This window comes from Actinomadura decatromicini, from assembly GCF_008121305.1.
Lineage (GTDB): Bacteria > Actinomycetota > Actinomycetes > Streptosporangiales > Streptosporangiaceae > Spirillospora > Spirillospora syzygii.
Window position 1 is genome coordinate 1 of record NZ_VSRQ01000016.1, and the last position, 98,728, is coordinate 98,728.

At 74.5% G+C, this 98,728-nt stretch carries 75 protein-coding genes; 40 read left to right on the top strand and 35 right to left on the bottom strand.

The annotated features are described in order from the left end of the window. The 3 genes from FXF68_RS41595 to FXF68_RS41605 all read left to right on the top strand — a co-directional run. Positions 1-395 (top strand): alpha-glucosidase C-terminal domain-containing protein (locus FXF68_RS41595; protein ID WP_187438381.1); only part of this gene is annotated, 395 nt, incomplete at its 5' end. 2 nt (positions 396-397) lie between these two features. Then, positions 398-1,828 (top strand): maltokinase N-terminal cap-like domain-containing protein, encoded by a 1,431-nt coding sequence (locus tag FXF68_RS41600; protein WP_246179252.1) that lies wholly within the window; start codon positions 398-400, stop codon positions 1,826-1,828. Between the two features lie 210 nt (positions 1,829-2,038). Then, on the top strand, positions 2,039-2,971 hold the full coding sequence (locus tag FXF68_RS41605) for a C40 family peptidase (RefSeq protein ID WP_246179254.1): 933 nt from the start codon (positions 2,039-2,041) through the stop codon (positions 2,969-2,971). Here FXF68_RS41605 and FXF68_RS41610 read toward each other — a convergent pair. Continuing rightward, entirely contained in the window at positions 2,884-3,249 is a 366-nt protein-coding gene (locus tag FXF68_RS41610; protein WP_148768346.1) for a hypothetical protein, read from the bottom strand. The two genes, FXF68_RS41605 and FXF68_RS41610, sit on opposite strands and share 88 nt — an antisense overlap. Before the next feature lie 435 nt (positions 3,250-3,684). Here FXF68_RS41610 and FXF68_RS41615 point away from each other — a divergent pair, with 435 nt between their 5' ends. Genes FXF68_RS41615 through FXF68_RS41645 form a run of 7 tightly spaced genes read left to right on the top strand, consistent with a single transcriptional unit; the run spans position 3,685 to position 12,643 of the window. Then, positions 3,685-4,749 (top strand): rod shape-determining protein, encoded by a 1,065-nt coding sequence (locus tag FXF68_RS41615; RefSeq protein ID WP_148768347.1) that lies wholly within the window; start codon positions 3,685-3,687, stop codon positions 4,747-4,749. Positions 4,750-4,783: 34 nt separating this feature from the next. Continuing rightward, the gene (locus FXF68_RS41620; protein ID WP_148768348.1) at positions 4,784-5,722 is read left to right on the top strand and encodes an MBL fold metallo-hydrolase; all 939 of its coding nucleotides are present in this window, start codon (positions 4,784-4,786) and stop codon (positions 5,720-5,722) included. Between the two features lie 36 nt (positions 5,723-5,758). After that, entirely contained in the window at positions 5,759-8,905 is a 3,147-nt protein-coding gene (locus FXF68_RS41625; RefSeq protein ID WP_148768349.1) for a protein kinase domain-containing protein, read from the top strand. Further along, positions 8,902-9,246 carry a WD40 repeat domain-containing protein gene (locus FXF68_RS41630; RefSeq protein WP_148768350.1) on the top strand — a complete coding sequence of 115 codons (345 nt, stop codon included), beginning with the start codon at positions 8,902-8,904 and terminating at the stop codon, positions 9,244-9,246. Before FXF68_RS41625 ends, FXF68_RS41630 begins: the two co-directional genes overlap by 4 nt. Positions 9,247-9,266: 20 nt before the next feature. Further along, entirely contained in the window at positions 9,267-10,166 is a 900-nt protein-coding gene (locus FXF68_RS41635) for a tetratricopeptide repeat protein (RefSeq protein WP_148768351.1), read from the top strand. A 46-nt stretch (positions 10,167-10,212) separates the two neighbouring features. Further along, positions 10,213-11,334 (top strand): cystathionine gamma-lyase, encoded by a 1,122-nt coding sequence (locus FXF68_RS41640; protein ID WP_148768352.1) that lies wholly within the window; start codon positions 10,213-10,215, stop codon positions 11,332-11,334. Between the two features lie 34 nt (positions 11,335-11,368). After that, positions 11,369-12,643 carry a hypothetical protein gene (locus tag FXF68_RS41645; RefSeq protein ID WP_148768353.1) on the top strand — a complete coding sequence of 425 codons (1,275 nt, stop codon included), beginning with the start codon at positions 11,369-11,371 and terminating at the stop codon, positions 12,641-12,643. Here the strand turns inward: FXF68_RS41645 and FXF68_RS41650 are convergent. After that, complete coding sequence (locus FXF68_RS41650; RefSeq protein ID WP_148768354.1) at positions 12,640-14,028, bottom strand: FAD-dependent oxidoreductase; 1,389 nt, start codon at positions 14,026-14,028, stop codon at positions 12,640-12,642. The two genes, FXF68_RS41645 and FXF68_RS41650, sit on opposite strands and share 4 nt — an antisense overlap. A gap of 12 nt (positions 14,029-14,040) precedes the next feature. Continuing rightward, positions 14,041-15,147, bottom strand: a complete 1,107-nt coding sequence (locus FXF68_RS41655; RefSeq protein WP_148768355.1) for an amidohydrolase family protein — start codon at positions 15,145-15,147, stop codon at positions 14,041-14,043. A gap of 110 nt (positions 15,148-15,257) precedes the next feature. On the opposite strand from FXF68_RS41655, the gene FXF68_RS41660 reads away from it, so the two are divergent. Then, positions 15,258-16,679 (top strand): type I glutamate--ammonia ligase, encoded by a 1,422-nt coding sequence (locus tag FXF68_RS41660; RefSeq protein ID WP_222870348.1) that lies wholly within the window; start codon positions 15,258-15,260, stop codon positions 16,677-16,679. A 9-nt stretch (positions 16,680-16,688) separates the two neighbouring features. Here FXF68_RS41660 and FXF68_RS41665 read toward each other — a convergent pair whose 3' ends face one another. Continuing rightward, a complete protein-coding gene (locus FXF68_RS41665; protein WP_148768356.1) occupies positions 16,689-16,910 on the bottom strand; it encodes a hypothetical protein in 222 nt (73 codons plus the stop codon). 84 nt (positions 16,911-16,994) lie between these two features. Here FXF68_RS41665 and FXF68_RS44330 point away from each other — a divergent pair, with 84 nt between their 5' ends. Beyond that, positions 16,995-17,528: a CGNR zinc finger domain-containing protein gene (locus FXF68_RS44330; protein ID WP_148768357.1), complete on the top strand. Its 534-nt coding sequence runs from the start codon at positions 16,995-16,997 to the stop codon at positions 17,526-17,528. A gap of 48 nt (positions 17,529-17,576) precedes the next feature. Next, on the top strand, positions 17,577-18,917 hold the full coding sequence (locus FXF68_RS41675; protein ID WP_148768358.1) for an aromatic acid exporter family protein: 1,341 nt from the start codon (positions 17,577-17,579) through the stop codon (positions 18,915-18,917). Positions 18,918-18,998: 81 nt separating this feature from the next. Here the strand turns inward: FXF68_RS41675 and FXF68_RS41680 are convergent, their stop codons facing one another. After that, complete coding sequence (locus FXF68_RS41680; RefSeq protein WP_148768359.1) at positions 18,999-20,459, bottom strand: LVIVD repeat-containing protein; 1,461 nt, start codon at positions 20,457-20,459, stop codon at positions 18,999-19,001. 169 nt (positions 20,460-20,628) lie between these two features. Between FXF68_RS41680 and FXF68_RS41685 the strand changes: the two genes are divergently transcribed. Beyond that, complete coding sequence (locus tag FXF68_RS41685) at positions 20,629-22,155, top strand: peptide ABC transporter substrate-binding protein (RefSeq protein ID WP_148768360.1); 1,527 nt, start codon at positions 20,629-20,631, stop codon at positions 22,153-22,155. Here FXF68_RS41685 and FXF68_RS41690 read toward each other — a convergent pair. Then, a complete protein-coding gene (locus FXF68_RS41690; protein WP_148768361.1) occupies positions 22,145-22,873 on the bottom strand; it encodes a polysaccharide deacetylase family protein in 729 nt (242 codons plus the stop codon). The two genes, FXF68_RS41685 and FXF68_RS41690, sit on opposite strands and share 11 nt — an antisense overlap. A gap of 64 nt (positions 22,874-22,937) precedes the next feature. Continuing rightward, entirely contained in the window at positions 22,938-25,172 is a 2,235-nt protein-coding gene (gene recD2 / locus FXF68_RS41695; RefSeq protein WP_246179256.1) for an SF1B family DNA helicase RecD2, read from the bottom strand. A gap of 123 nt (positions 25,173-25,295) precedes the next feature. On the opposite strand from recD2, the gene FXF68_RS41700 reads away from it, so the two are divergent. Next, positions 25,296-27,422 (top strand): M28 family peptidase, encoded by a 2,127-nt coding sequence (locus FXF68_RS41700; protein ID WP_148768363.1) that lies wholly within the window; start codon positions 25,296-25,298, stop codon positions 27,420-27,422. Here the strand turns inward: FXF68_RS41700 and mtnA are convergent. Continuing rightward, on the bottom strand, positions 27,419-28,456 hold the full coding sequence (gene mtnA, locus FXF68_RS41705; RefSeq protein WP_148768364.1) for an S-methyl-5-thioribose-1-phosphate isomerase: 1,038 nt from the start codon (positions 28,454-28,456) through the stop codon (positions 27,419-27,421). The genes FXF68_RS41700 and mtnA overlap by 4 nt on opposite strands. Positions 28,457-28,617: 161 nt before the next feature. Between mtnA and FXF68_RS41710 the strand changes: the two genes are divergently transcribed. From FXF68_RS41710 to FXF68_RS41725, 4 genes are all read left to right on the top strand, one after another. Continuing rightward, positions 28,618-29,409, top strand: coding sequence for a hypothetical protein (locus FXF68_RS41710; RefSeq protein ID WP_187438382.1), 792 nt, complete (start codon positions 28,618-28,620; stop codon positions 29,407-29,409). Beyond that, positions 29,406-30,917, top strand: coding sequence for a DNA polymerase Y family protein (locus FXF68_RS41715; protein ID WP_148768365.1), 1,512 nt, complete (start codon positions 29,406-29,408; stop codon positions 30,915-30,917). Before FXF68_RS41710 ends, FXF68_RS41715 begins: the two co-directional genes overlap by 4 nt. A 9-nt stretch (positions 30,918-30,926) precedes the next feature. Next, positions 30,927-34,280 (top strand): error-prone DNA polymerase, encoded by a 3,354-nt coding sequence (locus tag FXF68_RS41720; RefSeq protein WP_148768366.1) that lies wholly within the window; start codon positions 30,927-30,929, stop codon positions 34,278-34,280. A gap of 130 nt (positions 34,281-34,410) precedes the next feature. Continuing rightward, positions 34,411-36,507, top strand: a complete 2,097-nt coding sequence (locus FXF68_RS41725) for a protein kinase domain-containing protein (RefSeq protein WP_148768367.1) — start codon at positions 34,411-34,413, stop codon at positions 36,505-36,507. 24 nt (positions 36,508-36,531) lie between these two features. On the opposite strand, the gene FXF68_RS41730 is transcribed toward FXF68_RS41725, so the two are convergent. Together FXF68_RS41730 and FXF68_RS41735 are read right to left on the bottom strand one after the other, a co-directional pair. Further along, entirely contained in the window at positions 36,532-38,700 is a 2,169-nt protein-coding gene (locus tag FXF68_RS41730; RefSeq protein ID WP_148768368.1) for an MMPL family transporter, read from the bottom strand. A gap of 110 nt (positions 38,701-38,810) precedes the next feature. Further along, complete coding sequence (locus FXF68_RS41735; RefSeq protein ID WP_148768369.1) at positions 38,811-39,764, bottom strand: Ppx/GppA family phosphatase; 954 nt, start codon at positions 39,762-39,764, stop codon at positions 38,811-38,813. Between the two features lie 64 nt (positions 39,765-39,828). Between FXF68_RS41735 and FXF68_RS41740 the strand changes: the two genes are divergently transcribed. Then, complete coding sequence (locus FXF68_RS41740; RefSeq protein WP_148768370.1) at positions 39,829-40,275, top strand: PH domain-containing protein; 447 nt, start codon at positions 39,829-39,831, stop codon at positions 40,273-40,275. Here the strand turns inward: FXF68_RS41740 and FXF68_RS41745 are convergent. The 3 genes from FXF68_RS41745 to FXF68_RS41755 all read right to left on the bottom strand — a co-directional run bounded on the left by FXF68_RS41745 (position 40,272) and on the right by FXF68_RS41755 (position 42,333). Next, positions 40,272-41,198: a ribokinase gene (locus FXF68_RS41745; protein WP_148768371.1), complete on the bottom strand. Its 927-nt coding sequence runs from the start codon at positions 41,196-41,198 to the stop codon at positions 40,272-40,274. The genes FXF68_RS41740 and FXF68_RS41745 overlap by 4 nt on opposite strands. A 72-nt stretch (positions 41,199-41,270) precedes the next feature. Next, positions 41,271-41,489: a hypothetical protein gene (locus FXF68_RS41750; protein ID WP_148768372.1), complete on the bottom strand. Its 219-nt coding sequence runs from the start codon at positions 41,487-41,489 to the stop codon at positions 41,271-41,273. Positions 41,490-41,541: 52 nt separating this feature from the next. Next, positions 41,542-42,333, bottom strand: coding sequence for an aldo/keto reductase (locus FXF68_RS41755; protein WP_246179269.1), 792 nt, complete (start codon positions 42,331-42,333; stop codon positions 41,542-41,544). Positions 42,334-42,511: 178 nt separating this feature from the next. Here FXF68_RS41755 and FXF68_RS41760 point away from each other — a divergent pair, with 178 nt between their 5' ends. After that, a complete protein-coding gene (locus FXF68_RS41760) occupies positions 42,512-43,420 on the top strand; it encodes an acetamidase/formamidase family protein (RefSeq protein WP_148768374.1) in 909 nt (302 codons plus the stop codon). A 45-nt stretch (positions 43,421-43,465) separates the two neighbouring features. On the opposite strand, the gene FXF68_RS41765 is transcribed toward FXF68_RS41760, so the two are convergent. From FXF68_RS41765 to FXF68_RS41810, 10 genes are all read right to left on the bottom strand, one after another. Continuing rightward, positions 43,466-46,666: a family 78 glycoside hydrolase catalytic domain gene (locus FXF68_RS41765; RefSeq protein WP_148768375.1), complete on the bottom strand. Its 3,201-nt coding sequence runs from the start codon at positions 46,664-46,666 to the stop codon at positions 43,466-43,468. Between the two features lie 74 nt (positions 46,667-46,740). Continuing rightward, positions 46,741-48,159 (bottom strand): L-fucose/L-arabinose isomerase family protein, encoded by a 1,419-nt coding sequence (locus tag FXF68_RS41770; RefSeq protein WP_148768376.1) that lies wholly within the window; start codon positions 48,157-48,159, stop codon positions 46,741-46,743. 222 nt (positions 48,160-48,381) lie between these two features. Next, on the bottom strand, positions 48,382-50,433 hold the full coding sequence (locus FXF68_RS41775) for a bifunctional aldolase/short-chain dehydrogenase (RefSeq protein WP_148768377.1): 2,052 nt from the start codon (positions 50,431-50,433) through the stop codon (positions 48,382-48,384). Next, positions 50,430-53,540, bottom strand: coding sequence for an alpha-L-rhamnosidase (locus FXF68_RS41780; protein WP_187438383.1), 3,111 nt, complete (start codon positions 53,538-53,540; stop codon positions 50,430-50,432). The genes FXF68_RS41775 and FXF68_RS41780 overlap by 4 nt, the downstream gene beginning before the upstream one ends. Further along, the gene (gene rhaI / locus FXF68_RS41785; protein ID WP_148768412.1) at positions 53,540-54,706 is read right to left on the bottom strand and encodes an L-rhamnose isomerase; all 1,167 of its coding nucleotides are present in this window, start codon (positions 54,704-54,706) and stop codon (positions 53,540-53,542) included. Before rhaI ends, FXF68_RS41780 begins: the two co-directional genes overlap by 1 nt. A gap of 14 nt (positions 54,707-54,720) precedes the next feature. Beyond that, positions 54,721-55,095, bottom strand: a complete 375-nt coding sequence (locus FXF68_RS41790; protein ID WP_148768379.1) for an L-rhamnose mutarotase — start codon at positions 55,093-55,095, stop codon at positions 54,721-54,723. Between the two features lie 2 nt (positions 55,096-55,097). Then, entirely contained in the window at positions 55,098-56,183 is a 1,086-nt protein-coding gene (rhaS, locus tag FXF68_RS41795; RefSeq protein ID WP_148768380.1) for a rhamnose ABC transporter substrate-binding protein, read from the bottom strand. A 95-nt stretch (positions 56,184-56,278) separates the two neighbouring features. Then, positions 56,279-57,277 (bottom strand): ABC transporter permease, encoded by a 999-nt coding sequence (locus FXF68_RS41800; protein WP_148768381.1) that lies wholly within the window; start codon positions 57,275-57,277, stop codon positions 56,279-56,281. Next, the gene (locus FXF68_RS41805) at positions 57,274-58,422 is read right to left on the bottom strand and encodes an ABC transporter permease (protein ID WP_148768382.1); all 1,149 of its coding nucleotides are present in this window, start codon (positions 58,420-58,422) and stop codon (positions 57,274-57,276) included. Before FXF68_RS41805 ends, FXF68_RS41800 begins: the two co-directional genes overlap by 4 nt. 5 nt (positions 58,423-58,427) lie before the next feature. Continuing rightward, positions 58,428-59,981 carry a sugar ABC transporter ATP-binding protein gene (locus tag FXF68_RS41810; protein WP_148768383.1) on the bottom strand — a complete coding sequence of 518 codons (1,554 nt, stop codon included), beginning with the start codon at positions 59,979-59,981 and terminating at the stop codon, positions 58,428-58,430. 297 nt (positions 59,982-60,278) lie between these two features. Between FXF68_RS41810 and FXF68_RS41815 the strand changes: the two genes are divergently transcribed. From FXF68_RS41815 to FXF68_RS41850, 8 genes are all read left to right on the top strand, one after another. Then, the gene (locus FXF68_RS41815; RefSeq protein WP_148768384.1) at positions 60,279-61,343 is read left to right on the top strand and encodes a LacI family DNA-binding transcriptional regulator; all 1,065 of its coding nucleotides are present in this window, start codon (positions 60,279-60,281) and stop codon (positions 61,341-61,343) included. 10 nt (positions 61,344-61,353) lie between these two features. Next, the gene (locus tag FXF68_RS41820) at positions 61,354-62,067 is read left to right on the top strand and encodes a (Fe-S)-binding protein (RefSeq protein WP_148768385.1); all 714 of its coding nucleotides are present in this window, start codon (positions 61,354-61,356) and stop codon (positions 62,065-62,067) included. Between the two features lie 20 nt (positions 62,068-62,087). Beyond that, the gene (locus FXF68_RS41825; protein ID WP_222870352.1) at positions 62,088-63,539 is read left to right on the top strand and encodes a LutB/LldF family L-lactate oxidation iron-sulfur protein; all 1,452 of its coding nucleotides are present in this window, start codon (positions 62,088-62,090) and stop codon (positions 63,537-63,539) included. Next, a complete protein-coding gene (locus tag FXF68_RS41830) occupies positions 63,536-64,156 on the top strand; it encodes a LutC/YkgG family protein (RefSeq protein WP_148768386.1) in 621 nt (206 codons plus the stop codon). The genes FXF68_RS41825 and FXF68_RS41830 overlap by 4 nt, the downstream gene beginning before the upstream one ends. 50 nt (positions 64,157-64,206) lie before the next feature. Next, entirely contained in the window at positions 64,207-65,589 is a 1,383-nt protein-coding gene (locus FXF68_RS41835; protein WP_148768414.1) for a rhamnulokinase, read from the top strand. 390 nt (positions 65,590-65,979) lie between these two features. Then, the gene (locus FXF68_RS41840) at positions 65,980-68,940 is read left to right on the top strand and encodes a helix-turn-helix transcriptional regulator (RefSeq protein WP_148768387.1); all 2,961 of its coding nucleotides are present in this window, start codon (positions 65,980-65,982) and stop codon (positions 68,938-68,940) included. A 151-nt stretch (positions 68,941-69,091) separates the two neighbouring features. Further along, a complete protein-coding gene (locus FXF68_RS41845) occupies positions 69,092-70,189 on the top strand; it encodes an alpha/beta hydrolase (protein ID WP_148768388.1) in 1,098 nt (365 codons plus the stop codon). A gap of 4 nt (positions 70,190-70,193) precedes the next feature. Beyond that, a complete protein-coding gene (locus FXF68_RS41850; RefSeq protein ID WP_148768389.1) occupies positions 70,194-72,761 on the top strand; it encodes a GMC oxidoreductase in 2,568 nt (855 codons plus the stop codon). A gap of 131 nt (positions 72,762-72,892) precedes the next feature. On the opposite strand, the gene FXF68_RS41855 is transcribed toward FXF68_RS41850, so the two are convergent. From FXF68_RS41855 to FXF68_RS41875, 4 genes are all read right to left on the bottom strand, one after another. Beyond that, positions 72,893-73,342 (bottom strand): SRPBCC family protein, encoded by a 450-nt coding sequence (locus tag FXF68_RS41855; RefSeq protein WP_148768390.1) that lies wholly within the window; start codon positions 73,340-73,342, stop codon positions 72,893-72,895. A 64-nt stretch (positions 73,343-73,406) separates the two neighbouring features. Next, the gene (locus FXF68_RS41860; RefSeq protein ID WP_148768391.1) at positions 73,407-75,437 is read right to left on the bottom strand and encodes a CehA/McbA family metallohydrolase; all 2,031 of its coding nucleotides are present in this window, start codon (positions 75,435-75,437) and stop codon (positions 73,407-73,409) included. 198 nt (positions 75,438-75,635) lie between these two features. Beyond that, positions 75,636-76,064, bottom strand: a complete 429-nt coding sequence (locus FXF68_RS41865; RefSeq protein ID WP_148768392.1) for a PPOX class F420-dependent oxidoreductase — start codon at positions 76,062-76,064, stop codon at positions 75,636-75,638. A gap of 173 nt (positions 76,065-76,237) precedes the next feature. Further along, positions 76,238-77,008, bottom strand: coding sequence for a hypothetical protein (locus FXF68_RS41875; protein WP_246179259.1), 771 nt, complete (start codon positions 77,006-77,008; stop codon positions 76,238-76,240). Positions 77,009-77,381: 373 nt separating this feature from the next. Between FXF68_RS41875 and FXF68_RS41880 the strand changes: the two genes are divergently transcribed. The 3 genes from FXF68_RS41880 to FXF68_RS41890 all read left to right on the top strand — a co-directional run bounded on the left by FXF68_RS41880 (position 77,382) and on the right by FXF68_RS41890 (position 79,524). Further along, positions 77,382-77,957 carry a sigma-70 family RNA polymerase sigma factor gene (locus FXF68_RS41880; RefSeq protein WP_246179261.1) on the top strand — a complete coding sequence of 192 codons (576 nt, stop codon included), beginning with the start codon at positions 77,382-77,384 and terminating at the stop codon, positions 77,955-77,957. After that, the gene (locus FXF68_RS44600; RefSeq protein WP_148768394.1) at positions 77,954-78,676 is read left to right on the top strand and encodes an anti-sigma factor family protein; all 723 of its coding nucleotides are present in this window, start codon (positions 77,954-77,956) and stop codon (positions 78,674-78,676) included. Before FXF68_RS41880 ends, FXF68_RS44600 begins: the two co-directional genes overlap by 4 nt. Before the next feature lie 95 nt (positions 78,677-78,771). Beyond that, positions 78,772-79,524, top strand: coding sequence for a hypothetical protein (locus FXF68_RS41890; RefSeq protein WP_148768395.1), 753 nt, complete (start codon positions 78,772-78,774; stop codon positions 79,522-79,524). Here the strand turns inward: FXF68_RS41890 and FXF68_RS41895 are convergent. After that, the gene (locus FXF68_RS41895; RefSeq protein WP_148768396.1) at positions 79,521-80,315 is read right to left on the bottom strand and encodes an ABC transporter permease; all 795 of its coding nucleotides are present in this window, start codon (positions 80,313-80,315) and stop codon (positions 79,521-79,523) included. The two genes, FXF68_RS41890 and FXF68_RS41895, sit on opposite strands and share 4 nt — an antisense overlap. Next, the gene (locus FXF68_RS41900) at positions 80,312-81,271 is read right to left on the bottom strand and encodes an ATP-binding cassette domain-containing protein (protein WP_148768397.1); all 960 of its coding nucleotides are present in this window, start codon (positions 81,269-81,271) and stop codon (positions 80,312-80,314) included. Before FXF68_RS41900 ends, FXF68_RS41895 begins: the two co-directional genes overlap by 4 nt. 94 nt (positions 81,272-81,365) lie before the next feature. On the opposite strand from FXF68_RS41900, the gene FXF68_RS41905 reads away from it, so the two are divergent. Next, the gene (locus FXF68_RS41905) at positions 81,366-82,118 is read left to right on the top strand and encodes a TetR/AcrR family transcriptional regulator (protein WP_148768398.1); all 753 of its coding nucleotides are present in this window, start codon (positions 81,366-81,368) and stop codon (positions 82,116-82,118) included. On the opposite strand, the gene hrpB is transcribed toward FXF68_RS41905, so the two are convergent. After that, positions 82,102-84,639 carry an ATP-dependent helicase HrpB gene (hrpB, locus tag FXF68_RS41910; protein WP_148768399.1) on the bottom strand — a complete coding sequence of 846 codons (2,538 nt, stop codon included), beginning with the start codon at positions 84,637-84,639 and terminating at the stop codon, positions 82,102-82,104. The two genes, FXF68_RS41905 and hrpB, sit on opposite strands and share 17 nt — an antisense overlap. A 331-nt stretch (positions 84,640-84,970) precedes the next feature. Here hrpB and FXF68_RS41915 point away from each other — a divergent pair, with 331 nt between their 5' ends. Continuing rightward, entirely contained in the window at positions 84,971-85,738 is a 768-nt protein-coding gene (locus tag FXF68_RS41915) for an NERD domain-containing protein (RefSeq protein ID WP_246179263.1), read from the top strand. 38 nt (positions 85,739-85,776) lie between these two features. On the opposite strand, the gene FXF68_RS41920 is transcribed toward FXF68_RS41915, so the two are convergent. Continuing rightward, complete coding sequence (locus FXF68_RS41920) at positions 85,777-86,241, bottom strand: hypothetical protein (protein WP_148352506.1); 465 nt, start codon at positions 86,239-86,241, stop codon at positions 85,777-85,779. Positions 86,242-86,314: 73 nt separating this feature from the next. Then, on the bottom strand, positions 86,315-86,680 hold the full coding sequence (locus tag FXF68_RS41925; protein WP_148768400.1) for a hypothetical protein: 366 nt from the start codon (positions 86,678-86,680) through the stop codon (positions 86,315-86,317). A gap of 57 nt (positions 86,681-86,737) precedes the next feature. Between FXF68_RS41925 and FXF68_RS41930 the strand changes: the two genes are divergently transcribed. Continuing rightward, positions 86,738-87,496 (top strand): histidine phosphatase family protein, encoded by a 759-nt coding sequence (locus FXF68_RS41930; protein WP_148768401.1) that lies wholly within the window; start codon positions 86,738-86,740, stop codon positions 87,494-87,496. 13 nt (positions 87,497-87,509) lie between these two features. Here the strand turns inward: FXF68_RS41930 and FXF68_RS41935 are convergent, their stop codons facing one another. Further along, positions 87,510-88,994 carry a GAF domain-containing protein gene (locus FXF68_RS41935; RefSeq protein WP_246179265.1) on the bottom strand — a complete coding sequence of 495 codons (1,485 nt, stop codon included), beginning with the start codon at positions 88,992-88,994 and terminating at the stop codon, positions 87,510-87,512. A 585-nt stretch (positions 88,995-89,579) separates the two neighbouring features. Between FXF68_RS41935 and FXF68_RS41940 the strand changes: the two genes are divergently transcribed. The 3 genes from FXF68_RS41940 (at position 89,580) to FXF68_RS41950 (ending at position 92,634) form a co-directional block, all read left to right on the top strand. After that, a complete protein-coding gene (locus FXF68_RS41940; RefSeq protein WP_148768403.1) occupies positions 89,580-90,143 on the top strand; it encodes a hypothetical protein in 564 nt (187 codons plus the stop codon). A gap of 59 nt (positions 90,144-90,202) precedes the next feature. Next, a complete protein-coding gene (locus FXF68_RS41945) occupies positions 90,203-91,345 on the top strand; it encodes a threonine aldolase family protein (RefSeq protein ID WP_148768404.1) in 1,143 nt (380 codons plus the stop codon). A gap of 95 nt (positions 91,346-91,440) precedes the next feature. Continuing rightward, on the top strand, positions 91,441-92,634 hold the full coding sequence (locus FXF68_RS41950; RefSeq protein ID WP_148768405.1) for a thiolase C-terminal domain-containing protein: 1,194 nt from the start codon (positions 91,441-91,443) through the stop codon (positions 92,632-92,634). A gap of 172 nt (positions 92,635-92,806) precedes the next feature. Here FXF68_RS41950 and FXF68_RS41955 read toward each other — a convergent pair whose 3' ends face one another. After that, entirely contained in the window at positions 92,807-94,030 is a 1,224-nt protein-coding gene (locus FXF68_RS41955) for an aminotransferase class I/II-fold pyridoxal phosphate-dependent enzyme (RefSeq protein WP_148768406.1), read from the bottom strand. Between the two features lie 234 nt (positions 94,031-94,264). On the opposite strand from FXF68_RS41955, the gene FXF68_RS41960 reads away from it, so the two are divergent. Together FXF68_RS41960 and FXF68_RS41965 are read left to right on the top strand one after the other, a co-directional pair. Next, positions 94,265-95,284: a lysylphosphatidylglycerol synthase transmembrane domain-containing protein gene (locus FXF68_RS41960; protein WP_187438385.1), complete on the top strand. Its 1,020-nt coding sequence runs from the start codon at positions 94,265-94,267 to the stop codon at positions 95,282-95,284. Positions 95,285-95,574: 290 nt separating this feature from the next. Then, on the top strand, positions 95,575-96,792 hold the full coding sequence (locus FXF68_RS41965; RefSeq protein WP_148768408.1) for a Cmx/CmrA family chloramphenicol efflux MFS transporter: 1,218 nt from the start codon (positions 95,575-95,577) through the stop codon (positions 96,790-96,792). Here FXF68_RS41965 and FXF68_RS41970 read toward each other — a convergent pair. Continuing rightward, entirely contained in the window at positions 96,674-97,459 is a 786-nt protein-coding gene (locus FXF68_RS41970; RefSeq protein WP_246179267.1) for an SGNH/GDSL hydrolase family protein, read from the bottom strand. The genes FXF68_RS41965 and FXF68_RS41970 overlap by 119 nt on opposite strands. Positions 97,460-98,728: the final 1,269 nt, after the last annotated feature.

The following is a 98,728-nucleotide window of genomic DNA, read 5'->3' on the forward strand; positions in this document are numbered from 1 at the left end:
ACCCCGGATCCCTGCTCCACTGGACCCGCAAAATGATCGAAATCCGCCAACGCCACCCCGTCTTCGGCGTCGGCTCCTACGTCGAACTCTCCGCCTCCAACCCCTCCGTCCTCGCCTTCACCCGAGAGATCACCGAGGACGAAAGCCCGTGGGGCGAGATGGACGCGGTCCTGTGCGTCAGCAACCTTTCCCGGTTTCCGCAGCCGGTCGAACTCGACCTCCGCCGCTTCGAGGGGTACTCCCCCGTGGAATGCATGGGCGGCGTCCAGTTCCCGGCGATCGGTGAACTGCCGTATCTGCTGACGCTCCCCGGGCACGGTTTCTACTGGTTCCAGCTCATTCCGCCGGACGACGAATTGGAGCCCGCCCTGGCGGCCTCGGCCAAGGCCCTGTGACCGTGCTGCCCTCGCGCCCCGCCCTCACGCGGGACCTCGCGGAATGGCTGCCGAGGCAGCGGTGGTTCGGCGGCAAGGACGGCCCCATCGACGACCTCGCCATCGGCACCGCCACCCAACTCCGCTCCGGCGACCCCGCCCTCCACCACCTCGTCCTGGACGTCCACCAGAACGGGGTCACCGACCACTACCAATTGCTGCTCGGCGTCCGGAGCGAATTGCCGGACCGGCTGCGGCACGTCGAGATCGGCGGGCGCGCCGGCCGCCGTGACGTGCGCCTGTACGACGCGGCGCACGACCCCGACCTGACGCGGGTCCTGCTCGCCGAGCTGGCCGCCGGGTCGTCCAGCGGCCCGCTGCGCTTCCACCACGCGCCGGGCGCCGCCATCCGGACCGACCTGGCGAGCCTGCCCATCACCGCCGAGCAGAGCAACACCTCGCTGCTGTTCGGCGACGTCTACATATGCAAGCTGTTCCGGCGGCTCACCCGGGGCGTCAACCTCGACCTCGAGGTGAACCTCGCGCTGTCCCGCCGCGGGTGCGCGCACGTCCCGTCCGTCCATGGCTGGATCGAGCTGGAGCCCGGCCCGGACGCGCGGGCGGGCGGTCCCGACGCGGGGCCCGTCACCCTCGGGCTGCTCTCCGACTACCTGCACACCGGCGCGAACGGCTGGAGCCTCGCGATCGCGAGCGTCCGCGACTGGTTCGCGCACACGCCCCGGCCCGGCGACGGCGAGTGGGCCGAGCTGGACGCGAGCGCGGCGGGCGGCGACTTCGCGGCCGAGGCGGAGCGGCTCGGCGCGGCGACCGCCGAGGTGCACCGGGCCCTCGCGGACGCGTTCGGGGTGACCGTCCTCCCGGCCGCCGAGGTGGGCGCGATGGCGGCGCGGATGAACGCCGAGCTGACCGGCACCTGCCGGGACGTGCCCGGCCTCGCCCCGCACGCGAAGGCGCTGACCGGCGCGTTCCTGGACCTCGCGGCGCGGGCGGAGCCGCTGCCGGTGCAGCGCGTGCACGGCGACTACCACCTCGGCCAGGTGCTGCGCACCGAGGGCGGCTGGACGCTGCTCGACTTCGAGGGCGAGCCCGCCCGTCCGCCCGCCGAGCGCCGCGCCCTCGCCCACCCGCTCCGGGACGTCGCCGGGATGCTCCGCTCCTTCGAGTACGCGGCCCGCTTCCTCATCGCCAAGCCGGGGACGAAACCGCCCGAGCCGGGCCGTCCGGAGACCAGGGCGCACGCCTGGGCGGCGCGCAACCGGGCGGCGTTCTGCCGCGGCTACGCGGCCGCGGGCGGCGCCGACCCGGCGGCGCACGCGGTGCTCATCCGCGCCTTCGAATTCGAGAAGGCCGTTTACGAGGTGCGGTACGAGGCGCGGAACCGGCCCGCGTGGCTGCCCGTTCCGCTGACCTCGCTCGCCCATCTGACCACTTGACCAAAGACACGAAAGGCCGACCTTAATTCGGCGTCATGATCATGTAAAATCGGCGCGCTCGCAAAATTCCGGAGCGTTCAACGGGTACCCGAATCCAGGGCGGGAGATCACCTGCCGCTGGAAACCCGAACATCCGGAACGGAGAGCACGCGAATGTCCATCGCACCTCGCAACAATGGGGCAGGCGCCCGGGAGACGGCCGCGGACACGGTGTCCGAAGGCGATACCGGCCAGGCCCGGGCGGCCGTCCGAAAACAGAGGGCGCTCCGCGCCGCCGTCACCGCGGCGGCGACCGGGTTCGTGCTCGCCGCGCCGCTGAGCTCGCACGCGCTGGCGGAGCTCAACCCCACCGTGCTGAGAAGCATGCATCTGGACTCGGCCACGTTGAAGAAGGTCAGGGCCTACGACGCCTACCGGACGCGCGAGGCGGGCCAGCGGCATCGCGCGAAGCGGGCGATCTCGTTCGCGCGCAGGCAGATCGGCAAGCCGTACCGGTGGGGCGCCGACGGCCCCAGCGGCTACGACTGCTCGGGCCTCGCGATGGCCGCGTGGCGGAGAGGGGGCGTCCACCTGCCCCGCGTCACGTACGCGCAGTACCGGGGGGTGAGGCGGAAGGTGGGCCTGAGCGACCTCAAGCCGGGCGACCTCATCTTCTTCCACGGCCGCAGCCATGTCGGAATGTACGTCGGGAACGGACGTTTCCTGCACGCCCCGCACGCGGGCGCGAGGGTCCGGATCGACAAGCTCGGCGGCACCCGCAAAAGGCAGTTCGCGGGCGCGGTACGTCCGGGCGCCCCCGCCTACAGGGAATGGTCGGCGTCGGTGAAGGAGCTCGTCCGGAAGATCGACCGGATGAGCGCGCAAGAGGAGGAGGCCGATCAAAAACCGCCAGATAATCAGCGGAGCCTCCATATTCCGCCACCTACCGATACATTGCCCAAATCGCCCGGTAAACCATCGGAGCACGCCCCCGACCCCGCCCCCGGCACGGCAGCGGGTGCGGCGGCCGGCCCGGACACGTCGCCGGACGGCGCCAACCCGGCGCCGAGGCCCAGCTACAAGGCCGACCCGAGTCGGCACGCCTGGGCGAAGTACGTGGGCCCGGCGGACGACCTGACGGCGCCCGGCCACGTCCCGAACTGATCCGGGCGGCGCGCGCCGCCCGCGCGGCGGGCGGCGCGCTCGACCTGGAGCGCGGTCCGGATGCTCGGCCCGCGCAGCCGCGGACGGCTCGACCCGGCGCTGCGCGCGCGGCGGAGTTCGAGCCGTCCGAGGAGTTCCTCGCCGGGGTGGACGAGATCTTCCCCGGCCCCGGCGAGTCGCCGGAAGCGTTCGCCTGCCCCCCGGCGGACGGCGTGGCCGGATCGTGCCAGGACGTTCCGGACGAGTCGTGCTATCTTGCGGACGATAACCGTTTTCATTGTGCACGGGTGAAACGTCCCGCACGCCGCGCGGCGCCCGCGCGGCCGGGGCACGCGGTGCCGCGCCGACGCCGGCGGCCGCGCCGTTCGCGGACGTCCCGCTGGAGCTCTGTCGGGCGGCGAGCTCCAGCGGGTCCGCGCCGCCCCGGCACGCCGCCCCGGCACCGCGCCCCGGCACCACGCCCCAGCACCACGCCCCGACACCGCGTCCCGACCCGGCGAGCCGCCGGCCCACACCGTTTTCACATGATCTCTTGACGCCCGCCCGGTCCTGGGGCCCGGGCGGGCGCGGAGTCCCCGTTCACCTTCCGGACATGCCGGATCGATGATCGCAATGACCTTGCCATTCACTTACCGGGCCATGGGCATCGGCCCCGGGACGCGAGGGCATTAACAGGGCTCTTGCGACTTACGGGGCGATCTGGGAGGGACGCGATGTGGGACTTCGCGGGCCGGGACACCGCAATCGACCTGGGCAGCGCCACCGTCCGCATGCACGTGCGAGACCGCGGCGTCGTCTGCCGCGAACCGTCCGTGCTCGCCAGGTGCCGCCGCACCGGGCGCATCCTCGCCCTCGGCTCCCCCGCCCGGGAAATGGCGGGACGCAACCCCGACGTCACGCTCGTCCGCCCGATCCGGGAGGGCGCGCCCACCGAGACCGACGAGGCCGAGTACCTGATGCGCTACCTCGTCCGCAAGCACCACAGGAGGCACTACACGGCGCGTCCCCGGCTGGTCGTGACGGTGCCGAGCGGGCTGACGTCCGTCCACTACCGCGCGCTGCAGTTCTCCGCGTACCAGGCGGGCGCGCGGCGGCTCACGCTCGTGCCGACGCCGATCGCCGCCGCGATCGGGATGGGGCTGACCTCGTCCGCGCGGCCCGAGGTCGCGGTCGTCGCCGACATCGGCGCGGACGTCACCGACGTCGGGGTGATCTCGTTCGGCGGGCTCGTCACGTCCCACACCGCGCACGTGGGCGGGTCGACGCTGGACCGGGCGATCGTCGCGATGGTGCGCCGCGAGCACAACGTGACGCTGTCGGTGTCGGCGGCGGAGCAGGCGAAGCTGGAGGTCGGGGCGGTGCCGCCGCTCGGGCGGCGGCCGGTCCGGCAGACCGTGGTGCACGGCCGGGACCTCGCGACCGGGATGCCGCGCGAGATCGTCCTCACCACCGTGGACGTCGGCCGGGCGATCGCCGGGCCGGTCGCGGAGATCGTCGACGCCGTGCAGGCCGGGCTCGCGGGCTGCTCCCCGGAGATCGCCGGGGACCTGCTCGGCGTCGGCGTCACCCTCACCGGCGGATGCGCCCGGCTGCCCGGCCTGGAGCGGCTGATCCGCGAGCGGACGGGCCTCACCGCGCGGATCGGGGACGACACCGGCGACGCCGCCGTCCTCGGCGCCGGGGAGGTGCTGCGCTCGGCGCGCTCGCCGGAGCCGCCCGCGCGGGAGAGCTCGCCGCGCCCGCAACTGCTGACGACCGTCCCCGAGTTCGAGCACTGACCCGGCCGCCGGGACGGGCTAGGATCCGGGTTCCATGAGCGACGCACCCGGCCGCGAGGGGCCCGGCAGCCCGCACCTCGAAGAGGTCTCGGACGGGGTGTTCGCCTACGTCCAGCCGGACGGCACCTGGTGGATCAACAACACCGGGTTCCTCGTCGGCTCGCGCGGCGTGACGAGCGTCGACTCCTGCTCCACCGAGCGCAGGACGCGCACCTACCTGGACGCGATCGGGTCGGTGACGAGCCGTCCCGTCCGGACGCTGGTCAACACGCACCACCACGGCGACCACACGTTCGGCAACTACCTGTTCCCCGGCGCGACCGTCGTCGGCCACGAGGGGACGCGCGAGGGCGCGCTCGCCTGGGGCAGGCCGTTCGACGAGCCGTTCTGGACGAAGGTCGACTGGGGCGACGTCGAACTCGAACCGCCGTTCCTCACCTACACCGAGGGCGTGACCCTCTGGGTGGACGACCTGCGCTGCGACGTCCGGCACGTCGGGACGCCCGCGCACACCACCAACGACTCGATCGTGTGGATCCCGGAGCGGCGGGTGCTGTTCTGCGGCGACCTGCTGTTCAACGGCGGCACGCCGTTCCTCATGATGGGGTCGGTCGCGGGCGCGCTCAAGGTCCTGGAGGAGGTCGTCGCGCCGCTGGGCGCGGAGACGATCGTCCCCGGGCACGGCCCGGTCGGCGGCCCCGAGCTGATCGACCGCGTCGTCGAGTACGCGCGGTTCGTGCGGACGACGGCCGCCGCCGCGAAACCGGCCGGGCTGACCCCGCTGGAGGCGGCGCGGGAGGCCGACCTCGGGCCGTTCGCCGAGCTGACCGACGCCGAGCGGCTCGTCGGCAACCTGCACCGCGCCTACGCCGAGCTGGACGGCCTCGAACCCGGCGGGCCGATCGACCTGGTCGCGGCGCTCAACGACATGATCGAGTTCAACGGCGGGCGGCCGCTGACCTGCCGCGCGTGATGCCCGCCGGGGCGCGTCGCCCGTAGGATCGGCCGGGTGATCGACGCGAGCGCCTCCCGGACGTGGCGGCGCGGCGACGTCGTCCTCGGCCTCTACGACGTGCTCGACGTGATCGCGACCGGCGGGATGGGCCTCGTGTACCGGGTCCGGCACCGTGGCTGGGACGCCGAGCTGGCCATGAAGGTGCCGCGTCCCGAGCTGGTGGGCACCGAGTGGGGCGTCCGCGAGTTCGCGGCCGAGGCGGAGACGTGGGTCGGGCTCGGACCGCATCCGAACACGGTGGAATGCGCGTACGTGCGCCTGATCGGGTCGGTGCCGGGCGTTTTCGCCGAGTGGGTGGACGGCGGCAGCCTCGCCGACGCGGTCCACGAGGGACGGTTACGCGAGTCCGACGAGCGGCGCACGGTCGCCCGGTTCCTGGACGTCGCGATCCAGTTCGCGTGGGGGCTGGAGCACGCGCACGGCGCCGGGCTCGTCCACCAGGACGTGAAGCCGGCCAACGTGATGCTCGCCGCGGACGGCACGGTCAAGGTCACCGACTTCGGGCTGGCGAAGGCGCGGATCCGGGCGGGCGAGGGCGGCGAGCCGCGCCCCGACCCCGATCCGCTGGTCAGCTTCGCGGGCCTGACGCCCGCGTACTGCTCGCCGGAGCAGGCGCGGGCGGCGGCGGGCGAGCACGTCGCGCTGACCCGCGCGACGGACGTGTGGTCGTGGGCGCTGAGCGTCCTGTCGATGTTCACCGGCGGCGCGCCGACCCGGTCCGGGGAGACGGCGCGCGAGGCGTTCGAGGACTTCCTGTCCCGCGCGACGCGGGACGAGCTGCCCGTGCCGCCGCCCGGCCTCGTCGACCTGCTGCGGGCGTGCTTCCGGCCGGACCCGGCGGCGCGTCCCGCCGGGATGGGCGAGATCGCCGACGCGCTCGTCACCGTGTACGCGGAGGCGGCCCGCGAGCCGTACCCGCGGGACCGTCCGGCGCGGGCGACGCTGCTCGCGGACGGCCTGTCGAACCAGGCGCTGTCCATGCTCGACCTCGGCCACGCCGAGCGCGCGGAGGCGCTGTGGGAGCGGGCGCTCGCCGCCGACCCGCACAACCCCCACGCCGTCTACAACCGGGGCCTGCACCGCTGGCGCGCCGCCCGGCTGACGGACGCGCAGCTCGTCGCGGAGCTGCGGCGCGTCCGGGAGACGCATCCGGACGTGTGGGCCTGCGACCACCTGCTCGGGCTCGTCCTGCTGGAGCGCGGCGACCCGGCCGGGGCGGTGCCGCTGCTGCGGTCCGCCGCCCGGCGCGCGCCGGACGCCCCGGAGCCCGCCGCCGCGCTGGAACGCGCCGGGCGCGCGGACGTCCCGCCGCCCCCGCTCGTCCTCGCGGGGCACGCGAACGCGGTGCGCGCGATCGCGCTCGACCCGGGCGGCGCGTTCGCGGTGAGCGGGAGCGCGGACACCGCGTCACCGCCCGAGCCCGGGTCGGAGGGCGGCGCCGTCCGCGTCTGGGACCTCGCCACCGGCCGCTGCCTGCACGCCCTCGTTCCCGCGCACGCCGCCGGTCTGGACGGCGGCGTGCAGGCGGTCGCGGCGAGCGCGCGTCACGTCGCCTCGGGCGGCGGCGACCGCGCCATGCTGGTGTGGGACGTCCGCGACGGCCGCCTCCTGCACCGCGCCGACGACCACGCGAGCCGCGTCGACGCGCTGGCCTTCGCACCGGACGGCTCCCTGCTCGTGTCGGCCACCGAGGGCGGCGCCGTCCGCGTCTGGGACGTCGCGACCGGGCGCTGCGTCCGCACCCTGCAACGGGAGCAGGACCTCCCGTCGCGGCTCGGCGGGGCCGTCGCGGTGACCGGCGACGGGCGGCACGTCGTGCGGTGGGAGCCGACGACCATGCGCCTGCGCGCCTGGGACCTCGGGACGGGCGCGCTCGTCCGCTCGACGCCGCTCCCGCGCGCCCGCGTCGCGTTCAGCGCGGACGGGCGCGCCGCGCTGGCCTCGGTCGAGTCGGAGCTGCGCGTGTGGGACGCCGTCGCGGGCCGCGTCCTCCGCGCCGCCGAGGTCCCGGCCGCGCGCGACACGCGGTTCGCCGTCAGCGGCGACGCCGCCTGGGCGCTCGCCACCGGACCGGACGGCCTCCAGCTCTGGGACCTGCGGGAGGGGCGCTGCATCCGCACGCTGCCGGGCGACGGCACCGTCTCCGGGACGGCCGTCCTCAGCGCGGACGGACGGCGCGCGCTCACCGCGTCCGGCGGGCCGGAGGTGCGGGCGTGGCGGCTCGCGCACGCGGGCCCGCCCTCGCCGTGGAGCCACGCCAGGCCGCGCGCCGCCGCCGACCTGACCCGGGACGCCGGGACCGTGGACCTCGCCCTCGGACGGGCGCGCGGGCTCGCCGACGCCGGACGGTGGGCGCGGGCGGCGGCCGAACTGCGCGCCGCGCGCAACGTCCCCGGTCACGCCCGCAACCGCGAGCTGCTCGACCTGTGGCGGCGGACCGGGCGGCACGGCCGCCGGACGGCGCCCGCCGCGGCCTGGCAGGCGCGGGAGCTGCCGGGGGCGGACGGCATGTCCGTGCAGGACTGCGACCTCGCGCCCGGCGGCGGCCTCCTCGCGGTCACGTTCGGCGGGTGGCCGATCGTGCGGGTGGTGGACGTGGCGTCCGGCGACGTCCGGCACACGTTGCGGGTCGGCGGCGTGTCCGTGGAGTGCGCCGTCTTCACGCCGGACGGCCGCCGCCTGCTCACCGGGGCCAGCGACGAGAAGGTCAGGGTGTGGGACGCGGCGTCCGGCGAATGCGTCCGCGTGCTCGCCGGGCACCGCGCCGAGGTGCGGACGATCGCGGTCAGCCCGGACGGCCTCCTCGCCGCGTCCGGCGACCAGCGCGGCACCGTCCGGGTATGGGACCTCCGCAGGGGCAAGTGCAGACACGTCCTGAAGGGGCACGGCGGGTTCGTCCTGTCGGTGCGGTTCGGGCCCGGCGGGCGGACCCTTCTCGTCGGCGACTTCCAGCGGGTCGCGACCATGTGGGACCTGGACCGCAAGCGGCGGCACGCCCGCCCGCCGCGCCGAGCGGGGACGGCCGGCGGATCGTCGCCTGCGGCCACACGGTCGGGACGCTGTGGACGGCCGACGGCGCGACCGGTGAGGCGGACGGCTACGTCCCGGGGCCGTCCGAGGAGCTGTCCGCGATCGAGGTGACCGGCGACGGCGGGCTCGCCACCACGCTCGGCCCGCGCGGCGCGCTCCGCGTGTGGGACGTGCCGGGCGGGCGCCTGCTGCACACGCTGTCGGGGTCTTCGACCTCCCTGGCGCGGTGCGCGGGCGACGACCGGTTCGCGCTGTCCGGCGAGGACGACGGGACGCTCCGGATGTGGGACGTCCCGTCCGGCCGCCGTCTGCTCACCGTCGACGCGCACACGACGCCCGTCCAGCGGGTGCGGCTGAGCGCCGGCGCGACCGTCGCGGTGTCGCAGGCCAGGGACGGCACCATGCGCGCCTGGGACATCGACTGGGACTACGAATTCGCGGATGACACGTAAGCGGGGAAAGGACGGCGACCATGCTCCTCAAATGCTCGGGCTGGGCGTGCATGCGGATGATCTCGGTGTCGAAGGCGCGCGGCGGCAATCCCGTCGCGGTGAACGACCCGGAGCACTTCGCGATCGAGTTCATGATCTGCGAGGACTGCGGCGACAACTTCTGCGACCGCTGCCACGCGCCCGGCTCCCGGTTCCGCGCGCCGCGCTGCGCGTCCTGCGGCGGGAGGCTCGCGCCGGGGAAGCGGCTGGAACAGCTCAGCGGACGGCCGCGCCCGCCCGCGGTGGAGCATCTCCGGCGCGGCGTCGAACTCGTCGAGTCCGAGCGGCCGGAGGACGCGCTGGCCGAACTCGGCGAGGCGATCCGGCTGCGTCCCGAATACGCGGCGGCGCACTACTGGCGGGGCGGCGCGCTCGTCCAACTCGACCGGGACGCCGAAGCGCTCGACGCCTTCGACAACGCGCTCCTGCACAATCCGTCGGACGTGGCCGCGCTGTATGAAAAGGCCGGGGCCTTGGCACGAATGGAGCGCGTCGAAGAGGCGATCGACGCCTATGACCGGACGATCGCGCTCCAGCCCGGCTTCCCTGCCGCGCACCTCAACCGGGCCGTCCTCATCCTCGACGAGGACCGCGACGCGGACGCGCTGGCCGCCGCCGAGCACGTCCTCGCCCTCATCGCCGCCGGCCGCACCCGGGGCGGCAGCACCTACGACGCCGCGAGCGCGCACAGCATCAAGGGCGCGGCGCTCGTGAAACTCGGCCGTTTCGCCGAGGCGCTCCCCGCCATCGACTACGCCATCGACAACGGCCTCGACTCCTGGAACGACTACTACAACAAGGCGTACGCGCTGGACCGCCTCGGCCGCACCGAGGAGGCGGACCTCGCCCGGGGCATCTCCGATTCACTCCGCGAAGCCTGACCTGCGAAACTGGGGGCGACCTGCTGGTTCGAGGAAGGGACGCCGGGTGAGGGTCGGGGACGGGACGCTGGCCGTCGGCGCGGGACGGCCCGCGCCGGAGAACCACACACCGGGGCTGCCGGGCCCGGTGTTCGCCGCCCACTACCACCTGGCCGGGGAGGCGACCGGCCCCTACGCCTACGGCCGCGACGCCAACCCGACCTGGACGCTCCTGGAACGCGCCATCGGCGACCTCGAAGGCGGCGCCGAGGCCGTCGCGTTCTCGTCCGGGATGGCGGCCGTCGCGAGCGTGCTGCTGTCGCAGGCGCGGACCGGGGACGTCGTCGTCATGCCCGACGACTGCTACCACACGACGCGGGCGCTGAAAGAGCGGCTGGAGTCGTACGGGGTCACCGTCCGGACGGCGCCCACGGCGGGCGAGGCGCAGCTCCGCCTGCTGGCCGGGGCGCGCCTGGTGTGGCTGGAGACGCCGTCCAACCCGAACCTCGACGTGTGCGACATCGCGCGGATCGCCGAGGCCGCGCACGCCGCGGGCGCGCTCGTGGCGGTCGACAACACCTTCGCGACGCCGCTCGGGCAGCGTCCGCTCGACCTGGGCGCCGACCTCTCCGTCGCGAGCGACACGAAGGCGATGACCGGGCACGGCGACCTGCTGCTCGGACACGTCGCCACCCGGAATGCCGAACTGGCCGAGCAGGTCCGGGTGTGGCGCAAGACCGTGGGCGCCATTCCCGGGCCGATGGAGGCGTGGCTCGCGCACCGGTCGCTCGCGACCCTGGAACTGCGGCTGGACCGGCAGGCCGCGAACGCGCTCGCGCTCGCCGAGGCGCTCCGCGACCGCCCGGGGATCTCGGGGCTCCGCTATCCCGGACTCCCCGGCGACCCGTCGCACGGGACCGCCGTCCGGCAGATGCGGCGGTTCGGCGGCGTCCTGTCGTTCGCGCTGCCGGACGAGACGGCCGCCGAGACGTTCCTCGGCGCGCTGCGCCTCGTCATGCAGGCCACGAGTTTCGGCGGCGTGCACAGTTCCGCGGAACGGCGGGAACGGTGGGGCGGCGACGCCGTCCCACCGGGTTTCGTCCGTTTCTCCGCCGGAATCGAGAACACCGAGGATCTGGTCGCCGACGTTGTCCGCGCCGCCGACGCGGCACTGGGGAAAACGCCGTGATCGGCGGGCCGTCGCGGCGGTAACGTGGCCGCCCATGACCGACGCTCGGGCACTTCTGGAGAACGGCGACATCGCCGGGCTGATCCGGCATCTGCGGTTCAACGCTGAGTCGATGGACCTCGGGGAGATCGCCCGGCTCATGGCGACTGCGGCCGACCGGTCCGGGTTCGACGACCTGCGCGAGGCGGCCGGGGCGATGGCGGCGCGGCAGGGCCCGCAGGAGCTGTACGACTTCGGCTACGCGTGCATCGAGCGCGGCGTCGCGTTCCTCGCGATCCCGGCGCTGCGCGCGGCGATCGCCCTCCTCCCGGACGAGCCCGTCCTGCTGATGGAGCTGGTCGCCGCGCTGGAACGGGAGAACCGGCACGCCGAGGCCGTCGAGGCGCTGGAGCCGAGGGTGGACGCGCTCGCCCCGTGGCCCGCGCGGTACCTGCTCGCCCACAACGCGCTGCTCGCCGGGGACGCCGACCGCGCCGAGCGGGAGGCCGCGCGCCTCCCGCCGCCGGACGACGCCGACTGGGCGCCCGCCCGCGACCGGCTCGCCCGGATGCTCGACCGTGCCCGCGCGGTACGGACCGTCAGCCCGCTCGACCTCAAGGATCTGCGCGGCTGGCAGTTCACGCTCGGCGGCGGCGTCCTCCTCACGATCTCCCCGTACGGGTTCGACGACGGCATGACCGGACGCTTCGCCTACACCTCCGACACCTTCGAGACGTGCCGGCGGACGCTGGACCGGCTGCGGCTCGTCCTGGACGCGGCGGGACGGCGGCCCGCGTCCGTGGGCCTGCTGCCCGACCGGTCGAGCCGCGTCCTCGGGCTGGCGGCGGCGCGGCTGTTCGGGCTGCCCGCCGAGCCGTTCGACCCGGCCCGCCCGGACGCGCTCGTCGTCGCCTACGACCTGAACGAGGCCGGCCTGAACGAGGCCGCCGGCCTCGACGGGCTGTGGGAGCGCGCCGAGGGGCAGGTCCTGTTCGAGCGCGCCACCTGCTGGACCGATCCCCCGGCCGTGACCGCCGACGTCAGCGGCCTGCTGCACCAGGTCGCGAAGTCGCCGTGGGGCGAGCGGCTCCAGGTGTCGCCGGGCGGGGAGCCGGAGACCGTCCCGCCGGACGAGCGGCCCGCCGAGGAGCTGGCGGACGAGATCGTCCGCGCCCTCCCCGAGCCGGACGAGGACGCCTCCGACGGCGCGCCGCCCGACCCCGACGACGCGCTCGCCGGGTTCGTCCGCGCGGTCGCGGACCGGTGGCCGACCGGGCCCAGGGACGCCCTCCGCTCCCCCGGCCCCGTCCCGAGCAACCGCTTCGCCTAGCGGTCCCGTCGCATGTCGGCCTCGACGGCGTCGGCGGCCTTGCGGGCGGCGATCAGGACGGGGTCCCAGACGGGCGCGAACGGCGGCGCGTAGCCGAGGTCGAGCCCGGTCATCTCCTCGACCGTCATGCCGTTCCACAGCGCGATGGCGAGGCCGTCCACGCGCTTGGCCGCGTTCTCCTCGCCGACGATCTGCGCGCCGAGCAGCCGCCCGGACCGCCGCTCGGCGATCAGCTTGGTCGTCATCACGGTGGCGCCCGGGTGGTATCCGGCGCGGGTCGTCGACTCGACCGCCACGCTCAGCGCGTCGAACCCGGCCGCGGCGGCCTCCCGCTCGTTCAGCCCGGTCCGCGCGACCTCCACCCGGCAGATCTTGGACACGGCGGTGCCGACCACGCCGGGGAACGTCGCGTAGCCGCCGCCGAGGTTGACCCCGGCGACCCGGCCCTGCTTGTTCGCGTGCGTGCCGAGCGCGATCGCGACCGGCCCGCCGGACACGAGGTGCCGCGTCTCCACGCAGTCGCCCGCCGCCCAGACCCGGTCGGAGCGGGTGCGCATCCGCCGGTCGACGACGATGCCGCCGGTCGGCCCGGTCTCGATCCCGGCCGCCTGTGCCAGCTCGGTGTTCGGACGCACGCCCAGCCCGAGGACGACCAGGTCGGCGGGCAGCGTCCGGCCCGCCGTGCGGACGGCGGTGACGCTCCCGTCCGCCGCCGTGTCGAACCCCTCGACGCCCTCGCCGAGGTGCAGGTCGACGCCGATGCCGCGGATCGCGTCGGCGATGAGCGCGCCCATGTCGGGGTCGAGGGTGCTCATCGGCTGGTCGGCGGCGTCCACGATGGACACCTCCAGGCCGCGCTTCACCATCGCCTCGGCCATCTCCAGGCCGATGTAGCCGCCGCCCACGACGACCGCGCGGCGCGGGTCGTCCCGTTCGACGGCGCGCCGGACGGCGACGCCGTCGTCCAGGATCTGCACGCCGTGCACGCCCTTCGCGTCCGCGCCGGGCAGCTCCGGCCGCCTCGGCACCGCGCCGGTCGCGACCATCAGGTCGTCGTAGGGCTCCCAGCGCTCGCCGCCGCCGTCGACGTCGCGGACGCGGACCCGGCCGCCGTCCAGGTCGATCTCCACGGCCTCCGCGCGGATCCGCAGGTCGATGTCGCGGTCCCGGAACTCGGCCGGGGTGCGGGCGATCAGCTTGTCGAGTTCGTCGACGTCGCCGCCGACGTAGTACGGGATGCCGCAAGCCGAGTAGGACGCGCGGTTGCCGCGCTCTATGACGAGGATCTCCAGCTCGTCCGGGCCGCGCCGCCTGCGTGCCTGCGACGCGGCGCTCATCCCCGCGGCGTCGCCCCCGATGACCAGCAGCCGTTCACGTCCCGCCATGCGGTCCTCCCGTCATTCTCCGATCCCGTAGACGCGGCGCGCGTTCGCGGACGCGACCAGCCCCGCGACGCGCTCGGCGTCCGCGGACGTCCACGCGCCGTCCGCCGCTCCGCCGTCCAGGAATGCGGCGAGGCCGCGCCGGAACAGCACCGCGCCCAGGTAGTACAGCTCGGACAGCCCGAACGCATCAGACGAGTAAAGCACCTTCCCGAACGGCGCCAACTCCAGGAGCTCCGCGATGAGCGCGGGCGCGCGGTGGCCCAGGTTGTGGGTGGCGAGGCCCGCGTCGACGTACACGTTCGGGAGCACCTGGGCCAGGTACCCGGCGTTCCGGTGGAACGGGTAGTTGTGCAGCAGCAGCGCGGGGACGGGGTCGATGGCGCGCAGCAGCCCGGCGAGCAGCAGCGGGTCGCCGCGGCGCAGGTCGGCGTCCGCGTCCCCGTACCCGATGTGGAACTGGACGGGCAGCCCCGCGTCCACCGCGCACCACACGAGGTACCGGTGCAGGACCTCGTCGCAGACGCGCGGCTCCTTCTGCCGCATCAGCCGTCCGGCGGCCGAGGCGAGCTCGGCGGCGGACGGCCGCGCCCCCTCCAGCTCCAGCCCGGCCCGGTACGCGGCGATCGACTTCGCGCCGACGACGCCCGCGTGCCGGGCGTCGATCCGGGCGCGCACGTCGGCGGCGAACCGCGCCGCGTCGCCGCCGCCCGCCGCGACCTCCTCCGCCACCGCCTCCAGCCGGAGGATCTCGTGCGCGGGCGCCCCGGCGAGCCGGCCGAGCTCCGGCGGGTCGAGGATCGCCTCGGGGGCGAAGCCGGTGTCCACGCACAGCGCGGCCAGCCCGGCGGCCTCCAGGAAGCGGCGGTTCGCCTCCGCCGCGCCGAGCTCGGCCCGGCGGGCGAGGTAGTCGTCCGGCGAGGCGTGCGCGTCCAGGCCGAGGACGGGCGGGCACCAGCGCCGCAGCGCGAAGCCCACCTGCGTGTCGAACATGCTCACGCCGGGCGCGGCGGTGTCCGCCTCCGTCAGCAGCGCCTCGAACTCGGCGCGGCCGACGTCCCGGCCGAGCACGCCGTGGCAGTGGTGGTCGAGCAGCGGCAGCGACTCCAGGTACCCGAGCACGGCCCGCCTCCTCCCTGAAACGAGCGGGCGCTCCCTACGATGCCCTTACGGGCCGCGCCCGCGTCCTCACCCACTCCTACCGGAGCCAGCACTGATCGGGAGCGAACAACGTGGAACAGATCCCTGACACCGTCCCCGTCGGGCACCGGCTCGACGCGCGCGCCCGCGCGCGGCTCGGCGCCCGCGCCGCCGAGACGGCGCGCCGGCTGGCCGGCGAGGACATCGTGGCCGTCGCCCTCACCTGGGTGGACGTCAGCGGGATCACGCGCACGAAGACCGTCCCGGTGGAGCGGCTCGAACACGCGGCGACGTGGGGCGTCGGGATGTCCCCGGTGTTCGACGTGTTCCTGCTGGACGACTCGATCACGTCCGGGCGGCACATCGGCGGCCCGTCCGGCGACCTGCGGCTCCACCCCGACCTGGACCGGCTCGTCACGCTGGCGGCGCTGCCCGGCTGGGCGCACGCGCCCGCGCTCCGGTACGCGCAGGACGGCTCCGTCCACCCGCTCGACACGCGGGCGCTGCTGCGCCGCGAGACCGAGCGCCTCGCCTCCGCCGGCTGGACGGTCAAGGCCGCCTTCGAGATCGAGTGGGCCGTGTCCAAGGGCGACGGCGACGACTTCGTCCCCGCCTGCCGCGGCCCGGCGTACGGGATGACGCGGGTCACCGAGCTGGCCGGGTACCTGCGCGACCTCCTCAAGGCGCTCAAGGCGACCGGCGTGAAGGTCGTCCAGCTGCACCCGGAGTACGCGGCCGGGCAGTACGAGGTGTCGGTGGCCGCCGAGGGGCCGGTCGGCGCGGCCGACACCGCCGTCCTCGTGCGCGAGACGATCCGCGCGGTGTCGATGGGCCACGGGCTCGCCGCCACGTTCTCCCCGAAGGTGGAGGCCGACTCGGTCGGGAACGGCGCGCACGTCCACCTGAGCCTGTGGCGGGAGGACACGTCCGAGAACGCGATGGCGGGCGGGGACGGCCCGTGCGGGATGACGGCCGCCGGGGAGGCGTTCGCCGCGGGGATCCTCGCCCGGCTGCCCGCGCTGCTCGCGGTCGGGGCGCCGTCGGTGGCGAGCTACCTGCGGCTCGTCCCGTCGCACTGGGCGGGCGCGTTCGCCTGCTGGGGGCTGGAGAACCGGGAGGCGGCGCTGCGGTTCGTCACCGGCGCGGAGGGCGAGCGGTCGGTCGCGGCGAACCTGGAGGTCAAGTGCGTGGACGCGGCCGCCAACCCGTACCTGCTGCTGGCCGCGCTGCTCGCCGCCGGGCGCGACGGCATCGGCGCGGAGCGGCGGCTGCCGGAGCCGGTCGGGGTCGACCCGGCCGGGCTGCCGGAGGCCGAGCGCGCGGCCCGCGGCATCCGGCCGCTGCCCGCGTCGCTGAAGGAGGCGGTCGCCGCGTTCGAGGCCGACGACGTGCTGCGGGACGCGCTCGGCGAGGCCGTGACGGACACCGTGTCCGCCGTCCGGCGCGGCGAGATCGACCTGCTGGACGGCGCGACGCCCGAGGAGGTCGCCGCGGTGACGCGGTGGCGGCATTAGCCGATGGCGTTAGGACGGGTCCGGCTCGGCCGGACCGGACGAGACGTCGGGCCCGGACGAGACGACGGGGCCCGACGAGACGGCGGCGCCCGGCGCGAACGGCCGGACGCGGACCTGCACCTCGCCGCATGCGCAGCGGGTGTAGGTCACCACGCCCTCGGACGTCAGGTGCCGCGACAGGACGTCGTACACCTCGGACTCGGGCCAGCCACAGCGTGGGCATTCGTCCACCGCGCATCCCCAGGGCAGCGTGTCGTGTAATGGTTATATCTGGTACGTCGTTTACAGCATGTCATGGCATCGGAGGCGGGGGCAATGCGGATCACCGGATACAAGAGCCACGGGGTCGCCGCCGCGGCCGCGCTGGTCAACGCCGTCACCAGCGCCGGCGGGGACGACTCGGCCGACGCGCTGCGCCGCATCCTGCGCGACAACGAGTTCTTCTGGCAGGAGTTCGAGGACGCCGACGCCGCCGAGTTCCGCGACTGGGGGCGCACGCTGCGCGCGTTCTTCGAGGCGGCCCGGGTCGAGGACGCGATGACCATGCTGAACCGGCTCATGCTGGAGATCCCCATGCACCCGCACCTCGCCGACCACGAGCCGCACGGGCTGCACATGCACTACGCGCCGCCGTCCGCGCGGCTCCCGCACCGGTTCCGCGCGACGACGCTGATGAACCTCGCCGAGCTGATCGTCGAGCACGGCCTCGGCCGGACCGGGGTGTGCGCGGCGGACGGCTGCGACCGGGTGTACGCCGACACGTCCCGGGCCGGGCGGCGCCGGTTCTGCTCCGAGTCCTGCGCGAACCGGACGAACGTCGCCGCCTTCCGGGCGCGCCGCCGCACCTGATCCACGGCTTTGCCGGGATATTGCCGTCATGCGGGAAGGACACAGGGCATGCCGTACATGCCCTTCCTCCGCGGCAGCGCCGACCGTTCCGACCGGCCGGGCCGGTCGCCGCTGCGCGTGGCGACGGAGGTGCGGTCCGCCGGGTACCGCATCGCGCGGCTGACGGCCACCGCCGTCCTCGCGTACGTGCTGGCCCTCGCGGTGCTGCCCGCCGGCGTGCCGCGGCCGCTGCTCGCGCCGCTGACCGCGCTGCTCGTCGTCCAGTTCTCCGTGTACCAGACGATCAAGGCGGGCATCCTGCGGGTGGCCGCCGTCACCTCGGGCGTGCTGGTCGCCGTCATGGCGGCGAGCACGATCGGGTTCTCCTGGTGGACGCTCGGCCTCACCATCCTCGCCGCGCTCGTCATCGGGCACGCGCTGCGCCTCGGCGAGCACGTGCTGGAGGTGCCGATCTCCGCGATGCTGATCTTCGCGCTGGGCTCGGCGAGCGAGAGCGGCGCGGCCGAGCGCGTCCTGGAGACGCTGCTCGGCGCGGCGACCGGGCTGGCGGCGACGCTGCTCGTGCCGTCGGTGCGGGTGCGTCCCGCCGAGGAGGCCGTGCAGGACGTCGCCGAGCGGCTCCGCGAGCTGATCGCGGAGATCGCGGACGGCCTGCGCGGCGAGCCGCGCGAGCGGGAGGCGGCGGGCTGGCAGGAGAAGGCCGAGCGGCTGTCCCGCGAGATCGGCCGCACCGACCGGGAGCTCGGCGCGGCGGAGGAGAGCGTCCGGCTGAACCCGCGGACGCGGGCGCGGCGGCTCATCGACGCCGGGGTCGCGCTGCGCAACGCGATGGAGACGATGGAGCACTTCACGCTGTCGCTGCGCGGCCTCACCCGGTCGCTCGCCGACGACGAGCGGCTCGGCCCGCGCGGCCGGCTGATGACCGACCCGACGCTGCGCGCCGAGCTCGGCGACGCGCTCGCCGGGATCGCCGCGAGCATCTCCGCCTACGGGCGGCTGGCCCGCTCCGACCTCGCCCGCGACGCCCGCCCGTTCCGCGCCGAGCACGACCTGGAGGTCCGCGTGGACGTGGCGCGCGAGCGCCGCGCCCGGCTCGCCCGGCGGCTGCACGACCGGGCCGCGTCCGGGGACCTGTGGCCGCTGTACGGCGAGGTGTCCATGGACATCGACCGGCTCATCGAGAACCTGCGCGTCGAGCACCGGGCCCGCGCCCGCGAGCACTGGCGGCGCAGCCGGGGCGCGACGCGGCACCTGCCGGCGCGCCCGGTCCGCGCGGTGCAGCGGGCCGGGGACCAGTTGCGGCGGGCCGCCAGGTCGGCCGCCGAGTCCGCCGTGGACGCGGCCGAGCGGCACGCCCGCGAGTCCGGCGGCCCCTACCACCGGCCGTAGGCCGGGGCATGGGCCGGCTCCGGGGCAGATGCAGAGGCCCGTCCTGGGGGGAAGACGGGCCTCTGCGGGTGGGGCGGTTGGTCAGCGGAAGGTCGGCTCCAGGACGTCCACGCCGCGCGTGTTGTCGGCGACGTAGACGTACCGGCCGTGCCAGTACGGCTGCCAGGACTCGGCGTCCGCGGGCCGGTAGTAGGCGACCTGCCGGGGGTTCGTCGGGTCGGTGACGTCCAGGAACCGGGTGCCCTGTGCGTAGAACGACTGGACGATGATCCCGTCGCGGACGTCGAAGTAGTGGGCCGAGCAGTCCTTGCTCCGCTCGTCGCCGCTGTTGTCGGTGCCCTCCTTGCCCGCGACGCCCCACGTGGCGACGGTGCGCAGGCGGAACGGGTCCTGCGGCGTGGAGCGCCAGCCCTCGCCGCCGTAGGAGCCCTTCAGCGACGCGATGACGAGCAGGCCGTCGTCGGCGCAGCCGGCGTTGAACGTCTCCTCGGTGATGTACAGCAGCTTGCCGTTGCCCCACCTGCGCGGGTCGGCGGCCTGGTCACGGGTGCGCCCGACCGCGCGGTAGCTATTGTGCATGAACGTGGAGTTGGTGGTGGCCTCGTCCAGGCCGCCGCCCGCGTACGGGACGGGGTCGTGCGCCGTCGCCGTGCGCCACCGCTTCGCCAGCGGGTCGTAGTGCCGGCCCCGGGTGTAGTAGCCGCGCACGCCGCCGCGTCCGGACGCCCACGCGACGCCTTCCGAGTCGACCTGGATGTCGTGCGTGTAGTCGGTCTTGCCGTCGTTGCGCCCGGTGTCGATCGGGTCCGCGAACACCTTCGGCTTGGCCGGGTTCCGGACGTCGGTGACCCAGACGGGCCGGCCGCCCCAGTCGGCGGGCATCCAGTCGGCCTTGGCGGGGCCGCCCGTCCACAGGTACCGGCAGTCGTTGACGCAGGTGGTGGTGTGCCCGGCCGGGACCTGGACGTAGGTGATCTGCTTGAGGCTCTCCGGCTTGGACGCGTCCACGACGTAGATGCCGGACTCGCCGGTGTGCGTGTTGCCGCCGAACGCGCGCGGGTCCCGGGACAGGTAGATGATCTTGCGCTTGGGATCGAAGTCGGTGTCCTCGGTCTCCCACATGCCCGGCATGTTGAGCTGCCCGACCAGCTTCGGGACGCGGGGGTCGGCGCTGACGTCGTACGCCTTCAGGCCGAACTGCCCGGTCGCGTACATGATCGTCCGCTTGTGCCGGCCGTGCCCGTAGTCGATGAACATCAGCGAGATGGCGCCCTTGGCGTCGGGCACGCCGCCGACCCGCCGGACGCCCTTGATCGCCTCCGAGTCGGTCTTGGCGGGCGCCGCCCGGCGGTAGTGCCCGGAGTGCGGGCCGCCGCTCGTGCCCTCGCCGCCGTCCGCCCGGGTGGACGCCTGTTTGGCCTGGGCGTTCTCGGGCTCGGGCGGGCAGGCCCAGGCGGCGCCCGCCATCAGGGACAGGGACGCCGCGACCGCGCCGCCCCCTTGGAGCAGCCGTCTGACGGGACCGGATGTGCGGGGGAACATCGCACCCTCCACGGAAAAGGATCTTCGTGCGCCAGTGTGACCGCGCCGCCGGGACTGATCAACAGGAGCTCGGGTCACGAAATGGACTCAGCAGCGTAAGGACTGGTGGGACCTGTCGAGCTGATCTACTCTCCCCGAAGGTCGACCGCTCGGCTCCCGGGAGGGGCAGTTGAAGAGCTCCACGCGCACCGCGGCCCTGGTCACCGGCGCCGTCGTGGTCCTGCTCGCGCCGGTCGCCGCGTTCCAGGCGTGGAGCGGGGACGCCGACCCGCGCATCTCGGTCGGCGCGCCCGCCCCGGCGACGCTGCTGCCCGGCGACGTCCGCGACGACACCGGCCGGATGATCGCGAACGCGGTGTGGACGGGCCTCGTCGGCTACGACCCGGCGACCGGCGCGCCCGTGAACGCCGCCGCCGAGTCCGTCACCACGCCGGACCGGAAGGTCTGGACGGTGCGGCTGCGTCCCGGCGCGACGTTCCAGGACGGGACGCCCGTCACGTCCCGCTCGTTCACCGGCGCGTGGACGGCCGTCCTGCGCGAGGGCTGGGCCGGGGCCCGGCTGTTCACCGACGTCGCGCGCGTGAAGGGCGCGCGTAAGGGAGAGGCGTCGGTGCCCGGCCTGAAGGTCGAGGACGACCGGACGTTCCGCGTCACGCTCGACCGTCCGCTCGGCGGGTTCCCGGCGCTGCTCGGCGACCCGGCGTTCTTCCCGCTGCCCGAGCGCGTCCTCGCCTCGCGGGACTGGGCGTCGTACGGGCGCGCCCCGGTCGGCAACGGCCCGTTCCGCGTCACGGCGCGGACGGCGCGGGAGGTCGTCCTCGCGCCGCGCGGGGGCGGGCGCTCCGTCGTCGTGAAGGCGATGCCGGACGCGGCCGCGCAGTACGCCGCCGCCGAGTCCGGCGACCTGGACGTCGCGACGCGGGTGCCGTCGCAGCGCCACGAGTCGATGGAGGCCGACTTCGGCGACCGGCACCGCGTCGTGCCCGGACGCGACGTCACCTACCTGGCGTTCCCGGAGTGGGAGCGGCGGCTCGGATCGCCGAACCTGCGGCACGCGCTGTCGATGGCGATCGACCGGGCCGCCGTGACCGACGGGCCGCTCGGCCGCCAGTACTCCCCCGCCGACTCGCTCGTCGCGCCCGGCATCCGTCCCGGCCACCGCGAGGGGCAGTGCCGGCTCTGCGTGCACGACTCGGACGCCGCCGTCGCCGCGCTCGCCGACGCGGGCGGGCCGACCGGACCGCTGAACCTCTGGTACGAGACGGGCCGGGGCGACGACGCCTGGGTGAAGGCGGTCGCGGACCAGCTCCGCGCCGAACTCAAGCTCGACGCGCGCCCGCATCCCGTCCCCGACCTGCGCAAGGCCCTGGACGACCACCGGGTGGACGGGCCGTTCGCCGTCCACACCACCGCCGCCTACCCCGCCCCGGTCGCCGCGCTCAGCCCGCTGCTGGACGCCGGGACGGGCTTCGACGACGACTACACGGCCGGCCTCGTCCGCGACGCGGAGCGGGCCGCCGTCCCCGAGGACGGCGTGATCTCCGCGCGCCTCGCGGAGAGCGCGATGCTGCGCGACATGCCGGCGGTGCCGCTGTGGTCGCGGCACGACCACCTGGTGTGGGGCGAGCGCGTCCGCGGCGTCGCCGCCGACGCGTTCACCGGCCTCAGCCTCGCCGCCCTCCGCGTCAAGGACTGACCGAACGGTCCGGCGGGCCGGCCCGTCCGGTGGTCGGCGAGATCTCGCCGGCGCACATGCCGCGGCTCCTGAGGTTCGCGGCGATCGCCGGGATGGCCTCGATCGTCGTCGGGTAGCCGTCGTGCATGAGGATGACCTGGCCGTCCTGGAGCGTGCTCGCCCGCTGGACGATCTGCTCGGTGGTCGCGCCGTTCCAGTCCTGCGTGTCGACGTCCCAGAGGACCTCGGTGAGTCCGAGCTGCTTCTCGACCGCTCGCAGCGTCTCGTTGGTCTCGCCGAACGGGGGACGGAAAAGTTTCGGCGCCCTCCCGGTGATCCGCTTGAGGGCGTCCTGGGTGCGTTGCAGTTCCGACAGCATTTCGTCGTGCGTCATCTGGGGCAGGTGGGGATGCGTCCAACTGTGGTTGCCGATCGGCATTTCGGCTTTCTTCTCCGCCCTGACCAGCGACGAGTTGGTCTGCGCGTTCTCCCCGATGTTGAACAGCGTGGCCTGGAGTCCGTTCTTCTGGAGCGTCGACAGCAGGTTCTCGGTGAATCCGGTCGTGGGCCCGTCGTCGTAGGTCAGGCCCACGAAACCGGCGGCACACCGGTGGGGGGCGGGTTTCGGGGAGGCGGTGGACGGGGCGGCGGTGAACCCGGTCGCGGCGGAGACGGCGACGGCGGTCCCGAGCGCGGCGGCGGCCAGCCGGGCCCGGCGGGAGGGAGCGAGACTGATCATTCCCTCATTCTGAAAATGATCGATAAACTGTCAATACCGTGAATTCAACATTTCGCGGGGCGCGCTACGCGGGGCGGGACAGGCGGTGGGCGAGGGCGGTGTGGCGGCGTCCCGCGCCCGCCGTGCGGACGGCGGCGGCGAGCGCCCGCCGCGACCCCACCAGCACGACCAGCTTCTTCGCCCGCGTGATCCCCGTGTAGAGGAGGTTGCGCCGCAGCATCATCCACGCCCCGGTCGTCAGCGGGATCACGACCGCCGGGTACTCGCTGCCCTGCGACCGGTGGATGGTGATGGCGTAGGCGTGGGCCAGCTCGTCCAGTTCGTCGAAGGCGTAGTCGATGCTCTCGTCCTCGTCGGTCAGGACGGTCAGCGACTGCTCCTCCAGGGACACCGACGTCACGACGCCGACCGTCCCGTTGAACACGCCCGCCTCGCCCTTGTCGTAATTGTTGCGGAGCTGGGTGACCTTGTCGCCGACGCGGAAGACGCGGCCGCCGTAGCGGCGCTCGGGACGCGCCTCGTCGTGCGGGGTCAGCGCCTCCTGGAGCAGGGCGTTCAGCGCGCCCGCCCCGGCGGTGCCCCGGTGCATGGGCGCGAGGACCTGGACGTCGCGGCGCGGGTCGAGACCGAACCTGCGCGGGATGCGGTTCGCGACGACGTCCACGGTCAGCTCGGCGGCCTCGTCCTGCTCCTCGCACGGGAACAGGAAGAAGTCGGGGAAGCCGTTGGTCTGCGGATGCTCCCCGGAGTTGACGCGGTGCGCGTTCACGACGATCCCGGACCGCTGCGCCTGCCGGAAGATCCGCGTCAGCCGGACGCGCGGGATCGGCTCCGCGCCGAGCAGGTCGGCGAGGACCTCGCCCGCGCCGACGGACGGGAGCTGGTCGACGTCCCCGACGAGCAGCAGGTGCGCGCCGCGCGGGATCGCCTTCACCAGCTTGTTCGCGAGGATCAGGTCGACCATGGAGCTCTCGTCCACCACGACGAGGTCGGCGTCGAGCGGGTGGTCCTGGTCGAACTTCGGGTCGCCGCCGGGCTGGAGCTGGAGCAGCCGGTGGACGGTCGCCGCCTCGTGCCCGGTCAGCTCGGCGAGCCGCTTGGCGGCCCGCCCGGTCGGCGCCACCAGGACGATCTTCGCGTGCTTCGCGGCGGCCAGCTCGACCACCGACCGGACGGTGAAGCTCTTGCCGCAGCCGGGCCCGCCGGTCAGCACCGCGACCTTCGACGTCAGGGCCAGCTTGACGGCCTCCTCCTGCTCCGGCGCGAGCTCCTGCCCGGTGCGCTTCCTGAGCCACGGCAGCGCGCGGCCCCAGTCGACGTCGGCGAACGCCTTGAGCCGGTCGTCCTTCGCGTCGAGGAGGTCGAGCAGGCCGCGCGCGAGGGACCGCTCCGCCCGGTGGAAGGGGACGAGGTACACGGCCGGGATCGTCGCGGCGTCCTCCCCGTCCCCGGGGATCGGCTCGCGGACGACGCCCTCGTCGCGGGCCAGCTCGTCCAGCGCCGGGACGATCAGCTCCCGCGCGACGCCGAGGATCTTCTCCGCCGCCGTGACGAGGTTCGGCTCCGGCAGGAAGCAGTGCCCGTCGTCGGCCGCCTCGGACAGCGTGTACTGGAGGCCCGCCTTGATCCGCTCCGGGCTGTCGTGCGGGATGCCGACGGCCTGCGCGATCGTGTCGGCGGTCTTGAACCCGATGCCCCACACGTCCGACGCGAGCCGGTACGGCTCCTTGCGGACGGTGTCGATGGAGGCGTCCCCGTACTGCTTGTAGATGCGGACGGCCAGGGACGTCGACACCCCGACGCCCTGCAGGAAGACCATCACCTCCTTGATGGCCTTCTGCTCCTCCCACGCCTCGCCGATGCGCTTCGTCCGCTTGGGACCGAGGCCGGGGACCTCGACGAGCCGCTCCGGCTCCTCCTCGATGACCCGCAGGATGTCGGTGCCGAAGTGGCCCACCATCCGGTCGGCCATCACCGGGCCGATCCCCTTGATCATGCCGGAGCCGAGGTAGCGGCGGATGCCCTGGATCGTCGCCGGCAGGACGGTCGTGTACGACTCGACCTCGAACTGCCGCCCGTACTTCGGGTGCGAGCGCCACCGGCCGACGAGCCGCAGGCTCTCCCCGACCTGCGCGCCGAGCAGCGCGCCGACGACGGTCAGCAGGTCGCTCCCGGTCTTGGCGGTCGCGACGCGCGCCACGGTGTAGCCGGTGTCCTCGTTGGCGTACGTGATCCGCTCCAAGACCGCGTCAAGCTCCGCCGGACGCGGCGTGGCGGCGGGCGGCGGGGAGGTCGGCACGATCACCATGATGTCCGATCGGGCCGACAGGATGGCCGGATCCGGCAGGTGATCTAGATCTTGGGCCGGGCGCGACGTACGTTCCGGGCGCACCCGTACCGAGCGTACCCGGAGGTATCCCTGGTGCTCCGCTCCCGCACCCCGGCCCTGGCGGCGCTGTCCGCCTCGGCCGTGTCCCTGACCCTCGCCCTGTCCGCGCTGCCCGCCGCCGCGTCCCCGTCCGGCCTCCCGGACGGGAACGATCCAATCCCCGGCTTCACCGCCGCCGGATCGAAATGGCAGCGGCAGTACGAGAAGGCGTTCAGTTCCGTTCCGTCCCCCGAGGTGGCCCGCGATCTGGACGCCGAGCTGTCGGCCGAGCCGGGGCTCACGACGACGACCGGCGACTGGCGGCGCGTGCAGCGCATCGTCCGGCATTTCCGGTCGTACGGCCTCAAGCCCGAGATCAAGACCTATTACGTCTACCTGTCGATGCCGAAGCGCGTGCGGGTCGAGATGACCGCGCCGGAACGGCTGGCGCTGCCGGTCAAGGAGAAGAAGCGCCCCTGGCAGAAGCATTTCGAGGACGTCATCCCCGGGCACAACGGCATGTCGCCGTCCGGGGACGTCCGGGGCGAGGTCGTGTACGCCAACTACGGCCGCCCGCAGGATTTCGCGCTCCTTGAGGAGAAGGGAGTATCCGTCAAGGGGAAGATCGCGCTGATCCGGTACGGCGCGACGTTCCGCGGCATCAAGCCGCGCGAGGCGGCGCGGCACGGCGCGAAGGGCGTGCTCATCTACTCCGACCCGGCCGACGACGGATTCACCAAGGGAAAGGTGTATCCGGAGGGTCCGTGGCGGCCTTCGGACGGCATCCAGCGCGGCAGCATCGCGCAGATCCAGCTCGCGGCTGGCGACCCGCAGACGCCCGGCTGGCCGTCGGTGAAGGGCGCGCGCAGGATTCCGGCGTCGAAGGCCCCGATGACGAAGGGCCTCATTCCGACGACGCCGATCTCCTACGGCGCCGCCGAACCGCTGCTGCGCGCGCTGAAAGGCGCGGAAGTGCCGAAGGAATGGCAGGGCGGCCTGCCGTTCGCGTACCGGTTCGGGCCGGGCGGGACGAAGGTCCACCTGAATCTGGAGAATAAGTTCGAGGTGCGTCCGCTGTGGGACGTGACCGTCCGCATTCCCGGCAGCGAGCACCCTGAGCAGGAGGTCGTCCTCGGCGGTCACCACGACTCGTGGGCGTACGGGAGCAGCGACAACCTGTCCGGCGCGGAGAACGTCCTCCAGATCGGGCGCGGCCTCGGCGCGCTCCTCAAGAAGGGGTGGCGGCCGAAGCGCACCATCGTGCTCGCGACCTGGGACGGTGAGGAGTACGGCCTGTTCGGCTCCACCGAGTACGCCGAGCAGCAGGCCGGACGGCTCCGCAACGCGGTCGCCTACGTGAACATGGACGGCGCCGGGGGCTCGAACTTCGGCCCGGCGACGACGCCCGCGCTCGACCAGTCCGTCATCGACGCGACCAAGGAGGTGCGCTGGCCCGGCACGGACGGCACCCTCTACGACGCGTGGAAGGCGCAGAACAACGGCAAGACGCCGATCGGGCGCATCGGCGGCGGCTCCGACTTCCAGGCGTTCTTCCAGCGGTACGGCGTGCCCGCCCTCGACCTGAGCGCGTCCTCCACGGGAAGCTCCGGCCAGTACCACTGCTCCTGCGACGACTTCTACTGGATGTCGCACTTCGGCGACCCGACCTGGGAGTACCACGCGGCGATGTCGCGGCTGGTCGGCATCACGACGCTGCGGCTGGCCAACGCCGACGTGGTCCAGCTCGGGTACCGGCCGTACGCGGCGGAGACGGCGCAGTACCTCGCCGACTTCACCGCCGAGCAGCGCAAGCGGCTCGGGTCGGTCGTCGTGGACGTGTCCCGCAGCGTCGCGCAGGCGAAGAAGTGGGAGGACGCCGCGCAGGCGCTCCAGGCACGCGCGGACGAGGCGCTCCGCAAGGGCGACACGGCCGCGTTCCGCAGCCTGAACGCCAAGCTGACGCAGGCCGAGCGTGACCTGCTGACAGAAGCGGGCCTGCCCGGACGCCCCTGGTACAAGCACCAGATCTACGCGCCCGGGATCGACACCGGCTACGCGACGCAGCGGCTGCCCGCCCTGTACGACGCGCTGTTCGTCGACAAGGACGTCCCGACCGCGAAGAAGTACGAGGGGCTGCTCTACGAGAGCCTGCGCGCGGCCACCCGCACGCTCGGTTCTTAGGCGCCGCTCCTGACGTGACGGGGGGTGTCGCCCGACGACACCTCCAGCACGCCCGTCTCGGTGACCAGCGCGGTCACGAGGCGGGCGGGCGTCACGTCGAACGCGGGGTTGAAGGCGTCCACCCCGTCCGGGACGGTCGGCGCGCCGTTCCAGGCGAGGATCTCCTCGGCGGGGCGCTGCTCGATCGGCACGCCCGTCCCGTCCGGGAGGGCCAGGTCGACGGTGCTCCACGGCGCGGCGACCACGAACGGGATCCCGGCGGCCCGGCAGGCGAGCGCCACCCCGAGTGAGCCGATCTTGTTGGCGGTGTCGCCGTTGGCGGCGACGCGGTCCGCGCCGATGACCGCGACGTCCACGAGGCCGCGCAGGATCGTGCTCGGGGCCGCCGCGTCCGCCTGGACGACGCACGGGATCCCGGCCCGGCGCAGTTCCCACGCGGTGAGCCGGGACCCCTGGAGCAGGGGGCGCGTCTCGTCGGCGTAGACGGTCTCCACGCGGCCCCGTCCATGCAGTTCCCGGACGACGCCGAGCGCCGTCCCCCACCCGGCCGTGGCGAGGGCCCCGGCGTTGCAGTGCGTGAGGACGCGCAGCGGCCGGTCGCCGCCGGTCCGGCCGAGGATCCAGTCGGCGCCGAGGACGCCGATGGCGCGGTTGCCGCGGACGTCCTCGTCCAGGACGGCCTGGGCCTCCGCCGCGACCGCGTCCGCGCCCTTCGCGGCGAACGGCAGGACGCGGTCGACCCCGGCGGCGAGGTTCACCGCCGTCGGGCGGGCCGCCCGGACGCGGGCGATCTCGGCGTCGCGGCGGGCGTCGTCCCAGCCCTCCCGGGCGGCCTGCCGGACGGCGAGCGCGACGCCGAACGCGCCCGCCACGCCGAGCGCGGGCGCGCCCCGGACGGCGAGTCTCCGGATCGCGTCGACGAGCGCGTCCACGTCCCGGACGGTCAGGTACTCCACCCGCCCCGGCAGGACGGTCTGGTCCAGCAGGCGGAGCCCGTCGCCGGTCCACTCGATGGTCCGCACATCGGTCGTCATGCCTCCCATGATGCCCGGCGGAATGTCCGTTGAGCCCGGAAAGCCCGATGGCATCGGGCTTTGCGCCGCCTCCCGCTCCGCTGCGTGACCTGCGAGAACTTGACAACTGTCGAACCTGTGTTCGAGATTGTGCGGTGGGGCGTGAGAGGGGAGGGACGACCGTGCCGGAGGCCGCGCCGCGGGACCTGGCGGCCGCTCTGGGCGCGGCCCCGAGCGCCGCCACGGTGCCCGTGCTGCCCGCGCTGCGGACCGTCGTCCCCGGCGGCGGGCTGCGGCCCGGCTCGGTCGTCGGGCTCGACGGACCGGGTGCGGCGTCGCTCGGGCTCGCGCTCGTCGCGGGCGTCTCCCGGCACGGCGGGGAGGACGGCGAGGGCGGCTGGTGCGGGGTGGTCGGCGTCCCCGGCTTCGGCGTCGTCGCGGCGGCCGGGATGGGCGCGGAGCCCGAGCGGCTCCTGCTCGTCGACGACCCGGGCGACCGCTGGCCCGACGTGGTCGCCGCGCTCTGCGAGGCCGTCGAGCTGGTCCTGCTGTGCCCGCCGGAGCGGCCGGGGGCGGCGGCCGTGCGGCGGCTGTCCGCGCTCGCCCGCAGGCACGGCTGCGTCCTCACGCTGACCGGCGCGTTCGCCCGCGAGTGGCCCGGCGTCCGGCTCCGCCTCCACGTGGAGGACGCCGCCTGGGACGGCCTCGCCGACGGGCACGGGCGGCTCACCGGCCGCCGCGTCCAGGTCGTCGCCGAGGGCCGGGACGCGCCGGGCGCGGGGCGGCGCGCCGCGCTGTGGCTGCCCGCGCCCGACGGCGCGGTCCGGCCGGACGAGGCCGTCCGGCCGCCGCTGGAGCTGGTGCCCGGCGCGGTCGCGGACGGCGCGCCCGTCCACCCGCCCCGGGGGCTCAGGCCGGTCCGGGCGGCGGTCGGGGAACGGGCCGGGGAACGGATCGAGGAGGGGATCGCGTGACGCGCGTCCTCGTGGCCTGGTGCCCCGACTGGCCCGCGACGGCGGTCGGGATCGACGCCGCGACGCCGGGGGCGGCGGTGCAGCACGGGCAGGTCGCGGCGTGCACGGCGGCGGCGCGGGCGGCGGGCGTGCGGCGCGGGCAGCGGCTCCGCGACGCGCAGCGCCGCTGCCCCGGCCTGGTGGTGCGCGAGCGCGACGCCGACGCGGAGGGACGGCTGTTCGAGCCCGTCGCCGAGGCCGTCGCGGCGCTGACGCCCCGGGTCGAGGTGGTGCGGCCGGGGCTGTGCGCGCTCGCGGCGCGCGGCCCGGCCCGGTTCTACGGCGGCGAGGAGGCGCTGCGCGTCCTCGTCCAGGACACGGTGGTCGAGGCCGGGCACGACTGCGGCGCCGGCGTCGCGGACGGCCTGTTCGCCGCCGAGCTGGCGGCGCGCGCCGGGGACGGCGGCGTCGTCGTCCCGGCGGGCGGCGCGGCGGCGTTCCTCGCCCCGTACCCGCTGTCGGTGCTGGACCGCCCGGAGCTCGCCGACCTGCTCCGCAGGCTCGGGATCAAGACGCTCGGCGACTTCGCGGCGCTGCCGTCCGGGCACGTCGCGGGCCGGTTCGGGGCGGACGGCGGGCTCGCCCACCGGCTGGCGCGCGGTGCGGAGCCACGCCCGCTCGCGCCCGCGCGCGCGAGCGCCGACCTGTCGGTCCGCACCGGGTTCGAGCCGCCCGCCGAGCGGGCCGAGCAGGTCGTGTTCGCCGCGAAGCGGCTGGCGGGCGAGCTGCACGAGGGGCTCGCGGCGGGCGGGCTGGCGTGCGTCCGGCTGGAGGCGGCGGTCGGCTTCGCGGACGGCCGCGTCCTGCGGCGGCTGTGGCGGCACGACGGGCTGTCCGCGCTGGCGGTCGCGGAGCGGGTGCGCTGGCAGCTCTCGGCGCATCAGCCCGCCGACGCCGAGGCCGTCTGGGGCGGCGTGACGTGGCTGGAGCTGGCGCCCGACCAGCTCGTCCCGGACGAGGGGCGGCAGGAGGGCCTGTGGGGCCGCACGTCCGTCACCGACCGGATCGCGCGGGCCGCCGACCGGATCCAAACGCTGCTCGGCCACCACGGGGTCACCCGCCCGGTGCTGGTCGGCGGGCGCGGGCCGGGCGAGCGGGTCGTCCGGGTGCCGGTCGGCGACCTCGCCCCCGCCGGCCTGCCGGAGGGGCCGTGGCCGGGACGCGTCACCGGGCCCGCGCCCGCCGTCGTCCCGCCGGTGCCGCCGGACGTGGAGCTGGCCGACGCCTCCGGGGCGGCGGTGGTGGTGTCGGCGCGGTGCGAGGTGTCCGCGCCGCCCGCGACGCTGGCGTTCCGGGGCCGTCCGTCCGCGGTCACCGGGTGGACGGGGCCGTGGCCCGCCGACGAGCGCTGGTGGGACGCCGACCGCGCGCGCCGCCGCGCCCGCTTCCAGGTCACCACCGACGACGGCGCGGCCTACCTGCTCGCCGTCGAGGGCGGGCGCTGGCACATCGAGGCCGTCTATGACTAGGGGCCGTCCATGACCGGCTGGCACAACCCGCCGATCCCGTGGCGGGAGTTCGAGGAGCGACTCTCGTGGCGCCCGTCCGGCCGGGCGGCGGACGGGCCGGAGGCGCCCGACGTCCCGCCCCGCGCCGCCGAGCCGCCCGAGGAGGACGTGCCGTGGGCGGAGCTGCACGTGCACTCCTCGTTCAGCTTCCTGGACGGCGCCAGCGACCCGGCGTCGCTCGTCGCGGAGGCCGCGCGGCTCGGCGTCCGGACGATGGCGATCACCGACCACGACGGCATGTACGGCGCGGTCCAGTTCGCGCAGGCGGCGGGCGACGCGGGCATCGGGACGGTGTTCGGCGCGGAGCTGAGCCTCGGCCTGCCCGGCCCGCAGACCGGCGAGCCCGACCCGGCCGGGCGGCACCTGCTCGTCCTCGCGCGCGGCGCGCCCGGCTACGCGCGGCTCTGCTCGTCGATCACGGCGGCGCAGCTCGCGGGCGGGCGGAAGGGCCGTCCCGTCTACGACCTCGACGCGCTGGCGGGCGCGCACGGCGGGCACTGGGCGGTGCTGACCGGCTGCCGGAAGGGCCCCGTGCCCGCCGCGCTGGAGGCGGGCGGGCCGGGCGCCGCCGAACGCGAGCTGCGGGACCTGATCGCCATGTTCGGCCGCGGCAACGTGTTCGTCGAACTGGTCGACCACGACCAGCCGGACGACGACCACCGCAACGACGTCCTGTTCGAGCTGGCGCGCCGGGTCGGCGTGGACGCCGTGGCGTCCAACAACGTGCACTTCGCCGCCCCCGGCCCGGACGCGCGGCTGGCGCAGGCGATGGCGGCCGTCCGCGCCCGCCGGGGCCTGGACGACATGGTCGGCTGGCTCCCGGCGGGCGGCACCGCGCACGTCCGGAGCGGCGCGGAGATGGCGCGGCGGCTGGCCCGGTTCCCCGGCGTCCTGGAGCGGACGGTCGCGCTGGCGCGGGAGTGCCTGTTCGACTTCGAGGTCGTCGCGCCCCGCCTGCCCGACTGGCCCGTCCCGGACGGGTACACCGAGGCGACCTGGCTGCGTCGCCTGGTCGCGGAGGGCGCGCTGAAGCGGTACGGGCCGCCGGAGCGGGAGCGGGTGTCCGGCGCGTACGAGCAGATCGCCAGGGAGCTGGACGTCATCGAGCAGCTCCGCTTCCCCGGCTACTTCCTGATCGTCCACGACATCGTGGAGTTCTGCCGGAGCAAGGGCATCCTGTGCCAGGGGCGCGGGTCGGCGGCCAACTCGGCGGTCTGCTACGCGCTCGGCATCACCGGCGTGGACGCCGTCCACCACGGCCTGCTGTTCGAGCGATTCCTGTCCCCCGGCCGCGACGGCCCGCCCGACATCGACCTCGACATCGAGCACCGCCGCCGCGAGGAGGCCATCCAGTACGTCTACGACAAGTACGGGCGCGAGTGCACCGCGCAGGTCGCGAACGTGATCAGCTACCGGCCGCGGATGGCCGTCCGGGACGCGGCCCGCGCGCTCGGCTTCTCCCCCGGCCAGCAGGACGCCTGGTCCAAGGGCATCGACCCGCGCGACCCGGTCGGTTCGGAGACCGACATCCCCGGCCCGGTGATGGAGCTGGCCAACCGGATGCTGCGGCTCCCCCGGCACCTCGGCATCCACTCCGGCGGCATGGTCATCGCGGACCGGCCGGTCGGCGAGATCTGCCCGATCGAGTGGGCGACGATGCCGAACCGGAGCGTCCTGCAATGGGACAAGGACGACTGCGCGGCGGCCGGGCTGGTGAAGTTCGACCTGCTCGGCCTCGGCATGCTCGCCGCCCTGCACGACTGCTTCGACCTGGTGGACGAGCACCACGGCCGCCGCCACGACCTCCAGTCGATCCCGCCGGACGACCCGCTCGTCTACGACATGCTGTGCGACGCCGACACGGTCGGGGTGTTCCAGGTCGAGTCGCGGGCGCAGATGGCGACGCTGCCCCGGCTGCGTCCCCGCGAGTTCTACGACCTGGTCGTGGAGGTGGCGCTGATCCGTCCCGGGCCGATCCAGGGCGGGTCCGTGCACCCGTACCTGCGGCGCCGCAAGGGGCTCGAACCGGCCGACTGCCCGCACCCGCTGATGGAGCCCGCGTTGTCGCGGACGCTCGGCGTCCCGCTGTTCCAGGAGCAGATGATGCAGCTCGCCGTCGACTGCGCCGGGTTCACGCCCGCCGAGTCCGACGCGCTCCGGCAGGCGATGGGCGCGAAGCGGGCGCCCGAGCGGGTGGAGCGGCTGCGCCGCCGCCTCCTCGACGGGATGGCCGAGCGCGGCATCCCGCCGGACGTCGCCGAGAGCGTGTACGAGAAGATCCTCGGCTTCACCGGGTTCGGGTTCCCCGAGTCGCACGCGCAGAGCTTCGCGCACCTGGTGTACGCGAGCGCCTGGCTGAAACGGCATTTCCCGGCCGCGTTCACGGCCGCGCTGGTGCGGAACCAGCCGATGGGCTTCTACAGCCCGCAGAGCCTCCTCAACGACGCGCGGCGGCACGGGGTCGTCGTCCGGGGCGTGGACGTCAACGCCAGCGGCGTCCACCCGACGCTGGAGGAGGCGGTCGAGGTCGAGTCCGACCATCCGCACGCGCCCGCCGAGCCGCAGCCCGCGATCAGGCTCGGGCTGTCCGGCATCCGCAACCTGGGCGAGGACACGGCGGAGGCGATCGCCGCCGGACGCCCCTACGCGAGCATGGAGGACCTGGCCCGGCGCGTCCCGCTGTCGGCGGGCGCCCTGGAGGCGCTCGCCACGGCGGGCGCGTTCGACGGGTTGCCCTTGTGGGGGAACCCAGGGACCGGTCCGGCTTCCTCCGCTCCGCCGGCGCTCGGTTCCGGGAGCCGGACCGGGCTGACCCGCCGCGAAGCGCTGTGGGCGGCGGGCGCGCTGGCCAGTTCCGGTCCGGGGCGGCTGGAGGGCGTGACGCCCGGCGCGTCCGCGCCCGCGCTGCCCGCGATGACGCCGATCGAGGAGACGCTCGCCGACCTGTGGGCGACCGGGGTGTCGGGCACGCATCCCGTCGCGCACGTCCGGGACGCGCTGGACGAGCTCGGCGCGCTCTCGTCCACCCGGCTGGCCGCCACGCCCGGCGAGACGAACGTCGTCGTCGCGGGGCTGGTCACGCACCGGCAGCGGCCGCCGACCGCGGGCGGCATCGTGTTCATGACGCTGGAGGACGAGACCGGCATCGTCAACGTGGTGTGCCCGCCGCAGGTGTTCGAGCGGCACCGCGGCCTCGCCGTCGACGCGCAGGCGCTGCTGGTGAGCGGGCGGCTGGAGCGCGCCGACGGGGTCGCGAACGTCCGCGCGACGCGGCTGCGCCGGCTGCCCGTCCCCGGCCGGGTGCGGGCCCGCAACTTCCACTGATCGCGGGACGTCCGGGACGCGCTAGAACCTGATCGCCTCCTCTGCCATCGTATGGAGGACGAAACGGGGCCGCGTGCCGCTCGTGTGGGCGGCCGCCAAGACGCGGCACGCGGGCGGAGAGGTGAACTCCATGGACGGGCCGCGAGCCTCGCTGAGCGAACTGCGCCCGGACGAGCCCACGCGGATCGGCCGGTACCGGATCGAGGCCAAGGTCGGCGAGGGCGGGATGGGCGCGGTGTACCTCGGCCGCGACCCGGACGGCCGGGCCGTCGCGGTGAAGGTCGTGCGGTCGGTGCTCGCGGGCGACCAGACGTTCCTCGCCCGGTTCCACGACGAGGCGGCCAACGCGCAGCGCGTCGCGTCGTTCTGCACGGCGCAGGTGCTGGAGCACGGCGAGGACCAGGGCCTCGCCTACATGGTCACCGAGTACATCGACGGGCCGTCCCTGCTCGACCACGTCAGCGAGAACGGCGCGCTGTCGCCGGGGATGCTGCACGGCGTCGCGGTCGGGGTGGCGGCGGCGCTCGTCGCGATCCACAGCGCGGGGCTGGTGCACCGCGACCTGAAGCCGAGCAACGTGCTGCTGTCCATCTCCGGGCCGCGCGTGATCGACTTCGGCATCGCCCGCGCGCTGGACATGGCGTCCGCGCACACCCGGACCGGCGTGGTCGTCGGCACCCCCGGCTGGATCGCGCCCGAGCAGATCATGACGCAGCAGGTCACCCCGGCCGTGGACGTGTTCGCCTGGGGCTGCCTCGTGGCGTACGCGGCGAGCGGCCGCAACCCGTTCGGGCAGGGCTCGTTCCAGGTCATGGCGGCGCGGGCGGTGCACGCCGAGCCCGAGGTCGGGGAGCTGCCGCCGTCGCTCGCGGGGATCGTCCAGGCGGCGCTGCGCAAGGACCCGCTGCAGCGGCCGAGCGCCCGCGACCTGCTGCTCGCCCTGGTCGGCGGCGCCGGGGAGGCGGCGGTCACCTCCGAGCTCGGCGAGATGTGGACGGCCCCGCCCGCCGAGACCCGCGTCGCCGCCCCCGTCGTGCCGCCCGTCACGCCGCCCGGCACGCCGTCCGCGCCGCCCGTCGAGACGCCCACGGCGCCGCCGGGCGGGGATCCGAACGTCACGCACCGGGACGTGACCGCGCCCGCCCCCATGCCGATGCCCGCGCCCGCTCCGCCCGGCCCGCCGGGCCCGTCCGCGCCCGGCCCCGTCACCCGGATGGCGGCGGACTGGCAGCGCGAGCAGATCGGGCAGGCGCCGACCATGGCGCCGGACGGGCCGTCCCGCCGCAAGACGCTCATCCTGTCGTCGGTGGCGGGCGTCGTCGTCGCCGCGCTCGTCGCGGCGGGTGTCTACTACTACCTCGACCACGCGTCCGAACCGCGGAACAGCGCCGGCACCGGGGACGGCGCGGTGGCCGGTTTCCCGGCGGGGTCGATGCTCGTCCGGGTCGACACCGCGTCCGGCTGGCCGAAGTCCTGCCACGCCGACATCGGCCGGTACGAACTGGCAGACCGGAAGCTGACGACGCTCTACCGCGGGCAGCCGTGCGCCATCCTGCCGGAGCCGTCCCCCGACCACCGCCGCATCGCGTTCACGCGGCGCCTGGACGACGGGAAGAACGAGGCGTGGGTGATGAACGCCGACGGCACCGGCGCCAGGAAGGTCACCGACATCGCGGGCGGCCGCGTCGCCTGGTCGCCGAACGGCACGCGCCTCGCCTACATGGGCCGCAAGGACGGCGTCCGGCAGATCTTCACGGTCACCCTCGACGGGAGCGGGGTCGAGCAGCTCACCGACGACGGCTCGGACAAGGACGACCCGATGTGGGCGCCCTCGAAGCGGATCGTGTTCTGGAGCAAGCGGAACGGCCCCGAGCAGATCTACAGCCTCGACCCGGGCGACCCCGGCACCTGGCGAAGGCTGACCAGGGACGGCGTCCGCTCGGTCGACCCGGAGTGGTCGCCCGGCGGGGTCAGGGTCGCCTACACGCGGGGCGGCCCGGACGGCAGCGAGATCTGGACGGTCGACTCCTCCGGAGGGCAGGCGCCCCTGCGCGTGACCACCGGCGGGGACGACATGGACCCGGCGTGGTCCGCCGACGGCCGCTGGATCTGCTACGTGCGCGGCGCGGTCGGGTCGCCGGTGGTCCGCGCGGTCCGCGCGGACGGCACCGGCGACCAGGTCGTCACCCCGGCCGGCAGCACGTTCGGCCACCCGAGCTGGAGCTAGTCCCGACCGGCTGGTCCCGACCGGCTAGTCGCGGCTGCCCGCCGGTTCGGGCGCCTCCGGCGCGGCGGCGGCGGGCGCCGGCTCGGCGCGGCTGAGCGCGCTCGGCCACCACATGCGCCGTCCGACGTCCAGGTTCAGGGCGGTGACCAGCACCGACCGGACGACGACCGTGTCCAGCAGCACCCCGAACGCGACCGTGAAGCCGAGCTCGGCGACGAACACGAGCGGCAGCGAGCCGAGCGCGGCGAACGTCCCGGCGAGAACCGCGCCCGCCGAGGTGATCACGCCGCCGGTCGCGGCGAGCCCGACCAGCGCGCCGCGCCGCATCCCGACGCGCTTGGACTCCTCGTGCACGCGGGTCATGAGGAAGATGTTGTAGTCGGTGCCGAGCGCCACGAGGAACACGAACGACCACAGCGGGAACGACGGGTCGGCCGCCGCGAACCCGAACACGTGGTGGAACATCAGCGCGCTGACCCCGAGCGCCGCCGCGTACGACAGCACGACGGTCGCGACGAGGACCACCGGCGCGACGACGGCGCGCAGCAGCAGCGCGAGGATGATCAGCACGACGACCAGCACGATCGGGATCACGACGTTCTGGTCGCGGTGGGACGCGTGGTTGATGTCGAGCGTGACCGCCGTCCCGCCGCCGACCTCCGCGTCCGCGCCGGGGACGGCGTGCACGGCGTCGCGGGCCCGCTGGACGGCGGTGAACCCGCGGTCGCTGTCGGGCGGCGCGGTGAGCGTCCCCTCCAGGTAGACGAGCCCGCCGGACGGCTGCCCCGGGTTCCTCCCGGCCAGCTTGACGTCGGAGATGTCCGGGACGCGGGCGAGGGCGGCGGCGACGGCGTCCTGCGTCCCCGCCTTCGCGACGACCTGGACGGGCGACCCGCTGCCCGCCGGGAAGTGCTTGCCGAGCACCTCCTCGCCGGTGACCGAGTCGGGCTTGCCGGTGCTGAACGCGTCCTTGTTGGGCAGCGAGCCGGTCTTCAGGCCGAACAGCCCGGCGGCGAGCGCGCCGAGCACCACGGCCGTGACCAGCCAGGTCACCCGCGGGCGCACGGCGACGAACCCGCCGACCCGCGCCCACACGCCGCGCTCGGTCGGCTCGTCGGTCCCGAACCTCGGCCGGCGCGGCCAGAACATCCAGCGGCCGCAGATCACCAGCAGCGCGGGCAGCAGCGTCACCATCGCGAGCAGCGCGACGGCGACGCCGATGGCCATGACCGGGCCCATGCTCTTGGTCGAGTTGAGGGTGGCGACGAGCAGGCACAGCATGCTCAGCGCGACCGTCGAGCCGCTGGCGACGATCGCGGGTCCGGCCCGGTGCAGCGCGACCGCCATCGCCTCGTGCCGGTCCTCGTGGCGCCGCAGTTCCTCCCGATACCGGGCGATGAGCAGCAGCGCGTAGTCGGTGCCCGCGCCGAACACGAGCACCGTGAGGATGAAGGCCGCCTGCCCGTTCACGGTCAGCCCGGCGTGCTCGGCCAGCAGGTAGATCACCGCCTCGGCCGCCATCAGCGCGAACCCGACGCAGAGCAGCGGCGCGAGCCACAGGATCGGGCTGCGGTAGGTGAGCAGCAGGATCCCGATGACGATCGCGGCGGTGACGTACAGCAGTGTCGCGTCGAAGCCGGAGAACACGTTGCTGAAGTCGCCGCCGTACCCGGCGGGCCCGGTGACGTGCGCGTCCAGGCCCGGAGCGCCCTTCTGGACGATGTCCCGGTAGTCGTCGACGGCGGGTCCGAGCAGGTCCCAGCCGTCGTTGCCGACGCGGATGTTGACGATCGTCTCCAGCGCGGTGCCGTCCTTGGCCGGGATCGGCCCCTGCACGCTGACGGCGAGTTTGCGCGGCGGCGCCGAGCCCTTCGGGTCGCCCATGACGGCCTGCAGGCGCGGCACGTCGGCGGCGGCCTTGGCCCGGTCGGCGGCGGTGAGCGGGCCGCCGTTCCGGTGGTAGACGACCACGGCCGGGAACGTGTCGGACGGCACGAACCGCTCGGACGCGTCCACCACCCGGGTCGACTCGGCGTCCTTCGGCAGCCACGCCGACGCCTCGTTGGTCTGCGCGCCGGTGAGCTTCCCGGCGAGCGGCATGGAGATGCCGAGGATGACGATCCACAGCACCAGCACGACCCATTTGCCCCAGCGTCCGCAGGGCAGGGACGCGAATCTGTACGCGCGCGACATCAGGACCCCCAGTGATGAGACCGCCCGATGCACGCTTCTACGCCGCCGAATCCGGCTCGGCAAGACATATCGCGTCTTCCAGGCCAGATCTGGTCAGTCCGTGACAGTTGTCACCGAACGAAGTCCGGTGCCCGCCGGTCGGTGATCATGTCGAGACGGCGCAGGATGACGCCCTCGCGCAGCGCCCAGGGGCACACTTCCAGCTCGGTCAGCTCGAACAGGTCCATCGCGGCGTCCGCGACGATCGCGCCCGCTGGCAACTGGGGGGCGCGCCGCTCCGACACGCCGGGCAGCTCGGCCCGTCCGGCGGACGGCATCGCGGCGAGCTTGTCGGCCCACTCGGTCAGCGCGTCGCTCGCCAGGATCCGCCGTTGGTACGGTCCATCGGTCGTGGGCGCCGCGCCGCCGATGCGGGCGAGCTGCTTGAACGTCTTGGACGTGGCGACCGCGTGGTCGGGCGGCCCGTAGCGGGCGACGTCCCCGACCCGGCGGGCGATCTCCGCGCGGACGTGCCGGCGCAGCCGGCGGACCTCGTCCGGGGGCGGCGGGTCGGCGCTGAACCAGTCGCGGGTGAGGCGGCCCGCGCCGAGCGGCAGCGAGAACGCCACGTCCGGCTCCTCGTCCAGCCCGGACGCGATCTCCAGCGAGCCGCCGCCGATGTCCACCACGAGCAGCCGCCCGGACGACCAGCCGAACCAGCGCCGCACCGCGAGGAACGTCAGCCGCGCCTCCTCCTCGCCGGACAGCGCGCGGATGTCGATCGCCTTGTCGCTGCGGATCCGCGCCAGGATCGCCTCGCCGTTGGCGGCGTCCCGGACGGCGGACGTGGCGAACGCGACGAGGTCCTCGACGCCCTTGTCCTCGGCGATCTGGAGCGCGTCGTCGACGAAGTCGCGGAGCAGCCCCTCGCCCTCCTCGGACAGCCGGTCGCCGTCCTCCAGGTGGGCGGCGAGCCGCATGTCGGCCTTGTGGGAGAAAGCGGGAAGCGGCCTCGCTCCCTCGTGGGCGTCCACCACCAGAAGGTGAACGGTGTTCGATCCCACGTCCAGCACGCCGAGTCGCATATTCATGACGCTATCGGACGTACCACCGGCCTGGGCAGTCACCGCTGCGGCTACGGTGTCGGGCATGAGGGGAGAGCGGGGCATGGACGCGGAGCGGGCGCGGCGCTGGCGGGTGCCGCCGGGCCAGGTGGCGGTGAAGTGCGCCGGGGCGGCGGCCGTGACGGCGCTGGTCGTCCTCTACAGCCATGACCCGCAGTTCCTCTTCCTCGCGGTCGCCGCGGCGGTCGGCCTGAACGCGCTCGCGCTGCGCGACCTGGTCGCGCCGGTGCGGCTCGCCGCCGACGGCGCGGGCCTCACGGTCGTGACCGGCTACGCGGGGCGGCGCCGCGTCCCGTGGGACGAGGTGTCGGTCATCCGGGTGGACGAGCGCCGCCGCCTCCTGCTGCGCACCCGGATGCTGGAGATCGAGACGACCGACGACCTGCACCTGCTCAGCGCGTACGACCTGGGCGAGGACGTCCACGACGTGGCCGACGAGCTGTACCGGATCCGCTCCCGCACCCGCAACTAGGGGCCGGGCAGGTCGCCCGGGGCGGGGAACGAGCCCTGCGCGCCCGGCGCGCGGACGGCGGCGGCGCCCGCGCGGGCCGCGTAGCGGGCGGCGTCCGGGAGCGCGTCGCCGCGGGCGAGGCGCAGGCAGAGCGCGGCGGTGAAGGCGTCGCCCGCGCCCGTGGTGTCGACGGCCGCCACCCGCGGCGACGGCACCCGCACCGGCTCCGGCCCGGCGGCGACGAGGGCGCCGTCCGCGCCGAGCGTGACGACGACCGAGCGGGGGCCGCGCCGCCGGAGGGCCTCGGCCATGGCCGCCGGGTCGCGCGGGCCGTCCGGGCCCAGCAGGAACGCGGCCTCGTGCTCGTTGACGACGAGCGGGTCGCAGCGGGCGAGGAGGTCGTCCGGGACGAGCGCGGGCGGCGACAGGTTCAGCACGACCCGCGCCCCCGCCTCCGCGCCGAGCCGGGCCGCGGCCGCCACGGCGGGCAGCGGCACCTCCAGCTGGCACGACACCACGGACGCGGCGGTGATCGCGGCGCGGGCGGCGGCGACGTCGTCCGGGCCGACGCGGGCGTTCGCGCCGGGCGAGACGATGATGCTGTTGTCGCCGTCCGGCCCGACGGTGATGAGGGCGACGCCGGTCGGCGCGCCGGGCGTGGTGGCGAGGTGGGCGAGGTCGACGCCGGCGGCGGCGAGGGAGGCGCGGAGCAGGCGGCCGTGGCCGTCGTCCCCGACGCGACCGACGAGCGCGGCGCGGGCGCCGAGCCGGGCCGCCGCGACCGCCTGGTTGGCGCCCTTCCCGCCGGGGTGCGTGGCGAGGTCCGCGCCGAGGACGGTCTCCCCCGGTCCGGGCCGCCGCTCGACGCCGACCACCAGGTCGGCGTTGACCGATCCGACGACGACCACGTCGTGGCCGCCCGGCCGTCCGCTGCAGGTCTGCACGGTTCAACGGACTACATGCGGCGGGCCGTCCGCGCAAGCCTCGCAGCAGGCCCCGGCCTCGTCGCGGCCTCGTCAGCGGGCGCGCAGCTCGGCCAGGTCGACCACGTCGGACAGGTCGGCCACGGAGAGGTAGTAGCCGCGGCCGACGAACGCCCCGTTCCGCGTCACGAGGAAGGCGCTCTCGCCGTGGACCCCGGCGAACTCGGCCCACACCCGGTGCGCGCCGCTGAGGCGCACGGCCGTGACGCGCAGGCCGTCCGGCCCGCTCCAGCTTTCTTGATCGTCCCCCATGCACGGAACGTTATGCTCCGTGACTCTCCGTACATGGGAGCGGGGTCGGCGGTCAGGCCATCTCGAAGGTCGCCGGGTCGGGGCCGAAGCGGGTGTTCTGGTCGAGCTCCCCGATCGCCTTCATGTCGTCCGGGGACAGCTCGAAGCCGAACACGTCGATGTTCTCGGCGATCCTGGAGGGCGTCACCGACTTCGGGATGACGACGTTCCCGATCTGGAGGTGCCACCGCAGGACGACCTGCGCCGGGGTGCGGCCGTGGTTGCGGCCGATGCGGTCGAGCGCCGGGTCGTCCAGCAGCCCGTGGCCCTGGCCGAGCGGCGCCCACGCCTCGGTGCGGATGCCGTGGTCCCGGTGGAAGGCGCGGAGGCCGTCCTGCTGGAAGTAGGGGTGCAGCTCGATCTGGTTGACGGCCGGGACGGCGTCCGCCTCCTCGATGATCCGGCCCAGCGTCTCCACGGTGAAGTTGGAGACGCCGATGGCGCGGACGCGGCCGTCCCGCTTGAGCTCTTCGAGCGCCCGCCACGTCTCCAGGTAGGTGCCGCGGCCCGGCATCGGCCAGTGGATCAGGTAGAGGTCCAGGTAGTCCAGGCCCAGCCGGGACAGGCTCGCGTCGCACGCCCGCAGCGCGCTGTCGTACCCCTGCTCGTCGTTCCAGAGCTTGGTGGTGATGAACAGCTCCTCGCGCGGGACGCCGGAGGCGCGCAGGGCGCGGCCGACGCCCTCCTCGTTGCCGTAGGCGGACGCGGTGTCGACGCTGCGGTACCCCTGCTCCAGCGCGGTCCGCACCGCCTGCTCCGCCTCCGCGTCCGACGCCTGGAAGACCCCGAAGCCGAGCTGCGGCATCGCGGTCCCGTCGATGAGATCAACGTTCGGTACGCTCACGTGTCCCCCTTCCGCTCGCTCCATTCGGGCGATCGTGCCCGGGAAACCGCCGCCGGAACATCGCGGGCGGCGCGGCGCGCCGCCGGGGCGCCGTTGATCATAGGCTCGTCTCGGAATCCCGACCCCCGTTGGAGGAGCGATGCACATCCGCCGCACCAGCGTGCACAACACCTGGGACAACGCGATCCCGCCCATCGCGACCATCGCGCCCGGCGACGAGCTCACCGTGGAGACCGCCGACGCCAGCGGCGGGCAGCTCGGCCCGGACTCCGACACGGCCGCGGTCGCCGCGCTCGACTTCGGCCGCGTGAACCCGGTGACCGGCCCCTTCCGGGTGGACGGCGCCGAGCCCGGCGACGCGCTCGTCATCGACGTCCTCGGCATGGAGACCGGCGAGTGGGGCTGGACGGCGAGCATCCCCGGCTTCGGGCTGCTCGCCGAGGACTTCCCGGACCCGCACCTGCGGATCTCCAAGATCTCCGGCGGGACGGCGGAGCTGCTGCCCGGGCTCGCCGTGCCGGTGCTGCCGATGATCGGGACGATCGGGGTGGCGCCCCCCGAGCCGGGCGGGCACTCGATCGTCCCGCCGCGCCGCTGGGGCGGGAACATGGACGTCCGGCACATCGGGCCCGGGGCGCGGCTCATCCTGCCGGTCGGCGTCGAAGGCGCGCTCCTGTCCCTCGGCGACGCGCACGCCGCGATGGGCGACGGCGAGGTGTGCGGCACCGGCATCGAGACGGAGGCGACCGTCCGGCTCCGGGTGGACGTCCGGCGCGGCGGCGCCCCCGTCACGCCGATCATCGAGACGGCCCCGGCCGCCCAGCGCACCGGCGCGGCGCTCGCCACCACCGGCATCGGCCCGGACCTCATGGAGGCGGCGAAGGACGCGACGCGCGCCCTCGTCACCGAGGTCGCCGTCCGCGCCGGGATCGCGCCCGCGGACGCCTACCTGCTCGCCAGCGTCGCCGCCGACCTGAAGATCTCCGAGGTCGTGGACGTCCCCAACTGGATCGTCTCCGCCCACCTCTCCCTCGACCACCTCTCATGACGGCCGGCGGGCCGCCGCCGAAGCGGCCCGCCGGGACCGCCGCCGTCAGGACGCGGGGTTCTCGAACGTCCAGTCGCCGGAGCCGATCTCGAAGAGGGCGCGTCCGCCCGCCACGCCCAGCCGGCGGGCGTCGGCGGGGGCGCTCGGCCCGGAGTTCCCGCCGAGGAGCGGGAACTCCACGCGGGCCTTCGCGCCGGGCGGGACGGTCACGTCCAGCCGCAGCCTCCGGCCGGTGCGCCGCCACGAGGACGCGGCCCGGCCGCGCGGCGTCTCGTAGGTCGCGGCGGCGCGGGTGACGTCGCCGACGACGGACGGCCGGACGAGCAGCGTCTCGAACCCGATCGAGTCGTCGGTCTGCCCGAGGCCCGCGAGCCCGGCGTGGAACCATTCGTCGATCGCGCCGAGCATGAAGTGGTTCTGCGAGAGGCCGGACGTGGGCCCGTCCCAGTTCTCGGTCAGCGACGTCGCGCCGTGGACGACCTGGTACCCGTAACTGGGGTTGCCGGTCTGGGTGGCGAAGGCGTGGACGACGTCGTCGCGTCCCGCCGCGGACAGCACGTGGAACACCGACGGCAGCGCGATCTCGCCGACGGTGAGGTGGTAGCCCTTCGCCTTGATCGAGTCGACGAGGTGGGCGAGGACGGCGTCCCACTTCGCCGCCGGGACGACGCCCATGTCCAGCGCGAACGCGTCGCACGCCTGGCTGCCCGACCCGTAGGTGTCGCCGGTGGCGTACTTGGCGTTGAACGCGTCGCCGATGTCCCTGGCGAGCGCCTGGTACTTCGCGGCGTCCGCCTCTTGGCCGATGACCTTCGCGATCCGGGCGAGGGCGGAGACGGCCCGGTGGTAGCCGAAGGTCGCGGTGACGCCGTTCGGGGTGCTGGTGTCGAACGCGATCCAGTCGCCGAGGCCGTAGTCGAGCAGGTGCCCGCTCGCCTTGCGGGTCAGGTAGTCGACGTAGCGGACCATGTTCGGGTAGTAGGCGCGCAGCGTCGCGGTGTCGCCGTAGGCGCGGTACATCTGCCAAGGAGCGAACACGATGACGTTGCCCCAGTTGGGGTCGTCCCTGAAACCGCCGCCGAAGACGGTGAACTCGGGCGCGATGTCGGGGACGAGCCCGTCCTCGGTCTGGGCCTCGGCGATGTTCCGGACGATGTCGCCGTAGTAGGCGGCCACGTCGTAGTTGCGCGCGACAGCCGGGAAGACGAGGTTGGCCTGCTCCAGCCAGCCGAGCTTCTCCCGGTGCGGGCAGTCGGTCAGGACGGAGTACATGTTGCTCTGCACGGCCCGGTCGATGATCTTGTGGATGTCGTTGAGCAGGCCGTGCGAGCTGGTGAACGTGCCCGCCGTCTCGTTCGCGGCGCGCAGCACGATCCCGGTGACCGTGCCGTCGTCCGGCGCGGACGGCAGCCCTTCGAGCTGGAGGTAGCGGAAGCCGTGGTAGACGAACCGGGGGTGCCACGTCTCGGTGCCGCGCCCGGACAGGGTGTAGGAGTCCCAGATCGGCGAGCCGGTGGTGTGCTGGCTGACGGTGCCGTCCGCGGCGAGCAGCTCGCCGGGGCGCATCGTGACCGTCGTCCCGGCGGGGCCGCTGACGCGCAGCTTCGGCCATCCGGCGAAGTTCACGCCGAGGTCGACGACGTACACCCCGTCCTTCGGCCGCGTGATCTTCCGGGTGCGGAGCACGGCGACCGGCTCGATCGGCGGGGACGTGCGGGCGGCGAGGCTCGCGGTGGGGGACGCGACCTCGACCGCGCCGGTCCAGTCGCCGTCCCCGATGACGCGGCGGGCGTCGTGGTCCTCGCCGCCGTACCAGTTGGCGAAGGTCGTCGCGCCGAGCGCGGCGCGCCAGGACGGGTCCGACGCCACGGTCTCGCGCGTACCGTCGGTGTAGGTGACGTCGAGCTGGGCGAGGAAGGTCGGCTTGCCGTCCGAGCGGGTCAGCTTCTCGTAGCGTCCAGGGGTCGGCGGGACGTGCGCCATCCCTGGGCCCAGCTCGACCCGCACCGTGTTGCCGCCCCGATGCAGCAGCTCGGTGACGTCGTAGGTGGAGTAGACGAGCCGCTTCTTGTACGTGCTGTACGGCGGTTCCAGGACGGCGTCGCTGACGGGACGCCCGTTCACGGTGACGTCCAGGACGCCGAGGGCGGTCGCGTAGAGGCGGGCCGTCCGGACCCGCTTCCCCAGCTTGAAGCCGCGCTCGAAGACCGGCAGTGCCTCGGGCCGCCCGTGCAGCGGCGGCGGCGCCTCCTGCCCCTTGACGGTGGCGGCCGTGTCGAAAGTGGTGCCGTCGCCGGACGTCTCGACGGTGAAGTCCTCGGGGAAGTTCGGGGTCTTCTCGTCGTCGGTCAGGGCGTCGGTGCGCGGATACAGCACCACGCGGTCGAACCGCCGCTCCTCCCCCAGGTCGATCCGGAGCCAGATGGGGCTCGCGAGATCCTGGTCCTTGCGTTCCATGCTCGTGTAGCCGAACGGGGCGTCGTCGCTGGTCAACGAGCCGTCCGTGATGGCCTTCGGCTCCCACTGCCCGCCGACCGTGTAGCTCTCGGACGCGGTCACCTGCGCCTTCAGCGCCACGTTCGCGCCGGACGCGCCGTCCCGCACCTCCACCTCCGCGAGCTGGAGCCGCGACACCTTGTACGGCCAGCCCTCCTTGATCGGCAGGCCGAGCCGGGTGACGTTCAGCCGGACGTACCGCGCCGTCCTGGCCGGGAACGCGACCGTCGCGGACTGCGGCCTCGGCTCGCCCGACCACGCCGGGTGGCCGATCCAGCGGGCCGTCCAGTCGGCGGCGGCCAGCAGGCCCGTCTCGAAGTGGGACGGCTCGCTCCACGCGGACGCGCGGCCCTGCCCATCCCACACCCTGACCTGCCAGGACGCCCGTTCGCGCGAGCGCAGCGCCCGGCCGGCGTAGCCGGCGGACACGGCGGCGCCCGCGACCTTGCCCGAGTCCCACAGGTCGGGACGGGCGAGCCGGTCGTCCGCGCTCGCGACCCGCACCTGGTACGCCGTCTGCACCGCGTTGCGCGGCCCGGCGGCGAACCGCCAGCTCAGCGTCGGCCGCGCCGCGTCGATGCCGAGCGGCGACCGCAGGTGGTCGGCGCGCAGGTCGACCGGGCGCGGCGTCCGGGCCGCCGGGCCGCCGGGAGCGGCGGACGCGGGCGCGGCGATCGCGCCGCCCGCCGTGACCGCCGCGGCGGCGACCCCGCCCGCCTGGACGAACCTTCTCCTGGACAACTCGCTCATGACGTGCTCCTCAGCGCTGGTTGGAACGAAGGTCAGAAGGTGGGAGCGGGCGGGGGACGGGAGCGGGCCGTCCGTCAGGGGTTCACGTGGACGAGGTCGATCTCCAGGAGGTCGGCGACGGCCTCGAGGTCGGCGATCATGTGCCCGGTGCCGAGGGCCCAGTGGTGGGAGATCCCGGTGGCGCTCCAGGCGTCGGTCCATTCGCCGGGGTCGCAGCCGAAGTCGACGCGGGACGTGGTGTTGCCGATCCGCAGCAGCGGGCCGTCGACGGTCTCGCCCTCGGACGCGGCGAACGCGAACGTCCTGTCCCGCCGCTGGACGACCCCGAACGCGGTGACCGGCCCGTGCCGCACGTCGAACTCGACGGACACGCCGTAGCCGCGCTTGCCGTGGTAGACGCCGAGCCCGCGGAGCAGCGGGCGCTTCGCGCTGATCGCGAGGTGGGCGGGCCCGTCGTGCCCCATCTCGACGTGGCCGCGGGTGAAGTCGAGGGCCTGCAGCTCGGTGAACGAGCCGCCCGCGCCGAGCCGGTCGGCGACCAGCATGGCGAGGGACGTGCGCAGCTCGTACTCCCCCGCCGCCGGGACGCCGCGCGCGGTGAGCAGCGACGCGCCGAGGATCATCCCCGCGCCGAGCCGCTCGTGGACCTCGCCGTCCAGGCCGCGGTGGTAGTAGGCGAGGCTGTCCAGCGCGAAGTCCTCGACGAGGCGGTCGAGGCCGACGGACACGCGCGCCGCCCAGGCGAGGTCGTCGTCGTTCACGGAGGCGTCCAGCTCGAAGATCCGCTCCGCCTCGGCCTTCTTCGCGGCGGCCTCGGCGTCGGTGACCTTCTCCACCCGGACGCGCAGGTCGTCGAACTCCAGCACCTCGACGTGGCCGCCGAAGTTGGCGGTGACCAGGGTGAGGTCGGTGGAGACGTCCAGCATGCCGGGATAGAGGTGGCCCATCAGGCCGTGCCTGCCGCGGCGGAGCGCGGCCCGGACCCCGGCGGCGCGGACCCAGCGGGCGATCCTCGTCCAGGCGCGCTCGTCCTCCAGGTGGCCGGAGACGGAGCGGAACGGGACGCCGCAGCGCGCGAACGCGTTCGCCATCTCCGGCAGCGGGCAGGCGCCGCAGTAGGCGAGCCACTGCCCGGTGTCGAACGTCGCGTGGTCCATCGACTCGGTCGGCTGGAGGTTGATCAGCAGGACCGGCGCGTCCGCGCGCTGCGCGACCGGGACGAGCATCGTCGCCGTCATGTAGGTCGTGAGGAAGCCGACGATGAGGTCGCAGCCCGCGGCGCGGAGCCGTTCGGCCGCCTCCGCGCCCTCCCGCGCGTCGGAGACGAACCCGGCGTCCACGACGTCGGCGCCGAGCCCCCGCATCCGCTCCGCGACGCGCTCGGCGGAGCGTCTCAGTCGCGGCAGCAGCTCCGGGAACTGCGGCCAGTACGCGCCGAGTCCCCCTGCCACCAGGCCGACCTTCACCGGCGGCCGGGGCGTGTTTTCCGGCATGTCCTCTCCTCGTCGTCATTCGCGGACGGATCGTCGAATCGGGGGAAACTTCTGGACCCGACCCTTCGTTGTCGGGTCGGGTTCCTTTTGGTCGAGCGGGCCCTTCAGGGACGGCCGGCGGCCCGGGTGGGGACGGTGCGGACGCGGCGATGTGAGCGCCGCGGCCTCGCGGTCCGGGCCGCCGACCGGTCTCCCTCGGCGACCGGCCTCCCTTCCGCGCGGTCAGCGCAGGAACGCGGCGGCGACGCCCGCGTCCACGGGGACGTGCAGACCGGTCGTGTGGGTCAGGTCCCCGCCGGTGAGGGCGGCGACGGCGGCGGCGACGTGCTCGGGCAAGACCTCGCGTTTCAGCAGCGTCCGCTGGGCGTAGAACTCGCCGAGCCGCTCCTCCTCCACCCCGTACACGGCGGCGCGCTCGGCGCCCCAGCCGCCCGCGAAGATCCCGGAGCCGCGGACGACGCCGTCCGGGTTGACGCCGTTGACGCGGATCCCGTGCTCGCCGAGTTCGGCGGCCAGCAGCCGCACCTGGTGCGCCTGGTCGGCCTTGGCCGCGCCGTAGGCGATGTTGTTCGGCCCCGCGAAGACGCCGTTCTTCGACGCGATGTAGACGATGTCGCCGCCCATCGCCTGCTCGACCATGACGCGGGCGGTCTCGCGGGAGACGAGGAACGAGCCGCGCGCCATGACGTCGTGCTGGACGTCCCAGTCCCGCGCGCTGGTCTCCAGCAGCGGCCGGGAGATCGACAGCCCGGCGTTGTTGACGACGAGGTCGACGCCGCCGAACGCGAGGACGGCGGCCCGGACGGCGGCGGCGACCTCGTCCTCGGACGTCACGTCGGCGGCGACGGCCACGGCCGCGTCGGCGGGCCGGTGGGCGGACCCGCCGATCTCCGCCGCGACCTTCTCCGCTGCCCCGGCGTCCCGGTCGGCGACGACGACGCAGGCGCCCTCGGCGGCGAGGCGGCGGGCGGTGGCCGCGCCGATCCCGGACCCGCCGCCGGTGACCAGCGCGACCCGTCCCGCGAGCGGCTTCGGCTCCGGCCTGCGCCGCAGCTTGGCCTCCTCCAGCTCCCAGTACTCGATGCGGAACTTCTCCGCCTCCGGGATCGGCGCGTACGACGACAGCGCCTCCGCGCCGCGCATCACGTTGATCGCGTTGACGTAGAACTCGCTCGCGACGCGGGCGGTCTGCTTGTCGGCGCCGAAGGAGAACATGCCGACGCCGGGGACGAGCACGATCGCCGGGTCCGCGCCCCGCATCGGCGGCGAGCCGGCGGTGGCGTGCCGCGCGTAGTACGCGGCGTACTCCTCGCGGTAGGCGGCGTGCAGTTCGCGGAGGCGGGCCTCGGCGTCGTCGAGCGGCGCGTCCGGCGGCAGGTCGAGGACCATCGGCGCGACCTTGGTGCGCAGGAAGTGGTCGGGGCAGGACGTGCCGAGCGCGGCGAGCCGGGGATGCTCGGCGCGGGAGACGAAGTCGAGCACGGCGGCGGAGTCGGTGAAGTGCCCGACCTGCCGCCGGTCCGTGGACGCCAGCCCGCGCAGCAGCGGGAACAGCGCCGCCGCCCTCGCCCGCCGCTCGTCGTCCGGAAGCGCCGGGTGGACGACCTCGCCGAACGGGTCGGCCCTTCCGTGCTCGGCGATGTACGCCTCGGCGGTGCGGATGATGGCGAGCGAGTTCGCCTCGCACTCCTCGCTCGTGGCGCCCCACGCGGTGATGCCGTGCCCGCCGAGGACCACGCCGATCGCGTCCGGGTTCGCCTCCTTGATCGCGGCGATGTCCAGGCCGAGCTGGAAACCGGGGCGCCGCCACGGCGCCCAGGCCACCCGGCCGCCGAAGATCCGCCGGGTCAGCTCCGCCCCGTCCGCCGCCGTCGCGATCGCGATGCCGGAGTCGGGGTGCAGGTGGTCGACGTGCGCGGCGTCCACGAGGCCGTGCATGGCGGTGTCGATGGACGGCGCGGCGCCGCCCTTCCCGTGCAGGCAGTAGTCGAACGCGGCGACCATCTCGTCCTCGCGCTCGACGCCCGGGTAGACGTCCGCGAGCGCGCGCAGGCGGTCGAGGCGCAGGACGGCGAGGCCGCTCTCGGTGAGCGTGCCCAGGTCGCCGCCGGAGCCTTTCACCCACATCAGCTCGACCGGCGACGCGGTCACCGGGTCCTGCACCACCGCCTTGGCGGACGCGTTCCCCCCGGCGTAGTTGGTGTTGCGCGGGTCGGACCCGAGCGCGCGCGCACGCTCGATCAGCTTCCCGACCTCGGGCGGGCTGCCCGTCATCGTCCTCTCCTCACCTGGAATCGATGGGTGCCCGGACCGGCCTCGAACCGGCCGGGGCCGAGCGGCCGCGCGCCGTCCAGCGCGACGGCGGCGGCGGGCAGGCGCACCTCGGCCGCGGCGCCGACCGGCACCTCGGCGCGGAGCTCCAGCCGCCCGCCCTCCCGCCGCCAGCTCACGGCGGCGCGGCCCCGGACCGTGTCGATCGACGCCTCCGCGCGGGCCAGCCCGGCGGGCAGGCAGGGGCGCATCAGGATCCGCCGGTAGCCGGGCGCGGCCGGCTCGATCCCCGCCACGTACCGGTAGAACCACTCGTCGACCGTGCCGAGGAAGCCGTGGCCGCGCGAGCGCGAGCCGAGGTGCCACATCTCCCACAGCGACGTCGCACCGTTGGCGAACCAGAACCCCCAGCTCGGCTCGGTCGTCTGCGTCGCGACCCGGTAGGCGAGGTCGGCGTGGCCGTGGTCGCACAGCACCGGCAGCAGGTACTTGGTGCCGAGCACGCCGGTGTCGAGGTGGCCGTCGTGCGTCTCGGCCACGTCCTGGACCAGGTTCGCCACCACCGCTTTGACGTGCTCGGACGGCACGAGCCCGAACGCCAGCGCCAGCACGTTCGGCGTCTGCCGGTACGCGTCGTCGGCCCGGTACAGGCCGCGCCCCGCGTCGAGGTAGGCGGCGTTGAACGAGCGGGCCACCTCGGCGGCTTTGCCGCGCAGGCGCCGCGCGTCGGCGTCCTTGCCCAGCTCGGCGGCGATCTCGGCGAGCTGGACGTGCGTCCGGTACACGTACGCGGTGCCCATCAGCGCGTTCACGGCGGCGCTCTGCGCGGACGGCGCGTTGTAGTCGCCCCACTCGTCGGTGCTGAGGCCCTTGCCGTCCAGCCGTCCCGCCTCGTAGGCGGCGTACCGGGCGAGCGAGTCGTAGTACTCGGCGAGCGCCCAGGGCGCGTCGTAGTACCGGTGCAGGTTCCACACCGTCGCGACGTACTGGTTCGCCCAGGACGGCGACGGCGGACGGAACCCCGGGCGGGGCTGCGGCGCCCACGAGGCGATGTTCCCGTCCTCGCCCTGCGTGTCGCGGATGTCGGTGAGCCACTTGGCGTAGAAGCGGCGCATGTCGTAGTTGGCGAAGGCGGAGTCCTCCATGAGGCCCGCGTCGCCGGTCCACGGCAGCTTCTCCTCCATCGAGCCGTCGGTCGGCACGGAGACGTGGTTGTTGAGCAGGGTGGACCGCGCCGCCTCGTGGATCTGGTTCAGCAGGCCGTTCGCGCAGGTGAATCGGCCCGTGCTCGCGAAGGCGGTGTGCAGGCGGAGGGCGCGGAGCGCGTCGCGTCCGGGCGTGCCGGGGTAGCCGCGCACCTCCACGAACTGGAAGCCCTTGTAGGTGAACGACGGCTGCCAGACCTCGGTGCCCTTGCCGCTCAGCACGTAGGTGTCGGTCTGGTCGCGCCCGCCGGGGTGGACGGTGCCGTCCGCGTCGAGCCGCTCGCCGTGCCGCAGCCGCACCTCGGTGCCCGCCGGGCCGCGGACCTTCAGCCGGACGACGCCCGCGATGTTGACGCCGAAGTCGTACACGTACACGCCCGCCGCCGGGTTGGTGATCCCGACCGGGCGGAGCGAGTCGGTGATCTTGATGGGCTCGATCGCCTGGGCCCGCACCTCGACGCCGGCGGTCCGGATCGGCTTCGCGGGCGTCCAGGCCGCGTCGTCGAAGCCGGGCGAGGACCAGCCGGGGACGGCGAGCCGGGCGTCGTGGTGCTCGGTGTCCGGGGTGACCGCGCCCGCGTAGGACGGGCCGGGAGCGGTCCGCCAGGTGCCGTCGCCGACGATCGCGGCGCCGTCCGCGACGAGGCGGAACAGGAGGCGCTGGCGGCCGTCCCAGCCCGTGCCGGGCTCCGGCACGGGATCGCCGGGCCCCATCTTCCCGGCGCCCATCCCGCCGAACCAGCCGCGTCCGAGCGCCACCCCGACCGCGTTGCGCCCCTTGGCCAGATGGCGCGTGACGTCGTGGACGACGTAGCCGACGCGCCGCGCGTAGTCGGTCCACGCCGGGTCGAGGACGTGGTCGCCGACGCGCTCGCCGTTGATGAACAGCTCGTGGTAGCCGAGCCCGCAGATGTAGGCGCGGGCCCGCGACGGCCGCGCCCGCAGCGTGAACTCCTTGCGCAGCAGTGGGTTGTACGGCCGGGGGAAGGCGACGGCGTTGGTGATCCGCAGCTCGCCGTCCGCGACCGTGCCCCCGCTCCACCGGTAGGGCGCGCCGCCGACGAGGTCGTCGTCGAAGGGCGGGCCGCCGCCGGTGACGGTGATCCGCCGCAGCACGCCCGCCTCGCGCCCGTCGGTGCGCAGCCCGACGGTGCCGGACGCGAACGTGCCGTCGGACAGCGTGTCCACGAGGTCGCCGTTCACATATGTGCGGATGGTGGCGCCGCGCGCGTCGATCGCGACCTTCAGCGGGGTGCCGATCACCCGCTCGACGGGGATCGGCACGCTCTTCAGGACCGACCAGGAGCCGTTCACCAGCTTGTGCGGCCGCAGCAGCGAGCCCTCGGAGAGCTGCCACATGTAGCCGTTGGCATCTCCGTCCGCGCGGAAGAACAGGCCGAACGCCAGCTCGGTGACGGTGAGGTCGGCCTCCAGGCGGAAGTCGTCCCAGACCGGCACGGTGGAACCCGGCCAGATCCAGCCGGTCCCCCAGTCGCCGACGCCCGTCTCCCACCAGCCTGGATCGCTCCATCCGGACGTGCCGCCCGCCGCGTCCCAGGCGCGCACCTTCCACTCGTACCGGCGGCCGGGCAGCAGCTCCGGACCGCCGTACACGATGTTGCGCGTCTGGGCGGAGGCGACCCGGCCGCTGTCCCAGACGACGTCCCGCCCGGAGGTGACCACGACCTGGTACGCGGTCTGCGCGTCGCCGCGGCGCGGCGAGGCCAGCCGCCAGCCGAGCCGGGGCGCGGGCTCGTCCATGCCGAGCGGGTTCGGGGCGTCCTGGACGTCGAGCGCGGTCACCCGCATCCCGCCGCCGGGCGCCGCCGCCCGCGCCGTGCCGGGCACGCCGAGCGCCACCCCGGTCACGGCCGTCGCTCCGAGGAAGCCCCTTCGAGAGATCATCACGCGCCCCATCCCGCCGCCTGGCCCGCCGTCCGCTCGGCGCGCACCTTCTCGAAATAGCCGGACGCCTTGTACGCCGCGACCGGGTCCGGGTGCAGGCCCATCTCCTCGCGCAGCTCCGCCAGCAGCGGCCGGACGTCGGTGTTGTACGCGTCCATGAACACCGCGTTCGCTTCGAGGACGTCACCGGCGTCCTGCGCGGCGCGCAGCGCGACGGCATCCACGAGCAGCGCCTTCGCCGTCGCCTCCTGGACGTTCATCACCGAGCGGATCTGGCCCTGGATCTTCGGCTCGATGTTGTGGCACTGGTCGAGCATGAACGCGACTCCCGTGGCCGGGTCGCATCCGCCGCCCCGCACCACCTCGTACATGATCCGGAACAACTGGAACGGGTCGGCCGCGCCGACCATCAGGTCGTCGTCGGCGTAGAAGCGCGAGTTGAAGTCGAACCCGCCGAGCTTCCCCTCGCGCAGCAGGAACGCGACGATGAACTCGATGTTCGTGCCCGGCGCGTGGTGCCCGGTGTCGACGACGACCTGCGCCTTCGGGCCGAGCTTCACGCAGTGCGCGTAGGACGCCCCCCAGTCCGGCAGGTCGGTCATGTAGAACGCGGGCTCGAACAGCTTGTACTCCAGCAGGAACCGCTGGCCGTCGCCGAGCCGCGCGTAGACGGCGGCGAGCGCCTCGGCCAGCCGGTCCTGCCGGGTCCGGACGTCGTCCTGGCCGGGATAGTTGGTGCCGTCGGAGAACCACAGCTTGAGGTCGCGGGAACCGGTCGCGTCCATGATGTCGACGGCTTCCAGCAGGTGGTCGAGCGCCTTTCGGCGGACGGCCGGATCCGGGTTGGTGACGCTGCCGAGCCTGTAGTCGTCGTCCTGGAAGACGTTGGTGTTGACCGCGCCTATCCGCACCCCTTTCTCCTTGGCGTGCGCGGCGAGCGCGGCGTAGTCGTCCACCCTGTCCCAGGGGATGTGGACGGCGACGCTCGGCGCGACGCCGGTGAACCGGTGCACCTGCGCGGCGTCGTCGATCTTCTCCCACGGGGTGCGCGGGACGCCCTCCTGCGCGAAGACCTTGAACCGGGTCCCCGAGTTCCCGTACGCCCACGAGGGGGTCTCGATCTGCTGGCGGCGCAGGGCGTCCTTCACCGCGCTGGTGTCAACCACGGTCACGTGACCTCTCAATCCAGGTGGAAGACCTCGGGAAGCAGCGCCATCCCCTGGTCGGGACGGCCGTCGAGGTCCTCGAAGAACGGCGCCATCTCCGCCTGCCAGCGCGTGTTGACCTCGGTGCGGGCCATCGCCGCCCGGGCGGCCTCGAAGTCGTCGGTCTCCAGGTAGCCGACGAGGAGGCCGTCCTCGCGCAGGAAGAGGGAGTAGTTGTGCCAGCCGCTGTCGCGCAGGGCGTCCCGCATGTCGGGCCAGACCGCCTGGTGGCGCCGCTTGTACTCCTCCAGGCGGTCCGCCCTGACCTTCAGCAGGAAGCAGACGCGCTTCCGGCCGCGTGCCCCCTGTGGGGGGACGACCCCCCACACCCCCCGGTTCGCTTCGCTCATTCTTAGAAGTGGTATTCGTCGATGTTCTTGGCGTCGAAGACGGTCGGCGGGCCGAGGATCACCTCGCCGTTGGCGCCGATCGTCCGGTCGCCGAGCTTGCCCGCCTTGAACCTCTCGCCCTGCGCGCCGGTGATCTGCCCGGACGCCAGCGCCGCCGCCGCGTACGAGGCGAGGTAGCCGAGGTTCTTCGGGTCCCACAGCTCGAACTGCTTGACGGTGCCGTCCTTGACGAACTTGCGCATCTGGTCGGGCGTGCCGAGGCCGGTCAGCACGACCTTGCCCTTGTACTTGGACGCCGAGATGTATCGGGCCGCCGCCGCGATGCCGACCGTGGTCGGCGAGATGATGCCCTTGAGGTTCGGGTACGCCTGGAGCAGCCCCTGCGTCTGCTGGAACGACTTCTGGTCGTCGTCGTCGCCGTAGGCGACCTTGACGAGCTTCATCTTCGAGTACTCGGGCTTCGCGAGCTCGTCCTTCATGAACTTGATCCAGGTGTTCTGGTTCGTGGCGTTCGCCGTCGCCGACAGGATCGCGATCTCGCCCTCGTGGCCGATCTGCTCGGCGAGGAGCTTGACCTCGCTGCGGCCGATCTCCTCCGAACTCGCCTGGTTGATGAACAGGTCACGGCACTGCGGGTTGGTGTCGGAGTCGTAGGCGACGATCTTGATGTTCTTGGACCGGGCCTGCTTCAGCGGCCCGCACACCGCGTTCTCGTCGTTCGCGGCGATGAGGATCGCGTCGTGCCGCTGCTGGATCAGCGTGTTGATGTAGGAGACCTGCGAGGACGCCGACGCGTCGGACGGCCCGACCTCCTTGGCCTCGCCGCCGAACTCCTTCGCCGCCGCGATGCCCGCGTCGTCGACGATCGTCTCGTAGGGGTTGTTGACCTGCTTCGGCAGGAACGCCAGCTTGAGGCCCTTCTTCAGCGGCGCGTTCGGGTCGGCCGACGCCGTCCCGCCGGACGTCCCCTTGTCGGACGCCGACGAGGAGTCCTTCGTGGTCCCGCCGCAGGCGGCGAGGCTCAGGGCCAGGGCTCCGGCCGTGGCGACCGCGGCCAGCCGGCGCGGGGCGCGCAGACGAATGGTCATCAGGGTGCCTCTCAGGGTTCTTTCTTCCGGGGGTGGGTCGCGGCGGGGGGCCTCGGTGACGGGTCCTCGGGTGACGGGTCCTCGGGGTCGACGGGTCAGGGCACGGCGGCGGGGGCCGCGGTTCGCGCGCCCCGCCGCCTGCCCCGTGCCTCGCGCGCCACGGCGATCAGCCGCGGCGTGAGGACGCTGACGATGAGCAGCAGCCCGGTGACGATCGACTGGACCTCGGTGGAGACGTCGTTGAGCATCAGCAGGTTGCGGAGCAGGCCGATCAGCAGGACGGCGGCGATCACGCCGCCGAGGGTGCCCTTGCCGCCGTCGAAGTCGACGCCGCCGAGCAGCACCGCGGCGATGACGGTGAGCTCCAGGCCGAGGCCGTTGTCGGCGCGGGCGCTGCCGTAGCGGAGCGTGTAGACGACGCCCGCGAACCCGGCCACCAGCCCTGACACGACGAACAGGACCAGCTTGGCGCGCTTCACGCGGATGCCCGCGAAGTAGGCGGCGTCCTCCTGCGCGCCGATCGCGAACAGCGCCCGTCCGGCGCCGGTGGCGTGCAGGACGATCCCCGTCGCGGCGGCGAGCACGGCGAACAGCGCGATCGGGTACGGGATCGGCGTGCCCGGCACGGACGACGTCGCGAGGTCGGTGTAGGCGGCCGGGAACTCGGAGATCGCGCCCGTCCCGAGCGTCACGTAGGCGAGGCCCCGGTAGAGGGTCATCGTGCCGATCGTGACGGCGAGGGACGGCAGCCCGAGCCGCGTGACCAGGAGCCCGTTGAGGAGGCCGCAGACCACGCCGACGAGCAGCACCAGCGGGATGATCATCTCGATGGCGAGGCCCGCGTCCCACAGCTTGCCGGTGAGGGCGCTGCACAGGCCGAGGATCGAGGCGACCGACAGGTCCACCTGGCCGCAGACGACGAGCAGCGTCATCGGCAGCGCGATCAGCGCGATCTCGCTGAGGTCGTCGAGAGCGAACGACAGGTTGTCGCCGTTGGCGAAGTCGGGCGAGAACCCGGCGCCGCCCGCGAACACCGCGACCAGCAGGGCGGTGACGGCGGTCTCCCAGCGCAGCATGCCTCCGAGGCGGCTCATGACCGTCCCTCCCGCGCGGGCTCGTCCCGCCGCCCGTGCTCGATCTGTCTGGGCTTGGACTCTCCGGGCTCGGTCTGTCCGGGCTCGGCTTGCCGGTGCACGGTGGACTCCAGGGAGCGCTGCTTGAGCGCCCGGGTGACGCGCAGCGCCAGCAGCCGGTCGACGCTGATGGCGAGCAGCAGCAGGACGCCGGTGATCGCGTCCTGCCAGAACGAGTCGACCTTGAGCACGACCAGCACGCTGCCGATGGTGGTGAGCAGCAGGGCGCCGAGCGCCGCGCCGTACACGGTGCCGACGCCGCCGGTGATGGCGATGCCGCCGACGACGACCGCGCTGACGACCTTGAGCTCCCAGCCGTGCGCGGCGTCCGCGACGACGGTGCCGAACCGGGCGAGCCACAGCACCCCGGCGAGGCCGGCGAGCGCGCCGCTGACGAGGTACGCGGTGAGGACGCGGCGGCGGATCGGGACGCCGGCGAGCAGCGCCGCCTCCGGGCTGGACCCGATCGCGTAGAACTCCCGTCCGGACGAGTAGGACCGCAGGTAGTACCCGACGGCCAGCATCACGGCCACGGTGATGATCGGCAGGTAGGGGACGCCGAGCACGCCGTCGCTGCCGAGCTTCAGCACCGCGGACGGCAGCTCCGCCGCGCCGATCTGGTCGCCGTGCGCGATCCGGTAGTCGAGCCCCTGGATCACGTACAGGGTGCCGAGGGTGACGACGAGGGCGGGCACCCGGCAGAAGCTGACGAGCAGCCCGTTCACCAGCCCGCACGCCAGCCCGATCGCGACGCCGACGAGCAGCACGAGCACGATGTTCCGGTCCCCGCCGGACGCGAACCTCCCGGTGCTGAACGCGACGAGCCCGACGACCGACCCGACCGACAGGTCGATGTTGCGGGTGACGACCACCATGCTCTGCCCGACGGCGAGCAGCACCAGGATCGAGGCGTTGAGGAAGATGTCCTTCACGCCCTGCCCGGACAGGAAGCGCGGGTTCGCGATCGTGGTCCCGACGACCAGGACGGCGAGCGCACCGAGGATGCTCAGCTCCCGGGCGCGCAGCGCCGTCTCGACCAGCCGCCGCCCGCCGCCCGGCGGCCCGCCCGCCCCCGGCCGCGCCGGAGACTCCGCGAGTACGGTCATGAGGGTCAGGCCGCCTTTCCACTGCCGGGGCGGCCGGTCGCGGCGGCCATCACGGTCTCCTCGGTCGCGTCCGCGCGCGGGATCTCGGCGGTGAGCCGCCCCTCGTGCATGACGAGGACGCGGTCGGCCATGCCGAGCACCTCCGGCAGGTCGGACGAGATCATCAGCACCGCCAGGTCGCGGGCGGCCAGCCCGGACAGCAGCCGGTGCACCTCGGCCTTGGTGCCGACGTCGATGCCGCGGGTCGGCTCGTCCACGATCAGGACGGCGGGCTCGGTCGCCAGCCACTTGGCGAGGACGACCTTCTGCTGGTTGCCGCCGGACAGGACGCCGACCGCGTCGCTGAGGCGGGAGTACTTGAGCTGGAGCCGCAGGCCCCAGTCGGCGGCGCGGTCCCGCTCGACCCGGCGGGAGATCAGGCCGCCCCGCCCTGTCTCGCGGCGCAGCGTCTTGAGCTGCGTGAGCCCGATGTTGCGCTCGATGGACATGTCCATGACGAGGCCCTGCTGGCGGCGGTCCTCGGGGACGAGCGCGAGCCCCGCCGCCATCGCGGCCGTGGGGCTCCCGGGCGGGAGGGCGCGGCCGTCGACCTCGACGCTCCCGGCGTCCCAGCGGTCCACGCCGAAGAGCGCGCGGGCGACCTCGCTGCGCCCGGCGCCGACCAGCCCGGCCAGTGCGACGATCTCGCCGCGCCGGACGTCGAAGGACACATCGGTGAACGCTCCCTCGCGGGTCAGCCTGCGCACCTTCAGCGCGACCTCGCCGGGCGTCACGTCCTGCTTGGGGTAGAGGGCGTCGAGGTCGCGGCCGACCATCCGGCGGACGAGGTCGTCCGGGGTGAGGTCGGCGACGAGGTCGGTGCCGACGAAGCCTCCGTCGCGGAGCGTCGTGACCCGCCGGCACAGCTCGAAGATCTCCTCCAGCCGGTGCGAGATGAACAGCACCGCGCAGCCCTGCTCGCGCAGCGTGCGGGTCACCGCGAACAACCGGGCCACCTCCTGGCCGGTGAGCGCGGCGGTGGGCTCGTCCATGATCAGTACCCGGGCGTCCCGGGAGATGGCCTTGGCGATCTCGACGACCTGCTGGTCGGCGATGGACAGGCCGCGGGCGGCCTGGCGCGGGTCGAGCGGGACTCCGAGCCGCTCGAACAGCCGCGCCGTCTCGGCGTGCATGGCGCGGCGGTCGATCCGGCCCCGCCCTGAGAACAGCCGCCCGGTGCGAGGTTGGCGGCCCATGAAGATGTTCTCGGCGACCGACAGGTCGGGGAACAGCGTGGGCTCCTGGTAGATGACCGCCACCCCGGCGGCCTGCGCGTCGGCGGGCCCGCCGAAGGCCGTGGCGGCGCCGTCCACGCGGACCTCGCCCGCGTCCGGGCGGTGCACGCCTGCGAACGTTTTTACGACCGTCGACTTGCCCGCGCCGTTCTCCCCGGCCAGAGCGTGCACCTCGCCCGCGTGGAGTTCCAGCGTCACGTCCTGGAGCGCGCGCACGGCGCCGAACGATTTACTCACGTTGACCAGCGCCAATGTCGGCGGCGCCGACTGTGCGGGTGCTGTCATCAGGGCCCTCCTCGGGAGGCAGGTCCAAGACGTTCCGGTTAAAAACGTTTTAACAAGCTGTTGCGGAGGACGCTAGATGTGAGCCGGAGCACCCGTCAAGAGCCGATCTTCCGGAGGGACCCTCTAAGATCGCTGCGAACCCCGGCCGGATAAGGGCCCGCGGGGCTCTCGAAGTCGTCCGCGACCGGCACCGGCCACCGGTGTTTCGGCCTCCGGTGCCCGGTCCATGGGTTGACACGTTTTAATCCATGACCCACAGTGGGCCGACATCGGCGGACGGACCGGGGGCACAGCAGAGTGAGCACAGACGGCGCCGGGCGTCCCGGCGCGGCGCGCGGGACGGTCGGGATCAAGCAGGTCGCGGCGCACGCCGGCGTCTCGCCGGGCACCGTGTCCAACGTGCTCAACCGTCCGGAGCGGGTCGCCGAGGCGACCCGGATCCGGGTCGAGGACGCGATCCGGGAGCTCGGCTTCGTCCGCAACGGGTCGGCGTCCACGCTGCGCGCCGGGCACAGCAGCACGATCGGGCTGATGGTCCTCGACCTCGCCAACCCGTTCTTCACCGACGTGGCCCGCGGCGTCGAGGACACCGCGAGCGAACGCGGCTACGCGGTGATTTTGTCCTCGTCCGGCGAGTCGGACGAGCGGGAGCTGCGCAACCTGCGGGTGCTCGCCGAGCAGCGGGTCCGCGGCGTGCTGCTGACCCCGGTCGGCGACGACGGCGCGGCTGCCGGGCGGCTGCGCGAGCGGAACGTCCCGGTGGTGCTGCTCGACCATCCGACGCCCCGCGCGAACCAGTGCTCGGTCGCCGTCGACGACGTCGCGGGCGGCGAGCTGGCCGCCGGTGAGCTGCTGGACGCGGGCGCCCGCACGATCGCGTTCGTCACCGGGCCGACGGCGCTGCGGCAGTGCGCCGACCGGCGCAAGGGCGCGCTGCGGGCGCTGCGCGCCGCCGGGCTCGGCCGCGAGGCGCTGCGCGAGATCCCGGTCGGGGCGATGAACGCGCGGGCCGGGCAGGAGGCGGCGCGGCGGCTGCTGGACGCGGGGCCGCCGCTGCCGGACGCGATCTTCTGCGCGAACGACCTGCTCGCGCTCGGCGTCCTGCGGGTGCTGCTGCAGGCCGGGATCCGGGTCCCGGCTGACGTCGCGCTGATCGGGTACGACGACATCGAGTTCTCGGCGGCGGCCGCCGTCCCGCTGAGCTCGGTGCGGCAGCCCACCTACCAGCTCGGCCGGATCGCGACCGAACTCCTGCTGGAGGAGTGCGACGACCCGGCGGGCCACGCCCACCAGCAGGTGATGTTCCAGCCGGAGCTGGTCGTCCGCGAGTCGAGCCGGTCCGAGGCGGGAGGCGCGTCGTGAGGGTGGCGCCGTGAGAATCGGGTTGTTCCTGACGTGCGTGAACGACACGTTCTACCCGGGGACGGGGAGGGCGGTCGTGCGGCTGCTGCGGCGGCTCGGCCACGACGTGGAGTTCCCGTCCGGGCAGACGTGCTGCGGGCAGATGCACCTCAACACCGGCTACCCGCGGCAGGCCCTGCCCCTGGTGAAGGGGTTCGCGGAGACGTTCGAGCCGTACGACGCGGTCGTGACGCCGTCGGCGTCGTGCGGGGCGATGATCCGCGACTGGCATCCGCGGCTCGCGCCGCGCGCCGCCGGGGTCGCCTCGCGCGTGTACGAGCTGTCGGAGTTCCTGGTGGACGTGCTCGGAGTCACCGACGTCGGCGCGTACTTCCCGCACCGGGTCACCTACCACCCGACGTGCCACTCGCTGCGGATGCTCCGGGTCGGGGACCGGCCGCTGCGGCTGCTGCGCGAGGTCCGCGGCATCGACCTGGTCGAACTGCCGGACGCGGCCGAGTGCTGCGGCTTCGGCGGGACGTTCGCGCTGAAGAACTCCGAGGTGTCGGCGGCGATGGGCGCGGACAAGGTCACCGCCGTCCGCGAGACGCGGGCCGAGGCGCTCTGCGCGGCCGACAACTCGTGCCTGATGCACATCGGCGGCGCGCTGACCCGCACGCGCGCCGGTGTCCGCACCGTCCACCTGGCCGAGATCCTCGCGTCGACGGAGGAGGACCCGCTGTGACGATGCCGACCTACGTCGGGATGCCGTCGTTCCCGGACGCGGCGCGGCGCGCGGTGGCCGACCCGCGGCTGCGCGCCAACCTGGCGCACGCGACCACCACGATCCGGGCGCGGCGCGCGGACGCGGTCGCCGAGCTGGACGACTGGCCCGCGCTCCGCGAGGCGGGCAAGCAGATCAAGGACCACGTCCTGGCGAACCTCGGCCACTACCTCCGCGTCCTGGAGGAGAAGGTCGCGGACGCCGGCGGGACGGTGCACTGGGCGCGCGACGCCGCCGAGGCCAACCGCATCGTCGCGGACCTGGTGAAGGCGACCGGCGAGACCGAGGTCGTCAAGGTCAAGTCGATGGCGACGCAGGAGATCGGGCTGAACGAGTTCCTCGCCGGGGAGGGCATCGCCGCCTACGAGACCGACCTGGCGGAGCTGATCGTCCAGCTCGGAGACGACCGCCCGTCGCACATCCTCGTCCCGGCGATCCACCGCAACCGGTCCGACATCCGCGACATCTTCCTACGCGCGATGGACGACGCGCCCGCGGGGCTGACCGACTCCCCCGCCGCGCTCGCGGAGGCGGCGCGGCGGCATCTGCGCGCGAAGTTCCTGTCGGCGAGGGTCGCGGTGTCGGGGGTGAACTTCGCCGTCGCCGACACCGGGACGCTCGTCGTCCTGGAGTCCGAGGGCAACGGCCGGATGTGCCTCACGCTCCCCGAGACGCTGATCTCGGTGATGGGCGTGGAGAAGATCGTCCCGTCGTGGCGCGACCTCGAAGTGTTCCTGCAACTGCTGCCGCGCTCGTCCACGGCGGAGCGGATGAACCCCTACACGTCGGCCTGGACGGGCGTGCACCCCGGCGACGGGCCCCGCGACTTCCATCTCGTCCTGCTGGACAACGGCAGGACCGCCACCCTGGCCGACGAGGTGGGGCGGCAGGCGCTGCGCTGCATCCGCTGCTCCGCGTGCCTGAACGTGTGCCCGGTCTACCGGCGCGCGGGCGGCCACGCCTACGGGTCGCCGTATCCGGGGCCGATCGGGGCGATCCTTTCCCCGCAGATCAGGGGCATCGGGTCGGACGTGGACGCGTCCCTCCCGTACGCGTCGTCGCTGTGCGGGGCGTGCTTCGACGCGTGCCCGGTCGCGATCGACATCCCGGAGGTGCTCGTCCACCTGCGGGCGCGGGCGGTGGAGAAGGGGCCGCGCCACCCCATCGAAAGGGTCGCGATGGCGGCGGCCGGGTGGACGCTGCGCTCCCCCACCAGGCTCGCGCTGGCGCAGCGCGGGGCGTCGGCGTCCCGGCGGGTGGTGGCGCGCGGCGGGCGGATCCGGCGGTTGCCCGGCCCGCTGTCGGCGTGGACCGAGACGCGGGACGCGCCCGCCCCGCCGCCCGAGTCGTTCCGCGCCTGGTGGGCCCGGACGGACGGCGGCCGTGCGGAGAGAGACGGCGCAGAGAGAGATAGGGCGGAGGGAGAAAGGTGAGCGCGCGCGAGGAGATCCTCCGCCGGATCGAGCGGGTGGCGCCGGCGCGTCCGGCCGCCGAGGTCGCCGCGTCCTACGAGCGGATCGACCGCGCGTACCGGCGGCGGCACCACGACGGCGACGTCCTCGGCCTGTTCGCCGAGCGGGTCGCCGACTACCGCGCGGCCGTGCTGCGCGTCGCGCCGTCCGGCGTGCCGGGGACGGTCGCGGCGCGGCTCGCCGCCCGGCCCGGTTCGTACGGGGTCCCGTCCGACCTGCCGGCGGAGTGGGTGTCCGAGGTGGGCGCGCCGCTCGTCCGCGACCCTTCGGTGGCCGCGCTGGACGGTCTCGCGGGCGCGGTCACCGGCTGCGCGGCCGCGATCGCCGAGACGGGGACGATCGTCCTGGACCACGGCGCCGCGCAAGGCCCGCGCGCGCTGTCGCTCGTCCCCGACTACCACCTGATCGTGGTGCGGGCGGAGCAGATCGCCCCGGACGTGCCGGACGCGCTGGCGCGGCTCGACCCGCTCCGGCCGCTGACGTTCGTGTCCGGGCCGTCCGCGACGAGCGACATCGAGCTGTCCCGGGTGGAGGGCGTGCACGGCCCGCGCACGCTCGACGTGCTGGTGGTCGCGTGAGCGAGGCGAGTTTCGCGGCCGTCGACCTCGGCGCGTCCAGCGGGCGGGTGATGGCGGCGCGCGTCGGGCCGGGCACGCTGGAGCTGGACGAAATCCGCCGCTTCCCCAACCGTCCGGTGCGGGTGAACGGCACCCTGTACTGGGACGTCCTCGGCCTGTACGGGAACGTCCTGGACGGGCTGCGCTCCGCCCCGTCCGGCCTCGCCTCGGTCGGCGTCGACTCGTGGGCCGTCGACTACGGGCTGCTGGACGGGAACGGCGCGCTGCTCGGCAACCCCGTCCACTACCGCGACTCCCGCACCGACGGGGTCATGGAGCGGATCCGCGCCGACGTGGGCGACGACCTCCTCTACCAGGCGTCGGGCCTCCAGTTCCTCCCGTTCAACACGATCTACCAGCTCGCCGCGGACGACCTGTCGCGGGCGCGCACCCTTCTCCTCATTCCCGACCTGATCGCGTACTGGCTCACCGGGGAGATCGGCGCCGAGCGGACGAACGCGTCCACGACCGGGCTCCTCGACGTCCACACCGGCACATGGTCGGGCGACCTCGTCTCCCGCCTCGGCCTCCCCGCCTCGATCCTGCCGCCGCTGCGCGACCCGGGCACGCCGATCGGCGCCCTCCGCCCGGACGTCGCCGCCGAGACCGGCCACCCCGGCCTGGAGGTCGTCGCCGTCGGGTCGCACGACACGGCGTCGGCGGTCGCCGCCGTCCCCGCCGCGACCGACCGGTTCGCCTACATCTCCTGCGGCACGTGGTCCCTGGTCGGCGTCGAACTGGACGCGCCCGTCCTCACCGAGGCGAGCCGCAAGGCCAACTTCACCAACGAGGGCGGCGTCGACGGGACGGTCCGCTACCTGCGCAACGTGATGGGCCTCTGGCTCCTCCAGGAGTGCCTGCGCGCGTGGGGCGACCCCGACCTGCCCGCGCTGCTCGCGGAGGCCGCGCGCGTCCCCGGCCTGCGCTCGCTGATCGACGCGGGCGACCCCGGGTTCCTGCCGCCGGGCGACATGCCCGCCCGCGTCGCCGCGCACTGCCGCCGCCGGGGCCTCCCCGCGCCGGAGGGACGCGCCGAAACCGTCCGGTGCGTGCTGGACAGCCTCGCCCTCGCGCACCGCGCCGCGATCCGGCAGGCCGCGGCGCTGTCGGGACGGGACGTCGACGTCGTCCACCTGGTGGGCGGCGGCAGCCGCAACGAGCTGCTCTGCCAGCTCACCGCCGACGCGAGCGGCCTGCCCGTCGTGGCCGGGCCGGTCGAGGCGACCGCGCTCGGCAACGTGCTCGCCCAGGCCCGCGCGCGGGGCGCGGCGGGCGGCCTCGCCGAGTCGCGGGCGCTGGTCGCCGCGACGCAGCCGCTGCGCCGCTTCGTCCCGTCCGGCGACGCGGCGCGCTGGGACGCGGCCGCCGCGCTCCTCGCCGTCCCGGCGCCCTGAGCGGGAGGCGCGGAACGACCGGGCGGTCATGTGTCCACCTGTGGCCGTGTCGGCGCGCTCCGAGGTCGGCGGCGGGGCCCGGCGGCCCCCGCGCTGGCGAGGGAGAAGGCCCGTCCGCAGGTCAGCGGACGCGTGTTACGGCACGGGGACGGTTTACCTTCTTGAGGTTGACATGGGGCGTGCGACGACGCTTGATAACAGGGAACAACACGGTGAGTCAGCACGGTGCCGGAGAGACCGCCCGTCGGAGTGACGCACGGCGCGGGGCGTGTTGCCCCCGCCCTATTGACGTTCGACCCGATAGGGTGAATTTCGCCAAAAGTCTCGTGAAAAGTTACACAGAAGCATGATCACGGCGTATCGGCCGCCTGTCACTGTTGGGGTGTGGACATGGAGGGTCGTGCGGCCCGCGACGCCGGGACCCGTCCCGGCAACGCTCCGCTCGTCGGGCGACGGGACGCGCTGGAGGAGATCGGCCGCGTCCTGGACGCCGCCGAGGACGGCTACGGCTTCCTCGCGGTCGTCGGTGAGCCGGGCGCGGGCAAGACCCGGCTGCTGAACGAGCTGGCGGACGCCGCGAGCGCGCGCAAGCTGACGTACGTCGCGGGCCGTGCCGCCGAGTTCGAGCAGGAGATGCCGTTCGGCGCCGTGGTCGACGCGCTCGACGACCACCTCGAAGAGCACACGCCGGACCTGTCCCCCGCCGCGCTGCGGCTGCTCGGCACCGTGTTCCCCGCGCTCGCCGACCTCACCGACCATCCCCCGGCCGCCGCCTCGCCCGACTCGGGGGTGGCCCGCTACCAGTTGCACCGGACCGTCCGGCACGCGCTGGAGGAGCTCGCCGACCCGCACGGGCTCGTGCTGATCCTGGACGACCTGCATTGGGCCGACGACGCGACGATCGAGCTGCTCGACCACCTGGTCCGGCATCCGCCGCGCGCCCGCGTGCTGATCTCGGTGGCCTACCGGCCCGCGCAGGCGTCGCCGCGGCTGGCGGCGCTGGTGGACGCGGCCGGGCCGCAGGGCGTGCGGGTGACGGTCGACCCGCTCACCCAGAGCGAGGTCGAGGAGTTCCTCGGCCCGGAGGTGAGCCAGGCCCGCTGCGAGGCGCTGTTCAAGGCCAGCGGCGGCAACCCGTTCTACCTGGAGGCCCTGTCGAAGATGGGCGACGGGGGCATGCCCGCGGGCGCGGGCCCCGACCGGCAGAGCTGGGGCCGGGGCGTGGCGAACCTGACCGAGCTGCCGCCCGCCGTCCGCGCCGCGCTCCAGGTGGAGCTGAGCGCGCTGCCGCCGGAGGCGCTGCGGATGGCGCGCGGCGCCGCCGTCGCCGCCGACGTGTTCGAGCCCGCGCTCGCCGCCGTCGCCGCCGAGATGGAGCAGGGCGCCGCGCTCACCGCCCTGGACGTGCTGACCGGTCATGACGTGGTACGTCCGGCGCCGGGCGGGCGGTTCAGGTTCCGGCATCCGCTGGTGCGGCACGTCGCCTACGCCTCCACGGCGGCGGGCTGGCGGATCGCCGCGCACTCGCGGGTGTCGTCGCGGCTGGCCGAGCTGGGCGCACCCGCCGCCGTCCGCGCGCACCACGTGGTGCGGTCGGCGCGGTTCGGCGACCGGGAGGCGATCCGCACGCTGGTGGAGGCGGCCCGGGTCGTGGCCTACCAGGCGCCCGGCACCGCCGCGTACTGGCTGGAGGCCGCCCTCGACTTGATGCCGGACGGCGCCGACCCCGCCGCCAACGGCGCCTATCCCGACCGGGTCGAACTGCTTCTGGAACTGGCGCACGTGCAGACCGTGTCCGGGCACGCCGAGGCGGGCCGCGAGACCGCCCGCACGCTGCTCGGGCTGCTGCCGCCGGACGACACCGTCCGCCGCGCCCGCGCCGTCGTGCTCTGCGCCATCGTCGAACGCCAGGTCGGCCGCATCCACGAGGCCCGCGCCCTGGTCCTGGACGAGCTGCGCCGCATCACCGACCGCCAGACCCCCGAGGCCGTGCTGCTGCGCATCCGGCTGGTGAACGACCGGATGCAGCGGATCGACACCCGGGGCTCGCAGGCCGTCCTCGCCACCATCCCCGACAGCGCCCCCGGCTGGGGCCCCGGGCTGACGGCGGCGGTCGTGGCGATGCGCCCGATGGTGTCCTACGGGCGCGGGGAGGTGGAGGAGGCGATCGGCTACGCGACCAAGGCCGACCAGCTGTTCTCCGCCGCCGCCGACACCGACTTCGCCGACTGCCTCGACAGCTTCGCCTGGCTGATCTTCGCGGAGTCGTTCCTCGGCATGTACGACAGCGCGCTGCGGCACGCCGAGCGGCTGGTATCGATCACCCGCAAGACCGGCCAGACCTACACCCTCGGCTACATGCTGGCCGGGCAGTCCCGCATCCTGGCCTCGGTGGGCCGGATGGCCGAGGCCGCCGCCGTCGCCGACGAGGCCGCCGCCGTGGGCCGCGAGCTGCGCTCGCAGGAGGTCCTGGCCTACGGGCTGATACAGCAGTGCCTGACCGCGAGTTGGATGGGCGACCACGACCGCGCCATGCGCGCGGGCGAGGAGGCCGTGGCCAACGACACCGGCTCGGGCGAGTGGTGGACCCACATGGCCCATGTCGCCCGCGCCCTCGCGATGATCAACGCGGGCCGCACCGCCGAGGGCGCCGAGGCGCTGATCGCCGCGTGCGGCGACGGCACCCTCGGGCTCGACTTCGGCACCCTGGTCATCTGCGCCGAGACCCTCGCATGTGTCCGCGCCGCCGAGGACGCCCCGCCCGCGGACGGCCACGACGCCGCCTACTGGGCCGACATCGCCGACGCCATCGCCAACCCCGCGCTGCCCGGCGACGTCGGCCTGGCGCGGCTCGCCCGCGCGCACGCGCTGCGCGCCGCCGACCCCGCCGCGTCCGCCGCCTGCGCCGCCGAGGCGGCCGAGCTGCTGGCCAAAACCGGACGCCGCCCCGACGCCGGACGCGCCGAACTCGCCGCCGGGCTCGCGCACGCCGCCGCCGGCGACCGCACCGCCGCCCGCGAACGGGTCCGCGCCGCCGCCGAGGTCTTCGAGGCGTGCGGGATGCGCGGGCTGCTCGCCCAGACCGTCCGGGAGCAGCGCCGGCTCGGCGTCCGCGTCCCGCCACCGGGCGGCTCACGTGCGAAGACGATCCGCCAGGAGACGCCGTTCGGGCTGTCCCCGCGCGAGCACGAGATCGCCCAGCTCGTCGCCGAGGGATGCAGCAACCAGCAGATCGCCGAGCGGCTCTACCTCAGCGTCCGCACCGTCGAGACGCACCTCTCCCGGGTGTTCGCGAAGATCGGCGTCACGTCCCGGGTGGGCGTCGCGACCGCGATGAACCGGACACCGTGAACCACCTGGGCTGATTCCGACTCTCATCTCACGTAGGTCCCGTACTTACGTGCCGTCCTGATGTTCTCGTAAGTACGGGTTCTCCACGATGCCGCGCTGATATCCGCGTTTGGCAAGGTTGAGGCGTCAGAGAGGGCCGGAGGGGATGAGCATGGGACAGCAACGGGGGATCGCGCGTTTCACACACGCGGGCGTCGCCGACGCCGACATGTCCTCGCATCCCTTCGCGACCGAGGACGGGCTCGGCCTGAACCTGACCCGCTACCGCCGCGCCGACTGCGACGACGTCGTCCTGCTGGTGCACGGCCTGACGACGTCCAGCGACATGTACATCATGCCGGAGCACGCCAACCTGGTGAACGTCCTGCACGACGCCGGGTTCGGCGACGTGTGGGCGCTCGACTACCGGATGAGCGGGCGGTACCCCTACAACGCCGAGACGCAGCGCCACACCCTCGACGACATCGCGCTCTACGACCACCCGGCGGCGCTCGCGGAGCTGCGCCGCCACGTCGGCGACCGGCGGATCCACGTGATCACGCACTGCCTCGGCGCGGTCTCGTTCTCGATGGCGGTGTTCGCCGAGACGGTCACCGGAATCGCCAGCCTGACGTGCAACAGCGTCTCGCTGGTGCCGCGCACGCCGCTCTGGTCGAAGATGAAGCTCGGCTACGGGCCGCCGCTGATGGAGTACCTCGTCGGACCGTGCCACCTCGACCCGCGCTACGGGATGGCGCCGCTGCTGACCCGCGGCTGGCTGCTCGCCAAGTCCGTCGCGCCGTTCCACCGCACGTGCGACGAGCCCGCGTGCCACATGCTCAGCTTCATGTGGGGCGGCGGAAAACCGATCTTCTCCCACGAGAAGATGTCGCCGGTCACCCACGGCCGGCTGCCCGACCTGTTCGGGGCATGCAACGTCAACTACTACCGGCACATCCTCAAGATGGTGCGGGCCGGACGCGCGGTGAAGTACGACCGCCGCGACCCGCGGCACAGGGATCTGCCGGACGACTACCTCGCGAACGCCGCGGACGTCACGACACCGATCCTGTTCCTCACCGGAGACCGCAACCACGTGTTCACCGACTCCAACGTCGTCTGCTACCGACGGCTCGAAAGGGTCACGCCGGGCCTGCACGAGCTGGCGGTCCTGCCCGGGTACGGCCACCAGGACGCCTTCATGGGCGCGTACGTCGACACCGAGGTGTTCCCGCAGGTACTCGACTTCTTGAAGAGGAAGGCGGGCTAGCGCCATGGAGCACGTCGACGCAGTCGTGGTCGGGTCCGGGTTCGGCGGATCCGTCGCCGCCTACCGGCTGGCGGAGGCCGGAAGGTCGGTGGTCCTGCTGGAGCGCGGGCAGCCGTACCCGCCGGGGAGCTTCCCGCGGTCGCCGTCGGAGATGGGGCGCGCCTTCTGGGACCCGGACGCCGGCCTGTACGGGATGTACGACGTCTGGAGCTTCAAGGGCTGCGACTCGGTCGTGTCGTCCGGGCTCGGCGGCGGCTCGCTGATCTACGCGAACGTGCTGCTCCGCAAGGACGAGCACTGGTTCGTCGACGACGGCCCGGACGGGACGAAGCGGCGCTGGCCGGTCTCGCGCGCCGACCTCGACCCGCACTACGACGCGGTCGAGAAGATGATCGGCGTCGCGCCGTACCCGCTGGACCGCGTCCCGTTCGACGACACCCCGAAGACGCACGCGATGCAGGACGCGGCGGCCGAACTCGGGCTGGACTGCACGCTGCCGCCGCTCGCGGTCAGCTTCGCGCCCCGGCCTGGGGGCACGCCGGGGCTGAGCCTGCCGATCGTGGACGCCGGGTACGGGAACGTCCACGGCGCCCCGCGGCGGACGTGCCGGCTGTGCGGCGAGTGCGACATCGGCTGCAACGAGGGCTCGAAGAACAGCCTCGACCACACCTACCTGTCGGCGGCGGCGCACCACGGCGCGGACATCCGCACGTCCCACGAGGTGAAGGCGCTGCGGCCGCGGCCGGGCGGCGGGTACGAGGTCGACTACGTCCAGCACGAGCCGCCGCCCGCGCTGTCGCTGCGCAAGCGGCGCCGGCTGCCCGTCCGGACGATCTCCTGCGACCGGCTGATCCTCGGCGCGGGCACGTTCGGCACGACGTTCCTGCTGCTGAAGTCGGCGAAGGCGTTCCCGGGGCTGAGCGACGCGCTCGGCACGCGGTTCAGCGGCAACGGCGACCTGCTGACGTTCCTGCTGCGGGCCACCGACCGCAACCGGGTCCGGCCGCTGAACGCGAGCCGCGGGCCGGTGATCACGACGGCGATCCGGCTGCCGGACGAGCTGGACGGCGTCCCCGGCGCGGGCCGCGGCGCCTACATCGAGGACGGCGGCTACCCCGGGTTCACCGACTGGATCGTCGACGGGTTCGACATCCGCAACGACTTCGAGCGCGCGGTGAAGTTCCTGTGGGACCGGTTCACCGACCTGTTCCGCGAGGCGCCGGACACGAACCTGTCCAAGGAGATCTCCGAGCTGATCGGGGACGGCGCGCTCACGGTGAGCTCGCTGCCGCTGCTCGGCATGGGCCGCGACACCCCGGACGGGCGGCTGCGGCTGCGCGACGGGCGGCTCTCCGCGGACTGGACGAGCGAGACCAGCGAGGAGCTGTTCTCCCGCGTCCGCAAGACGATGCGGGGCATCGCGGACGTGCTCGGCGCCGACTACGCCGACAACCCGATGTGGTTCCGCAAGCGCATCGTCACCGTCCATCCGCTGGGCGGGGCTCCCATGGGCGCGCATCGGGGCGAGGGCGTCTGCGACGCCTTCGGCGAGATGTTCGGGTTCCCGGGCCTCTACATCGCCGACGGGGCGGCGATGCCGGGGCCGGTGGGCCCGAATCCCTCGCTCACCATCGCCGCGCACGCCGACCGGCTGGCGACGCGGCTGCTGGACGGGGTGCCCGTGTCGAGCGGCGCGTCGAGCGGCGCGTCGGGGGACGCGTCCGGGGGCACGGGCGGGTCCGTTACCGCCCCGTCTGCCACGGGGGCCGGGCCGGTCGGGGGAACCGGCCCGCTGGACGGGGTGAACGGCGAGGCGTACGACCCGGCTTCCGGGGGGCGTGGGGGGTCGTCCCCCCACAAGGAGCCCGTCCCGGCCGCCGGAGGGCGTGGGGGGGCGCCCGCCCAAGAGGAGCCCGTCCCGGTCGCAGGGGGCCGGGACGGGGCGCGGGGACTCGTCGCGGCGCCGGGCCGTACGTCGCTGTCCTTCACCGAGGAGATGAAGGGGTACGTCACCTACGGCGAGTCCGACTCGCGGGTCGGCGAGCTGGCGGACGGGCGGCTGCCGCTGTCGTTCCGGCTGACGATCACGACGGACGACACCGACCTGTTCCTCGCCGACTCGGGCCACGAGGCGCGGGCCGAGGGGTGGGTCGACGCGACCGGCCACGGGGGCCGCCGCGCGGTCGAGATGGGAACGTTCAACCTCTTCGTCGATCCGTCCGGCGGTGCGGAGGACCGGCGGCTGATGAAGTACCGCCTGTTCTACACCGACGGCGACGGGAACGCGCGGACGCTCAGCGGGGTGAAGAACGTCCTGCACGGGCCGCCGACGCGGATCTGGCCGGACACGTCCACGCTGTACGTGCGGGTGCTGGACGGCCACGTCGGCGCGGAGGAGGAGGACGGCGCGCGGGTGGTCGCGGCGGGGGTGCTGCAGATCAAGCTGATGGACTTCGCGCGCCAGCTCACCACGTTCCGGACGTCCGGTCCGGACGGGGCGGAGAAGCTGCTCGGCTTCGGGAGGTTCTTCGCCGGGGAGCTGTGGGAGGTGTACGGGCCCGGCTCCGGGTGATCCGGGGCCGCGGCGTCGCGGGGGGCCGCGAACGTGCAGGCCGAGGGAACTGCGGGGTGCTCTCGGCCTGCACCCTTTTTCGCCGGGGGTCGCGCGGGGGGTCGCGCGGCCTCCGGCCCCTTTCCCACCTGTCAGATGTCGCCCGCGCCGCGGGCGGGGCAGTCGGGCGGGCAGTGCTCGGTGTGCGCGGGCAGCCAGCGGGTGAGCGACGACACCACCAGCCGGAACCAGACCCGCAGCAGCGGCCCGGTGCCGGGGACGAGCGGCTCGAACTCGGCCTTCCAGCGCAGGTGCGTGCCGGTGTCGCGGGCCTCCAGGTACACGTCGCACCGGTAGCGGCGGACGGGCAGCCCGGACAGGGCGATGTAGGCGTAGTGCCCGTACGGCTCGTAGACGACGGTCTGCTCGACGGCGGGCCAGAGCTTCCTGACCGCGCCGACGCCGTAGGCGCTGGTGTCGCCCTTGCGGGTCTGCTGCGCCGGGATGGGCAGCCTGCACCACGCGCCCCACGCCTCGGGGACGACGAGGTGCCGGAACAGGTCTTCGGGCGTGGCGGTGGTCGTGGCGGTGGCCTGGAGCATCCCCGAACGCTAGCCAGCCGCGGACGGCGGGCACAAGCGCCTTGACGGGACGTGCCGGGTGCGGTCAGGCCCCGGCGAGGCGGCCGGTGTAGACGGCGCGGGCCGCGTCCAGCAGGTCGAGGTGCGCGGCGAGCTGCTCGGGCGTCTCCAGCCGGGCGGCGCGGCGGAGCAGGTCGCCGAGGCGGTCGAGGTAGTCCAGGCACCAGCGCAGGTCCGCCTCGCGGGCGACGCGCCGTCCGGCCACGCGCAGGTGGACGGGACTGGTGTGCGCGAACGCGCCGGAGTGGTGCATGGACCGCTCGTGCGGCGGCCCGGTCGCGACGGCGACGACGTAGGTCGGCCCGGTGACGGTGAGCTCCGCGCCGACCTCCCCCGGCGGGCCCGCGGCGAGGACGCCGTCGGCGGTGCGCAGTTCGACGCGGTCGACCTCGGGGCCGACCGTCCGGGCGGTGACGGTGACGCGGTCGCCGGGGGCCGCGTCGAGGACGTCCCCCGGGCCGTGGCCGTCGACGTCCAGGTCGAGCCAGGGGCCGGTGGTGGCGAACGTGCGGCCGCGGCGGATCGCGTCGCCGAACGACGCGGCGGTGAGCGGGCCGTCGACCCGGGCGTAGACGCGGGCCCAGCCGGGCGGGCCGGACTGGCTGCCGCGCCGCTGGAACGACAGCATCGCGTCCGTCCCGGCGGTGGCGGCGAGGGCGTTGCCCGCGCCGAGCAGCCGCCGGTACATGACCGCGGTGGCGTGGATCGAGGAGTGGTTGAGGACGTCGAGCGAGTCGATGAGGCCGAGCGCGGCGTCCGCGACGATCTCGCGGGACGAGCAGTTCCGGCCGCCCGCGAGCAGCGCGGCGGGCGGGGCGTCCTCGGCGGCGGGCAGGTGGAACGGGTGGCTGTACCCGAGGACGGCGCCGAGGCCGCGCAGCTCGCGGCAGCCTTCGGCGTTCGGCGGCCAGTCCGGGTCGCCGGCGAAGCCGGTGTGGAACCGTCCGGGCGGCGCGGTCACGCCGAACGCGTACAGGTGCCCGAGCAGGTCGTTGCGGTATTCGACGCCGAGGCGGGCGACGTGGGCGGCGTCGGACCAGGGCAGGTCGCGCCCGGCCCAGTGTTCGAGGGCCTCCCGGTCGTAGACGCGCCGGGACGCGACGTTCCCCGCGACGAGGTTGAGGACGTGGAGGTCCTCGCCGTGCTGCGCGGCGGCGGCGTGCGCGGGCGTGCCGACGGTGTCGCCCGCCCAGTTCATGTGGACGTGCATGTCGCCGCCGTACCAGCCCGTCGCGGCGGCGTCGTAGAGGCGCGGCGGAGCCAACTCGACGAGCGTCTCCGCCCCGGCGCACGGCACGGCGCGGGTCTCGGCGGCGGCGTACTCCATGCCGCGCGTGACGCGGACGGTCAGCGGCTCGGCGGGCACGTCCAGGACGACGTCGTCGCCGTGGAAGTAGGGGACGCGGTGCGCGTCGATCCGCTGCGGCGCGCCCGCCGGGTACCAGCCGCGGCCGTCGGCGCCGACGACCGTCCAGCGGCAGGGGAACCCGGCGCGCAGCCGGAGCCGCGCGGCGGAGGCCCGCCGGGTGAGCGAGCCGAGCGGGACGAGGATCTGGTCGACGAACACGCTGCTCCACGACGTGACCGGGATGAGCCGCGCGCCCCCGGCCGAGACGTGGTGCGCCGTGCCGTCCACGCGGACGACGACCGGGGCGTCCCTGGACGAGTCGACCAGCAGGGTGGTGGGGACGGGCTGCCCGTCCAGCACGGCGCGCGGCACGGCCTCCAGCGTCGCGCCGTCCGGCAGGACGCGCAGCGCGGCGAGGTTGTCCAGGACGCGGCCCCTGAGCGCGTCCCGGACGACCTCGTGCAGGTCGAGGTCCGGGATCAGGGCGTCGATCTCCTCGTCCGTCGCCCCGGGGTGCTCCCCGGCGACCAGGCGCAGGCACGCGGCCCGGTAGTCGCGCTCGTCCGGGAGGAAGGCGCTGGCCTCGATCTGCCGCACGTATCCGACCGGGTCCTCGCCCCAGGTGGGTCCGTGCTCGCGGAGCAGCTCCCCGTACTCCTCCAGCGCCCGCGCCACGGCGGGCGGGAGCGGCTCGCCGGACTCGCGCATGCGTCCCTCCCGGGGCCGGGTCGGCACGGACCGCCGCCAGGGTGACACGGAACCCGCACACCGCCCAGCGGGCGCCCGGCCGGCAGGGTGCGGCACATTAGCCCCGGGAGGACGAACGTCCGCCCCGGGAGGCGGAACGTTCGACGCGGTAGAAGAATCGTGTACGACGGCCCCCACGGAGCGGGCTCTGGCGCGGGGCTAGGCGCGGGCCATGCCGTAGAGGCGTTCGACGTGGAGGCGGACGACGAGCCGCCCGTCCTCGACCATGACGCGGCGGTACTCGTCCCAGTCGGGGTGGTCGCCGCGGATGTCCCGGTACACCTCGACGAGCTCCTCCACGGCGGCGTCGCCGGGGTCGGCGGCGACGGCGGACAGCTCGGCGGTGCCCTCGGCGACCGCGTACGAGCCGCCGTCCGGGGTGCTGACGTGCAGGGACGCGCGCGGGTCGCGGGCGAGGTTGCGGGCCTTGGCCCGGTTCGCGGTGATGGAGATCCGGATGAGCCGGCGTCCCTCGTCGAAGTGGTAGTTGACGTTGGAGAGCTGGGGCCTGCCGTCCCGTTTGAGGGTGGCGAGCACCCCGAGGTCCTGCCCGGCCACCAGTTTCGCGAGCGCGGCGTCGTCCGCCATGTTCCGCCTCCCAAGGGTTCTGTGATGCAGGCGACAACCGCGCGGGACGCCGATCGCTTCCCGGTCGGCGCGCATCGCCCTAGGCCAATCGCCGTAGGGCGGCGGAGGGCGGCGGAGGGCGCGGCCGCCGTCCGGTGGCGGGGCGTGCACCGGACGGCGTCCGCGCTGGAGGGTCAGTGGACGGCGAGCGCCGGGAAGTCGAGGACGCGGGCGCCCGGGGCGGGCCGGTCGCCCGGCCCGCCGGAGTCCCCGGCCGCGCCGCCGTCGCGGCGGCCCCGGCGGGCCGCGCGGCCGGTGAGGATGTGGCCGCGGAACGCCGCGCCCTTCGCGGTGACCTTGATGGGCTGGAACGCCTCGGGCGGCAGCGCGCAGAAGCCGGTGCGCACGACGTCCTCGAACAGGGAGTCCGAGACGGCGTAGACCAGGTCGCGGTCCGCGTCGTCCGCCAGGAGGCGGCGCAGCGGCGCGGCGTCCAGCAGCCGCTGGACGACGATCGGCGCGTCGCCCGCGGGCCCGAACGGCCCGGCGGTCAGCGTGCCGTGGTGCAGCGAGAGCCGCACCCGCAACCGCCGCCCGCCCGCGCCCCCGGCACCCGCGCTCCCTCCGTCCGCGGCCCCGGCGTCGAGGCTCCCGGCGTCGGGGCTCTCGGCGGCCGCGGCGGCGGCGTTGAGGTCGCGCAGTTCCGCGGCCAGGCCGATGACGAAGTCGCCGGCCACGGTCGCGGGGTCGGTGCCGTCCGGCAGCGTGGCGAGCTCGCCGTCGCCGCCGACCTGCTTGTCCCAGCGGGCGCGGTCGAGACCGGCGCCCATGGCGGCGCGGTCGAGCGCGTCCGACAGGGACCGCTGCGCGGCGAGCTGCTCGCGCGTGTCGCGCTTGCTGTATCCCTGGATGTCCACCGCCAGCAGCAGGCGGTAGCTGAGTTGTGTTTCGCCGTTCCCTTTCACTGTGCCGATCCCGCCCCTCGGTCCTCTTCTGGGCGAATGGGCCCGGTGCCCGCATTCGCTCCAATGCGTGGAGTGAGCGTGCCCGGCTGAGGATCGTGTCGGGGGTCCCCCGGGGCCGGTGCGCCGCGCCGTCGCGGCCGGTCCGGGGCGTGTCCGGCAACTACGACGCGGCGGGGGCGGGCCCCGCGCCCACGGTAAGGAAAAGGTGTCGAACTAGTAAGGAGGGGGGCGGAAAACCGTGCGGGGCCGGTTGAACCCCGGGGTCGGCGGCGCCCGTACTGCCTCCCGACGTGACACCAGGCTCACGGCCACCGCGTCGCCCCGCCCTCGCACCAGCCGGAGACCCCCGATGGCCCATCGATCGTCGACCGCAGTGCCCGTCCCGCGAGAACGCCCCGCGGGCCCGTGGAGCTGGTTCCGCGGCCCCCGGCCCGCGGACGGCGTGGACGACCAGGTGATCGTGACCGAGCTGTACCGCGTGTACGGCCGTCCACTGCTGTCGTTCGTGCTGCGGCTCACCGGCGGCGACCGCCACTGGGCGGAGGACGTCGTCCAGGAGACGATGATCCGCGCGTGGCGCAGCGCCCACCAGCTCGACGAGAACGCGACGTCGCTGCTGCCGTGGCTCGCGACGGTCGCCCGCCGGATCGTCATCGACGACCAGCGCCGCAAGAACGCCAGGCCGCAGGAGGCGGGCGAGGGCCCGCTGGAGAACATGCGCGTCCCCGACGGGTTGGAGGATCTGCTGCGCTCCGTCGTCGTGTCCGAAGCCCTCCTCGCGCTGTCCCCCGCCCACCGCGAGATCCTCAACGAGACCTTCTTCCGGGACAGCTCGGTGAACGAGGCGGCCCGGCGGCTCGGCATCCCCGTGGGCACCGTGAAGTCCCGGGTCTACTACGCGCTCAGGGCGCTTCGCGTCGCCCTGGAGGAGAGGGGCGTGACGCCATGAGCGCGGACATGCTGCACGTGGACGTCGGCGCCTACGCCCTCGGCCTGCTGGAGGAACCCGACCGGCGGTCGTTCGAGGCGCACCTCGCGTCCTGCGCCGCCTGCCGCGGCGAGCTCGACGAGCTGCGCGGCATCGCCGAGCAGCTCGACGGCATCGGCCCGATCGGCGAGCCGGCGGACGCCGCGCCCGCGCCGCCGGAGCCCGCGGTGGTCTCCGACCTGCTGCGGCGGCGGATCCGCCGGGAGCGGCGGCGGCGCGCGGCGCGGACCGTCGCCGCGGCCGCCGCCGGGGTCGTGCTGATCGGCGGGGCGCTCGGCGCCGGGTTCACGCTCGGCGCCGACCGCGGCGACACCGCGTCCCGGCGGGACGACGGCACGAGCGCGCTCATGCGGGACGGCACCGCGCTCTCGGCCGCCGACCCCGCGACCGGCGTCGCCGGGACGGTCGTCACGCAGCGCAAGCCGTGGGGCAGCCGGGTCGGCCTGCGGCTCACCAAGGTCGGCGGGCCCGAGGAGTGCGAGCTGGTCGCGGTGGACCGGGCGGGACGCCGGCACACCGTCATCGGCTGGACGGTGCCCGCCGCCGGGTACGGGCTGCCGGGGTCGGCGCAGCCGCGGCTCACGCTGCAGGGCGCGACCGCGCTGCGGCCGGATCAGATCACCCGGTTCGAGGTCCGCACGATCCGCGAGGGGCGCACACTGCTCACCGTCCCCGCGTAGGGGCGCGCGGCGCGTCCCGACGTCCGGCCGCACCGGCGCCGGGACGCGCCGCCCGCCCCGTCTCCCCGGCCGGCCCATCTCCTAGGCTGAGGGGTGTGAACGCGCCCCGATCGTCCGCCGGACCCGCGCTGATGCTGCCGGGTCTGCGCGAGGTGTACGCGGCCTACGTCCGGGAGGCGGACGCCCTGCCCGCGCTGCCCGGCCCGGTGGAGGCGGAGGCGTGGACGTCCGCGCGGCTCGGGGCGCTGGAGGCCGCGGCGCCGGACGCCCGGACCCGGCGCGCCGCGCTCGCCGACCTGATCACCAGCCTGCGGGCCGCCGCGACGCCGGGCGCGCGGGGGTTCCTGCGGGCGCTCGCCGCGATCGGCCCGGCCGAGGCGCGCCGGGGCGCGGGCCGGGCCGCCGACGATCTCGACGCCGTCCCGGCGGCGCCCTGGGAGGGGTCGCTCGGCCGGGTCGTCCCCGGCCAGGCGTGGCTGATCCAGGAGGGCCCGCTCGACGGCGACCGCCTGGTCTGCGAGTTCCGCTACGCGGACGAGGGCACGCGCGGCCTGCACGCGCTGGCCGTCCGGCTCTCGCACGGCGACGTGCCGTCGGAGGCGGTGCTGGTCGGGGACGTCCCGGCGCTGATGGCGGCGGCGCGGCAGGCGATGCAGGCCGAGCTGTGCGTCGTCCAGCCGTACGACGCGGCGATCGTCGGGCGGCGGCTCCGTGCCGCGCTCGCCCCCTCGGTTCCCGGGGGGCGTGGGGGGTCGTCCCCCCTCGGAGGAGGCGGCGCGGAGCCCCTGCCCCAGGAGTGCTACCCGGTGATGGCGCTGGCCCGGCACCGCGCCGAGCTGCTGCCCTAGCGGCCGAGGGAGCGGTACCGGCGGACCGACAGCGGCGCGAACACCGCCGCGATCGCCAGCGGCCACACCACCGCCATGAGGACGCTGTGCTCGGCCGCCCACGACCCGCTCGTCACCGGCGTGCCGAACAGCTCGCGGCACGCGGTCACGGTCGCCGACATCGGGTTCCATTCGGCGATCGCGCCGAGCCAGCCGGGCATCGTGCTCGGCGCGACCAGCGCGCTGGACAGGAACCCGATCGGCCACACCAGGACCTGGACGATCGCCACCGACTCCGGGCCCTTCGCGAGCAGCCCGAGGTAGACGCCGAGCCAGACCAGCGCGAACCGCAGGAGCAGCAGGAGCCCGAGCCCGGCGAGCGCCCGCGCCGCCCCGTCGTGGACGCGCCATCCGATCAGCACGCCGCACACGGCCATCACGGCGAGCCCGGCGACCGAGTGGAGCATGTCGGCGGCGGCGCGTCCGGTGACGACGGCGGACGGCGACATCGGCATGGCGCGGAACCGGTCCGTCACGCCCTTGGCGGCGTCGCTCGCGACGGCGGTGAACGTCGTCTCGACGCCGAACGCCATCGTGAGCGCGAACATGCCGGGGACGATGAACTCCCGGTAGCTCCCGCCGCCGGGGACGTCCATCTGGCCGCCGAACAGGTAGCCCATCATCAGCACGACCATGACCGGGAACAGCAGCGCGACGGCGACGTCGCCGGGGCGCCGCGCCCAGTGCGCGAGGGCCCGCGCGGTCAGGGTCCGGCCGTCGGCGACGGCCCAGCGCAGATCCTGGACGCTCACCGCGCCACCTCCGCTTCCTTGTCCGTGAGGTGCAGGAACACCTCGTCGAGAGTGGGTCGGCGCAGCCCGATGTCGGCGACCCGGACGCCCGCGTCGTCGAGCGCGCGGACGGCCTCGGTGAGCGCGGCGGCCCGTCCGGTCACTGCGGCCCCGACGCGCAGGGTCTCCGCGTCGACGTCGACCTCGCCGGACGCGACCCGCCCGACGATCTCCGCCGCGGCGGTGAGGCGCCCGGGGTCGTCCAGGACGACCTCGATCCGGTCGCCGCCGAGCCTTGACTTCAGTTCCTCCGGGGTGCCCTCGGCGATGACGCGGCCGTGGTCGATCACCGAGATCCCGGCCGCGAGCCGGTCGGCCTCCTCCAGGTACTGGGTGGTCAGCAGGACGGTCGTGCCGCCGTCGACCAGGGCGCGGATCGCGTCCCACACCTCGCTCCGGGCGCGCGGGTCGAGGCCGGTGGTCGGCTCGTCCAGGAACAGCACCGGCGGCGCGAGGATCATGGACGCGGCCAGGTCGAGGCGGCGCCGCATGCCGCCGGAGTACGTCCCGGCGGGGCGGTCGGCGGCGTCCGCGAGCCGGAACCGGTCGAGCAGCTCGTCGGCCCGGCGGCGCGCCTCCTTCGCGCCGAGGTGGTAGAGGCGGCCGAACATGACGAGGTTCTGGCGTCCGCCGAGCACCTCGTCGACGGCGGCGTGCTGCCCGACGAGGCCGATCCGCCGCCGCACCCGCGCCGCGTCCCGGACGACGTCGTGCCCGGCGACCCAGGCCGTCCCGGCGTCCGGCGCGGTGAGGGTCGCCAGCACGCGGACGGCGGTGGTCTTGCCCGCGCCGTTCGGGCCGAGCAGCCCGTGCACGGTCCCGGCGGGGACGCGCAGGTCGAGCCCGTCGAGCGCGGCGGTGCCGCCGTAGCGCTTGCGCAGGCCCTCGGCGAGGACCGCGAGCCGTGGTTCCGTCACCCCGACCTCCAAACTATGTACGCAGTACGGATTTTCCATCGCGGCCAATATAACGTACGTCGTACAGAGTTTCATCCCTGAGAGGATCGGCGGTGTGACGACCGAGTACAGCGGGGGCGGCGACCCGAGGCGCAGCCTGGAGCTGCTGTGGGGGGTGCGGGGGAAGCCGAAGCGCGGGCCGAAGCCGCGGCTGACGGCCGAGCAGATCGTCCGGACCGCGGTGGAGGTGGCCGACGCGGCCGGGCTGGACGCCCTGTCCATGCGCCGGATCGCCGACGAGCTGGACGTCTCCCCCATGTCGATCTACACCTACGTCCCCGGCAAGGCCGAACTGATCGACGTCATGGTCGACCGCGCCGTCGCCGAGCTGACGCCGCCCGTCCAGGACACCTGGCGCGAACGCCTGGAGCACATCGCGCGCGGCAACTGGGACCTGTACCACCGGCACCCGTGGCTGCTGCAGGTCACGCTCGCGCGCCCGCCGATGGGCCCGAACATGCTCGGCAAGTACGAGTACGAGCTGCGCGCCGTGGACGGCCTCGGCCTCACCGACCTGGAGATGGACTCGGTCGTCGCGCTCGTCACCGGCTTCGCCGAGAGCGCCGCCCGCGTCTCGGTCAACGCCGCCGAGGCCGAGCGGCGCAGCGGGATCAGCGACGAGCAGTGGTGGGAGGCGACCGCGCCGCTCCTCGAAACGCTCGTGGACGAGGCCGACTACCCGCTCGGCACCCGCGTCGGCACCGCCGCCGGGCAGGAGTACAACGCGGCGATCGCCCCGGCGCGCGCGTTCGAGTTCGGCCTCGCCCGCATATTGGACGGCATCGCCGTCCTCATCGCCTCCCGCTAGCCCGCTTCGTGCGGCGCGTCGGGACGGCGGTCGCCGGGTCCTCCGGCCAGGGGTGCCTGGGGTAGCGTCCGCGCAGCTCCGCCCGCACGGCCCGGTACCCCTCGCGCCAGAAGGAGGCGAGGTCGGCGGTGACCGCGGCGGGACGCCCGGCCGGGGACAGCAGGTGCACGACCAGCGGCACCCGCCCGCCCGCGAGCCGGGGCGCGGCGTCCCAGCCGAACAGCTCCTGCAGCTTCACCGCGAGGACGGGCCGCTCCTGCGCGTAGTCGACGCGGATCCGGGACCCGGACGGCACCTCCACCCGCTCGGGCGCGTACTCGTCGAGCTGCACGGCCTGCTCCCACGGCAGCAGGCCGCGCAGCAGGGACGCGACGTCGAGCCGGGCCAGGTCGGCGCGCCGCCGTGCCCCCGCCAGCCGGTCGGACAGGTGCTCCAGCAGCGCGGCGTCGTCGACGGCGGGCCACGGGTCGCCGAGCGCGGCTCGCAGGAACGCGAGCCGCTCGCGGAGGGCGAGGGCCCCGGGCGTCCAGGTCAGGAGGCCGAGACCTTCGGCGCGGACGCCGTCGAGCAGCGCGGCGCGCACCGCGCCGGGATCGGGGTCGCGGAGCGGCCGCTCGCCCAGCTCGATCGCGCCGAGGCGCTCGACGCGGCGGGCCACGACGTCGCCGTCCCGCCCGTCTCCGGCAAGCCAGGCGACCTCGTCGGCGGTGGCGAGCAGCGGGGCGGCGGCAAGCCGCGCGACGTCCTCGTCGATCACCACGGCCTGCCGAATCCGGGCCGACGCCGACCCGGCGGGACGGTCCGCCGCAGCGACCGCCAGCCACTCCGCCGAGGCGGCGGCGAGGGGCGATCCGTCCGCGAGGACCGCGCCCGTCCCGGACGCCATCAGGTACCCGCTCCCCCGCCGCGCCCGCGCGACCCGCTCCGGGAACGCCAGCGCCACCACGGTGCCCGCGGCGAGGTCGTCCCCCGGAGGCGCGCCGCCCTCCTCGGCGGGGAGGGCGCGGTGGAGGCGGGCGGCCTCGTCGCGCCAGCGGGCCGCGTGCGCGTCGGCGGGCCGGCCGGGACGCCGCACCGCCCGCCACGCGGCGGTCAGGTCGTCCCCGGCCGAGCGCGGCGGCGGCTCCGACAGCAGCGCGACGATCTCGGCGGCGCGGCGCCCGCCCACCCGGGGCGCGCCGTCGAGCAGGGCGCGGGCGAGCCGGGGATGCAGCCCGACCCGCGCGAGCGCCCGTCCCCGGTCGGTGACCCGCTCGCCGTCCCCCGCACCGTCGACGGCGCCGAGGGCGCGGAGGGTGGCGCGGGCGGCGTCCAGCGCGGCGGGCGGCGGCGGGTCGGGCAGGGCGAGGCCGGTCGCGTCCGGGGCGCCCCAGCAGGCGGCCTGCAGCGCGAAGCCGGTCAGGTCGGCCAGCTCGATCTCCGGGCGGGGACGCGCGGGCAGCCGGGCGTGCTCGGCGTCGGTCCAGCAGCGGTAGACGGCGCCGGGGGCCTCCCGCCCGGCGCGGCCGGCGCGCTGGTCGGCGGTGACGCGGGACGCGCGGACGGTCGTCAGCGCGCCCAGCCCGCGCGCGTGGTCGGTGCGCGGCTCGCGGGCCAGCCCGGAGTCGACGACGACGCGGACGCCGGGGACGGTCAGGCTCGACTCGGCGACCGACGTGGCGAGCACGACCCGGCGGCGGGACGCGGGGGCGAGCACGGCGTCCTGCACGGCCTGCGGCGCCCGCCCGTGCACCTGGAGGACGTCGGCGGCCACGTCGCCGAGCCGCCCGGCGACCCGCGCGATCTCCCCGACGCCCGGCAGGAAGCACAGGACGTCGCCGTCGCGCTCGGCCAGCGCGCGCCGGACGGTGGCGGCGACGTGCGCGAGGAACGCCGGGTCGACGCGCATCCCGTGCGGCGGCGCGACCGGGCGCGGCGGCGGGCACCAGACCGTCTCGACGGGGTGCAGCGCGGCCTCGGTCTCCACGACCGGCGCGGGCCCGGCGGCGCCGCCGAGCAGCCGCGCCCAGGGCCCGGTGTCGGCGGTCGCGGACGCGGCGACGATCCGCAGGTCGGGACGCAGCGTGTCGCGGACGTCGAGCAGGAACGCCAGCGCGGTGTCGGCATCGAGGTGGCGCTCGTGGCACTCGTCCAGGATCACGGTGCCGACGCCGGACAACTCGGGGTCGTCCTGGATGCGCTGCAGGACGACGCCCGTGGTGACGACGTCGACGCGCTCCCCCGGACGCGACTCGCCGCGCACCGTGACGCCGACCCGGCCGCCGACGCGGTCGCCGAGCGTGCGCGCCATCCGGCGGGCGGCGGCGCGGGCGGCGAGCCGCCGCGGCTCCAGCACCAGCACCTTCCCATCGGGGGCGGGCGGCCCGCCGAGGGCGAGCCCGGCGAGCGCGAGCGGGACGAGGGTCGTCTTCCCGGTGCCGGGCGGCGCCGCGAGGACGGCCGCGCCGCGCTCGGCCAGGGCGGCGCGCAGCGCGGGCACGACGTGCCGGACGGGCAGGCTCTCCACGGCGCTCGGGTCCACCCGCCCAGTCTGCCGGGTGCCGCGACCCGGCCGCACAAGGGCCGCCGCCCGGCCGGTCGGAGGCCGATCCGACAAGGAATGTGACCCGAAATGAAAAAGGCCGTGATGGTTGCGGTGATAGTTGCACCGCGCCTTTCATTAACATCGCCGCCCGCACCGGGAGTTTTTCCCCGGATTCCGCGTCCCAACCATCGAAAGACCAGGTAGGCGACGCTTTTCAGGTCGGAGAGTTGCCTTTCAGTTTGATTTACGTCACCTTGCGAACCGTAGCTTTGAAATCCCACACCTCTGCATAATATAAGCGTTGTAGCAGGCTGTTGGGAGGTTCGTTGTGATCGGCAGCTCCATCTACCTGAGAGACCGCGCCGCGTTCACCGGCGGTTCACCGCAGGCGGTTTACGCGGAGCTGTGGCAGCGCGGCCGAAAAGCCAGATTGCGGACCCGCGCAATTCTGGCGGGCGCGACGCTCCTCCTCTGCGGACTGCTGGTCAACGCCATATTCGGTGTCGTGATGGCCGTGCTGGTGGCCGCCGCGGACGCGCTGGTCCATTGGCGCGTCTACCACGCCTCCAGCGTGTGGCGGCGCGGGCTGCGGGGCGAGGAGCGGATGAACCGGGTGCTGCGCCACACGCTGGAGAGGCGCGGGCACCGGGTGCTGTACGAGCGGACGGTCCCCGGTCACGGGACGGCCGACGAGCTCGTGGTGGGACCGGGCGGGATATGGCTCGTGCACAACGAGGCATGGCACCCCGACGCGGAGATCTCCCGGCACGGCGAGCGGCTGTTCATCGACGGGCGGACCCAGACCAAGCTCGTGCGCGGCCTGACCGCGCGGGCGGACGCCGCCGCCGAGCTGATCTCACGGGTCGCGGAGGTGCCCGTGAAGGTCACGCCGGTGCTGGCCGTGCACGGCGGCAGGATCGTCCGCCCGCCCTTCCGGGCGGACGGGATCGTGTTCGCCCCGCCGGTCAGGCTCGTCCGCTGGATGCGCCGCAACCCGTCCGCCGACTGGTCGGAGGAGGAGGTCGAGGCGATCGCGAGGGCCGCGGTCCACGCGCTGCCGATCGGCGGCCGCCTCACCCCGCACGCCGCGGGCTGACCACCCCGATGATCACCCGACACCTGTGGCCGGAGGGCTCACACGCCGCCGCCCACAGGGCGCCCACCGCCCGCTTCGGGCCCGCCACCCTGGCGGGCGGTGCGGCGCAACCAAAGCAGACCGACGACCGGCAGCACCAGCGGGACGAACCCGTAGCCGCGCCCGTACCCGGACCAGACGGTCTCGTCGGGGAACGCCGCGGAGTCGGCGACGCTGAGCGTCCCCACCACCAGCACCCCGGCGAGCTCGGTGCCGCAGGCGGCGACGGCGACCCGCAGCGACGTCCGGCCACCCCGCGCGAGCGCGACCGTCGCGAGGACGTAGACGGCCGCCGCGAACGCCGACAGCGCGTAGGCGACGGGCGCCTCGGAGAACTTGGTGGCGATCTGCACGCCCGCCCGCGCGCCCGCCGCCAGCGCGAAGATCGCGTAGACGGCGACGAGCAGCCGTCCCGGACCGCTGCCGGTCCCGGGACGGGACGTGCCGCCCGCGCGGGCGTCCACGGCGCCGGCGCGGGCGTCGCCGCCCGCGCGGGCCTCCTCACCGCTCCGGTTCCCGGTCCGGATTCCCTCGGGTTCAGGCAACGGTGCCGCTCCACAACTGGTCGAGCCGGACGATCATGACCGCGACGGCGAGGGCGGCGACGACGATCACGCCGGGCCCCCACCGGGTGCGCTCCAGCAGCCCCCACCCCGCGCCCGCGGCCGGGATGAGCAGCACGCCGAGCAGGTAGCCGACGAACGTCGCCGGGCTGTCGGGGCCGCCGTCGCCGGACAGCTTCACGAACCCGACGACGGCCTGCGCCACGAGCAGCGCCTCCAGCACGCCGAGCGCGACCAGGTGCCCGGTGCCCATCGGACGGTCGCGCAGCGCCGTCACCAGGGCGTACGCGGCGGCCAGCAGCGCCACCGCGATGATCACTGTGGCCAGGACGTTCGACACGCGCACCAGGCTACTACTACGCCGTGTAGAGGACGCCGCCGCGCCGGTCATGGCAGCATGGCGGGCGTGGACGCGCTGCAGTGGCTGATCCTGACCCGGCACGGTGAGAGCACCGGCAACGTCGCCTACGAGGCGGTGCTCGGCACCGACGCGGAGGAGGCGGGCATCCCCGAGCGGGACGCCGACGTCCCCCTGTCCGACACCGGCCGGGCCCAGGCGGCCGCGCTCGGCCGCCGGCTCGCCGCGCTGCCCCCGGACGAGCGCCCGACGCTGGTCGTCGCGTCCCCCTACCTGCGCACCCTGGACACCGCGAAGATCGCGCTCGCGGCGGCGTACGGCGAGGAGGCCGACGACCCGGACGTCCCGCCGCTGCGCGTGGACGAGCGGCTCCGCGACCGCGAGCAGGGCGTGCTGCAGGGGCTGACCGCGCTCGGCGTCCGCCGCCGGTTCCCCGCCGAGGCCGCGCAGCTCGACCGCCTCGGCAAGTTCTACTACCGGCCGCCGGGCGGGGAGTCGTGGGCCGACCTCGCGCTGCGGCTGCGCAGCTTCTACCGCGACCTGGAGGCCGACGCCCCCGGCGGGCGGGTCCTCGTCGTCACGCACGACGCGATCGTGGTGGTGACCCGCTACCTGGTGGAGAGCCTGTCCGAGAAGGAGATCCTGGAGATCGAGAAGGAGCCGGTCGCGAACGCGTCCCTCACCCGCTGGCGGCGGGACGGCTCCGGCCTGCGCGCCGTCTGCTACAACGACTGCGCGCACCTGATCGAGGCGGGCATCGCGGCGTGGCGGCCCGAACCCCGGGGCCCGCGCCCCTAGCGACCGGCCCGCCTCAGAGCCGGCCGTGGAGCAGGCGGTCGCTGCGGGACGCGACGGCGGGCAGCCGCGGATCGTCCGGCGGCAGGACCGCCCGCAGCCGTTCCAGCGCCTCCAGGTCGTCGCGGCCCGGCTCGGTCTGCGCGTAGGTCCACAGCGCGTCGGCGCCGCCCCGGTCGAGCGCCTGCCGCCGGACCAGCACGGCCAGCTCGTCGCGCTCGTCGCGGATCGCGGGCGCGTCCGAGCCCGGCAGCAGCTCGCCGGTGTAGAGCCGGACGACGCCCGCGACGTCGCCGTCGTCCAGCAGCCGCCGGACGGTGAGGAAGTCGGCCTCCACCGCGCAGCCGAGCCGGTAGGGCCGGGCGCGGACGACGCCGTCGAGCCGCTCGCGCAGCCGGTGGATCTCCGGCCGGACCGTCGCCGGGCTGCCGTCGTCGCCGTACAGGTACAGCGCGAGGCGGTCGCCGCTCAGGCCGCGCGGGTGCAGCGCGAGCAGCGCGAGGATCTCGGCGTGCCGCAGCGTCAGCGGGACGGGCCGGCCGTCCAACCGGGCCTGCGGCCGGCCGTCGCCGAGGAACGACAGCGTCAGCAGCCGCCGCGCGGGCGCCGCCGCCGCGGCCCGCCGCCCGCCCGGCCGCAGCGCGGAGCGGAGCGGCTCGCCCCCGGCGGCGCGGCCGGGGACGGCGGCCGGCCGCAGCAGGAACGCCTCGCCGAGCGGCTCGGCGACGGCGGTGCGGCCGTCGGGCAGCGTCACCGCGCCGCCCGCCTCGGGGACGGCGAGCCGCAGCCCCCGCCACCCCGCCGGGCCCGGCGCGGCCGCGTCCGGCCCGGCGGCGAGCACCCGGCCGGTCGCGGTGACGAGGACGCCGGACCCGCCGAGCCCCCGAAGGTGCGGGAGCAGCCGGTCGCGGAGCCGCTCGTCGCGCTGCCGCATCTCGTTCTCCAGCCGCGCCTCGGCGAGCCGGGCCGCGGCGGCGACGAGCGCGACGGTCGCCGGGTGCAGCGCGTCGACGGTCGCGCTGACGTCGATGCAGCCGATCACCCGCCCCGAGTCGGGGTCGGTGATCGGCGCGCCCGCGCACGACCAGCCGTGCAGGATGTGCGCGACGTGCTCGGCGGCGTACACGAACTCGGCCCGCCCGGACGCGAGCGCGGTGCCGATGCCGTTCGTCCCGACGGCGTCCTCGGACCAGCGGAACCCGTCGGTCAGCCCGATCGCGTCGGCGGCGCGGCGGGCCGCGGGCGGGCCCTGCGTCCACAGCACGTGCCCGGCGTCGTCGGTGATCACCATGAGGTGCTCGGTCTCGTCGGCGACCCCCCGCAGCAGCTCCTCCAGCATGGGGACGTGCCGGTCGAGGGGATGGGCGCCGCGCGCGTCCGCGATCACGTCGCGGTCGTAGACCAGGGGCGCGGCCCGCACGTCCGCGTCGACTCCCGCGTCCCGGGAGCGGCGCCACGACTCGGAGATCGGCGGCCGGACCGCCACCGGTTTGCGCACCACCAGCAGTCCTTTCCCCCGGAGAGAACCTGGCTCGTCCGAGGATCGGCCCATCGGCGGAGCGGCGCAACCGTTTCCCGGGATTCGAGCGCGGCCGGATCCGGCACGGTGAGTGATCCCCCGGTCGCAACGTGCATGCAACCTCGGGCCGCTTACCGTTACGACCGCTGGGAGCCGGAAGGCCGTCCAGGAGTCCCGTCGTCCCGTTGCGCGTCCGGGGGGAACGCGTGCGGGACGACGGGCCGCGGCCGCCCGGCCGGACGGTCGACACGCAGGTGAAACGCACCTGACGTGCGCCGCCTCCCGGCGGAACGGGGAGGACGGAACACCATGCTCTGCTTGACCTGCCACCGCGTCCGGCCAGCGCTCGACCGCGCGGACTACACCGCCGAACGCGCCTGGCTCATCGTCCGTCGCGGGCTGTGCACGTGCGGCACGCCGAACCCGGCGGCGCCGCGACCCGCCCATCTGGCGCCCGTCCGAAAACCGGCCGGTTCACCGAAATAATGATCTGAGTAAAGGCGGGGTTCACGGCCGGTTCGCCTAGAGTTTAGGGAGCGTCCATCACGGCCCCTGGGAGGGAGCGCCATGACCGTGATCCTGGGTCTCGTCCGCCGTGCCACCGCCGAGGCGGAGCACCGGTTGCGGGAAGGCGTCGGCCTTCTCGTCAGACTCGGACGGGACCTGGAACGGTCGGCGGAACTCGGACGGCTCCTGCCCGCCCTCGTCCAGCGCCTGACGATACTGGAGCAGACCGTCCGGGACCAGGACGCCGAGCTCCGCACCTTGCGCACCGAGCTCGACTCGCTGGTCGGGCAGCTCAACGACCGGCTGCTGCCGCGCATCGACGAGCGGATGGACGACACCGAGCGCGACCTCGCCGCGGTCGCCACCAGCCTGATCCGCACCGGCCGCGACACCGCGGGCAACGGCGCCCGGCTGGAGATCGCCGAGCGCCGCCTCGGCGACCTGCGCACCAAGATCGCGCAACTGGAGCAGCGGACCGGGCTGTGGCGCGACCTCCAGGCCAACGTGGCCCGCCTCGGCGACGACCTCGACGCGATGCGCGCCCGGATGGCGCTGCGCGCCGCCGAGCCCACGGCCGACGCCGCGCCCGCGCCGATGCGGGACATCACCGACCGCCCGGCCTGACGACGTTTCGGCGGTACGCGCCGTGCGGGACGATTCGCCCCGTCCATGAGAATGGACGCATGACGCAGCCGCCCACCGAGCACACCGGCACCAAGAACACCGGTACCGAGCACACCGGCACCGAGAACACCGAACCCGGGAACACCGGCCCCGCCGCTGTCGGGCCGCTGCCCGCCGCGCGGGGCTTCGCCAGCGACAACCAGGCGAGCATCCACCCGGACGTGCTCGCCGCGCTCGCCGCCGTCAACGACGGGCATCAGCCCGCCTACGGCGACGACGCCGTCACCGCGCGGCTCCGCGAGGTCGTCCGGCAGCACTTCGGGCCGCGCGCCGAGGTGTTCCCCGTGTTCAACGGGACGGGCGCGAACGTCGTGTCGCTGCAGGCGATGTCGGAGCGGTGGAGCTCGGTGGTCTGCCCGGAGTCGGCGCACATCAACACCGACGAGTGCGGCGCGTCCGAGAAGATCGCCGGGTTGAAGCTCGTCACCGTCCCGACGCCGGACGGCAAGCTGACGCCCGAGCTCGTCGGGGAGTACGCGACGGGGTTCGGGAACATCCAGCGGCGCGAACCCGCCGTCGTGTCGATCACGCAGAGCACCGAGCTCGGCACCGTCTACACGCCGGAGGAGACGGCGGCCGTCGTGGTGGCGGCGCACGAACGCGGCCTCGCGGTGCACATGGACGGCGCGCGCATCGCCAACGCCGCCGCGTCCCTCGGCGTCCCGCTGCGCACCCTCACCACCGACGCGGGCGTGGACGTCCTGTCGTTCGGCGGCACCAAGAACGGGCTGCTGCTCGGCGAGGCGATCGTCGTCCTGAACCCGGACGCCGCGCGCGGCCTCGCCTACCTGCGCAAGTCGAGCATGCAGCTCGCGTCGAAGATGCGGTACGTGTCCGCGCAGCTCGTCGCGCTGCTGGATGGCGACCTGTGGCTGCGCAACGCGACGCACGCCAACGCCATGGCGGCGCGGCTGGAGGCGGCAGCGCGGGACGTCCCCGGCGTCCGGATCACGCAGGCGGTGCAGGCGAACACCGTGTTCGCGATCGTCCCGAAGGACGTGGCGGACCGGCTGCGCAAGCGGTTCCCCTTCTACACCTGGGACGAGCGGACCGGCGAGGTCCGCTGGGTCTGCTCCTTCGACACCACCGCCGCCGACGTCGACGCCCTCGCCGCCGCGCTGGCCGCCGAGATGCCGTCCTGACCAGCGGTCATACCGGACATCGGGACGCGCCCGGAACGCTCCACGCCCGGCGGGCTATCGTGGCCCGAACAGCATTCGGTACAGGAGGCGAACCGATGGCCATCCGCACCTTCGTCGTCGGCGTGGGCATGACCAAGTTCGAGAAGCCCGGCTCCCGCGACTGGGAGTACCCCGACATGGCCAAGGAGGCCGTCGGCAACGCCCTCGCCGACGCCGGCGTCGAGTACGACAAGGTCGAGATGGCCTACGCCGGGTCCATGTACGGGTCGATGGGCCAGCGCGCCCTCTACGAGACCGGCATGACCGGCATCCCGGTGATGACCGTCATGAACGCGTGCGCGACCGGGTCCAGCGCGCTGTTCCTCGCCCGGCAGGCGATCCGCGGCGGCCTCGCCGACTGCGCGCTCGCGCTCGGCATGGAGAAGATGAAGAAGGGCTCCCTCGGCGCGGGCGTCGGCGAGTCGAAGGTCACCATCATCGACCACCACCTCACGTCCATGGCCGCCGGACGCGAATGGGAGCTCGACAAGGCGCCCATGCCGCAGATGTTCGGCAACGCCGGACGCGAGCACATGGAGAAGTACGGCTCCACCCCCGACCACTACGCCTGGATCGGCTGGAAGAACCACAAGCACTCGGTCAACAACCCCTACGCCCAGTTCCAGACCGAGTACTCGCTCGACGACGTCAAGAACGCCACGATGATCTTCGACCCGCTGACCAAGCTGCAGTGCTCCCCCACCTCCGACGGGGCGGGCGCCGCGATCGTCGCCAGCGAGCGCTTCGTCGACGAGCACGACCTCTGGGACCGCGCCGTCGAGATCGCCGGGCACCACATCGCCACCGACACCCCCGAGAGCTTCGCCGACCACTCGTCCATCCAGGTCGTCGGGTTCGGCTGCTCGCAGCGCGCCGCCCGCGCCGCCATGGACGAGGCGCAGGTCTCCATCGACGACGTCGACGTCATCGAACTGCACGACTGCTTCAGCGCCAACGAGCTCATCACCTACGAGGCGCTCGGCATGGCCGAGATCGGCGAAGGCCACAAGCTCGTCGACGACGCGGCCACCACCTACGGCGGGACGTGGGTCGTCAACCCGTCCGGCGGCCTGATCTCCAAGGGCCACCCGCTCGGCGCCACCGGCCTCGCCCAGTGCGCCGAGCTGACCTGGCAACTGCGCGGCGAGGCCGGAGCCCGCCAGGTCGACGGCGCCCGCGTCGCCCTCCAGCACAACATCGGCCTGGGCAGCGCCTGCGCCGTCGCCGTCTACAAGCCCGCGACCGCCTGACCGCCGCGACCGGACTCACTCCATGACACGGCCCGGACGAACGCGAACGGCGGCAGGCGACAGCCCCCGGTCGCGGCTCGTCCGGGACCACCACCGAGCCGTCGCACGAGCGGCAGCGGCGACCGCCCGTCGCGGCTCGTCCGGGACCGCTACCGGGCCGTCGCGTGAACGGTCATGACAGCCGGGCGCCGAGCCGTGACGAGCGGCGGCCCGGCCGCGAGACCGCGGACCCGCCGCGCGCCGACACCGCCAGCCGCGGCCGGAGGTCGCGGCACGCCGCCAGGATCCGCTGGACGTCGTCGTCCGACAGGGCCGCGTGCGCCGACAGCCGTACCAGCGTCCGCCCCACCGACGCGGTCGGCGGGAACAGGGCGGCGCTGAGGATGTCCCGGGTGACCAGCGCGTCCCGCAGCGTCGTCGCGTCGGCCTCCGATCCCGTCTCCACCGCGATGATCGGCGTGTCGGAGTCGACGAGGCGGTAGCCGAGCTCGGCCAGGCCGTCGCGCAGCCGCCGGGTGACGGCGCGCAGCCGGTCGCGGCGGGGCCCCTCGTCCCGGACGACCCGCAGCGCCGCCGCGATCCCCGCGATGTCGTGCGGCAGCAGCGTCGAGCTGAACACGGCCGGGAGCGCGGTGTGGCTGAAGTAGTCCGCGAAACCGGGACGGTCGCAGGCGATCAGCCCGGCCCGCCCCGGCAGGGCCTTCGCCAGGCTCGCGGTGCGGAAGTCGACGCGGCCGGTCAGCCCGAGCTCGGCGACCAGGCCCTCGCCGCGCTCGCCGTGCGTGCCGAGGGAGTGCGACTCGTCCACCACGAGGAGGCAGTCGTGCTCCTCGGCGATCTCCACCAGGCCGGGCAGCGGGCACACCGTCCCGTCGGTGCTGTAGACGGCGTCCACCGCGATCACCCCGGAACCGCCCACCTCGATCCGGCGGCGCAGGTGGTCGAGGTCGTTGTGGCGGAAGTAGGACAGCTCGGCCCCCGCACCGCGCGCCCCCTCCCACAGCGACATGTGGGCCAGGACGTCCAGGTAGACGGGCACGTCCGGACCGGCGACCACCTGGAGCAGCCCCGTGTTCGCCACCCAGCCGGACGGGCACAGCACCGCGGCCCGCGCGCCGAGGTGCCGCGCGAACTCCGCGCCGAGGACGATCTGCGGGTGGTCGTCGGGCAGGCACGGGCCGGGGACCGGCGCCGAGGCCGCGCCGTCCGCCGCGCGCAGGCTCGCGATCATGGCGTCGGCGATCGCCGGGTGCTCGGCGATGGCGAGGTAGTCGCTGCAGGTCAGGACGATCGTCCGGGTGCCGGGCGGCACGGTGGGCGAGGCCGCCCGGCGGCCGCCCCTGGTGCCCCGGAAGTGCCTGATGCGTTCGCCCAGTCGCTGGTGCGCGCTGGTCATGCTCGTCACTCTCCCCCGTCATGCAATCGTCACGGCTCGTAACGGTCCCTAATCATAGGGTGAAATGAATCCATGGGGTGGACCAAAAGCCGCGGACCGGTCCAGAAATTCATCCGCCCGGTGAGCTGCCCCGACGGCGGACGCCTGGCGGGCGGCGGCAATCGTCAGGCGCCGTTCGCGTCGAACCGGTCTGGGCGTCGCGTGCTCTTCAGACAAGCGGCCGATCACTTGGGTGTGGAGACCATCACCGCCGGGGCCGATCCCGCGGCCCCCGCCGGGCTCCCGAACTCCGGCGGGCCCGCCGCGACCCCTGCAAGGGCCCGCCGGGGCCGTTGGGCCGTCCTCTGGGCCCTGGCCCTCGCCCTCGCCGCCGCGGTGGCGCTCACCACCGGCGCGCCGGGCCCGGCCCTGGCCGCGCTCACCCGCACGCGCTGGACCTGCCTGCCGCCGCTCGTCCTGCTGTCGGTGCTGCACTTCGTGCTCTCCGCGGTCGCGCTGCGCGGCGCGGCCGGACGGTCCCTCCCCCTGTTCGAGGCGACGCTGGCGCAGTTCACCGCGGCGGCGGCCAACCGCGTCACGCCAAGCGGGCTCGGCGCGGCCGCCGTCAACACCCGCTACCTCGTCTGCAAGGGGCTGCCGCTGTCGCGGGCCGCGCTCGCCGTCACGCTGCTGCAACTCGCGGGCCTCCCCGCCGACCTGACGCTGATGGCCGCGGTGTTCGGGGCGAGCGGCGGCGACGACCGCGTCCTGGACGCCCTCGGACGGCACGCCGCGCAGGCCGCCGGGCTCGTCCCTGCCGTGCCGCTGCTCGTCGCCGCCGGGGTGCTGCTGCCCGCGGCGCTCCTGGGCGGCCGCCGCGCGCTGCGCTCCCCCGCCGCCCGCCGCGCCGCCGCCGGGCTGGCCGAGCTGCGCCGCAGGCCGCGCGACGTGGCGGTCGCGCTCGCCGCGTCCGCGTCGACCACGCTCGCGCTCGGGCTGGCGTTCGCGCTCAGCGTGCTCGCCGTGCCGGACACCGGCGCCGGGCCGGCGGACGTCCTCGCGCTGCTGGCCGCCTACCTGGTGGGCGCCACCGCGGGCGCGGCGGTGCCGGCGCCCGGCGGGTTCGGCTCGACGGAGGCCGCACTGGTGGCCGGGCTCGCCGCGCTCGGCGTCGCCACCGCGCCCGCCCTGCACGCCGTGCTGGTGTTCCGGGCGATCACCTTCTGGGCGCCGGTGCCGGTCGGGCTGCTGACCTGCCGGACGCTCCGCCGCTGAGCGCCTTTACGTTGTAGATCACGAAGAGCTGCTACTCTCGTCGTCGTGACGAGCCCCGAAGCCGACAGACGCTGACTCCCGGGCGGCCGCCCCTGGCGCGGGCCGCCCGATGCGGGGCTGTTTTCCCACCCTTGATCGTTCATCGCGCATTCACGTTTTCCGCGCCGTGCTTTGACGAGGGTTCTTCGTTTATCGCCATCGCCGTCCGCGCCGATGCCGGACGGCCGTCCCGGCGGCAGCCCCCCATTTCCCGACGATCAGTCGACCGTTCGCCGCCTCGGGAGTCTCTTTTGCCATTCGCCGTCTACGTCCTCGGGCTCGCCGTGTTCGCCCAGGGGACCTCGGAGTTCATGCTGTCCGGGCTCGTCCCCGGCATCGCCGCCGACCTCGGCGTGTCCGTGCCCGCCGCCGGGCTGCTCACGTCCGCGTTCGCCGTCGGGATGGTGGTCGGCGCGCCGTCGATGACGCTCGCCGCCCGGCGCTGGCCCCGCCGCCGCGGCCTGCTCGTCTTCCTGTGCGCGTTCGTCGCCGTCCACGTCGCGGGCGCGCTCACCGGCAGCTACGCGGTGCTGCTCGCCACCCGCGTCGCCGCCGCGCTCGCCAACGCCGGGTTCTGGGCCGTCGCGCTCGCCGCCGCGACCGCGCTGGTACCGCCGGAGTCGCGCGCCCGCGCCACGTCCGTGGTGGTCGGCGGCGTCACCGTCGCCTGCGTCGCCGGGGTGCCCGCGGGCGCGCTGCTCGGCGGGCAGTTCGGCTGGCGGGCCGCGTTCTGGGCGGTCGCCGCCGTCTCGGTGCCCGCCGTCGTCGCCGTCGCACGGACGGTCCCGGACGACCGTCCGGCCGCGCCGAGCGCCCGCGGCGAACTCCGCGCGCTCGCCGACCGCGGCCTGCTGCGCGTCCTCGCCGTCAACGCGCTGTTCCAGGGCGCGACGTTCTGCTCCTTCACCTACCTCGCGACGCTCGTCACGGAGGTCACCGGGCTCGCCTCGGAATGGGTGCCGGGAATGCTCGCCCTGTTCGGCGCCGGCTCGTTCGCGGGCGTCGTGATCGCCGGACGCGTCGCCGACCGTCATCCCGGCGCGCTCATCGCCGTCGGAATGAGTTCGGCGGCGATCGGCTGGGCCGTCCTCGCGCTGGCCGCCGGGAACGTCGCGGCGACCGTCGCGCTCGTGTTCGCGCAGGGCATGCTCGCGTTCGGCACCGGGCCCGCGCTGATCGCGCGCGTCCTCGCGCGGGGCGCCGCCGCGCCGACGCTGGCCGGCGGGTACGCGACCGCCGCGTTCAACGTCGGCGGCGCGGTCGGCCCCTGGCTCGGCGGCGCCGCGATCGGCGCGGGCCTCGGCTACCGCTCGCCGGTGTGGGCGAGCGCGGTGCTCATGGCGCTCGCCGTCACCCTTGCAGCGACTTCTGCAGGGACGCCACCTTGGCGGACCCGGTCAGCGCGGGCAGGTAGCCGAGCTTATGGCCGCGCGCGGTGGGGTGGTAGGACGAGTCGAACGGGACCGTGACCGCGTTGAGCCAGTCGTCGCCGGAGCACAGCTCGTGGCCGCCGAACTCGTCCCGGACGTCCGACCAGGTGAACCCGGCCCGCCCCACCGCGCTGGAGATCACGCCGTCGAGGGTGTCGGCGGCGTGGTTCAGCGCGGTGCGCTTGGCGTTGCTCAACCCCACGCACACGTCGACGATCTTGTAGAGGCGGGGGTAGCCGAGCACGACGACGCGGGCGGACGGCGCCTTCGCGTGGATCTGCCCGTAGATCGAGTCGAGGCGTCCGGGCAGGGTGTTGCGCATGAACGTCTCGGCCTGCGCGACCCGGCTCTGGCAGTTCGCCGTCGACTGGAGCACGCAGGTCTGCATGACGTCGGCGAACCCCGCGTCGTTTCCGCCGACCGTGACGCTGACGAGGTTCGTCGATGAGCTGAGCGCGCTGAGCTGCCCGCTCGCGACGGTCGCGGTCGTCGCGCCCGAACACGCGACGAACTTGTAGGACGAGGTGGTGTGCGCGGCGGCCCACAGGTTCGGGTAGGCGTTGGCGCTGCGGTTGCACGACCCGCTGGCGGGGTCGTAGCTCCCGGCCCCGGTACCGGACGAGTAGGAGTCGCCGAGGGCGACGTAGTTCGGGCCGGCCGCCGAGGCCGAGCCGGGAAGGGCGACGGAACCGGCGGCTACGGTCACCGCACCGAAAGCGACCAGAAGGGGGCGGGAGAAACGCATCTGCACTCCGGAGCGAGGTATCGAATTGTGTCGCCCGGCTTATACCCAAGGCGCCATTCTCCCAAGCCCACGATCTGATCAACAAAGTTCGTCAGAGTTAGACATTGAAAACGGGAAACCAACCCAAAAACGGACCCCCTGCCACACAACCCAGCCAACCAATTCAACGATCACCCCCGCCCCGCCCTCAAGCGACCCGCCCTTCCCAGCACCTCGGCGGCCCGGAAACCCCGGCATCGGCCGGCTCGGCACCCCACCACCTCGGCACCCCACCACCTCGGCGGCTTGTCACCGCAGTGACTCGACACCTCAACACCCCAACGGCTCGGCACCCGACGGCCAGTGGCCCGGCGACTCGACACTCCAGAGGCCTGCCGCCCCGACACCCAGGCGTCCCGTGGCCTGGCGGCTTGACCCCAGCGGCCGGTAACCGGCGTCCGGTAGCCCGGCGCCCGGTAGTCCAAGGGCCTGGTAGTCCAGGGGCCAGCGGCCAGGCGTCCCGTGGCCTGGCGCACGGCGGCCCAGTAGCCCGGCGGCCAGGCGCCCGGTGGCCCGTAGCCAGGCGGTCCAGTAGCCCGATAGCCAGGCGGTCCAGTAGCCCGATAGCCAGGCGGTCCAGTAGCCCGATAGCCAGGCGGTCCAGTAGTCCGGTAGCCAGGCGTCCGGTGTCCCGGCGGCGAGGCGGCGCGGCGCCCAGTAGCCCGGTAGCCCAACGGTCTGGCGCTCCAACAACTCGCCCCCCAGCGGCTCGGCGCTCGGCGGCTCAGCGGCCCAGTGGATCGGCACCCCGGGTGGTTCACCCGGGTGACTCGACACTCCGACGGCTTGACACCCGGCATCCAGGTGGCCCGATGCCCCGTGCCCTGGTTCCCCGGTTCCCCGGTTCCCCGGTTCCTCAAGACTCCGACACCTCACCTCAACACCTCGGCGGCGCGGCAGTTCGACATCTCGGTGGCTCGGTAGCTCCACGGACCGGCATCGCGGTGGCTCGGTGGGCAAGCGGCTCCGTGCACCGGCGGCTCACGACACCCCCCAGATCACAACGCCGGACGGATCACGACGCCGGACGGATCACGAGGGCGGCGGATCACGAGGGCGGCGGATCACGAGGGCAGTGGATCACGAGGGCAGTGGATCACGAGGGCAGTGGATCACGAGGGCAGTGGATCACGAGGGCAGTGGATCACGAGGGCAGTGGATCACGAGGGCAGTGGATCACGAGGGCAGTGG

Bases quoted from the DNA above. Each gene is read 5' to 3' on its own strand.
- FXF68_RS41610 (WP_148768346.1), bottom strand. From the start codon at position 3,249: ATGAAAACGGTTATCGTCCGCAAGATAGCACGACTCGTCCGGAACGTC.
- FXF68_RS41615 (WP_148768347.1), top strand. From the start codon at position 3,685: ATGTGGGACTTCGCGGGCCGGGACACCGCAATCGACCTGGGCAGCGCC.
- FXF68_RS41620 (WP_148768348.1), top strand. From the start codon at position 4,784: ATGAGCGACGCACCCGGCCGCGAGGGGCCCGGCAGCCCGCACCTCGAA.
- FXF68_RS41635 (WP_148768351.1), top strand. From the start codon at position 9,267: ATGCTCCTCAAATGCTCGGGCTGGGCGTGCATGCGGATGATCTCGGTG.
- FXF68_RS41645 (WP_148768353.1), top strand. From the start codon at position 11,369: ATGACCGACGCTCGGGCACTTCTGGAGAACGGCGACATCGCCGGGCTG.
- FXF68_RS41650 (WP_148768354.1), bottom strand. From the start codon at position 14,028: ATGGCGGGACGTGAACGGCTGCTGGTCATCGGGGGCGACGCCGCGGGG.
- FXF68_RS44330 (WP_148768357.1), top strand. From the start codon at position 16,995: ATGCGGATCACCGGATACAAGAGCCACGGGGTCGCCGCCGCGGCCGCG.
- FXF68_RS41675 (WP_148768358.1), top strand. From the start codon at position 17,577: ATGCCGTACATGCCCTTCCTCCGCGGCAGCGCCGACCGTTCCGACCGG.
- FXF68_RS41680 (WP_148768359.1), bottom strand. From the start codon at position 20,459: ATGTTCCCCCGCACATCCGGTCCCGTCAGACGGCTGCTCCAAGGGGGC.
- FXF68_RS41690 (WP_148768361.1), bottom strand. From the start codon at position 22,873: ATGATCAGTCTCGCTCCCTCCCGCCGGGCCCGGCTGGCCGCCGCCGCG.
- mtnA (WP_148768364.1), bottom strand. From the start codon at position 28,456: ATGACGACCGATGTGCGGACCATCGAGTGGACCGGCGACGGGCTCCGC.
- FXF68_RS41720 (WP_148768366.1), top strand. From the start codon at position 30,927: ATGACCGGCTGGCACAACCCGCCGATCCCGTGGCGGGAGTTCGAGGAG.
- FXF68_RS41725 (WP_148768367.1), top strand. From the start codon at position 34,411: ATGGACGGGCCGCGAGCCTCGCTGAGCGAACTGCGCCCGGACGAGCCC.
- FXF68_RS41730 (WP_148768368.1), bottom strand. From the start codon at position 38,700: ATGTCGCGCGCGTACAGATTCGCGTCCCTGCCCTGCGGACGCTGGGGC.
- FXF68_RS41735 (WP_148768369.1), bottom strand. From the start codon at position 39,764: ATGCGACTCGGCGTGCTGGACGTGGGATCGAACACCGTTCACCTTCTG.
- FXF68_RS41740 (WP_148768370.1), top strand. From the start codon at position 39,829: ATGAGGGGAGAGCGGGGCATGGACGCGGAGCGGGCGCGGCGCTGGCGG.
- FXF68_RS41750 (WP_148768372.1), bottom strand. From the start codon at position 41,489: ATGGGGGACGATCAAGAAAGCTGGAGCGGGCCGGACGGCCTGCGCGTC.
- FXF68_RS41755 (WP_246179269.1), bottom strand. From the start codon at position 42,333: ATGCCGCAGCTCGGCTTCGGGGTCTTCCAGGCGTCGGACGCGGAGGCG.
- FXF68_RS41760 (WP_148768374.1), top strand. From the start codon at position 42,512: ATGCACATCCGCCGCACCAGCGTGCACAACACCTGGGACAACGCGATC.
- FXF68_RS41765 (WP_148768375.1), bottom strand. From the start codon at position 46,666: ATGAGCGAGTTGTCCAGGAGAAGGTTCGTCCAGGCGGGCGGGGTCGCC.
- FXF68_RS41770 (WP_148768376.1), bottom strand. From the start codon at position 48,159: ATGCCGGAAAACACGCCCCGGCCGCCGGTGAAGGTCGGCCTGGTGGCA.
- FXF68_RS41775 (WP_148768377.1), bottom strand. From the start codon at position 50,433: ATGACGGGCAGCCCGCCCGAGGTCGGGAAGCTGATCGAGCGTGCGCGC.
- FXF68_RS41780 (WP_187438383.1), bottom strand. From the start codon at position 53,540: ATGATCTCTCGAAGGGGCTTCCTCGGAGCGACGGCCGTGACCGGGGTG.
- FXF68_RS41790 (WP_148768379.1), bottom strand. From the start codon at position 55,095: ATGAGCGAAGCGAACCGGGGGGTGTGGGGGGTCGTCCCCCCACAGGGG.
- rhaS (WP_148768380.1), bottom strand. From the start codon at position 56,183: ATGACCATTCGTCTGCGCGCCCCGCGCCGGCTGGCCGCGGTCGCCACG.
- FXF68_RS41800 (WP_148768381.1), bottom strand. From the start codon at position 57,277: ATGAGCCGCCTCGGAGGCATGCTGCGCTGGGAGACCGCCGTCACCGCC.
- FXF68_RS41805 (WP_148768382.1), bottom strand. From the start codon at position 58,422: ATGACCGTACTCGCGGAGTCTCCGGCGCGGCCGGGGGCGGGCGGGCCG.
- FXF68_RS41810 (WP_148768383.1), bottom strand. From the start codon at position 59,981: ATGACAGCACCCGCACAGTCGGCGCCGCCGACATTGGCGCTGGTCAAC.
- FXF68_RS41825 (WP_222870352.1), top strand. From the start codon at position 62,088: ATGCCGTCGTTCCCGGACGCGGCGCGGCGCGCGGTGGCCGACCCGCGG.
- FXF68_RS41835 (WP_148768414.1), top strand. From the start codon at position 64,207: ATGGCGGCGCGCGTCGGGCCGGGCACGCTGGAGCTGGACGAAATCCGC.
- FXF68_RS41840 (WP_148768387.1), top strand. From the start codon at position 65,980: ATGGAGGGTCGTGCGGCCCGCGACGCCGGGACCCGTCCCGGCAACGCT.
- FXF68_RS41845 (WP_148768388.1), top strand. From the start codon at position 69,092: ATGGGACAGCAACGGGGGATCGCGCGTTTCACACACGCGGGCGTCGCC.
- FXF68_RS41850 (WP_148768389.1), top strand. From the start codon at position 70,194: ATGGAGCACGTCGACGCAGTCGTGGTCGGGTCCGGGTTCGGCGGATCC.
- FXF68_RS41855 (WP_148768390.1), bottom strand. From the start codon at position 73,342: ATGCTCCAGGCCACCGCCACGACCACCGCCACGCCCGAAGACCTGTTC.
- FXF68_RS41860 (WP_148768391.1), bottom strand. From the start codon at position 75,437: ATGCGCGAGTCCGGCGAGCCGCTCCCGCCCGCCGTGGCGCGGGCGCTG.
- FXF68_RS41865 (WP_148768392.1), bottom strand. From the start codon at position 76,064: ATGGCGGACGACGCCGCGCTCGCGAAACTGGTGGCCGGGCAGGACCTC.
- FXF68_RS44600 (WP_148768394.1), top strand. From the start codon at position 77,954: ATGAGCGCGGACATGCTGCACGTGGACGTCGGCGCCTACGCCCTCGGC.
- FXF68_RS41930 (WP_148768401.1), top strand. From the start codon at position 86,738: ATGGCGGGCGTGGACGCGCTGCAGTGGCTGATCCTGACCCGGCACGGT.
- FXF68_RS41940 (WP_148768403.1), top strand. From the start codon at position 89,580: ATGACCGTGATCCTGGGTCTCGTCCGCCGTGCCACCGCCGAGGCGGAG.
- FXF68_RS41945 (WP_148768404.1), top strand. From the start codon at position 90,203: ATGACGCAGCCGCCCACCGAGCACACCGGCACCAAGAACACCGGTACC.
- FXF68_RS41950 (WP_148768405.1), top strand. From the start codon at position 91,441: ATGGCCATCCGCACCTTCGTCGTCGGCGTGGGCATGACCAAGTTCGAG.
- FXF68_RS41955 (WP_148768406.1), bottom strand. From the start codon at position 94,030: ATGACCAGCGCGCACCAGCGACTGGGCGAACGCATCAGGCACTTCCGG.